104 protein-coding genes, 3 tRNA genes and 1 pseudogene (1 of these 108 cut by a window edge) are annotated in these 115,343 nt (G+C 32.3%); 51 read left to right on the top strand and 57 right to left on the bottom strand.

Features of this window, described 5'->3' with window-relative positions:
• Positions 1 to 233 carry the final stretch of an alpha/beta fold hydrolase gene (locus B3578_RS00745; RefSeq protein WP_291046307.1) on the top strand. The gene continues 613 nt to the left of window position 1, outside the view, so only the last 233 of its 846 coding nucleotides appear in the window; its start codon lies beyond the left edge, outside the window; its stop codon occupies positions 231 to 233.
• 34 nt (positions 234 to 267) lie between these two features.
• Here the strand turns inward: B3578_RS00745 and B3578_RS00740 are convergent, their stop codons facing one another.
• Positions 268 to 2,415 (bottom strand): TonB-dependent receptor, encoded by a 2,148-nt coding sequence (locus tag B3578_RS00740; protein ID WP_291046304.1) that lies wholly within the window; start codon positions 2,413 to 2,415, stop codon positions 268 to 270.
• 208 nt (positions 2,416 to 2,623) lie between these two features.
• On the bottom strand, positions 2,624 to 3,565 hold the full coding sequence (locus B3578_RS00735; protein WP_291046302.1) for an endonuclease/exonuclease/phosphatase family protein: 942 nt from the start codon (positions 3,563 to 3,565) through the stop codon (positions 2,624 to 2,626).
• Positions 3,566 to 3,627: 62 nt separating this feature from the next.
• Here B3578_RS00735 and B3578_RS00730 point away from each other — a divergent pair, with 62 nt between their 5' ends.
• Positions 3,628 to 4,758, top strand: coding sequence for a 5-(carboxyamino)imidazole ribonucleotide synthase (locus tag B3578_RS00730; protein ID WP_291046300.1), 1,131 nt, complete (start codon positions 3,628 to 3,630; stop codon positions 4,756 to 4,758).
• A gap of 5 nt (positions 4,759 to 4,763) precedes the next feature.
• Positions 4,764 to 5,267 (top strand): 5-(carboxyamino)imidazole ribonucleotide mutase, encoded by a 504-nt coding sequence (gene purE / locus B3578_RS00725; protein WP_038333183.1) that lies wholly within the window; start codon positions 4,764 to 4,766, stop codon positions 5,265 to 5,267.
• 57 nt (positions 5,268 to 5,324) lie between these two features.
• On the opposite strand, the gene B3578_RS00720 is transcribed toward purE, so the two are convergent.
• The 4 genes from B3578_RS00720 to B3578_RS00705 form a co-directional block, all read right to left on the bottom strand.
• Positions 5,325 to 5,969, bottom strand: coding sequence for a DUF4145 domain-containing protein (locus B3578_RS00720; protein ID WP_291046296.1), 645 nt, complete (start codon positions 5,967 to 5,969; stop codon positions 5,325 to 5,327).
• A gap of 90 nt (positions 5,970 to 6,059) precedes the next feature.
• Positions 6,060 to 8,219, bottom strand: coding sequence for a SurA N-terminal domain-containing protein (locus B3578_RS00715; RefSeq protein WP_280050902.1), 2,160 nt, complete (start codon positions 8,217 to 8,219; stop codon positions 6,060 to 6,062).
• Between the two features lie 114 nt (positions 8,220 to 8,333).
• On the bottom strand, positions 8,334 to 8,918 hold the full coding sequence (lptC, locus tag B3578_RS00710) for an LPS export ABC transporter periplasmic protein LptC (RefSeq protein WP_291046290.1): 585 nt from the start codon (positions 8,916 to 8,918) through the stop codon (positions 8,334 to 8,336).
• A gap of 17 nt (positions 8,919 to 8,935) precedes the next feature.
• Positions 8,936 to 10,219: an OmpP1/FadL family transporter gene (locus B3578_RS00705; protein WP_291046288.1), complete on the bottom strand. Its 1,284-nt coding sequence runs from the start codon at positions 10,217 to 10,219 to the stop codon at positions 8,936 to 8,938.
• 247 nt (positions 10,220 to 10,466) lie between these two features.
• Here B3578_RS00705 and B3578_RS00700 point away from each other — a divergent pair.
• Positions 10,467 to 10,539 (top strand) — tRNA-Phe (locus B3578_RS00700).
• A gap of 143 nt (positions 10,540 to 10,682) precedes the next feature.
• On the opposite strand, the gene B3578_RS00695 is transcribed toward B3578_RS00700, so the two are convergent.
• A complete protein-coding gene (locus tag B3578_RS00695) occupies positions 10,683 to 12,947 on the bottom strand; it encodes an aconitate hydratase (RefSeq protein WP_291046285.1) in 2,265 nt (754 codons plus the stop codon).
• 325 nt (positions 12,948 to 13,272) lie between these two features.
• Between B3578_RS00695 and B3578_RS00690 the strand changes: the two genes are divergently transcribed.
• Entirely contained in the window at positions 13,273 to 13,620 is a 348-nt protein-coding gene (locus B3578_RS00690) for a hypothetical protein (protein WP_038334953.1), read from the top strand.
• A gap of 87 nt (positions 13,621 to 13,707) precedes the next feature.
• On the opposite strand, the gene B3578_RS00685 is transcribed toward B3578_RS00690, so the two are convergent.
• A complete protein-coding gene (locus B3578_RS00685) occupies positions 13,708 to 16,470 on the bottom strand; it encodes a bifunctional aconitate hydratase 2/2-methylisocitrate dehydratase (RefSeq protein WP_291046280.1) in 2,763 nt (920 codons plus the stop codon).
• Between the two features lie 718 nt (positions 16,471 to 17,188).
• On the opposite strand from B3578_RS00685, the gene argH reads away from it, so the two are divergent.
• Entirely contained in the window at positions 17,189 to 18,490 is a 1,302-nt protein-coding gene (gene argH, locus B3578_RS00680; protein WP_291046277.1) for an argininosuccinate lyase, read from the top strand.
• Positions 18,491 to 18,715: 225 nt separating this feature from the next.
• Complete coding sequence (locus B3578_RS00675; RefSeq protein WP_219034267.1) at positions 18,716 to 18,934, top strand: hypothetical protein; 219 nt, start codon at positions 18,716 to 18,718, stop codon at positions 18,932 to 18,934.
• Positions 18,935 to 19,010: 76 nt separating this feature from the next.
• On the opposite strand, the gene B3578_RS00670 is transcribed toward B3578_RS00675, so the two are convergent.
• Both B3578_RS00670 and B3578_RS00665 read right to left on the bottom strand, forming a co-directional pair.
• Positions 19,011 to 20,876 (bottom strand): GNAT family N-acyltransferase, encoded by a 1,866-nt coding sequence (locus B3578_RS00670; RefSeq protein ID WP_219034268.1) that lies wholly within the window; start codon positions 20,874 to 20,876, stop codon positions 19,011 to 19,013.
• The gene (locus tag B3578_RS00665) at positions 20,877 to 22,118 is read right to left on the bottom strand and encodes an aspartate kinase (protein WP_219034269.1); all 1,242 of its coding nucleotides are present in this window, start codon (positions 22,116 to 22,118) and stop codon (positions 20,877 to 20,879) included.
• Positions 22,119 to 22,311: 193 nt separating this feature from the next.
• Between B3578_RS00665 and fbp the strand changes: the two genes are divergently transcribed.
• Positions 22,312 to 23,328, top strand: a complete 1,017-nt coding sequence (fbp, locus tag B3578_RS00660) for a class 1 fructose-bisphosphatase (protein ID WP_114998305.1) — start codon at positions 22,312 to 22,314, stop codon at positions 23,326 to 23,328.
• Positions 23,329 to 23,398: 70 nt separating this feature from the next.
• Here the strand turns inward: fbp and B3578_RS00655 are convergent, their stop codons facing one another.
• From B3578_RS00655 to B3578_RS00635, 5 genes are all read right to left on the bottom strand, one after another.
• Positions 23,399 to 24,970, bottom strand: coding sequence for a G-D-S-L family lipolytic protein (locus tag B3578_RS00655; protein ID WP_286495448.1), 1,572 nt, complete (start codon positions 24,968 to 24,970; stop codon positions 23,399 to 23,401).
• 7 nt (positions 24,971 to 24,977) lie between these two features.
• Complete coding sequence (locus tag B3578_RS00650) at positions 24,978 to 26,210, bottom strand: OmpP1/FadL family transporter (protein WP_221854422.1); 1,233 nt, start codon at positions 26,208 to 26,210, stop codon at positions 24,978 to 24,980.
• 138 nt (positions 26,211 to 26,348) lie between these two features.
• Positions 26,349 to 27,560 (bottom strand): NAD(P)/FAD-dependent oxidoreductase, encoded by a 1,212-nt coding sequence (locus B3578_RS00645; RefSeq protein ID WP_286495449.1) that lies wholly within the window; start codon positions 27,558 to 27,560, stop codon positions 26,349 to 26,351.
• Between the two features lie 69 nt (positions 27,561 to 27,629).
• The gene (locus B3578_RS00640) at positions 27,630 to 28,466 is read right to left on the bottom strand and encodes a universal stress protein (RefSeq protein ID WP_291046264.1); all 837 of its coding nucleotides are present in this window, start codon (positions 28,464 to 28,466) and stop codon (positions 27,630 to 27,632) included.
• Positions 28,467 to 28,573: 107 nt separating this feature from the next.
• Positions 28,574 to 29,401, bottom strand: coding sequence for a universal stress protein (locus B3578_RS00635; protein WP_114998314.1), 828 nt, complete (start codon positions 29,399 to 29,401; stop codon positions 28,574 to 28,576).
• Between the two features lie 165 nt (positions 29,402 to 29,566).
• Between B3578_RS00635 and B3578_RS00630 the strand changes: the two genes are divergently transcribed.
• From B3578_RS00630 to B3578_RS00620, 3 genes are all read left to right on the top strand, one after another.
• Positions 29,567 to 30,073, top strand: coding sequence for an acyl-CoA thioesterase (locus tag B3578_RS00630; RefSeq protein WP_114998316.1), 507 nt, complete (start codon positions 29,567 to 29,569; stop codon positions 30,071 to 30,073).
• A gap of 4 nt (positions 30,074 to 30,077) precedes the next feature.
• Complete coding sequence (gene thiL / locus B3578_RS00625; protein ID WP_125349928.1) at positions 30,078 to 31,133, top strand: thiamine-phosphate kinase; 1,056 nt, start codon at positions 30,078 to 30,080, stop codon at positions 31,131 to 31,133.
• A 198-nt stretch (positions 31,134 to 31,331) separates the two neighbouring features.
• On the top strand, positions 31,332 to 31,922 hold the full coding sequence (locus B3578_RS00620; RefSeq protein WP_038334889.1) for a hypothetical protein: 591 nt from the start codon (positions 31,332 to 31,334) through the stop codon (positions 31,920 to 31,922).
• Between the two features lie 73 nt (positions 31,923 to 31,995).
• Here B3578_RS00620 and rpmA read toward each other — a convergent pair whose 3' ends face one another.
• Both rpmA and rplU read right to left on the bottom strand, forming a co-directional pair.
• Complete coding sequence (gene rpmA, locus B3578_RS00615; protein WP_038334883.1) at positions 31,996 to 32,253, bottom strand: 50S ribosomal protein L27; 258 nt, start codon at positions 32,251 to 32,253, stop codon at positions 31,996 to 31,998.
• 43 nt (positions 32,254 to 32,296) lie between these two features.
• Complete coding sequence (gene rplU, locus B3578_RS00610) at positions 32,297 to 32,602, bottom strand: 50S ribosomal protein L21 (RefSeq protein WP_019975660.1); 306 nt, start codon at positions 32,600 to 32,602, stop codon at positions 32,297 to 32,299.
• A 177-nt stretch (positions 32,603 to 32,779) separates the two neighbouring features.
• On the opposite strand from rplU, the gene B3578_RS00605 reads away from it, so the two are divergent.
• The 4 genes from B3578_RS00605 to meaB all read left to right on the top strand — a co-directional run bounded on the left by B3578_RS00605 (position 32,780) and on the right by meaB (position 37,183).
• Positions 32,780 to 33,019: a FeoA family protein gene (locus tag B3578_RS00605; protein WP_114998322.1), complete on the top strand. Its 240-nt coding sequence runs from the start codon at positions 32,780 to 32,782 to the stop codon at positions 33,017 to 33,019.
• On the top strand, positions 33,019 to 35,118 hold the full coding sequence (gene feoB / locus B3578_RS00600) for a ferrous iron transport protein B (RefSeq protein WP_291046248.1): 2,100 nt from the start codon (positions 33,019 to 33,021) through the stop codon (positions 35,116 to 35,118). Before B3578_RS00605 ends, feoB begins: the two co-directional genes overlap by 1 nt.
• A 303-nt stretch (positions 35,119 to 35,421) precedes the next feature.
• Positions 35,422 to 36,036, top strand: a complete 615-nt coding sequence (locus B3578_RS00595; protein ID WP_114998328.1) for a helix-turn-helix domain-containing protein — start codon at positions 35,422 to 35,424, stop codon at positions 36,034 to 36,036.
• 169 nt (positions 36,037 to 36,205) lie between these two features.
• Positions 36,206 to 37,183 carry a methylmalonyl Co-A mutase-associated GTPase MeaB gene (gene meaB, locus B3578_RS00590; protein ID WP_125349934.1) on the top strand — a complete coding sequence of 326 codons (978 nt, stop codon included), beginning with the start codon at positions 36,206 to 36,208 and terminating at the stop codon, positions 37,181 to 37,183.
• A gap of 59 nt (positions 37,184 to 37,242) precedes the next feature.
• Here meaB and B3578_RS00585 read toward each other — a convergent pair whose 3' ends face one another.
• Together B3578_RS00585 and B3578_RS00580 are read right to left on the bottom strand one after the other, a co-directional pair.
• On the bottom strand, positions 37,243 to 37,965 hold the full coding sequence (locus tag B3578_RS00585) for a GLPGLI family protein (RefSeq protein ID WP_125349935.1): 723 nt from the start codon (positions 37,963 to 37,965) through the stop codon (positions 37,243 to 37,245).
• Between the two features lie 84 nt (positions 37,966 to 38,049).
• Positions 38,050 to 38,892, bottom strand: a complete 843-nt coding sequence (locus B3578_RS00580; protein ID WP_125349936.1) for a siderophore-interacting protein — start codon at positions 38,890 to 38,892, stop codon at positions 38,050 to 38,052.
• Positions 38,893 to 39,069: 177 nt separating this feature from the next.
• On the opposite strand from B3578_RS00580, the gene B3578_RS00575 reads away from it, so the two are divergent.
• Positions 39,070 to 39,825 carry a tyrosine-protein phosphatase gene (locus tag B3578_RS00575; RefSeq protein ID WP_221857002.1) on the top strand — a complete coding sequence of 252 codons (756 nt, stop codon included), beginning with the start codon at positions 39,070 to 39,072 and terminating at the stop codon, positions 39,823 to 39,825.
• 32 nt (positions 39,826 to 39,857) lie between these two features.
• Here the strand turns inward: B3578_RS00575 and B3578_RS00570 are convergent, their stop codons facing one another.
• From B3578_RS00570 to B3578_RS00555, 4 genes are read right to left on the bottom strand one after another with little or no spacing between them, the layout of a single operon-like run.
• On the bottom strand, positions 39,858 to 41,792 hold the full coding sequence (locus B3578_RS00570; protein ID WP_291046240.1) for a heavy metal translocating P-type ATPase: 1,935 nt from the start codon (positions 41,790 to 41,792) through the stop codon (positions 39,858 to 39,860).
• A 58-nt stretch (positions 41,793 to 41,850) separates the two neighbouring features.
• Complete coding sequence (locus tag B3578_RS00565; protein ID WP_291046237.1) at positions 41,851 to 42,267, bottom strand: Fur family transcriptional regulator; 417 nt, start codon at positions 42,265 to 42,267, stop codon at positions 41,851 to 41,853.
• A 49-nt stretch (positions 42,268 to 42,316) separates the two neighbouring features.
• Complete coding sequence (locus tag B3578_RS00560) at positions 42,317 to 42,910, bottom strand: hypothetical protein (RefSeq protein ID WP_219034963.1); 594 nt, start codon at positions 42,908 to 42,910, stop codon at positions 42,317 to 42,319.
• The gene (locus tag B3578_RS00555; protein ID WP_291046233.1) at positions 42,910 to 45,642 is read right to left on the bottom strand and encodes a GH92 family glycosyl hydrolase; all 2,733 of its coding nucleotides are present in this window, start codon (positions 45,640 to 45,642) and stop codon (positions 42,910 to 42,912) included. Before B3578_RS00555 ends, B3578_RS00560 begins: the two co-directional genes overlap by 1 nt.
• 89 nt (positions 45,643 to 45,731) lie before the next feature.
• Here B3578_RS00555 and B3578_RS00550 point away from each other — a divergent pair, with 89 nt between their 5' ends.
• Genes B3578_RS00550 through B3578_RS00540 form a run of 3 tightly spaced genes read left to right on the top strand, consistent with a single transcriptional unit; the run spans position 45,732 to position 48,550 of the window.
• Positions 45,732 to 46,733, top strand: coding sequence for an isoaspartyl peptidase/L-asparaginase family protein (locus tag B3578_RS00550; RefSeq protein ID WP_114998363.1), 1,002 nt, complete (start codon positions 45,732 to 45,734; stop codon positions 46,731 to 46,733).
• Positions 46,730 to 47,407 carry a copper homeostasis protein CutC gene (locus tag B3578_RS00545; RefSeq protein WP_221854122.1) on the top strand — a complete coding sequence of 226 codons (678 nt, stop codon included), beginning with the start codon at positions 46,730 to 46,732 and terminating at the stop codon, positions 47,405 to 47,407. The genes B3578_RS00550 and B3578_RS00545 overlap by 4 nt, the downstream gene beginning before the upstream one ends.
• 18 nt (positions 47,408 to 47,425) lie before the next feature.
• Positions 47,426 to 48,550 (top strand): ATP-binding protein, encoded by a 1,125-nt coding sequence (locus B3578_RS00540; RefSeq protein ID WP_221854121.1) that lies wholly within the window; start codon positions 47,426 to 47,428, stop codon positions 48,548 to 48,550.
• A gap of 55 nt (positions 48,551 to 48,605) precedes the next feature.
• On the opposite strand, the gene B3578_RS00535 is transcribed toward B3578_RS00540, so the two are convergent.
• The gene (locus tag B3578_RS00535; protein WP_291046226.1) at positions 48,606 to 48,860 is read right to left on the bottom strand and encodes a hypothetical protein; all 255 of its coding nucleotides are present in this window, start codon (positions 48,858 to 48,860) and stop codon (positions 48,606 to 48,608) included.
• Positions 48,861 to 49,191: 331 nt separating this feature from the next.
• Between B3578_RS00535 and serS the strand changes: the two genes are divergently transcribed.
• Positions 49,192 to 50,460: a serine--tRNA ligase gene (serS, locus tag B3578_RS00530; RefSeq protein ID WP_038334750.1), complete on the top strand. Its 1,269-nt coding sequence runs from the start codon at positions 49,192 to 49,194 to the stop codon at positions 50,458 to 50,460.
• Between the two features lie 68 nt (positions 50,461 to 50,528).
• On the opposite strand, the gene rfbD is transcribed toward serS, so the two are convergent.
• From rfbD to B3578_RS00490, 8 genes are all read right to left on the bottom strand, one after another.
• Positions 50,529 to 51,383, bottom strand: a complete 855-nt coding sequence (gene rfbD / locus B3578_RS00525; RefSeq protein ID WP_038334743.1) for a dTDP-4-dehydrorhamnose reductase — start codon at positions 51,381 to 51,383, stop codon at positions 50,529 to 50,531.
• A gap of 54 nt (positions 51,384 to 51,437) precedes the next feature.
• On the bottom strand, positions 51,438 to 51,953 hold the full coding sequence (locus B3578_RS00520) for an OmpH family outer membrane protein (RefSeq protein WP_114998374.1): 516 nt from the start codon (positions 51,951 to 51,953) through the stop codon (positions 51,438 to 51,440).
• A gap of 26 nt (positions 51,954 to 51,979) precedes the next feature.
• Positions 51,980 to 52,567, bottom strand: a complete 588-nt coding sequence (locus B3578_RS00515) for an OmpH family outer membrane protein (RefSeq protein WP_286495463.1) — start codon at positions 52,565 to 52,567, stop codon at positions 51,980 to 51,982.
• A gap of 61 nt (positions 52,568 to 52,628) precedes the next feature.
• Positions 52,629 to 55,151 carry an outer membrane protein assembly factor BamA gene (bamA, locus tag B3578_RS00510; protein ID WP_291046219.1) on the bottom strand — a complete coding sequence of 841 codons (2,523 nt, stop codon included), beginning with the start codon at positions 55,149 to 55,151 and terminating at the stop codon, positions 52,629 to 52,631.
• A 20-nt stretch (positions 55,152 to 55,171) separates the two neighbouring features.
• Positions 55,172 to 55,915, bottom strand: a complete 744-nt coding sequence (locus B3578_RS00505; RefSeq protein WP_221854130.1) for an isoprenyl transferase — start codon at positions 55,913 to 55,915, stop codon at positions 55,172 to 55,174.
• An 11-nt stretch (positions 55,916 to 55,926) separates the two neighbouring features.
• Entirely contained in the window at positions 55,927 to 56,700 is a 774-nt protein-coding gene (locus tag B3578_RS00500; protein WP_221854116.1) for a DUF6089 family protein, read from the bottom strand.
• A 118-nt stretch (positions 56,701 to 56,818) separates the two neighbouring features.
• On the bottom strand, positions 56,819 to 57,703 hold the full coding sequence (locus B3578_RS00495; RefSeq protein ID WP_291046216.1) for an NAD kinase: 885 nt from the start codon (positions 57,701 to 57,703) through the stop codon (positions 56,819 to 56,821).
• Entirely contained in the window at positions 57,703 to 58,359 is a 657-nt protein-coding gene (locus tag B3578_RS00490; protein ID WP_291046213.1) for an HPP family protein, read from the bottom strand. Before B3578_RS00490 ends, B3578_RS00495 begins: the two co-directional genes overlap by 1 nt.
• A 243-nt stretch (positions 58,360 to 58,602) precedes the next feature.
• Between B3578_RS00490 and B3578_RS00485 the strand changes: the two genes are divergently transcribed.
• The 3 genes from B3578_RS00485 to B3578_RS00475 are packed head-to-tail and all read left to right on the top strand — an operon-like array spanning position 58,603 to position 61,424.
• Positions 58,603 to 59,520 carry a mevalonate kinase family protein gene (locus B3578_RS00485; RefSeq protein ID WP_280049240.1) on the top strand — a complete coding sequence of 306 codons (918 nt, stop codon included), beginning with the start codon at positions 58,603 to 58,605 and terminating at the stop codon, positions 59,518 to 59,520.
• 25 nt (positions 59,521 to 59,545) lie between these two features.
• Positions 59,546 to 60,469, top strand: a complete 924-nt coding sequence (locus tag B3578_RS00480; RefSeq protein ID WP_114998383.1) for a UbiA family prenyltransferase — start codon at positions 59,546 to 59,548, stop codon at positions 60,467 to 60,469.
• A 10-nt stretch (positions 60,470 to 60,479) separates the two neighbouring features.
• Positions 60,480 to 61,424, top strand: a complete 945-nt coding sequence (locus B3578_RS00475) for a pseudouridine synthase (protein WP_038334708.1) — start codon at positions 60,480 to 60,482, stop codon at positions 61,422 to 61,424.
• A gap of 54 nt (positions 61,425 to 61,478) precedes the next feature.
• On the opposite strand, the gene B3578_RS00470 is transcribed toward B3578_RS00475, so the two are convergent.
• The 3 genes from B3578_RS00470 to rluF form a co-directional block, all read right to left on the bottom strand.
• Positions 61,479 to 62,201 (bottom strand): GLPGLI family protein, encoded by a 723-nt coding sequence (locus B3578_RS00470; RefSeq protein ID WP_114998385.1) that lies wholly within the window; start codon positions 62,199 to 62,201, stop codon positions 61,479 to 61,481.
• A gap of 84 nt (positions 62,202 to 62,285) precedes the next feature.
• Positions 62,286 to 64,730 (bottom strand): alpha/beta hydrolase family protein, encoded by a 2,445-nt coding sequence (locus tag B3578_RS00465; RefSeq protein WP_291046205.1) that lies wholly within the window; start codon positions 64,728 to 64,730, stop codon positions 62,286 to 62,288.
• 114 nt (positions 64,731 to 64,844) lie between these two features.
• Positions 64,845 to 65,759 (bottom strand): 23S rRNA pseudouridine(2604) synthase RluF, encoded by a 915-nt coding sequence (gene rluF, locus B3578_RS00460; RefSeq protein ID WP_291046203.1) that lies wholly within the window; start codon positions 65,757 to 65,759, stop codon positions 64,845 to 64,847.
• 110 nt (positions 65,760 to 65,869) lie between these two features.
• Between rluF and B3578_RS00455 the strand changes: the two genes are divergently transcribed.
• On the top strand, positions 65,870 to 66,217 hold the full coding sequence (locus B3578_RS00455) for an arsenate reductase family protein (RefSeq protein ID WP_038334703.1): 348 nt from the start codon (positions 65,870 to 65,872) through the stop codon (positions 66,215 to 66,217).
• 9 nt (positions 66,218 to 66,226) lie between these two features.
• Complete coding sequence (locus B3578_RS00450; protein ID WP_291046197.1) at positions 66,227 to 68,365, top strand: S9 family peptidase; 2,139 nt, start codon at positions 66,227 to 66,229, stop codon at positions 68,363 to 68,365.
• A 91-nt stretch (positions 68,366 to 68,456) separates the two neighbouring features.
• On the opposite strand, the gene B3578_RS00445 is transcribed toward B3578_RS00450, so the two are convergent.
• From B3578_RS00445 to B3578_RS00410, 8 genes are all read right to left on the bottom strand, one after another.
• Positions 68,457 to 70,658, bottom strand: coding sequence for a M1 family metallopeptidase (locus B3578_RS00445; RefSeq protein ID WP_221854110.1), 2,202 nt, complete (start codon positions 70,656 to 70,658; stop codon positions 68,457 to 68,459).
• 267 nt (positions 70,659 to 70,925) lie between these two features.
• Positions 70,926 to 71,537: a DUF4254 domain-containing protein gene (locus B3578_RS00440; protein ID WP_114998393.1), complete on the bottom strand. Its 612-nt coding sequence runs from the start codon at positions 71,535 to 71,537 to the stop codon at positions 70,926 to 70,928.
• Positions 71,538 to 71,618: 81 nt separating this feature from the next.
• The gene (gene tatA / locus B3578_RS00435) at positions 71,619 to 71,801 is read right to left on the bottom strand and encodes a twin-arginine translocase TatA/TatE family subunit (RefSeq protein ID WP_038336575.1); all 183 of its coding nucleotides are present in this window, start codon (positions 71,799 to 71,801) and stop codon (positions 71,619 to 71,621) included.
• 37 nt (positions 71,802 to 71,838) lie between these two features.
• On the bottom strand, positions 71,839 to 73,506 hold the full coding sequence (locus B3578_RS00430; RefSeq protein ID WP_286495470.1) for a murein hydrolase activator EnvC family protein: 1,668 nt from the start codon (positions 73,504 to 73,506) through the stop codon (positions 71,839 to 71,841).
• On the bottom strand, positions 73,506 to 74,306 hold the full coding sequence (locus B3578_RS00425) for a DUF4292 domain-containing protein (protein WP_291046187.1): 801 nt from the start codon (positions 74,304 to 74,306) through the stop codon (positions 73,506 to 73,508). The genes B3578_RS00430 and B3578_RS00425 overlap by 1 nt, the downstream gene beginning before the upstream one ends.
• 5 nt (positions 74,307 to 74,311) lie before the next feature.
• Positions 74,312 to 75,334, bottom strand: coding sequence for a sugar nucleotidyltransferase (locus B3578_RS00420; RefSeq protein WP_291046185.1), 1,023 nt, complete (start codon positions 75,332 to 75,334; stop codon positions 74,312 to 74,314).
• Positions 75,335 to 75,427: 93 nt separating this feature from the next.
• Positions 75,428 to 75,862: a dUTP diphosphatase gene (gene dut / locus B3578_RS00415; protein WP_038336568.1), complete on the bottom strand. Its 435-nt coding sequence runs from the start codon at positions 75,860 to 75,862 to the stop codon at positions 75,428 to 75,430.
• A gap of 2 nt (positions 75,863 to 75,864) precedes the next feature.
• Positions 75,865 to 77,283, bottom strand: coding sequence for a lipopolysaccharide biosynthesis protein (locus tag B3578_RS00410; RefSeq protein WP_125349197.1), 1,419 nt, complete (start codon positions 77,281 to 77,283; stop codon positions 75,865 to 75,867).
• Between the two features lie 96 nt (positions 77,284 to 77,379).
• Between B3578_RS00410 and B3578_RS00405 the strand changes: the two genes are divergently transcribed.
• From B3578_RS00405 to B3578_RS00370, 8 genes are all read left to right on the top strand, one after another.
• Complete coding sequence (locus B3578_RS00405; RefSeq protein WP_038336564.1) at positions 77,380 to 78,381, top strand: NAD(P)H-dependent glycerol-3-phosphate dehydrogenase; 1,002 nt, start codon at positions 77,380 to 77,382, stop codon at positions 78,379 to 78,381.
• 1 nt (position 78,382) lies between these two features.
• Positions 78,383 to 78,796 carry a hypothetical protein gene (locus B3578_RS00400; RefSeq protein WP_038336563.1) on the top strand — a complete coding sequence of 138 codons (414 nt, stop codon included), beginning with the start codon at positions 78,383 to 78,385 and terminating at the stop codon, positions 78,794 to 78,796.
• A gap of 124 nt (positions 78,797 to 78,920) precedes the next feature.
• Positions 78,921 to 79,343 carry a hypothetical protein gene (locus B3578_RS00395; protein ID WP_286495472.1) on the top strand — a complete coding sequence of 141 codons (423 nt, stop codon included), beginning with the start codon at positions 78,921 to 78,923 and terminating at the stop codon, positions 79,341 to 79,343.
• A gap of 150 nt (positions 79,344 to 79,493) precedes the next feature.
• Positions 79,494 to 80,369 carry a bifunctional 5,10-methylenetetrahydrofolate dehydrogenase/5,10-methenyltetrahydrofolate cyclohydrolase gene (locus B3578_RS00390; RefSeq protein WP_125349219.1) on the top strand — a complete coding sequence of 292 codons (876 nt, stop codon included), beginning with the start codon at positions 79,494 to 79,496 and terminating at the stop codon, positions 80,367 to 80,369.
• Positions 80,370 to 80,373: 4 nt separating this feature from the next.
• Positions 80,374 to 81,021, top strand: a complete 648-nt coding sequence (locus B3578_RS00385) for a 7-carboxy-7-deazaguanine synthase QueE (RefSeq protein ID WP_052217917.1) — start codon at positions 80,374 to 80,376, stop codon at positions 81,019 to 81,021.
• A gap of 96 nt (positions 81,022 to 81,117) precedes the next feature.
• Complete coding sequence (locus B3578_RS00380) at positions 81,118 to 81,639, top strand: plastocyanin/azurin family copper-binding protein (RefSeq protein WP_125349193.1); 522 nt, start codon at positions 81,118 to 81,120, stop codon at positions 81,637 to 81,639.
• 234 nt (positions 81,640 to 81,873) lie between these two features.
• Positions 81,874 to 83,607 (top strand): thiamine pyrophosphate-dependent enzyme, encoded by a 1,734-nt coding sequence (locus tag B3578_RS00375; RefSeq protein ID WP_286495849.1) that lies wholly within the window; start codon positions 81,874 to 81,876, stop codon positions 83,605 to 83,607.
• Positions 83,607 to 84,845, top strand: a complete 1,239-nt coding sequence (locus tag B3578_RS00370) for an MFS transporter (protein WP_291046173.1) — start codon at positions 83,607 to 83,609, stop codon at positions 84,843 to 84,845. Before B3578_RS00375 ends, B3578_RS00370 begins: the two co-directional genes overlap by 1 nt.
• A 46-nt stretch (positions 84,846 to 84,891) precedes the next feature.
• On the opposite strand, the gene pgi is transcribed toward B3578_RS00370, so the two are convergent.
• Entirely contained in the window at positions 84,892 to 86,544 is a 1,653-nt protein-coding gene (gene pgi / locus B3578_RS00365; protein ID WP_291046171.1) for a glucose-6-phosphate isomerase, read from the bottom strand.
• 163 nt (positions 86,545 to 86,707) lie between these two features.
• Here pgi and B3578_RS00360 point away from each other — a divergent pair, with 163 nt between their 5' ends.
• From B3578_RS00360 to B3578_RS00340, 5 genes are read left to right on the top strand one after another with little or no spacing between them, the layout of a single operon-like run.
• Positions 86,708 to 88,333 (top strand): alpha/beta fold hydrolase, encoded by a 1,626-nt coding sequence (locus B3578_RS00360; RefSeq protein WP_291046169.1) that lies wholly within the window; start codon positions 86,708 to 86,710, stop codon positions 88,331 to 88,333.
• 55 nt (positions 88,334 to 88,388) lie between these two features.
• Complete coding sequence (locus B3578_RS00355) at positions 88,389 to 89,135, top strand: lysophospholipid acyltransferase family protein (RefSeq protein WP_286495845.1); 747 nt, start codon at positions 88,389 to 88,391, stop codon at positions 89,133 to 89,135.
• A complete protein-coding gene (locus B3578_RS00350; protein ID WP_291046166.1) occupies positions 89,132 to 90,982 on the top strand; it encodes a M1 family metallopeptidase in 1,851 nt (616 codons plus the stop codon). Before B3578_RS00355 ends, B3578_RS00350 begins: the two co-directional genes overlap by 4 nt.
• A gap of 3 nt (positions 90,983 to 90,985) precedes the next feature.
• Positions 90,986 to 91,459, top strand: coding sequence for a ribonuclease HI (rnhA, locus tag B3578_RS00345; protein ID WP_038336544.1), 474 nt, complete (start codon positions 90,986 to 90,988; stop codon positions 91,457 to 91,459).
• Positions 91,460 to 91,494: 35 nt separating this feature from the next.
• On the top strand, positions 91,495 to 92,403 hold the full coding sequence (locus B3578_RS00340) for a hypothetical protein (RefSeq protein WP_291046163.1): 909 nt from the start codon (positions 91,495 to 91,497) through the stop codon (positions 92,401 to 92,403).
• 60 nt (positions 92,404 to 92,463) lie between these two features.
• Here B3578_RS00340 and B3578_RS00335 read toward each other — a convergent pair whose 3' ends face one another.
• A complete protein-coding gene (locus B3578_RS00335; protein ID WP_291046161.1) occupies positions 92,464 to 93,237 on the bottom strand; it encodes a TrmH family RNA methyltransferase in 774 nt (257 codons plus the stop codon).
• 39 nt (positions 93,238 to 93,276) lie between these two features.
• Complete coding sequence (locus B3578_RS00330) at positions 93,277 to 93,618, bottom strand: DUF4377 domain-containing protein (RefSeq protein WP_219034657.1); 342 nt, start codon at positions 93,616 to 93,618, stop codon at positions 93,277 to 93,279.
• A gap of 153 nt (positions 93,619 to 93,771) precedes the next feature.
• Here B3578_RS00330 and B3578_RS00325 point away from each other — a divergent pair, with 153 nt between their 5' ends.
• The 3 genes from B3578_RS00325 (at position 93,772) to B3578_RS00315 (ending at position 96,243) form a co-directional block, all read left to right on the top strand.
• Positions 93,772 to 95,064: a peptidase U32 family protein gene (locus B3578_RS00325; protein ID WP_280035167.1), complete on the top strand. Its 1,293-nt coding sequence runs from the start codon at positions 93,772 to 93,774 to the stop codon at positions 95,062 to 95,064.
• Positions 95,065 to 95,078: 14 nt separating this feature from the next.
• A complete protein-coding gene (locus tag B3578_RS00320) occupies positions 95,079 to 95,309 on the top strand; it encodes a ferredoxin (RefSeq protein WP_291046154.1) in 231 nt (76 codons plus the stop codon).
• Between the two features lie 376 nt (positions 95,310 to 95,685).
• Positions 95,686 to 96,243 carry a 5-formyltetrahydrofolate cyclo-ligase gene (locus tag B3578_RS00315; protein WP_291046152.1) on the top strand — a complete coding sequence of 186 codons (558 nt, stop codon included), beginning with the start codon at positions 95,686 to 95,688 and terminating at the stop codon, positions 96,241 to 96,243.
• Here B3578_RS00315 and B3578_RS00310 read toward each other — a convergent pair.
• Entirely contained in the window at positions 96,183 to 96,812 is a 630-nt protein-coding gene (locus tag B3578_RS00310) for a hypothetical protein (protein WP_286495842.1), read from the bottom strand. The genes B3578_RS00315 and B3578_RS00310 overlap by 61 nt on opposite strands.
• Positions 96,796 to 97,878 carry a hypothetical protein gene (locus tag B3578_RS00305; RefSeq protein ID WP_291046148.1) on the bottom strand — a complete coding sequence of 361 codons (1,083 nt, stop codon included), beginning with the start codon at positions 97,876 to 97,878 and terminating at the stop codon, positions 96,796 to 96,798. The genes B3578_RS00310 and B3578_RS00305 overlap by 17 nt, the downstream gene beginning before the upstream one ends.
• Before the next feature lie 306 nt (positions 97,879 to 98,184).
• Between B3578_RS00305 and B3578_RS00300 the strand changes: the two genes are divergently transcribed.
• Positions 98,185 to 98,442, top strand: a complete 258-nt coding sequence (locus B3578_RS00300) for a hypothetical protein (protein ID WP_286495840.1) — start codon at positions 98,185 to 98,187, stop codon at positions 98,440 to 98,442.
• Positions 98,443 to 98,472: 30 nt separating this feature from the next.
• A complete protein-coding gene (locus B3578_RS00295) occupies positions 98,473 to 98,694 on the top strand; it encodes a hypothetical protein (protein WP_125349179.1) in 222 nt (73 codons plus the stop codon).
• Between the two features lie 61 nt (positions 98,695 to 98,755).
• Here B3578_RS00295 and B3578_RS00290 read toward each other — a convergent pair whose 3' ends face one another.
• Both B3578_RS00290 and B3578_RS00285 read right to left on the bottom strand, forming a co-directional pair.
• Positions 98,756 to 99,805, bottom strand: a complete 1,050-nt coding sequence (locus tag B3578_RS00290; protein WP_219034651.1) for an NAD(P)-dependent alcohol dehydrogenase — start codon at positions 99,803 to 99,805, stop codon at positions 98,756 to 98,758.
• Positions 99,806 to 99,884: 79 nt separating this feature from the next.
• Positions 99,885 to 101,999 (bottom strand): prolyl oligopeptidase family serine peptidase, encoded by a 2,115-nt coding sequence (locus B3578_RS00285; protein ID WP_286495839.1) that lies wholly within the window; start codon positions 101,997 to 101,999, stop codon positions 99,885 to 99,887.
• A gap of 200 nt (positions 102,000 to 102,199) precedes the next feature.
• Here B3578_RS00285 and B3578_RS00280 point away from each other — a divergent pair, with 200 nt between their 5' ends.
• Complete coding sequence (locus B3578_RS00280; RefSeq protein WP_291046138.1) at positions 102,200 to 103,624, top strand: MATE family efflux transporter; 1,425 nt, start codon at positions 102,200 to 102,202, stop codon at positions 103,622 to 103,624.
• 35 nt (positions 103,625 to 103,659) lie between these two features.
• Here the strand turns inward: B3578_RS00280 and B3578_RS00275 are convergent, their stop codons facing one another.
• Positions 103,660 to 104,985: a hydroxymethylglutaryl-CoA synthase family protein gene (locus tag B3578_RS00275; RefSeq protein WP_291046137.1), complete on the bottom strand. Its 1,326-nt coding sequence runs from the start codon at positions 104,983 to 104,985 to the stop codon at positions 103,660 to 103,662.
• 175 nt (positions 104,986 to 105,160) lie between these two features.
• Between B3578_RS00275 and B3578_RS00270 the strand changes: the two genes are divergently transcribed.
• On the top strand, positions 105,161 to 105,799 hold the full coding sequence (locus tag B3578_RS00270; RefSeq protein WP_291046135.1) for an HdeD family acid-resistance protein: 639 nt from the start codon (positions 105,161 to 105,163) through the stop codon (positions 105,797 to 105,799).
• A gap of 43 nt (positions 105,800 to 105,842) precedes the next feature.
• On the opposite strand, the gene B3578_RS00265 is transcribed toward B3578_RS00270, so the two are convergent.
• Positions 105,843 to 105,986, bottom strand: coding sequence for a hypothetical protein (locus tag B3578_RS00265; protein WP_160279606.1), 144 nt, complete (start codon positions 105,984 to 105,986; stop codon positions 105,843 to 105,845).
• A gap of 34 nt (positions 105,987 to 106,020) precedes the next feature.
• Entirely contained in the window at positions 106,021 to 107,517 is a 1,497-nt protein-coding gene (gene cls, locus B3578_RS00260; protein WP_291046132.1) for a cardiolipin synthase, read from the bottom strand.
• 131 nt (positions 107,518 to 107,648) lie between these two features.
• Between cls and B3578_RS00255 the strand changes: the two genes are divergently transcribed.
• From B3578_RS00255 to der, 4 genes are all read left to right on the top strand, one after another.
• A tRNA-Phe gene (locus tag B3578_RS00255) sits at positions 107,649 to 107,724 on the top strand.
• Positions 107,725 to 107,836: 112 nt separating this feature from the next.
• Complete coding sequence (locus B3578_RS00250; RefSeq protein WP_038336510.1) at positions 107,837 to 108,187, top strand: phosphomannose isomerase type II C-terminal cupin domain; 351 nt, start codon at positions 107,837 to 107,839, stop codon at positions 108,185 to 108,187.
• A 35-nt stretch (positions 108,188 to 108,222) separates the two neighbouring features.
• Positions 108,223 to 108,651 carry an adenylyltransferase/cytidyltransferase family protein gene (locus B3578_RS00245; protein ID WP_180905607.1) on the top strand — a complete coding sequence of 143 codons (429 nt, stop codon included), beginning with the start codon at positions 108,223 to 108,225 and terminating at the stop codon, positions 108,649 to 108,651.
• A 103-nt stretch (positions 108,652 to 108,754) separates the two neighbouring features.
• Complete coding sequence (der, locus tag B3578_RS00240) at positions 108,755 to 110,062, top strand: ribosome biogenesis GTPase Der (protein WP_219034644.1); 1,308 nt, start codon at positions 108,755 to 108,757, stop codon at positions 110,060 to 110,062.
• A 108-nt stretch (positions 110,063 to 110,170) separates the two neighbouring features.
• Here der and B3578_RS00235 read toward each other — a convergent pair.
• Positions 110,171 to 110,244: transfer RNA gene (locus B3578_RS00235), tRNA-Arg, on the bottom strand.
• 190 nt (positions 110,245 to 110,434) lie between these two features.
• Here B3578_RS00235 and B3578_RS00230 point away from each other — a divergent pair.
• Positions 110,435 to 111,502, top strand: coding sequence for an ABC transporter substrate-binding protein (locus tag B3578_RS00230; RefSeq protein WP_291046124.1), 1,068 nt, complete (start codon positions 110,435 to 110,437; stop codon positions 111,500 to 111,502).
• Entirely contained in the window at positions 111,503 to 112,012 is a 510-nt protein-coding gene (locus B3578_RS00225; RefSeq protein WP_291046123.1) for a MepB family protein, read from the top strand.
• A gap of 22 nt (positions 112,013 to 112,034) precedes the next feature.
• On the opposite strand, the gene B3578_RS00220 is transcribed toward B3578_RS00225, so the two are convergent.
• The 3 genes and pseudogenes from B3578_RS00220 to B3578_RS00210 form a co-directional block, all read right to left on the bottom strand.
• Complete coding sequence (locus B3578_RS00220; protein ID WP_291046120.1) at positions 112,035 to 113,540, bottom strand: NAD(P)H-hydrate dehydratase; 1,506 nt, start codon at positions 113,538 to 113,540, stop codon at positions 112,035 to 112,037.
• Between the two features lie 83 nt (positions 113,541 to 113,623).
• Positions 113,624 to 114,643: a phenylalanine--tRNA ligase subunit alpha gene (pheS, locus tag B3578_RS00215; RefSeq protein ID WP_219034641.1), complete on the bottom strand. Its 1,020-nt coding sequence runs from the start codon at positions 114,641 to 114,643 to the stop codon at positions 113,624 to 113,626.
• A 148-nt stretch (positions 114,644 to 114,791) separates the two neighbouring features.
• A pseudogene (locus B3578_RS00210) lies at positions 114,792 to 114,956 on the bottom strand (DegT/DnrJ/EryC1/StrS family aminotransferase); the annotation flags it as partial.
• Between the last annotated feature and the right edge of the window lie 387 nt (positions 114,957 to 115,343).

Here is a 115,343-nt window from a genome sequence, read left to right as displayed (position 1 = left end):
TGTATGATGAAATTACAAAACCTGTTTTAATCATTAGTTTGGATGATGATTTTATGGCAACACCAAAATCTGTAGATTTATTTGGGAAATTAGTTTTGAAAAATGCGAAGAAAAAACGTTTGAATATCGTTCCAAAAGAATATGGGTTGGATGAAATTGGACATTTGGATTTCTTTCGAGAAAAAAATAAAACCGAAATTTGGCATATTCCTCTTGATTATATTGAACAATAAAAAAAGCTCGAGAATTTCTCGAGCTTTTAGCTTTTTATAAACGAATTCCAACTCCACCCAAAACATTAATTCCGGCTTGTGGAAAATAATATCCTCCTCCATAATAATAACCGTTTGATTCGTATTCTACATCAAATAAATTATTAATCAAGAACGAAAATTCAAGGTTTTTAATTCCTTTTACTTTTGGCGAATATCGAATCAAAAGATCCGAAACTAAATAACTATCTAATTTTCCATCTGCTGGTTCTGTATTTGATAAATATTGTTCACCAACATATTTATTCGTCAAATTAATCAATACATTTTTGAAAGGAACAGCTTCAAAACCGAAAGCAGAAATCACATCTGGTGAAAGCGCAATTTTTGTCTTTCCGTATTCTTTTACAGAAGAACTTCCATCAACATCCCAAACTTCCTCTTTGTAATTATTATGTTTGTTTTCGCTAAACGTAATATTTCCAAAAACATTCAAACGATTTGGAATAATCTTATAGTTTGCATCAAATTCGACTCCTCGTCTAAAACTTTTTCCTGAATTAATTCTTTTTCGACTTCCTACATCATTCAATTCTCCAGTTGGCACCAATTGATCACGGTAATCCATATAATACAAATTCGCACTCAAAGCAAGACGACCACTTTTTCTGTAACCCAATTCGTAATCTTGTAAAAATTCGGCTTTTGGTTTTTTATCTTTATCATTCAAACCTGCATAATCAATACGCAAAGGTTCACGTTGAGAAATTCCGTACGAAGCATACAATACATTTGAAGAATTGATTTTAAAATTTATTCCAGCTTTTGGATTCACAAAATTGAATGTATCCGAAAATGGTCTGAAATCTTCCTCATCATTTTTTCCATTTGGTAAATATTTCGCATCATAATCAACATAACGATATTGCAAATCACCAAACAATTCAAATTTATTCAATTGATACAATACTTTCGCATAAGCAGCCAATTGCTTTTTCACAGAACGATTGTTGTAATATTTGAAATCTTTATCCTTAAAACCTGTGCCTTTTACCCATAAGACATTTCCATAATGATCGCCATCATATTCGTTTGCAGATAATCCGAAAAATACTTTAAAATCGTTTAATTTTTGATTTTCAACTTCAAGATTAAAACCATAAAAATCATTATCAAGATATTCACGATTAATTAAATTTCTTTTTTCTGAAGTTAAATAATCCAATTTATAACGTTTCAAACTGCGATTATTTTTATAGCTCTCGTAATAACCTTTACCTTTTGTGTAATGAACTGTTAAATTTGATTTCCAATTATTCCCAAAATCTTGTAACCACGAAAGAAAATAATGATTTTGACGGTAATTATCAGTGTGATTTTTATAAAAACCTTCAACCTTTCCATTTTCGTCTAAAATTTCTCCTTCAAAATTATATGTTCTATCATTTTTTAAAGTTTCAGCATCTACACCACTCCATGCCTGATACGTTTGTTCTTTTCCAAACATATTCTGAAATCTAAACTTTGTTTTTTCATTCAATTCATATAGAGCTGTAAAATCATAAGAGATTAAATCTGACCAAGATCTGTCTACATATCCATCCGAATTTATCTTAGAAAAACGTCCATCAATACTCAATTTATTATTTAGTATTTTTCCCGTACCAGCCTGAACTGTATATTTTTGTGTTTTATAATTTCCGAAAGAAACATTTGCTTCTGCAAAAGGAACGGTAGACGGATTTTGAGATTCGATATTAACACTTGCTCCAAAAGAAGCCATTCCGTTTGATGAAGTTCCAACTCCTCTCTGAATTATCATAGAGCTTGTAGATGAAGCCAAATCTGGCATATTCACCCAAAAAACACCTTGAGATTCAGGATTATTAAGCGGAATTCCATTTAATGTAACGTTGATTGATTGTTCATTAAGTCCACGAATTTTGATAGACGAATAACCAATTCCTGTTCCTGTATCAGAAGTTATAGAAACAGACGTAGCAGAATTTAACAAATTTGGAACATCTTGTCCCAAATTCTTCTTTTGTAACATTTTATCAGTTACCTTTTCAACTGTAATCGGAAGTTTTTCGACAATTGAAACTTCTCCTAATTGAATTTCTTCTTTTTGAATAGAATCTTTTTCTTGTGCATAAAGAATAGATGCACCAAATAATGACAATAAAAAAATCGACCTTTTCATAATTAATTTTAAAAAATATTATGAAAGGAGCCATCTTACACTTTTATAATTTACGCGCGAATGTAATTTGGTGAAGTACCAGTTCCCTTAGCAGCATTACCTGCCCAGGTTCTTTGGGTATAATCTCAGCCTCTTGTAAAGAAGCACCCCTTTCGATTGAACTTCAAAGGTAATCTTTTTTTTGAAATTTAAAAATTAACCCAAATTCTTAATCTATTTTCAGTTCTGCAACAATCGGAAAATGATCTGATTTTATATCATCTCCACGATAAAAATTGGTCACTTTTATTTTTTTCGAAACCCAACATTGGTCGATATTTGTGCGGAAAATTGGAATAAAAGCATTCCAAGAATTATTCAATCCAAAACCAGAACGAGCATCTTTCATTTTATCCGATTGCACCAATTTGAAGTTCGGAGAATAAACTGTTGAATTCAAATCGCCAACTAAAATGATATTTTCATTCGGTAAAGCATCTATTTCCTGCTTCATTAATTCGTATTGTTTATTTCGTCTTTCAAAACGAGCCTGATTTGGTAATGGCGGAACTGGATGTGTCGCTAAAATACTAACAGACTTACCGTCTACAGAAATTTCCGCTAAAATAGAGGGATGCATCTCATCAATGTAATTTTTTGTAGACACTTTTTTAAATGGTATTTTAGAATAAATGGCAATTCCGAAATTGTTACTTCTAACTTCTTCTTTATAATATGGATACTCTTTTCTTATAAATTCTACATTTTTTTGCCAAGATGGAGTTAGTTCTTGCAAAACGATAACATCAGCAGTTTCTGTACCTAAATATTTTTGTAGATGCTGAAATTCATCATTCTGAGAAAAAATATTAATCGAAATAATCTTGAAATTAGATTGCTCACCTCTCGCATTTTCTCCAAAATAGAAATTTCCTAAATTTTTGTACGTAATAATCGGAATAGCAACGAGTGGAATCAACCACAAAATATTTTTCTTTTCTTGTTTACGAATCGAATAATTGTAAATCAAACACAAGAAAAAAGCAATAATTAGTGCATAAACAGAATATTGCACCAACATATCAAATACAAAGTATTGGTAAAAACTTCTACTCGATAAATAAATTCCCAGAAATACTAAAAATAAAATTTTACTCCACTTTGTTAACATCTCGTCAATACTTTTTTTGATCTCGTAAAAATAGAAATTATATTATTCATTAACTTCGCAATATGATAAAAATCGGAATTTTAGGAGGAGGACAATTGGGATATATGTTTTTGCAAAATGCATTACAATACCCTTGCGAGATTAGTATTTTAGATCCGGCTGCTGATGCACCTTGTGCACCACATGCACATCATTTTATACAAGGCGATTTCAAAGATTATGAAACAGTTGTCGCTTTTGGAAAAGATCTAGATGCAATCGGGATTGAAATTGAGCATGTTAATGTTGATGCTTTGCGTTATCTAAAATCTATTGGAAAGCGAGTTGTTCCAGACCCTGAGGCTTTAGCGATTATTCAAGACAAAGGAGTTCAGAAAGAATTTTATGTCAACAACAATATTCCGACTGCGCCTTATTTTAGATTAGATAATTGGGAAGAGTTGAAATCAAAACAAGACATCAATTATCCAATTTTCCAAAAATCAAGAAAAGATGGTTATGATGGAAAAGGTGTACAATTCTTAAAATCTGAAGCTGATTTAGACAAAATGCTTCAAGCACCTTCTATTTTCGAAACACCTGCCGATTTAGATCGCGAAATTGCAGTGGTTACAGTTGCCGATCATTCAGGAAATATCGTGACTTATCCAACCGTAGAATTTGTTATCAACGAAGAATATAATTTATTAGATTATTTATTAATGCCTTCTACACTTCCGAAAGAAATCACTGAACGTGCGGAACAAATTGCTCGCGATGTTGTAAAAGCATTGAAATCTTCAGGAGTTTTCGCAGTAGAAATGTTTGTTAACAAAGACCAATCTATTTGGGTTAACGAAACAGCTTCTCGTGTTCACAATTCGGGACATTCGACAATCGAAGCAGCATATTCATCACAATTTGACCAAATGTTAAGAACCTTAATGCAATTACCACTTGGTTCTACAAAATTGTTTACAACTTCTGCTATGGTTAACTTAATTGGTGCTGAAGGAGAAACTGGATCAGCTGAAATAGAAAACATTGAAGAGTTATTAACAATACCAGGAACATTTTTACATTGGTACGCGAAAACAATCACAAAACCAGGTCGAAAAATGGGACACGTTACATTGGTTAACGATGATTTAAAACAATTAAAACAAAACATAAAACAAGTTAACGCAACGGTGAAAGTCGTAGCAAAAAAGTAACAACTATGGTAGGAATTATAATGGGAAGTGATAGCGATTTGCCTATCATGAAACAAGCTGCTGATCTATTAACAGAATTAAATATACCTTTCGAATTAACAATTGTTTCTGCGCATCGTACGCCACAACGTATGTTTGATTATGCAAAAACAGCGCACGAACGTGGAATAAATGTCATTATTGCTGGTGCAGGAGGCGCTGCACATTTGCCAGGAATGGTTGCATCAATTACGCCTCTTCCTGTAGTTGGTGTTCCAATTAAATCGTCTAATTCGATTGATGGTTGGGATTCTATTTTATCTATTTTGCAAATGCCAAATGGTATTCCAGTTGCTACAGTTGCAGTAAATGCAGCGAAGAATGCAGGAATTTTGGCTGCGCGTATTTTAGGAGCTACTAATCCAACTTTGCAAGAAAGGTTAATCCAATATCAAGAAGATTTACAAAAAGCCGTAGAAGCGAAAATAGAGCTTGTAAAAGGCGAATATCCGAATGGGTTTGATAAGTAAGATTTAAGAAATATTCTAATAGAAAAAGCATCAATTAAAAATTGATGCTTTTTTGCTTTATTCACCTATCTTTTTTAAACTTCTCAATTTACCAAGAAGAAATTCATATTGATATACTGCTTTCAAAATTTCTTTAGTAAATTCTATTGATATTTCCACTTCAAATTTACCTACCTCATTAAATGTATTTGATTCAATATGGGCGGCATCATTTCCAAGAAGTCTTAACTCTTGCATACCCTCAATTAATTCTTTTGGAATTAAAATTTTAGTTCCTAAATCTTGTAATTTTAAATATAAATTTTTTCCATCTACTTTTCTATCAAGACAAATCTCTTCTAAAGTTTTTCTAATCATTATAGCAGATGCTACAAAGCAATTATTTGAATGAGAAATAACTGCCTCTTGAAAAGCATTTATTACTTTTTCTGGAATATTTTCTTTATCAAAGGGTATTGTATCTGATGGATAAGTTAATATTATATCATTCATTGAATTATTATATACAAAGAATAAATGCCCTAAACAAGTTCTATTTGGACAACGTCGAAGTCCAAATGTTTTTGGATTTGAAAAAGTATCCTTTACATATACATCGGTACCTATAGACTCAAATGTTCCATTATGACCACAATGTGGGCATCTAATTGAAATTCTTGTTCCTTCCGAATTTTGAATATTTCCTTCTAATTTAAACTTCATTTATTTTAATATTAATAAAGATATCTATAAAACTAAAAACTCCCAAACTTATTAAGCTTGGGAGTTTTTTATTATAAGAAATTTTAAATCTTAACGTAAAGCTCTATCGCGGTTATCTACCACATCAGCAGCTTGAATCAATGATTGTAACAATGTTTGTTGGAAACGTCCTTGTAATTGACGGTTTAAATTATCCAAAATCATTGAACCTTTTTGATTCTTTTGAATTTGTTGATTTGAAGGAATAATGTAGAAAACTCCAGCATTACCTGCAATCGCTTTAGAAGATTGATTTGGTTTTACACCAAACGCAGCTCCTACAACTTTAGGCTCTAAACCAATTCCAGTTAAATTAGAATTAGAGAAGTTAACCGTAGCATTTCCTTTTTTCGCTCCAAATTTAGAAGCAAAAGCATTCAATCCACCATTCGCAACTTGCTCGTCAACCAATTTAGCAACTTTTTCGTGCATCAAAACTGGCTCTACATATTGACGAACAACACTTGGATGCGCCAAACCTTTGTCAAATTTTTCAACTAAATGAACAACGATGTAATCTCCTGTAGAAGATGTAAACAAGTTTGTTGCCCCTTTATCTGTTTTCTTGCCAAAAGCCCATTTTAAGATATCTCCGTCCTGATCGTTTGGAATATCTTGACCAATCGCAGCATAACGCTCAATACCTTCTGTTGTATTATTTAAATAACCACCTTTTTTCGCAGTATTTTTGAAATCATTCAATGATTTTCCTTCAACATTCTGAACATATGTTCTTGCATTTGTAAATGCTTTTTCTGTTGTCGCTTTAGAAGGCTCAATTGTTTTTACAATGTTTGCAACTTGATAAGCTGTTTTGTTTTTCGCATCATCAACTTTGATGATATGGAACCCAAATTGAGATTCTACCAAATCAACTGTTCCAACTGGTTTTGTAAAAATAAATCCATTGTAAGTTTGATCTAATTGATTGTTTTTTCCAACCCAACCAATGCTTCCTTTTTGTACAGCAGATGATTTATCATCAGATTTTGTTGAAGCTACTTCACCAAAAGAAGCTGGATTAGCTTTTACTTCAGCTAAAATTTGCTCAGCTAATTTTTTTGCTTCGTCTTTTGTACGTTTTACTCCGTTTCCAGCAGCACTTCCTGTATAAGAAACTAAGATGTGACTAGATTTTACAGAATCTTTTACTTCTTTCGATTTCGAAAGTTTGTATAATTGGTATGTATTTCCAATTTTGAAAGGTCCACCAATTTGTCCAACCGTAGCAGTTTTCAAGAAGTTTGTAGCTTCTGGTCCTAATTGAGCTTGTTCCAATTCTGCTTTTGTAAAATAATTTGGAATAAATGGTTTCTCAGAATTTTGAGTCACATAAACCGAATCACTTTTTGCAGAACCAAATGCTGCAATTGTATCTGTAACATTGTTTACTTCGTCATGAACAATTTGAGTTGACAGATACTTTTTGATGTTTGCTAAAGCAACAGCGTCATCAGCAGTCGAAGCTCCAGCAGGGAAATAAGTGTAACTTAATTTTACTAAACCTTCTGCTTTGAACAATTTTGGATATTTCGCTTCGTAAGCAGAAATTTCTTCGTCTGTTACTTTTACATTTAATTTTTTAGCCAAAGTTGCATAATCAACAAATGCATACTGAATATTTGCATTCGAAATATTGTATCCTTGTTGAATATCCGCTTCTTTACCTGTAACCGCTGTACCAGCCATTACATAACCAAAATATTTTTGAGATAAAATCTGTAATTTTATTTGTTCAGCAGTTTGCAACCAACCTCTATATTGTTGTTGCGCTTCTGGGCTTGATGCCGCATTCGCTTCTAATTGAGCAATCTGTTGTTGTGCTTCTGCACCAGATGCCATTCCGAAGTTTTGAGCTGTATAGCTCCAAAATTCATCATCAGAAACTTTTAAACCTAATTTTTCAGCATGTTGTTTCAACACTTTCTGACTAACTAAGCTGTTCCAAGTTTGTTGAGCAATTTGATTTGGAGTTGCAGTTTGACCTTGATTTTCGTACATCTTTTGTGTTTGATCGTACGCACTCTGATATTCTGCAATACCAATAGGTTCTCCGTTCACTGTACCAACTACAGACGGATCTCCAGTAAATAATTGTTTTATTTTTGAATTCTCTCCGAATAAATCTCCTGCAACGAAAGCTAACATTGCAACTCCGATTACCACGAAGATCAGCCAAGTTTTTTTACGAATTTCTCCTAAAACTGCCATTGTTTTATTTTAATGTTATTTCTATAATAGGTGGCGAAAATACGACAATACATTGAATAATAAAATAGAAGAAGCGACAAGTATGCGCTTTTTTGTTAATTTTTTTAACGCTCTTTAGAATTTTTGATTATCATCAACATACTTAAATCCTTGATTATTGAATAAAGTATAGGTTTCTAAATCGTCAGTAGCTTGCAAACCGTTTTTCGCTGTTAACGAATCGCCTTCCTTGCTAATTAAGTAAACTTCTTTCGATGTATAAACTGTTTTATTTTTCTTATTCCAAAATAATTGCTCGCTTTTCAACGAATCACCTTTCTCATTTACGATAATTACATTTCCTCTACCTTCGTAGATTCCTGTTACATCACTTAATCTTCCCCAATCTGCCTGAAAATAACCTGGTTTCACACTTCCTTTTTGATAAAAGTCAAGGTTTAAACCTTTTCTAAAAATCGTGTAAGGAGAATCTACGGTTGTATATTCTTCGATTAATGGTGAACGCAAATTACCCGAAATTCTTCCAGAATCTTTGTTGATAATATTTGCATTGATAAGTGTGCGTGTTGGGAATTCTACCTTCTTTTTACTGATAGGAGGAAGTTCTTTTTTACAAGAAAAAAGCAAAACGAAAACGCTAATCAGACCAAATACAATACTCGGTTTAATTAAAACTTTTTCGTTTGCTTTTTTATACAATTTTTGTTTGTCCAAAATTAGTCAATAACTCTTTTTCTAAACCAAATATCGTTAATATCAAATCCAACTTTAACTCCGAAATAATTTTCTTTGATTAAGTTGTTTGTTGTTTTTCCTTTTTGTCCGTACTCTAACGAAATATTCATCATAGAGCCATCATTTTGTTTTCCAATTGGAAATCCAAAACCTAAAGTTGCTCCATAAGCATCAATATCTGTTCCGTGAATAGAATACTGAGCTGATTGATAATACATCCCAGCGCGATACGTTACACGATTAAAATAACTTTTGTAACTGTTATAATCTGGAATCCAATATCCTCCAACTGCCAAACGTACATTGTTTTTGTAATCTACTGCAGAAGACATTGTAGTATTTTGACCTTCTAATGGTTGAGAGAAATCTTTCCAATTATTATATTTCGCTTCTACAGCTAACGACCACGTATTATCTTTAGAATATGATGCTCCTAAAGTAAATTGTTGTGGAATCTTAGTTTTTCCATTATCAATTCTAATAATAGAAATTGTATCTACAGAAGATTGTGTTGTTCCGATATATGTGTAAGAAGTTGTAAGATCTGTCACATCTGTTCTTAACTTAGTTCCTAATGTATAAGTAGCACCAATGTTTAAATTGTTATTTTTTCCAATTTTCTTCGTATACATAGATCCTAACGTAAATTGAGCACCACGATAGTTCGATTTATCGCTATAATCTACAGCTAAACTTGCTCCATCTACAGCTAAAATCTCGTTACGTTGCAACTCTCCGAAAAGATAATTAACACGCAAACCTAAAGAAAATCCTTTTGAAAGATTTCTTGAATAAAAAGCATGAAGACTATTTAACCCTCCATCACCTTTCATCTGTACAGTTTGTTTGATATTATTTTTCTCAGAAGTATTCATAATATCATATCCCAACGCTGTGTAAGGTTGAAAACCAACTCCGAAACTTCCTTTTTCACCAACTGGAAAAGCCAATGAAATATTAGAAACATTGAAACGACCTGCATTTTCTTTATCTGTTCCAGATTTGAAATTATAATTAGTTCCACTTCCACTTGCATTGAAAGTTGTCATACGCAAGTTTTGGTTTGCTGCAGGATTCGAAAAATTCGCACTTTGTCCAAAAGGATTCGTAGGAACCGTTGAGATACCGCCCATACCAGCTTGTTCAGTATTATTATCAAACAATTGCTCCCCTACTCCGTATGCCGAATAAGGTGAAACTGATATTGACTGAGCTTTTATTGTTACCACGCTAAATAGTGATAAACTACAAATAATCCACTTCATTATGAATGTATAATAGAATTCTAAGACGCAAATATGATGATTTGTTGCGAATTGTAAAAATTAGATTGCAAAAATGAGTTGTTAAATCTCTATTAAAATATTAAAACCACTCATTTTTTGCAAAGATAAAAATATTTTAAAATTTATTTCTCGGTAAATGAACAAGATAGCTTTTTCGTCTAAAAAATATTTTAAATAATGTTTGGTAGAACGGATTTTCGCTCTATATTTGCATCACAATTAAGGCGGTGCCTTAGCTCAGTTGGTAGAGCAAAGGACTGAAAATCCTTGTGTCCCTGGTTCGATTCCTGGAGGCACCACTGCTTAAAACCTCAATCAAATGATTGAGGTTTTTTTTGTTTTAGTATTTCAAATGTTAATAATATCTTAAAAAAAATATTTTCAATTAAAAAAAGCCGATGTAGAAATACATCGGCTTTTACTTTTTATGTTGAAATAATTATTACGCTTGTTGCGCTTTAATTAAATTTAATGCTGAACCAGCTTTGAACCATTCAATTTGTTGTGCATTGTATGTATGATTTGCTTCAACTAAATCTTTAGATCCATCTGCATGAACAAACTCGATTGTCAAAGGTTTTCCTGGCGCAAATTCTGTTAAGTCTATAAAGTTGATTGTATCATCTTCTTGTACTTTATCATAATCTGCTTTATCCGCAAATGTCAAGGCTAACATTCCTTGTTTTTTAAGATTTGTTTCGTGGATACGCGCAAAAGAACGTACCAATACCGCTACAGCACCTAAATGACGTGGTTGCATTGCCGCATGCTCACGAGAAGAACCTTCTCCATAGTTTTCGTCACCAACAATTACAGAAGGTACACCTGCCGCTTTATATGCACGTGCAGTGTCTGGAACTGGTCCGTATTCTCCTGTTAATTGATTTTTAACTGAATTAGTTTCTTGGTTGAATGCATTTACAGCACCAATCAAAGTATTATTCGAAATATTATCTAAGTGTCCACGGAAACGTAACCAAGGTCCAGCCATAGAAATATGGTCAGTTGTACATTTACCAAATGCTTTTATTAATAATTTAGCTCCAATAATATTTTCACCATTCCAAGGTTTGAAACCTTCTAATAATTGTAAACGCTCAGAATTTGGATTCACGATCACTTCTACACGAGAACCATCTTCTACTGGCGCTTGATATCCATTATCTTCGTAAGCATAACCTTTTGTTGGTAATTCCTCTCCTTTTGGAGCATCTAGCATTACTTCTTCACCAAATTTATTGATTAATTTATCTGTTAATGGATTAAAATCTAAACGTCCAGAAATTGCAATCGCCGCAACCATTTCAGGTGATGTTACGAAAGCATATGTATTTGGATTTCCGTCCGCACGTTTTTTGAAGTTACGGTTGAATGAGTGAACGATTGTATTTTTTTCTTCTTTATCCGCTCCTTCACGATCCCATTGACCAATACAAGGTCCACAAGCATTTGTAAAGATAACTGCATCTAAATCCTCGAAAGTTTTTAATAAACCATCACGATCGGCTGTATAACGAACTACCTCAGAACCTGGGTTAATTCCGAAAGATGATTTCGCTTCTAAACCTTTGTCTAAAGCTTGTTGCGCAATCGAAGCAGCACGTGTCAAATCTTCGTAAGAAGAGTTTGTACAAGAACCGATTAATCCCCATTCAACATCTAAAGGCCAACCATTCGCTGCTGCAGTTTCTTTCATTTTAGAAACTGGTGTCATTAAATCTGGCGTAAAAGGACCATTCAAACGAGGCTCTAATTCAGATAAGTTGATTTCGATTAATTGATCATAGAAATTTTCTGGATTTGCATAAACTTCATCATCCGAACGTAAATAAGATTTGTGAGCATTTGCAGCATCTGCTACATCATTACGATCAGTTGCTCTTAAATATCTTTCTGAAGCATCATCATAAGCGAAGATTGAAGTTGTTGCTCCAATTTCTGCACCCATGTTACAAATTGTTCCTTTACCTGTTGCAGATAAAGACTCAGCTCCTTCTCCAAAATACTCTACAATTGCTCCTGTTCCACCTTTTACAGTTAAACGTCCAGCAACTTCTAAGATAACGTCTTTTGGAGCAGCCCAACCAGATAATTTACCTGTTAATTTAACTCCGATTAATTTTGGCATTTTTAATTCCCAAGCCATTCCAGACATTACATCAACAGCATCGGCACCACCAACACCAATTGCTACCATTCCTAATCCACCTGCATTTGGCGTGTGAGAATCGGTACCAATCATCATTCCTCCTGGAAATGCATAGTTTTCTAATACTACTTGGTGAATAATTCCTGCACCTGGTTTCCAGAATCCAATTCCATATTTATTCGAAACTGATTCTAAGAAATTAAATACTTCTGATGATTTATTGATTGCTTCTTGTAAATCGGTTTTTGCTCCAACTTTAGCTTGAATCAAGTGATCACAGTGAACTGTAGAAGGAACAGCCGTTTTTGTTTTTCCAGCTTGCATAAATTGCAACAAAGCCATTTGAGCAGTTGCATCTTGCATTGCTACACGATCTGGCGCAAAATCTACATAAGATTCTCCTCTAGTATACGCTTGCGTTGGTTTTCCGTCAAACAAGTGAGCATATAAAATTTTCTCTGAGTACGTTAAAGGTCGACCTACGATAGTTTTCGCAGCATCTACACGTTCTTGCATTTTGGCATAAACGCCTTTAATCATATTTATATCAAATGCCATAATAATTGATTTATTTAATTGGTTTTAATTTATCAAAAAACATACCCCAATATACTGAATTATTTAATATTTAACGTGTATAAATGGTTAATAGCCTTATTTAAATCAATTCTAACTTATTTAGTTGCAACATCATAATTTGATTTAAGGAAATACAAGCTATTTTGCTTAAGACAGAATTGATGACTCCAAAAAACATTAAAATCTGTAGTCATTCTGTAGATATTTCTTCAAAAGGACGTAGTGAATTTGTAGTAGATTAATGTTTTGAAAAGATAATATTTTCGAAGAAATTTGACTTATCAACCTAAAAAATTAATTCAACATGATAATATTCGGAACACGCTCTGGAAAGCTTAAATCCCCACAAACAAAAGCCGATAATTGCAATTATTGTCAAACAAATGAAAGTGTTTGGTATTATTTCTTTCAACGATATATTCATATTTTTTGGATTCCGGTAATTCCGATTGGTAAAACTGGTTCAAGCGTTTGCGGACATTGCAAACAAGTTCTGTCAGTGAATGAAATGTCTGAAAATCAAAAACAAGAATTTTTAAAAATTAAGAAAGATTTAAAAACACCTTTTGGATACAAAATAGCTCTAATCCTACTCGCTGGATTGATTCTGTTACCATTTTTGATAGGATTATTTCAAAACATTTTCAAATAGAAACATCTTATCAACCATAAATTTATGTCACAAAAAAAAGGCTAACACCGAAATGTTAGCCTTTTATATATCATTTTCTACGAACGATTAGTTCATTGAAATTGGTTTAAACTTTGTTAAGTTGATACCTTCTACAGCAGCTTTATATTCTTCAATATTAGGAATACGTCCTAAAATCGCTGATAAAACAACTACTGGCGTTGATGCTAATAAAGATTCGCCTTTTTTACCATCGCGGTCTTCAACCACACGACCTTGGAATAAACGTGTAGATGTTGCCATTACTGTATCTCCTTTTTCTGCTTTTTCTTGGTTACCCATACATAAGTTACAACCAGGACGTTCTAAGTACATAATGTTTTCGTATTCTGTACGCGCAGTAGATTTTGGTAATAAGTCGCTAAACTCAAATCCTGAGTATTTTTGTAACATTTCCCAATCTCCTTCTGCTTTTAATTCGTCGATAATATTGTAAGTAGGTGCTGCAACAACTAAAGGAGCTTTGAACTCCACTTTACCATTCGCTTTTTCTACGTTACGTAACATTTGAGAAACAATTTTTAAATCGTCTTTGTGTACCATACAAGATCCTACGAAACCTAAATCTACGTGTTTATCACCACCGTAGTAAGTTAAATCGCGGATTGTATCGTGTGTATAACGTTTAGAAACATCAACATTGTTTACGTCTGGATCGGCAATCATTGGTTCTTCGATAATATCTAAGTCAATTACTACTTCCGCGTAATATTTTGCATTTGCATCTGGAGTTAAAGCTGGTTTAGCACCCGATTTAATTTCTTCGATACGTTTGTTTGCTTTGTCGATTAATCCTTGTAACACTTGGTTTTTGTTGTCCATTCCTTTCTCTATCATAATTTGGATACGAGATTTAGCAATTTCTAACGATTGGATTAATGTATCATCTTGAGAAATACAGATAGATGCTTTCGCTTTCATTTCTGCAGTCCAGTCTGTAAATGTAAACGCTTGATCCGCTAATAATGTACCGATGTGTACCTCAATGATACGACCTTGGAATACATTCTCACCGTCAAATTGTTTCAACATTTGCGCTTGAGTAGCGTGTACTACATCACGGAAATCCATGTGTTGTTTCATCTCTCCTTTGAATGTTACTTTTACAGATTCTGGAATTGGCATAGACGCTTCACCTGTTGCTAAAGCTAAAGCTACTGTTCCTGAATCGGCACCGAAAGCAACACCTTTAGACATACGTGTGTGTGAGTCACCACCAATAATGATAGCCCATTCGTCAATCGTAATATCATTTAAAACTTTGTGAATAACGTCAGTCATTGCATGATACTCACCTTTAGGGTCACGTGCTGTAATTACACCGAAATCATTCATAAATTTCATCAATTTAGGAATATTAGCTTGTGCTTTTTTATCCCAAACTGAAGCGGTGTGACATCCTGATTGGTACGCACCATCAACTGTTGGAGCGATAACCGTAGCTGCCATTGCTTCTAACTCTTGCGATGTCATCAAACCAGTTGTATCCTGAGAACCTACAATGTTTACTTTAACACGAACATCAGAACCAGCATGTAAAACTTTTCCTGGAGTAGATCCTACTGCATTATTATTGAAGATTTTTTCAACTGCAGTTAAACCTTGACCATCATTTGAAATCTCTTTTGAAGGAGCGAAAACTGTTGGAGCTTCGACACCTAAAGTTTGAGCAGCAAATGTTTGGATTTTTTTACCAAAAACGATTGCGTAAGAACCTCCCGCTTTGATAAATTCCATTTTTTGAGGAGTCAATGATCTTGAAATATCAATTAACTCTTGGTCTCCATTATATAATTTTTGAGTTTTTGTATTGATTGTTAAAACAGTACCTGTAGCAACTGAATACACTTCTTCTAAAACAGGATCTCCCGCTTCGTTACGCACTACATCACCGTTTGCATCAACTTGTTTTTTCCAGTTTTTCAAATCGATTCCGATACCACCAGTTACATCAACCGTAGTTAAGAAAATTGGAGAAATTCCGTTTGTACCAGCAACAATTGGTGCAATATTTACGAAAGGAACGTAAGGCGACGCTTGTTTTCCTGTCCATAAAGCCACGTTGTTAACACCTGACATACGAGAAGAACCAACTCCCATTGTACCTTTTTCAGCGATTAACATCACAGAAGCATCTGGATGTTGTGCTTGTAATGCTTTGATTTCCGCTTGAGCAGCTGGCGTAATCATACATTGACCGTGCAATTCTCTATCAGAACGAGAGTGCGCTTGGTTACCTGGAGATAATAAATCCGTAGAAATATCACCTTCAGCAGCAATGTAAGTCACTACTTTAATTTCTTCAGCAACTGCTGGTAATTCAGTAAAGAACTCCGCTTTTGCATAACTTTCTAAAATATCTTTTGCGATTGTATTTCCTGCTTTAAAAGCATCAGCTAAACGTGCTGTATCTGCATCGTATAAGAAAACTTGTGTTTTAAGAACTTCAGCAGCTTGTTTTGCAATTGCTTCGTCGTTTCCTAAAGCTAAGTCTAAAAGAACCTCGATAGAAGGTCCACCTTTCATGTGAGATAACAATTCGAAAGCATAAGTTGGTGTAATTTCAGCAACTGTAGCTTCTCCTAAAATAATCTCTTTCAAAAATTTTGCTTTTACACCTGCAGCAGAAGTTGTTCCTGGCAACGTGTTATAGATAAAGAATTTAACAGAATCCTCGCGGTATTCGTTGTTAACATCTTTAATTTGATTAATGATTTCACTTAGTAATTCTGCACCATCAATTGGTTTTGGATGTAAACCTTGACCTTTTCTTTCTTCAATCTCGTTAAGATACTCTTGGTAAAGACTCATAATTATCTATCTTTTCTTTTTAATATTAAAGATTGTTTAAAACCAAGCTACTTACACCTGATTTCATCCAATCAAAATGAATTATATAATAACACTTCGCTGTATCGTCACATCTTATGCAAAAATTATTTTCAATAAAAATCATTTTTGGCATAGGCAACCACTGTTATCAGAATACAAACTAAGTATGTAATTTTTTCGAAGGGTAATTTTTAATAATTTAACTCACACAAGCTCAACATACATAAGCATTTGAGTCAGAGTTTTATTCTAAAATTTACATTAACAATCATCTAAACAAATACGCGTTTAGCTATAAATTGGTACACAAAATTACGTTTATAGTAAAGATTTTTCATCAAAGAATGATATATTTTAGTTATATTTCAATAATTTAGAATTATTATAAAAAAGGTCTAAATTTCACTTTAACAATGTTTTAAACGTAAATAAATAGAAGTTAAAAATTAAAAGGTTCTTAAAATATCAACTCCATAATTTTTGGGTCATTTTTTTACGAAATTGAATTATTTCGAAATATTAATAAACATTCAATAATCAATCTTTCGAAATGCTATCAATCGTCTAAACATTCTCAAAAAACAATCAAAAATATTCAATATGAATAAATATTTATGATTATTAATAATTATACAACTTTAGTGAGATATTATACAACTTTTTACTAACTTTGCGCCCTTAATTCATTATTATAGATATGAAACTTTGGGACAAAGGTTTTACCATTAATGATAAAATCGAAAAATTTACTGTTGGAAAAGACAGAGAATTAGATGCTCATCTTGCAAAATACGATGCTTTAGCGTCGAAAGCGCAGGCAAATATGCTGGCAAAAACAGGTTTGATTACCAATGAAGAAAATGATGCATTGCAAATTGCTTTGGATGAAGTTTTAGTTCTGATTGCGGAAAATAATTTCGAAGTCGACGAAAATTACGAAGATATACATTCAAAAATTGAAGCTTTCTTGATTGAGAAAACGGGTGATGCGGGTAAAAAAATTCACGTTGCGCGTTCTCGAAATGATCAAGTTTTGGTTGCAATTCAACTTTTTAAGAAAGAGTATTTAAAACATACAACTGAAAAAATTGTCAATTTAATTGAGATTTTCTTACAAAAAGCAGACGAATTCAAGAATCATCAATTACCAGGATACACACATTTTCAGGCGGCAATGCCAAGTAGTTTTGGAATGTGGTTTTCGGCATATGCAGAAAGTTTGTTGACGGATTTATACTTTTTTGAGGCTGCATATAAAATTTCTGATCAAAATCCTTTGGGTTCTGGTGCAGGTTTCGGAACAAGTTTCCCAATTGATCGTTTGCAAACAACACAAGAATTAGGTTTTTCAGAAATCTTAGTTTCTTCTGTTGGTGCACAAATGCTTCGTGGAAAAACAGAAAAATCTGTCGCAACAGCTTTGGCAATGATTTGTGGAACGTTGTCTAAAATGTCGTACGATTTGGTTTTATACAATTCACAAGATTTAGCTTTTGTGAAGTTGCCAAACGAAATGACAACAGGTTCATCGATTATGCCGCACAAGAAAAACCCAGATGTGTTTGAGTTAACTCGTGCGCATTGCAATAGAATTCAGGCGTTGCCGAATGATATTATGATGACGATCAATAATCTTCCAAGTGGATATCACCGTGATTATCAAATATTGAAAGAAATATTATTCGAACCAATGATGCAATTTGATAATATTATTGACATCTTAACATTTGCGATTCCTCAACTTCAGATTAAAGATAACTATATGAATCAGGATAAATATGATCCGATTTATACCGTTGAAAATATTAATGAAGCGATTAAGAATGGAACACCTTTCCGTGATGCTTACAAAGAAGTTGGTTTATCTGTAGAAAATGGAACATATATACCACACAAAGAATTTCAGACTTCGCATATCGGAAGTATTCATAATTTGAGATTGGATTTAATTTCAAATAAAATCGAAAAATTCAAATTAGAAGCACAAGTTTTAAAATAAACACTTGTAATAAGTCAAAAATCATCCTCAAAATTATAGAATTTGAGGATTTTTTTGTCTTATAAATTTTATAATTTCGGAAAATATAAACGTTTAAATAATTGTAATTCTATATTTTGTAAAATAAAAAATGTTTTACAAAATAATTACAATCATTTTTTATTATATCAGGTCAAAATCATTCTAACTTTGACATATCAAATTAATCGATTAAAATTTAAAAAGATGAAAAAATTTTTCGCAGTAGTTGCAGTAGCAGCTTTATCATTAGGAGCAGTATCTTGTGGAGAGAAAACTGAAGAAGCACCAGTAGAAGAAGCACCAGCAGTTGATTCTTTAGCTACAGCAGCTAACGATTCTACAGCAGTTGATTCTACAGCAGTTGCTCCAACTGATTCTACAGCAGTTGCTCCAGTAGCTGATTCTACAGCAGTTGCTAAATAATTTATAGCGAAGCTAAAATATAAATGCGCTCAACTAGGTTGAGCGCATTTTTTATGTTATAAATTCATCATGAATCTTAAAGTAGATTTCCGTCAAATTTTCCTGATTGTATTTTTTTATCAAGTTCTGCTTGAATATCCTCTAAAACAGGGCGAACAGTAGATTCTGGAATATCAGAAACTCTAATATACATTAAGCCATCAATTGCATCATTAAATTTTGGATCAACATTGAAAGCAATCACTTTTGCGTTTTGTTTGATGTATTTCTTAATCAAAACAGGTAATCTCAACATATTTGGCTCAAGCTCATCAATTAACTTATCAAATTTATTCAAATCAGCTTCAGATTCATCGAAAATAAATTCTTTATCTTCCTCTTTCAGCTTAACCTTAAACTCATTTTTTGCTCTCACATACTGCGCTACAGTAGAATCGTAATAATGAGATTTCATAAATTCGATCATCAAAGATTTTGAGAAATCAGAAAACTGATTACTAATACTCACTCCTCCAATAATAAATTTCTGATTTGGATTTCTCAACGTTACATGCACAATTCCTCTCCATAATAAGAACAATGGCATCGGCTTTTGTTGATATTCAGCTGAAACGAAAGCACGTCCCATTTCGATACATTTCTTGAAAAATGGATGAATTTCTGGATCAAAATTGAATAATTCATGAACATAAAATCCATTAATTCCATATTTTTCATACACTTCCGAACCAATCGCCATACGATATGCTCCAACAATTTTATTCGTATCCTTATCCCACAAAAATAAATGGTGATAATGATTATCAAATCGATCAAGGTCAATTTCATCATTTGTACCTTCACCTATCGCACGGAATGTTATCTCGCGTAAACGACCAATTTCCCTTAATATATTTGGAATTTGTTGAGCTGTAGAAAAGAAACATTCGTAATTATTATTTGTAAACAATAATGCTTGTTCATCTTTTCGTAAAGTTTCAATATCTTGAATTAATAAGTCTAAAGCTGTTTCCGAAATAATCGGCTTAACCTTTTTACTAGAAGAAGATAAGCTTGGTAAATTCGGCATTTTCAACTCAATATTCGAAGGGTTTTTCAATACTTGAGTTAAACTTCTTTTTTGTTTGTAATAAGACGAAAGCATGTATGTTTTCTTTCTCAAAAACTCAGAATAATCTTCTATAGACACATGCTCGTCTTGTTGTTTTTGTAAAATTGGTTTTCCAATACGAATCTGAATTGGTCGTGTTCTTTTCTTCATCATTTCAGCTGGCAACATTGCCGTTTGAAAATCTGGATGAATCTTCGCTACACGGTAAAAAATATTACTATTTCGCGCTCTAAAAAACATTGGAACAACAGGAACTTTCGCTTTTTTGATCAACTTCATCGCTGATTCTTGCCATTCTCTGTCAATAATTCTACTTTCGTCATCTCGATAAGAAACTTCTCCCGCAGGAAAAATCCCTAAACAACCTCCAGCTCTTAACAATTTTAATGCATCGCGCATTCCTGAAAGGCTACTGTATGCATCTTTACGTGTTTCGAAAGGATTAACTGGAATAATCATAGGTTCTAATGGTTTAATTTTTTGCAATAAAAAATTACCCATTACCTTGAAATCAGGACGAATTTTTGACATAAAATGCATCAAAATAATTCCATCCAACGCTCCAAGCGGATGATTAGAAATAATAATAAAAGGTCCTTCTTTTGGAATACGTTTTAAATCTTCTTCATGGATTTCGTAATCCATTCCCAAATCATCAATCAAATAATCCAAAAAAGGTTCGCATTGCAAATGCTTTCCACGATTGTACAAATCGTTTAACTGATCTATACTGAAAATTTTTTTCAATGCCCAAGCCACAGGTTTTCCTAAAACACCAATTTTAGAAAGACCCGAAGCTGAATAGATATCTTGTGTCGTGATTAAACTCATTTAAGCTTTAACAACTATTTGTAATGTTTCGCGCACTGTTTGTCGCAATAATTCTTTTTCTTTTGAAACAACTTTGTCAGAATCTGCATCGAAATGGCGAATTGTGTACAATAAAACATTGTTTTCTTCCTGCACTTTATACTCTTCGTTCATATCTGCAACAAACTTTTCTAAGTTGTCATATTTATCCTCCAAACATAAAGATAATGAAATTGCTGAATTTTGCATCAAATTTACTTTGATTTGATAATCATATAGTTTATTGAAAATTCCGCTCAATTTATCTTCTGTAATAAAAGAGAAATCTTTACTTGATAAACGAATCAAATGTTGCTCTCTTTTTAGGATAAAACAAGGTACTTTTGGATCTAATGGTTGACCTTTCGCTACCTCTGTTCCTGCTTCTGTAGGATTAATAAATGATTTTACGAAGAAAGGAATTTCTTTTTGTTGAAGCGGCTGTAACGTTTTCGGGTGAATAACAGATGCACCATAATACGCCAACTCTATTGCTTCTTCATATGAAATATGATTTAACAGCTCAGCATTATCAAAATAACGTGGATCAGCATTCAAAACTCCAGGAACATCTTTCCAAATCGTCATGTTATCCGCATTTAAACAATAAGCAAAAATCGCCGCAGAATAATCTGAACCTTCACGCCCTAAAGTTGTTGTGAAAAAGTTAGGATCAGAACCTAAGAAACCTTGGGTAATAAACAAACCTGTGTTTGGTAAACGTTTAATACTTTCTTCTGTTAATGCCCAATTTACTTTTCCTTCACGATATGTATTATCTGTTTTGATATAATCGCGAACATCTAACCATTCGTTATTAATTTGTATCGAATTAAGATACATACTGATGATTTTTGTCGAAATTAATTCTCCACAACAAACCACTTGATCATACACATAGCTATAATTTGGTGATTTGTTACGTCTTAAAAACGAAACAATATCATCAAAAAATTGCGAAATTTCGTTAGAAACCTCAGCTGGATTATCAAATAATTCTGTCGCTAAAGCAATGTGCTGTTCTTTTACTTCGTTAATTGTTTTTTCGAAATCTTGTTTTTCAAAATAGCGTTTGACTACCTCTTCCAATGCATTTGTTGTCTTGCCCATAGCAGAAACAATGATACATGTATTTTCGTAACCAACAGATTGCAATAAACTCGCAACATTTCTAACGCCGGCTGCATCTTTCACCGAAGCACCACCGAATTTGAAAACTTTCATTTCTATAAAAACTTTTTTTTGTAAATATTTAACTTGCAAATATAACCAAACTACACTTTATATGTTGACCGATTTTAATTAAAATAAAAAATAAATTTGAATGATGATTTTCACGTATTTAGATTAATTTCAAACGTTTGAAATGATATAAAATTGAGTTATTATTCCGATATTTGACCAGCAAAACATAATTATGAATACTAATTCTCATCAAACTCTTGGAGAGTTTATCATAGAAAATCAAGCAGATTTTATTTACTCATCCGGAGAATTATCTAGATTACTGAGTTCTATTAAATTAGCTACAAAAGTTGTTAATTATAAAGTAAACAAAGCAGGACTTGTAAATATCTTAGGCGAATTCGGAAATGAAAATGTCCAAGGAGAAAAACAACAAAAATTAGATGTTTTCGCAAACGATACGTTTATCGAAACGTTGTCGCAACGCGAAGTTGTTTGTGGTATTGCTTCGGAAGAAAACGAAGATTTTATCGCGATTCAACCTTCAAAAAATTCAAAAAACAGTAAATATGTTGTGTTGATTGATCCACTTGATGGCTCATCAAACATCGACGTAAATGTTTCTGTTGGAACAATTTTCTCAATCTACCACCGTGTTTCTGAACCTGGAACACCTGTTACAAAAGCAGATTTCTTACAACCAGGAAATAAGCAAGTTGCTGCGGGATATGTAATTTATGGAACATCGACAATGTTAGTTTATACAACAGGAAATGGTGTAAATGGATTTACATTGAACCCAGGAATCGGAACGTTCTATTTATCTCATCCAAATATGTGTATTCCAGAAGATGGACACATTTATTCAGTTAACGAAGGTAATTATGTAAAATTCCCTCAAGGGGTTAAAAATTACATCAAATACTGTCAGGCAGATGAGGAAGATCGTCCGTACACTTCTCGTTACATTGGTTCTTTATGCTCAGATTTTCACCGAAACATGCTGAAAGGAGGAATTTATATTTATCCTTCTGGAACAAATAATCCGAACGGAAAATTACGTTTATTGTACGAATGCAACCCGATGGCTTTTATCGCGGAACAAGCAGGAGGAAAAGCTTCTGACGGTTTCCAACGCATTATGGATATTGAACCTACAGAATTACACCAACGTATTCCTTTCTTTTGCGGATCGAAAAATATGGTCGAAAAAGCAGAAGAATTTATGCGAAATGAAGAATTGAAATAATCATTTCAAAAAACATAAATAATAAAAAATCCGCTCGATGAGCGGATTTTTTTGTTATCTAAACATTCAATTAAGGAATTGCAATACCTGGATAATTTCCTGGGTAAACGTGTCTTAAAGTTGAATGATATTTTTGGTTGATTGCATCAGCAAACATATTTGCGACAATTGCATATCCAGTTCCAGTTAAGTGAACTCCATCTAATGAGAACGCTCCACCAGAAACGAAAGTTGTTGTATATGTTTGTCCGTAATATTTAATCCCTGATTGAGAACTTAATTTTTTCATTTCAGAATATGCATCAACTAAAGCTAAATTATAAGCAGTTGCTAACTCCGCAATTGCTGCATTGTATTTAACTACAGCTGCTTCTGCTTTCGCAGTTTCTTTTGCTGTTAATACATAATTATCTGTCATTGGATAACTAACACCTACTACTGATAATTTACCAGCTTTCTCTTGAGTTAACCCTAACTTCATTAATTCTGCAACTCTATTTGTGTCAACTTTTCCAATTACAGATGAAGAAGTCAAAACCAATAAATCTTTTGCTGTTGCTTGACGAGCTTGTCCATAAGTAATTCCAAACAAAGTTGCAGTACCAGTATCATATCCTGCTTTAATTAATGCAGCAGTAATCGTTGTTGATAAATCCGCTAAATCTTTATCTTTAATTACTACAGCACTTGCAGCAGTCTTAGAAAAAGAAATTTTTCTTTCTGAAGCACCAACTGCATCAAATACTTGATTTAATCCTGCATAAGTTGCATTCAATTCATCAATCATTGGTGCAAAACTTGGATTTGCTGGTGATAAAGGTGCGTATGGAACCGTTGTAAAATATGGAATAGATGTTACAGAAGGAATATTTGCAATAACTCCTTTTGCTCCTACCGATGTTAATGCTTTTAATCCATCATTAATTGTAGATTTTACCACATTTACATTAGAAATATCATTACTTCCATAAGTTCTTGGATCAACATTATTTGTTTCATTATGATCTACTCCAACTCCTCCAGATGTTGCATAACCTAATACATCATTGTTCCCAATCCAATAAGAGAAAAATGTTGGCTTTTGAGCAACTGCATCTGCAACTACAGAAGTTGTCGCACCACTTGCAAAACGTACAAAATAAGGATTCGCTGTTGCTGGATCAGTTTTTAAGCCTGCTGGATTTCCATAACCTGGCGCAACTAAATGATAAGACTTAGCACCTGGAACTCCCATATTTTGAAACTTTCCTTTATCTGCTAAGATATCTAAAGCTCCACCCGCAGCACTTGGAACTGGTGTTAAAGCTCCATTTACAATTTGTAAATTCAATTTACCTGGAAAACCTGGTAAATCAGTAAATCCACCTGTATCATTTGACATATATGGAATTTTAAATTCTCCTCCTCCTGCAGCTTTCATCAATCCAGCTAACATGTTTGGGTAAGAATTTTCTTGTCCAGATTTGTACAATGCATTATCTCTATAACCAGAAGTTAACGAGTTTCCTAATGCGATATATGTAGAAAAGTTTGCTTCACCAGCAGAAACTTGAATATCTTCAATTGGATGTTCGAAATCTTCGCTACAGTTAAACATCGTAGCAGCTAATGCAACTAATACTATTTTATTTAAGTGTTTCATTTTTGTCTTATTTTAAGTTGTACGATACGCCTAAACCAAAGTTTATAGCACGCATTTTAACATCTCCAGAGAAGTTTTGTTGAATATTATCAATATGTCTTTCGTCTCCTTTTACATATGATCCAAATAAATCAACATTAAATCCTGACTCGAATCTAAATCCTAATCCAGCTGAAACTGAATTTAAGTTAGAACTTGGTGTTTCTGATGACCAATAAGCTGATGGCACTGGTGATTTATCGTGATAATAACCAACACGTCCAACAATCATCTCGCTGAAAGTATACTCAGCTCCAAAACGGAATAATGTATTGTCTTTCCAGTTTTTCGTAGAAGATGATGTGTAGAAAGTATTAGAAGCATCATTATATAAATTGATATCTAAACTTTTGTAACGTGTCCAGTTTTGCCAAACTACATCTCCAAAAAGTTCTAATTGTGGTAAAACTTTGTATGACATCCCAAATGTAAACTCTGATGGTAATGGTAAAGTTGTATTCCATTTATCTGTATTAAAAGGTACATTAGATGCAATTCCAGAAGGAACATTCGACCATGTAACATCACCTTTGTTTGCAGAAACATCTACATTAGAACGGTACGCAATTCCAACTCCAAATTTATCTGTTGGCTTGAACATTGCTCCAACATTAAATCCTAAACCATGGGCATCTTTATCCTCTAATTTAAGTTTAATATCATTTCCAGCAACTGTTTGTACTTTCTCTAATTTAGCTGTTCCGTGTGTATAAATGAAACCTACACCCAAACTAAACCAGTCAGAAAAACGATATGCAACCGTTGGCTGAATATTGAATGCTTTCAAGTCAATATGTGTAATATTTGCTTTGTTTTGCCAATCTTCTGGCCACGTAACCGAACTACCAAAAGGCGTCGTAACACTCAATCCAATTGCTAAATCATCTACAGGCTTGTAACTAACTGCCAAATACATTGGTGTTCCTAATTTACTATCTGTTTCTGCTTTTTGTAACGTCATTGGATCTTGCCATTTTACGTCAGTTTTTACACCAAAACCTCCGACAGCAATACTCAATTTACTATCAACAAAAGCTAAACCTGCAGGATTATAAAACGCAACACTCGCATCGTGAGTTTGTGTTGCGGAAGTTCCCCCCAATGCTGCTTGGCGAACTCCTTGTAAAGCAACTCGGTATCCACCTGCAAATGCAGAAGAAGATAAGCCGATTAATGCTAAGGTTAAGAAAATTTTCTTCATATTTTTTGTTCGTTTTTAATAATTCCTTTAAACAAAAATAACATAATTTTATAATAACGTTATGTTAACATAATAAATTTTGAAAAAATCTTTACTATTAAGGCTTTCAGCCAGAATAACATTCGTGTAAAATATACACTATTGATAAATTTCTTTGATTTTTTCAGATATAATATAACCTTCAGACCAACATGCCTGAAAATTGAATCCACCTGTTATAGCATCAATATTTAAAACCTCTCCAGCCATAAACAATTGTGGGATTTTTTTTGCTTGCATCGAATGAAAATCAATTTCTTTCAAATCGACACCGCCTGCCGTTACAAACTCATCTTTGAACGTACTTTTTCCATTAATTTGGTATTTTCCTTGCGTCAATTCTATTGCAATTGCTTCGATGTGTTTTTTCGATAAATCTGCATAAACCTTGTTTTCATCTATATTACAATAGCTCAGAATACTAAACCAAAAACGCTTCGGAAAATCGAATGGATTATTTTTATGCACATTTTTCTTAGCATCAACTTGTTTTTTATCATTCAAAAATGAAATGATTTCGTCTTTAGATTGATTTACAAAATTGATTTCAGTTTCGAATTTATAATTGCTTTCATTCAATTTTAAAGCACCCCAAGCCGATAATCTCAAAATCGCTGGTCCACTAAATCCCCAATGCGTAATTAGTAACGGACCTTCTTCTTCTAATTTTTGTTGATTGATTTTGACTTCAGCATTATCGAAAGAAATTCCCATCAATCCTTCAATTCGAGGATCTTTGCAATTAAACGTGAATAAAGAAGGAACTGGTTGAACGATTTTCAAACCTATATTTTTCAAACTTTTCCAAAATTTAGGCGTACTTCCTGTTGTCACAATCACCGTTTCGAAAAAATGTTTTCCTGATTTTGTTATCAATTCATAACCACCATCAACTTTATTAATTTCTTGCACACCGTCTGAGAAATTAAGCTGAACTTTATTTTTATCAACCGCTTTTGTCAAAGCCTCTATAATCGAAAGTGAAGAATCGCTAACTGGAAAAATACGGTTATCGTCTTCTATTTTCAATTCTACTCCGCGCTCATCAAACCAAGCCATTGTATCACCCGGTTGAAACGTGTAAAAAACACTTAATAATTCCTTTCTTCCACGCGGATAAAACTCGACCAAATCAAGCGGATCAAAACATGCATGCGTAACATTACATCTTCCTCCGCCCGAAATGCGTACTTTTTGAAGCGGTAAATTTGCTTGTTCAAACAATATAGTTTGTTGTCCTACAGTTTTTCCAAGGTTTGCAGCAACAAAATATCCTGCGGCACCACCTCCTACTATGGCTATTCTTTTCACGAGACAAAGGTAAAGTTTTATTTTTAACAGAATTTTTGATAAAAAAAGGAAATGTTTTCACATCTCCTTCTAAACTTTTTGTTCATGAAAAACGAACAAAGGTGTAATATTTTTATTTGCAATTTTCTTTGTAAATCCTGGTGAAAAAATCTTATCAAAAAACCCTTTATTGCGGCTTACAACCGTCAACAAATCTATTTGTTTTTCCTTGATAAAATCCAACACCGCATTTACAGGATCTGCATCATGATAAACTTCAAATACAATTGGATCTCCAGCAAACTGATCTTGCCAATCTTTCATCGCTTGTTGATTAAATTTTCCGTCTTTCGAAACGTGCATGCAATGAATTTTTGCATGATGACGATTTGCAATTTCGATCAAATACTTCAATGCATCTTTATCTTTTTGATCAAAAACAGTAGTAAAACCAATATTCTTAAATCCTTTGAAAGACATTCCATGCGGAATACTAAGAATTGGAACTTTCATCGACGTAATCGCATTTATCGTATTCGAACCGAAAAGCATTTTTTCTATTCCTGAATTTCCGTCTGTTCCCATCACTACAAAATCAACGCTTTCTTCTCCAATAATTTCACGTAAAATATATAAGAAATTTCCTTCTTCTAAGATAAATTTGATTGGAATTTCATTCAAATCATTTTCAACAGCTATTTGTCTTAATTGCGGAATATTATCTTTGAAGTTGTCAAAACTTCCTAATTCTACCGTTTCATATACATTCTGAATCAATCCAGCACTCAAACTTCCTGTAATCATTGGCAATTCGTAAACATGCAACACATAAACTTGTGCATCGATACTTTTTGCAAGATTTAGTGCATATAAAAAGGCGTTATTAGCTGTTTCTGAGAAATCTGTCGGGAACAATATTTTTTTCATCTTTTCGTGTTTTGTACTCAAAAGTTACGAATAATTTTATTTCAACACGAAAAAAGCTCAATCTATTTCTACAGATTAAGCTTTTTGTATATTCAGTATAAATTATCTTATTCGTGGAAAACAAACAAAGGCACGTTGTGTTGTGTCAAAATTTTCTTTGTAAAACTTGGTGAAAATAATTTCTCGAAGAAGCCTTTGTTACGGCTAACTACTGTCAACAAATCAATTTTTTCTTCTTTAATAAATTCCAAAACTGCATCTACAGATTCATCCGCAGTATAAATAAAAAAATCTACAGGTTCATCTTTATAATATTCTTTCCAATGATTAAGCGTCGGAATATCGTAATTTCCATCTTTCGAAACGTGTAAGCAATGCACTTTTGCTTTATAGCGATAAGCAATTTCGGTTAAATAATCTAAGGCTTTGCGGTCTTTATCTTGGAAAATTGTCGTAAATCCAATATTATTTATTCCTTTGAATTCGTAACCATTTGGCACGCTCAATACCGGAATTTTAAGATGTTTTATTGCATTCATCGTATTCGAACCAAAAAGGACTTTATCAAATCCTGTATTTCCAGTCGTTCCCATTACTACAAAATCCACTTTTTCATCTTCGATAAATGTTGGCAATACAAACGAAAGCATTCCTTCTTTTACGAAAAATTTCAAATCAACATTTGCAAAACCATTATCCTCAGCCATTTTTCTCAAGAACGGAATATGATCTTTTAAATTCTCGAAATTATTTAATTCAATTGTATTATAAACATCTTGCAAAATACCAGCATCGATTCCTCCACTTACCATTGGATACTGAAAAGCATGCAAAACATATAATTCTGCATTTTGATTTTCGGCTAAATTTAACGCATACAAAAACGCATTATTTGCTGTTTCTGAAAAATCTGTTGGAAATAATATTTTTTTCATAATCTGTCTGTTTAATAGCTTTTTAAAGATACAAATTATTAAATATCTATATTTTAATTTGATGTTAAATCTTATTGTTTTTTATTATTTACGATGATTAAAAATATTATCATTTTCGTATAAATAGTAATCCGTAACTTTGTACCTTAAATAATTTTTCAATTCATGAATAATAAATATTTTCAAAAAACCATTATTCGATGGTCAGATTTGGATGCTAATCGCCATTTAGCGAACGCTTCGTATATGAATTTTACAAGTTTTGCACGTATTGCTTTTTTGAGAGATTATGGCATTTCGATGAAAAATTTGGAGGAATATGGAATTGGACCAGCTATTTTGCACGAACAATTTTCTTTTTTTAAGGAAGCTATGGAAGGTGAAGAAATTTATATTTCGGTAGAAATTGGTGGAATGTCGGAAGATGGAATGATTTATCAATTTATTCATAATTTATATAACCAAGATGGTGTACATCTTTGCCATTCTGAATTGACAGGTGTTTGGTTTTCGATGTCGAAAAGAAAAATGCAAGCACCACCAACAGAAATGTTAGAAAATATTAAAAAATCATTTGAAGGACAAACCGTCAAAACAATGTCGAAACAGGACATTATCAATTTACCTTTTCGTTCAGAAAATATAGATCCTTCAATCTTTACTCAAAAATAAAATCATGTTAGAAGATAAAAACGTTTCAAAAACAAGTTTAGCCGAAATTGGAGAATTTGGTTTAATTAACCAAATCAAAGAAGGTTTTCCAATCAAATTAGAAAGTTCTATCAAAGGAATTGGTGACGATGCGGCTGTTCTTGATTATAAAAAAGAGAAAATTGTGGTTTCTACTGATATGTTAGTAGAAGGCGTAAATTTTAGCTGGTCGTATATGCCTTTACGTCACTTGGGGTACAAAGCGGTTGTGACGGCAATTAGTGATATTTTGGCGATGAATGCTATTCCAAAACAATTGTTGATTTCGATGGCAATTTCGAATCGTTTTACGATAGAAGCTGTGGACGAAATTTACAACGGAATGAAATACGCTTGCGATAAATACAATATCGATATTGTGGGAGGCGATACAACTTCTTCTGTTAGCGGACTTGTTTTGAGTATGACTGCAATTGGCTCGGCTCCAGAAAAAGATTTGACTTATAGAAATGGTGCGAAGGAAAATGATTTGGTTGTTCTTTCTGGAGATTTAGGTGCTTCTTTTCTTGGTTTGCAAGTTTTGGAACGCGAAGCGCAAGTTTCAAAAGTGAATCCTAATAATCAACCAGATTTCGAAAATTATTCATATTTAATTGAACGTCAATTAAAACCTGAAGCGCGTTTGGATATTATCAATCTTTTGAAAGAGTTGAAAGTTAAACCAACTTCTATGATTGATATTTCGGACGGATTATCTTCTGAAATTATTCATATCTCAAAAGAAAGTGGTGTTGGAATTAATATATACGAAGAAAAAATCCCGTTAGATTCTGTTGTTATTCGCACAGCCGAAGAATTCAAAATCAATCCAATCACATGTGCTTTAAGCGGTGGAGAAGATTACGAATTATTGTTTACAATTGATCAAAAAGATTTTGAAAAAATCAAAGGAAATCCACATTTAACGGTAATTGGTCATGTAACTGGTAAAAACGAAGAAAACTATTTGATTACTCGTGGAAGTGAGCAAATGGTTCCATTAACTGCACAAGGTTGGGGAGTTGAAACGGAAGAAGAATAGGTTAATGAGATAATTCGCTAATTAAAAAATGTGATCCTTAAACGAGTTCAGATGACTTAACGAATTATCAAAACAAAACGTGTCAAGCTGATTTCATTTCAGCTTCTCTTCAAAATAATAAAATCAAAAAGCATTCAAGAAATTGGATGCTTTTTTAGTTGAAATAAGTTGTAATTTAGTTCTATTAATTAACCACTTATGAAATACTTTTTACTTTCATTTATTCTATTTTTTTGTTCATGTTCATCAACATTCAATTCTACTTATAAGAGCAAACAACTAAAAAAAACAGTTGATACTTTTATTGAATTAGGAGAAAAACATAATGAACGTATTAATCCTAATAATTCTTATTTAATTCTAGGTTTTGATAAATTAAAAAGTCCTGATAGAAAAGTTTTTTTTAATAATGCTGAATTTGGAGTTGGAATTACTTTTATGGCATACTTAGGATCTTGTAACACAAATGAGAAAACTCAACAATATGAGTATAAAAACTATACAATTGCTATTATAGATTCTGCTGACATTAATTTTAAAAGGTATAAATTTTTAAAACCAATAAATTCTAAGAAATTAAATTTAAACGAAAATACCTTCCAATGTAAACATGGTACGAGTAATCCATTGTATTATTCATTTTATTTTGATAAAAAAGGAATTATCCAATCTATTGATCCTTGGGGAAAAAGGAAATTAATTCGAGATAAGTTAATTGAAAAAGGATTCAACATAAACTTAAATTCTGATGAAGTATACTCTAAAGGAGCTGTAGACTTAGAAGAATAAAAATCATAAAAAAAGCTCGAAGTAATAAGTTCGAGCTTTTATATTGTTAGCATTTTCGCTGTCGAATTATCAATTAAGATAATGGTTCAACTGAAACGTAAGATCTATCGTTACGTTTTTTAGTGAAAACTACTTTTCCGTCAATTAAAGCGAATAATGTGTGATCTTTACCGATTCCTACATTATCACCAGGATGATGTTGAGTACCTCTTTGACGAACAATAATGTTACCAGCGATTGCTGCTTGTCCACCAAAAATTTTAACACCTAAACGTTTCGAATGTGATTCACGACCATTTTTCGAACTTCCGACCCCTTTCTTATGTGCCATTTCGTTTTGTTTTTAAGAGTTAATAATTAATCTCAGCTCAATCTTAACCGATTGAAGCTACTTCAATTTTAGTGAATTGTTGACGATGACCGTTAGACTTTTGGTAACCTTTTCTTCTTTTCTTTTTGAAAACGATTACTTTGTCTCCTTTCACGTGTTCAACGATTTTAGCTACTACGGTAACTCCGTCTATAACTGGGGCGCCGACAGTGATTGCTCCGTTATCTGTTAATAAAACACGGTCGAATTTTACTTCGTCACCTGCTTCACCAGCTAAACGGTTTACAAACAATTGTTGGTCTTTTTCAACTTTGTATTGAAGCCCTGCTATCTCTACAATTGCGTACATAAATTAATGTTTATAAATGAAAATTGAGTGCAAAGATAATCAAAATTTTGAATTTAGATACTTGAATTCATTGAAATTTAATTAGAAAGATAAAAAAACTATGACATATCTTCTATTTGGATTAATTAAAAATAAGTATCTTTGCCTTTGAGATAATTCATAGATAGATTGGTAGAAATGATTGAAAATTATTCTTTAAAAGATTTAAAAATTGGCGAACAAGCAGTTGTAACAGGGTTTAGTACCGAAGATATTCCTGCAAAGTTTTATGAAATGGGCTTTATTCCTGGAACAAGTTTATTGGTAAAAAATAAGGCTCCATTTGGTGGTCCTATTTGCATCAGTATCATCTCTAATAAGTCTGTTTTAGCTTTAAGAAGAAACGAAGCCGATAAAATTTTGATAACAAAAAAATAATGAATCATTATAAAATTGCCTTAATTGGTAACCCAAATGTTGGTAAAACTTCGTTATTTAATAAATTAACAAATCTTCGTCAAAAAGTTGGGAATTATCCTGGTGTGACGGTAGAAAAGCGCGAAGGTAAAATAGAACGAAATGGAAATAAATTCCAAATTACAGATTTTCCCGGAACGTATACAATTTATCCAAGTTCTTTGGATGAAGAAATTGTATTCAAAACTTTAGGAGACAAAACCAATAGTCATTACCCAAATTTAGCAGTTGTTATTGGTGAGCCATCTAATCTAAAACGATCGATTTTGTTGTATCAACAAGTTCGAGATTTAGACGTTCCTGCAATTTTTGTCATCAATATGAAAGATGAAATCAAAAGCAAGGGACTTAATATTGATTTGAAAAAGTTAGAAGATTTTCTTCAAACAAAAATATACTTAACAAACGCGCGTACAAGCGAAGGAATTGATGAATTAGTAGAAGCTTTTACAAAAGACGCAACTCCATATAATCGTCATTACGAAATTCCGAAAGAGTATCTTTCTATTGTAGAAAAAATCAAGAATGAATTTAATCTTAAATCTGATTATTTAGCTTGGCAATATCTTTCACAGAAAGAAGTTCCGTTCGAATCGAAAGAAAATCTAAGTAAATTAGATACAATTAAAAAAGAAAATTATATTGTTTCGAAACGATTACAAGTCAAAGAAGCCTTAGATCGAAATAAAATTTTAGAGGAAAAATTAAACGATATTATTTCATATAATTTTGACGGAAATGAAACCTTAACCGATAAAATTGATAAAACATTGATTCATCCAGTTTTTGGATACATCATCTTTTTAGGAATTTTATTATTAATCTTTCAAGCTGTTTATGCGTGGTCTGCACCATTAATGACAATGGTCGAAGATTTATTTGGTTGGATCGACGAAAAAGCAATTAGTTTAATACCTGAAGGACCTATCAACGAAATCATTGGAGGTGCAATAATCCCAGGTATAGAAGGGATTGCCGTTTTCGTTCCGCAAATTGCCATTTTGTTTTTATTCATTTCAATAATGGAAGAAACGGGCTACATGAGCCGCGTGGTTTATTTAATGGACAGATGGTTAAAACCATTTGGATTAAGCGGAAAAAGTGTTGTTCCGTTAATTTCTGGAGTTGCCTGTGCCGTTCCTGCAATCATGTCTGCACGTAATATCGAAAATGACAAAGAGCGTCTATTAACGATACTTGTAACGCCTTTTATGACGTGTTCGGCTCGTTTACCAATTTACATCGTTTTAATTGCTTTAGTAATTCCCGACGAACATATTTTTGGATTAAGTTACCAAGCTTTGGCGTTATTTGTGATGTACATTTTAGGTGTTTTAGGCGCATTAGGAAGTGCTATTTTATTGGATTTAATCATTAAAGCAAAACATAAAAGTTACCTAATTTTAGAAATGCCAACGTACAAACTTCCTGATTGGAAAAATGTTGGAATTAATGTTTGGGAAAAAACGTTAGGATTTTTAGTTGATGCGGGTAAAATCATATTTGCAATTTCGATTATTCTTTGGGTTTTAGGAACTTTCGGACCTGGAGAACAATTCAGAAATGCAGAAGAAATTGTAACTGCTCATCATCCAAAAATGAATGAAGAAGATTTAGCAAATGAAATTGCTTCTTATAAATTAGAACATTCTTATTTGGGTAGATTAGGTTCAGTTATAGAGCCAGTTGTAGAGCCATTAGGATACGATTGGAAGATGGGAATTGGTTTGATTTCGTCATTCGCTGCGCGTGAAGTTTTTGTCGGAACAATGTCAACGGTTTACAGTTTAGGAGAAGTTGATGTAGAGGACAATGGTCAAAAAGATCGTTTACTTCATCGTATGAAAAATGAGATCAACCAAAACACAGGAGAACCAGCATATAACCTCGCTACAGGAGTTTCATTGTTGTTATTTTATGCATTCGCAATGCAATGTATGAGTACAATTGCGATCGTAAAACGCGAAACAAATTCTTGGAAATGGACATTGATTCAGACAGGGTTTATGACAGGTTTGGCATATGTGGTTGCATTTATTGCATATCATTTTTTAAAATAATAGTATGGACAATATTTGGATACAATATATTTTTATCGCTTTCCTTTTCGGATTTGCAGTTTGGTATGTTGTAAAATTAATTAGAAACTCATTTAGTTCAAAAGGAGGCGGATGCTCAAAAGGCTGTGGTTGTTCTCCAAGCAAAGATGAATTTCAAAAAAAAGGCTAACTCTTAAAAGTTAGCCTTTTTTATTTCAAAATTTCGGAGTATTTTTACAAATAGTATAATCATTGAAAATCAATTATTTTAATGATTATCAATTGGTTTTATTTTATTAATTCGGAATATAAATTTTACAAAAAATGGAAACTTGGTTAATCATTTTATTATTAATTTCAGCGATAATTATCTTAGGATTAATTATTTACTTTGTTTCCAAAAAAACTAAACAATCAACTGAGATTTCTGTCGAAGAAATAAGTTCTGTAAAAGAGATTAAAGAAATTCCTTCTGAACCAATCAAAGAAGAGGTTACAAATAAAATCATTTCTCCAACTCCACCAACAGAGGTTATGATTGAAGAAAAACCAACGAATAACCTTAGCATTTCATCTAAAACCGAGAATGACTTACTTCGAAAATTAGAGTTATTTGAGAAGAATAAAGGCTTTACTAAGAAAGATATTAACCTTGCTTCATTATCAAAACAATTTGAAACGAATACAAAATATCTTTCTGAAATCATTAAAACTCATCGTCAAAAGCAATTTAATTCTTATTTGAATGAATTGAGAGTAAATTATATCGTCAATCGACTTCAAAATGAGCCGAAATACATTAACACGAAAGTAAGCTATTTAGCAAGTGATTGCGGATTTGCTTCTCATAGTACTTTTACAACAACTTTTACTCAAATCATGAATGAATCTCCTTCTGCTTTTATAAAAAGAATTAAAGAGGAACAAAAAAATTCATAATTACGAATTAATGAAGTTTATATAATTGAATTTAAAATATATAAACAATTATATTTGTTTTATTTTTTATACCAATCAATGCAAGAGCTATATAAAATACATTCACAAATTTCGATTGTATTTTTTTATTCTTAATTAAGACTTTATCTTTAATCTAAGATTGTGTCTTATGCGAAAAATTGACCCCGAAATACTTGCTCAAAAAATAAAAGAAGGCGATCGTTTTGCCTTATCAAGAGCTATTACACTAGCCGAAAGCAATCGTTTAGACGATTTGAAATTAGCGCAACATATCATTAGTTTATTACCTGTTTCCAAAACTTCAAAAAGAATTGCCATTACAGGAATTCCCGGTGTTGGTAAAAGTACTTTTATCGAATCTTTGGGGAAATATATTCTAAGTAAAGGTGAAAAAGTAGCGATTTTAGCAATTGATCCAAGTAGTTCCCTTTCAAAAGGAAGTATTTTAGGCGACAAAACACGCATGGAGGACTTATCGCGAGAAGAGAATGCTTATATACGTCCAAGCGCTTCTAACGGTTCTTTAGGTGGTGTTACCTCACGTACATATGAAGCAATTTTATTATGCGAAGCAGCAGGGTTTGAAAATATTTTGATTGAAACTGTCGGTGTTGGACAATCTGAAACCTTAGTAAATGAAATTTCAGATCTCTTCTTATTTCTTCAACTTCCGGGTTCTGGAGATGATTTACAAGGAATAAAACGAGGAATTATGGAAATGGCTGATTTAATTTTTGTCAATAAATCAGATTCGTTTCAAGAAAAATTAGTGAAAGATGCAAAATTGGATATTGTTCGTTCATTGCAATTTTTACCAACCAAATCTTCTCAATGGAAAAGAAAATCAATTATCGGTTCTGGATTAATCGGAAAAGGAATTCCTGAACTTTGGGAATTGGTCAATGATTATTTCAATTTTATTAATGAAAATAATTATTACGCATCAAACCGAGAAAAACAACAGCTTAATCAAGCGGAACGCTACACAATTGATTTGATTAATCAACAATTTTTAAAATTACTTAAGGAACACCCACTAGAATTAAGCAAAAATTTATCTGCATTCGAAATGGCAAAAGATTGGTTGAATAACCACACTGAAATTGATGAATTTCTTAATAAGTAAGTTTACGATTATTGAATCAAAATAACAAAAAAACGGCTCAAAATTGAGCCGTTTTTTTGTTAATCATCTTTATCAACTCCTGTTTTTTTGTTGATATTTTCTTGTATTTTTTGATAATATTCTTTCTCAATTTTATCAAATTCTGGTGTCGAAATTACTTTTCCTTTCGTTGGTTTTTGTAGTTTCAGCTTATCGTCAATCGAAATTGATTCTAACTTATAAGTTGTATACTGATTTTCATCTTTCAAAGAAGTTTTCTTCAGTTCTAATAATAATCCTGGCAAACCATTGTATTCATCTGGTCCACATTTTGATTTTATCGAAGGAACATACCACGCTTCTATGTTGAAATTAGCGTCAACAGCTACTGCTTTTCGTACATCATAACCTTTTATTTTTTTGGATTCTCGCGTAATACTCCATTTATAAGTTGCAATGGAATCAGAGATATTATACAATTTGGAATCCATTTCTCTCATGATTATTTTTGAATTCGTATCGAAATCATAAAAGCTTTCCAAATCTTTAAAACCACCTAAAACTTTCATCGAATATTTTGGTCCTTGCGAATTATCAATTCGTTCTATTTCTTGTGAAAGACATTGATTTGCATCGACAGAAAGAGCAATATATTTTGGTTTCGAAAACATTTCCTCTCTTAATCTTTTCGATTCTGGATTCGGATCATTCAAATTAATAAAATTCCGTCTTTCATATTCTACTTTAAATTTTTCTTGACCAAAAACTGAAACTGAAAACAACAACAATAAGATATACTTCATTTTAATGCAATTAGAAATTTAAAGATAACAAAAAAAGCTTCACCATTTCTGATAAAGCTTTTTGATTAAATATCCCTCTTGTTTTTAGAAAACTCTTACCAACAATTCTTGTTCTATTTTATCGTGACAATTTTCTAATGCATTTTTCTCTGCTTTTCCTGCTTTCCAATGCGATGTACAATAAAATTCGTCTTTTTTCCATTCTAAATCATCTTTAAAAAATGATTTTATTTCCTTTACAGATTTAGATTCCCCCGCAACATAAGCAAATCGTTTTCCGTCTTTGCGTTTCGGAAATTTCTGATTTTTTGTCAAACTATATAAAGCTATTCCGCTTCCTACATTTTGATTCACAATCCATTTAAATTCTAAATTTGCTTTCGTTTCAATTTGGTGAATATCATCTTCTGTTGGGACTTCCACACAAACAATTCCGTTTGTTTTAGCAGGAAGCGACTCTATAATTGCTGAAATTACAGGCAAGCCTGTTAAATCTGCAGCCAAGAAAATGAAATCTGTTTTTGGAGCCAAATCTTTTTTTTTCGACTTCATCGAAACTCCAATCATATCTCCAACTTTCGCCTCATTTGCCCAACGCGATCCTGGACCATTCAATCCATGATTTGCAATATCAATCACAATCACATTGTTTTTTGCATCAATATCGCGCAACGTATAGGTACGAGAAACTGGTTTAAATTTTTCTGATGGCGAAATCCATTTTTGATTCTCTTCATCATACTCAGCATAGTGAATATCACGGATCCCAAGCGGTGGAAAAAGTAATTTACATGTTCCGCCCAACGTTGTATCCTTAAAAAAAGATACATCATCATTTTCCAAATGAACGCGAATAAGATGTGGTGTCACAAATTCTTTCTTTTTTAAGATGAACTTCTCCTTCGCAATTTTCACTTTATCTCCCATCAGATTATTTAGATTTATTCTAATTCTATACGAATATAAAGTAAATTTAGATTGAATAAGAATAATAAAATGTTAAAGTAAAAAGTTATACTTTTTTTAATACGATTTTAATATGATAACTAAATAATTAACCTTAACTTTTACATATTAAAAAATAACCTAAAAAACGAACAGAAAATGGAAAATACTTTATGCGAAATCTCGCTCGAACAAAGAACTCTTCCACTTGAAGGCGGATTTAATTGCAGAGATTTAGGTGGAATAATTAACACAAAAAATGAAGTCATTAGAAAAGGATTGTTAATTCGATCTGATGATTTAGCAAATTTGACAGATGATGATTTGGAGATTTTAAATGATTTTCCAATTCGAACAATTATTGATTTACGCACGACTTACGAACGTTTAAAAAATCAAGATCACATTCCAAATAGTTGTAATCACGAAGTTCATTTGGATATTTCTTCTGGACATTTCGAAAATTTAGTGAAACAATTCAAAGCTGGAATTTCAAATCCGAAAGAATTTATGTGTAAAATTTACGAGGATTTTGTTTTAGATAAAACATGTCAAACGCAATACAAAAGCTTTTTTGATATTATTCAACACAAAAATAGAACGCCAATTTTATTTCATTGTACAGCTGGAAAAGATCGAACTGGATTTGCAACAGCAATGATTTTATCTGCTTTGAAAGTCGATTTAGATACAATTATGGATGATTACTTGGCTTCTAATATCTTTTTGGAACAAAAATATGCACACATCTTAAAGATCGATCCGAATTATAAATATCTAATTGATGTTTTACCTGAATATTTAGAAAGCTCTTATGAAGCGATTAATAAGAATTTTGGTTCAGTCGAAAATTATTTAACTGATATTTTAAAGGTTGATTTAGATTTGATGAAAGATTTATACATAAAAAAATAAAGCGATCAATTGATCGCTTTATTTTTTATTATCTAAAATTTCATTCGTTGAATTCGAACAGCATTCAAAATTGCTAATAAAGCAACACCTACATCTGCAAAAACAGCTTCCCACATATTGGCAATTCCTTCTGCTCCAAGGAAAAGCACGATAATTTTAACGCCCATTGCTAAAATGATATTCTGAATCACAATCTTTTTTGTTTCACGACCAATTTTTATCGCCGTTGCAATTTTAGAAGGTTGATCGGTTTGGATTACAACATCTGCAGTTTCTATCGCAGCATCGCTTCCAAGTCCACCCATCGCAATTCCGACATCAGAAAGCGCTAGAACAGGCGCATCATTGATTCCATCACCTACAAAAACCACCACTTGATTTTGATATTTTTTCAATGCTTCAACTTTCTCTACTTTTCCTTCTGGTAACAATCCACCAAAAGCTTCATCAACACCAACTTCTTTTGCAACTTTTTGCGTAATGGTATTTTTATCTCCACTCAACATAATCGTTTTCGAAACACCTAAAGCTTTCATTTTCTGAATTGCTTGTTGCGCATCTTCCTTGATTTTATCAGCAATTGTAATATATCCTGCATATTTTTCATCAACTGCAACCACCACAATACTTTCTACAATATCATGAATTTCTTGTGGATATTGAATCGAGAAATGATCTAATAATTTAGTATTTCCAGCTAAAACTATTTTTCCATCAACTTTTCCTTTCAAACCTTTTCCAGAAATTTCTTCCACTTCTATCGCTTTCAATTCTGATGGATGACTTGCCACAATCGCTTTCGCAATTGGATGCGTAGATTGTTTTTCTAAAGCCGAAACAAGATTTAAAAAATCGTTTTCAGGAAGATTAGTTTCAATTTTTTGAACTTCGAAAACCCCTTCCGTCATTGTTCCTGTTTTATCCATCACAACTGTGTTTACTTTCGCCATTAAATCTAAAAAGTTAGAACCTTTTACTAAAATTCCGTTGCGTGAAGCTGCCCCAATTCCTCCGAAATAACCCAATGGAACCGAAATTACTAATGCACAAGGACAAGAAACAACCAAGAAAACTAAACCTCTGTATAACCAATCATTAAAATCGTAATTATCAACAAAGAAATAAGGAATAATCACCAAAGCAGCCGCTAAAAAGAAAACAATTGGCGTATATATTTTTGCAAATTTTCGGATAAATAATTCAGTTGGAGCTTTGCGAGAAGCTGCATCTTGAACCATTTGTAAAATTTTTGCAATCGAACTATCTTCAAATTTTTTAGTCGTTTGAATTTCGATTACATTTTCAAGATTTAACATTCCTGCCAAAGCAGTTTCTCCAGTTTTATACGTTGAAGGTTTACTTTCTCCTGTCAAAGCCGCAGTATTAAAACTTCCTTTATCTGAAATCATAATTCCATCTAACGGAACTTTTTCCCCAACTTTTACCTGAATTGTTTCTCCAATTGCCACATCTTGTGGTTTTATTGTTTCGAAATTACCATTTCGTAAAACATGCGCTGTATCTGGACGAACATCTAATAAGGCTTTAATATTTCCTTTTGCCTTATTAACCGCCGCTTCCTGAAACATTTCGCCAATTGTATAAAACAACATTACCGCTACACCTTCTGGATATTCGCCAATAATGAAAGCACCTAAAGTCGCAATTCCCATCAACGAAAATTCATTGAAGAAATCTATTTTTTTTGCTAATTTAAACGCTTCTCCCCAAACAGGAAATGCTACTAAAATATAAGAAATGCCAAACCATATCAAACGAATAGTTTGATTATCAACAAACCAAGTTGGTTTTAAAACATATTGAACAAAAATTCCGGCAAAGAAAATAGCTAAACTGGCACCTAATAAAATTTTACTATTATTGTGTTCGTGGTCATGACCTTCGTGATTATGATCATGAGTATCTTTATGTTTGTCATTTGACGTACTACAACAAGCTTTAGACATAATTCAAAAATTTATATTTCAAAATTATAAAGTTATTGCTGCAATCTGGTTGCAAAGTTTAGGATTTACATTGATCGCAAATTCCTTTCAGAATAAATGAAGATTGTTCCGCCTTGAAATTTTTGGGTAGATTGATTTCTGGCACATGAATATTTCGCAAACAAAACGTTTGATTACAATTATTACAATGAAAATGAGCATGTGTAAATTCGGGCGTACATTTGCAACTCGACTCGCAAAGCGCATATTTTTTAGAGCCCGTTCCGTCCTCGATTGAATGAATTAATTTATTTTCTTCGAAAGTTTTTAAGGTTCTATAAATTGTTACTCGATCTGCCTGATCCATTTCAATTTCTAAATCAGCTAAACTTAATGCAACGTCAGTTTTCATCAATTTATCTAAAACCAACAAACGCATCGCTGTTGGATTGATAGAACGATTCTGTAATGCTTTGTTTAAAATTTCTGTTTGCATTTTCTTCGATTTCGAATATAAAGTTACGAAAAAGTTAACTAAAGTTTAGTTAATAAAGTTTTTCCTTTTTTATTGCATCTAATTCTTTTTGCATTCGTTTCTTCCAATCTTTACCATTACGTTTTTCAAGATAAGGCTTTACAGTTTCTTCATATTTTAGTTCTAATTTATCATGTTTAAAATCTAAAACTCCAATATTTATATAATCTACTCCATATTTATTGTGAATACTGTCAATTTTAGCATAGGTTTCAGAACTAAATTCTGGTAAAGGAAATCCTCCTGAATGAAGAAAAATAATTTTATCATTTTTAATATCTTCTTTTGCTCTTTCTATGTATTCTTTTTCTTCCTTTTTTAATTTAATTATGTCATTTATAAATACTCCAATTATAATCATAAAAAAAACTGAAGTTAAAACTAAATTAACATTAATCAACTTACTGTATTTAAACAAACTAATTAAACTTGAGAAAATAATTATTCCAATAAGAATGTAAATAATTTCATGATATTCGGTTTGATAATAAATATCCCAAAAAGTATAATTTGAAGAACTATGTATCCAACAAAAATTTATTATTGGAAATAAAAGTATTAATCCAATAACGATTAAATTAAAAACAATTAACTTTTTATTCACTATTTCACTGTTATTTCATCTACAAAAATATACGACTTTCCTTGAAAAGGTTCTGCTAAATGACCTTTTGGGAAAGCACCATAATTTGTTGCTTTTACTTTGATGTAACGTGCTTTTTCTTCTTTAAACTGAATTTTCCATGAATCAGAAAACACGTTATTATCAAATGCATCAACTTGTTTTTCTAACATTCCAACCAATTTAAAATTCTGATTATCTTTCGATGTATAGACTTCTAATTTTGTAGGTAAGACAATCCAAGAACGAGAATCTTGCAAGAAATTCATGACAACCGAAGAAACGGATTTCGTTTTTTTCATGTCAACAATTGCATCAAAATTTTGATCATATCCACCTGCATGATATTGCGGTGTGTAGGTAGAATTCAACTGAATTGTATAATCATTTGGTTTCTTAGTAAATGTTCCAGAAATTGTTTTACTTTTCTTTCCATTCACTTCCACAAAAGAAGAAATTGTAGTTGTTTCTTTGATTGAAATTGGTTTTTTATAGATTTCTGCTTTTTTACCATTCACAGAAACATAGATTTTCGCATTTGGTTCAGAAGATTTTACTTCAACATTCATTTTATTTTGAAATGATCTGTCTTCAGCAACCAAAACTGGAATTGTTACAATTTTTTCACTTTCAGAAATAGGTTTAATCTCTCTATCTTTCAAAAATTCAAATCCTAAAAATTGATTTTCTTTGTAATTATTTTTCGTGATTATACGCTTCGTTCCATCTTCTAGATTAATCGTGATTTCATCAAAATACGGCTCAACAGTCGTCCACATTCCCGAACCTGGCGTAACGCTATAAATTCCCATCGAAGCCAAAACGTACCACGCGCTCATCTGCCCACAATCTTCATTTCCAATCAATCCATCTGGCGAGTTTTTGTAATGTTCATTCAAAATTTTATGAACCAATTCTTTTGTTTTTTTTGGCTTATCAATGTAATTGTACAAAAAAGCCACGTGATGACTCGGCTCATTTCCTTGCGCATATTGCCCGATAAGTCCCGTAACATCCACTTGCTCCCGACCTGTTGTTTCTGATGGTGCATTAAATAATTCATCTAATTTTGCATCAAAACCATCTTTTCCACCATAAAAATCAATCATTCCATTAATATCTTGCGGTGCAAAAAACGTGTATTGACAACCATTCGCCTCTGTGTAATTATTGTTTACTTCACGCGGATCAAAAGGTTTTAGCCAACCTCCATTTTTCTTTGGCTGAATAAATTTTGTCTCATGATTGAATAAATTTTTCCAATATTGAGAACGTTCGATAAAGTAATTATAATCGTCGTGTTTATTTAAAATCAATGCCATTTGCGCAATACACCAATCATCGTACGCATATTCTAATGTTTTAGAAACTGATTCGTGTTCATCGTCAATCGAAATAAATCCGTTTTGTTTGTAAGCTTTCAATCCCAAATGATCTAACATTGCCGAATGTTTTGCTGCTTCATAAGCTTTCTCATAATCAAAGCCTTTGAAACCTTTTACCATTGCATCAGCAATCACAGAAACCGAGTGATAACCAATCATACAATCGGTTTCGTTACTCGCTAATTCCCAAACAGGTAAACGTCCACCTTGTTCGTAATGCTTGATAAATGTGTTAATAAAATCAATCGTTCTTCTCTTCTCAATCAAGGTATACAAAGGATGCGCAGCACGAAAAGTATCCCAAAGTGAAAAAACCGAATAATAATCGAAATTATTTGCCAAATGAATTTGATCGTCCATTCCACGATAATTTCCATTCAAATCTTGCGAAATATTTGGTTGCATCATCGTGTGATACATCGCTGTATAAAAAATAGTTAGTTTATTCTTATCTGAAGATTTCACTTCAATCTTCGATAATTCTTTGTCCCAAGCCTTTTCAGCAGCGGCTTTCGTTTTAGAAAAATCAAAAGTTGTTAATTCTTTGCTATTAACATCCGTTCCATTATATCCAGTTGTAGATAAGGTCACTTTTACCATAATCTTCTCACCTTTCTTTACTTTTTTACCAAAAGCCAAGGCAATTTCATTTCCTTTAAATGTTTTAGATATTATATTTCCGTCTTTTGAAGCAGTTAATTTCAATGGAACATTAAATTCTATCTTGGCAAAAATCTTTTGATTCTTCGCCCATTCTTCCGAATTTCTGTAAACATAAAGTGTTTTAGCGTCTACAATTTTCACTTCTCCGTCAACTAATTTATCACGATGATTAAGATCTAAAATGATATTTGCGTCACCAGCTTTATTAAAAGTATATTCATGCAAACCAACGTGAGTTGTTGCCGTTAATCGAACATTGACATTATATTTATCTAACAAAACTTGATAATATCCTGCTGTTGCTTTTTCATTTTTATGCGAAAATTTAGAACCATAATCAGTCTGATTAAATCCTTTCTGATTAAGCGTTGGCATCAACATAATGTCACCATAATCAGAAACTCCTGTTCCATTTAGATGTGTATGTGAAAAACCATAAATAAAATCATCAGAATAATGATAACCACCACAACCATCCCAACTTCCATCAATTCGAGTATCTGGAGAAAGTTGAACCATTCCGAATGGTAAAGTCGCTCCAGGAAATGTATGTCCATGTCCACCTGTTCCAATAAACGGATTAACATATTGTGCATAATTATTTTTCTGAGCAAAAATTAATGATGAAAACATCATCAGAATAAATGATAGTAAAGTTGATCTCATTAGTTTTTAGTGTTTTGATTGACAGAAATTCTGTTATACAATAATATGGATTATATTTGTTTTAACACAATTTAGAAATCGATTAACACATGAGTAATAGAAGAAATTTCATAAAAAATCTTGGAGCTTTAGGCTTACTTTTAGGTACAACAAAACTTGATCTTAATGCGCAAACTACATCTAAAAGATCAACTACTTCAACAAAAATCAATAAACCAATTGTTCTTTCTACTTGGCGTTTTGGAATTGAAGCTAATGCCGAAGCTTGGAAAGTTTTAGGTAATAATGGAACAGCTTTAGATGCTGTAGAGCAAGGCGTAAAATTGGTCGAAGCTGATCCAAATGAACGAAGTGTTGGTTATGGTGGACGTCCTGATCGCGATGGAAAAGTAACTTTAGATGCATGTATTATGGACGATCAAGCAAATATTGGTTCTGTTGCTAGTTTAGAGTATATCAAACATCCAATTTCTGTTGCGCGAAAGGTAATGGAAGATACACCACACGTGATGTTAGTTGGAAATGGTGCACTTCAATTTGCGTTGGAAAAAGGCTTCAAAAAAGAGAATTTATTAACTGATGTTTCCGAAAAAGAGTGGAAAGAATGGTTGAAAGATACTAATTATCAGATGCCTATCAATATCGAAAATCATGATACAATTGGAATGATTGCCTTAGATTCCTATGGAAATCTTTCTGGAGCTTGTACTACGAGCGGAATGGCGTACAAAATGCACGGACGTGTTGGTGATTCACCAATTATCGGCGCAGGTTTATATGTTGATAACGAAATTGGTGCAGCAACCGCTACTGGTCATGGTGAAGAAGTGATTCGTATTGCGGGAAGTCATTTGGTTGTGGAGTTGATGCGTCAAGGTTATTCGCCAGAAAATGCATGTAAGGAGGCTGTTCATCGAATCATTAAATTAACAAAATCGCGTAAAAAAGATTTATCGGCGATTCAAGTTGGTTTTATTGCAATTAACAAACAAGGCGAATATGGTTCATATTGTATTCATCCTGGCTTTAACTTTGCGGTTTATGATGAAACTGGAAATCGTTTAATTGACGGAAAATCTATTACAAAATGAAAAAAATAGAAATTGCTTGCTTTAATTTAGAATCAGCTTTAGTTGCAGCAAAATCAAATGCAGATAGAATCGAGTTATGTGCTGATGTTTCAACAGGCGGAATTACACCTAGTTTTGAAGATATCAAAACATTAAGAAAAGAAACAGATAAAGAAATTATGGTGATGATTCGCCCTCGTGATGGAGACTTTTGTTATTCTGATGAAGAATTTGAACAAATGAAATCTGAAATCATCATGATTAAAAATTTTAGAATTGATGGTTTTGTTTTTGGAATTTTGAATGAAGATAACGAAATCGATTTTGAACGAAATCATGAATTAATTGAACTTGCAAAACCTTTTCCTTGTACTTTTCATCGCGCTTTTGACAGAACTTCTGATGCCGAAAATTCACTTCAAATCGTGATTGATTTAGGATTCAAAACTATTTTAACTTCTGGTTTAGATAGTAATGTTTATGATGGAAAACGTGAATTAAAAAACCTTGTTAAAAAAGCAGAAAATCAAATCACAATTATGCCTGGAGGTGGTTTGCGCTCAACAAATATTGAAGAAATTGATTCATATACAAACGCTACTTACTTTCATTCATCAGCGATGATTGATGATTCTGGAATTGCTAATTTAGAAGAAATCAATCGATTAAAAAGTATGATAAATTCTGAAAAATAAAAATAGTAACTTTGGACTATGCTTTGGGAAAATATAATTGGACAACAGGAGATTAAAAACAAGCTTCAACAATCTATAAAAGATGGTCGTATAAGTCATGCTCAGCTTTTTTCTGGTCCAGAAGGTTCGGGAACTTTGGCTTTGGCAATTGCTTATGCACGTGAAGTTTTGTGTGGTTTGAATAACGAACAATGCAATCTGAAAGTTGATAAATTACAACATCCCGATTTACATTTTTCTTTTCCTTATTCAGCAACAGAAAGTGTAAAAAAGCCACTTGCTAAGTATTTATTAAACGATTGGCGAACTTTTGTAGACGAAAATGTCTATGGAAATTTAACGGATTGGATGTCTCATCTTGGTATTGAGAAAAAACAAGGCGTTATTCCTGTTGATGAAGCGGATGAAATCGTCAAAACATTAGCGCTAAATAGTTACGAAGGAGGCTATAAAATCATGATTATTTGGCAAGCTGAGGAAATGACTACTGCAGCTGCAAATAAATTGTTGAAAATAATTGAAGAACCGCCTCAAAAAACACTTTTTTTATTGGTAACAGAACGTGAAGATTTGATTCTACAAACTATTACTTCTCGTTGTCAATTGGTTAAAATTCCTCGTTTATCGCAATCGGATATAAAGAATTATCTAATTGAGAAGAAAAATATTAATCCAGAAAAAGCGCAACATATCGCTTTTTTATCGCAAGGAAATGTACGAGAAGCGTTGCATCAATTGAATGATGACGAACATTTATTCGATAAGTATTTTGTGACTTGGGTTCGAAAAGCCTTTATGGCAGCCAAAACGCCAACCGTTTTAAAAGATTTGATTGATTGGTCGAATCAAATTGCAAGTTGGTCGAGAAGTGAACAAAAAGATTTTTTGAATTATTGTTCAGAGATTTTTCGTCAAGCTTTGTTAAAAACGTATCAATCTGATGATTTAGTTTTTTTACAAATTAATGCAGAAGGTTTTAAATGGCAAGGTTTTGCGCCTTTTATACATGGAGCTAATATCGAAGATATTTTAAATGAAATTAATGAAGCGTCGTATCATATCGAGCGAAATGGTAATTCTAAAATTATACTTTTAGATTTATCTATCAAGTTAACTCGCTATTTACATCGAAAAACAGCATAAAAAAACCACTTATCTAATAAGTGGTTTCTTTATATGATCTGAATGTTATTTCAAATTATTTTGCTGGAGCTTCAGTAGCTGGAGCTACTTCCTTAGCTGCACCTTCAACTTTAGTTGCTAAAGAATCCGTTTTTTCTACTAAAGAATCAGTTTTAGCTGCTAAAGAATCAGTTTGAGCTGCTAAAGAGTCAGTTTGAGCTGCTAAAGAGTCAGTTGTATTTTCTACTGCTTCTTCTGCTTTTTTCTCACCACAAGATACTGCTCCTAAAGATAAAGCTGCTACTGCAACTACTGCGAAAAATTTTTTCATTGTTTTATTGTTTTAATTATTAATAATTTTCGATTAATTTTCTTTGACAAATGTATTTCGAAACGTAAACAACAGCATGTAAAATCAATGTAATATAATTGTATTAATCAATTCTCAATAAATAAAATTTAAACTATTGATTTTTAATCAATTATAAATAGTTTTACAATTTTTGAATATTTTTTGTAAAAAACATTGTGTCAATTATTTATCTAATGAAGACAGTTAAATTTAAAAATTAATTGATTTTGATTAATTTTTGATCCTAAATCATTTAATCTTTATTCTAAAAAATTAATTATTTATACATTTGTATAAATTTAATAAAAGTATGCTAGTAGTTTCTTACATTCAAGAAAACAAAGATCGTGTAATTGAAGGACTTAAAAAACGTAACTTCAAACAATTAGATCTTGTTGATGAAGTTTTAAATGTGGATGAACTTCGTCGTAAAACACAATTTGAATTAGATAATGTATTAGCTGAATCCAACAAATTAGCAAAAGAAATTGGTAATTTGTTTAAAGATGGAAGATCGGAAGAGGCTAATGAATTAAAAAACAAAACGGTTGATTTAAAAACTCAATCAAAAGAGTTACAAGATTTATTATCGTCTTACGAAACATCCGTTAAAGATATTTTGTATCAAATCCCGAATATTCCGAACGAAATCGTAAAAGCAGGAAAAGATGCTGATGATAATGAAATCGTTTTTGAACACGGAGATGCAACTGCAAAACCAAACAATTTGCCACACTGGGAAGTTGCTAAGAAATTTAACATCATTGATTTTGAATTAGGTGTTAAAATTACCGGAGCTGGTTTCCCTGTTTACAAAGGAAAAGGTGCTCGTTTGCAACGTGCTTTAACACAATTTTTCTTAGATAAAAATTCTGATGCTGGCTATACAGAAATTGTTCCTCCCTTCGTTGTGAATGAGGCTTCTGGTTATGGAACTGGACAGTTACCAGACAAAGAAGGACAAATGTATTATATTGGAGAAGATGATTTGTACTTGATTCCTACTGCGGAAGTTCCTGTGACGAATATTTACCGTGATACAATTGTAAAAGCAGAAGATTTACCAATTACGTTGACTGCATATTCACCATGTTTCCGTCGTGAAGCGGGTTCTTATGGAAAAGATGTTAGAGGATTAAATCGTTTACACCAATTTGAGAAAGTTGAGATTGTACGTATCGAAAAACCAGAAAATTCTTACGCTGCTTTAGACGGAATGATTGAGCACGTAAAAGGAATTTTAGAAGATTTAGAATTACCATACCGTATTTTAAGACTTTGTGGTGGTGATACAGGATTTACATCTGCAATTACATACGATTTTGAAGTTTTCTCTGAAGCGCAAGAAAAATGGTTAGAAGTTTCATCTGTATCTAATTTTGAGACTTTCCAAGCGAATCGTTTGAAATTACGTTACAAAGATGAAAACGGAACTCAATTAGCACATAGTTTAAATGGTTCTGCTTTGGCTTTACCACGTATTTTAGCCTCAATTTTAGAGAATCACCAACAAGCTGATGGAACAGTAAAAATTCCGAAAGCGTTGCAACCTTATACTCGTTTTGAGATTTTAGATTAATCAATAATCTGTCAGATAAATAAAAGCTCGAGAATTTCTCGAGCTTTTTTATGTTATTAAAATTGAAACTAAATCAGGTGTTTCAATTCTTTTTTCAAACTATCTTCCCAAGTCGGAATATCAAATTGATAAACTTCTTTTATTTTCGATTTATCCAATAAACTATACGCAGGACGTTTCGCTTTTGTCGGATAAGCTGAAGTTGGAACAGGATTAATTTCGATTGTTGAATTAGACAATTCTTTAATTTTTTGCGCAAATTCAAACCAAGAACATTTTCCTTCATTCGAATAATTAAAAATTCCATAGGTTAAATCATCTTTCAAAATAATCGTTAAGATTACATCAGCCAAATCAATTGCATTTGTTGGCGAACCAATTTGATCTGCTACAACAGAGATCGAATCTTTGTCATTAAACAACCTAAGCATCGTTTTAACGAAATTATTTCCAAATCGAGAATAAACCCAAGCTGTGCGTAAAATAATCGTTTTAGAATTGTTTTCTAATGCTAAATTTTCGCCATCTAATTTTGTTTGACCATACACCCCTATAGGATTTGTTTGATCTGTTTCTAGACGAGGTTGAGCTTCAGTTCCATCAAATACATAATCTGTCGAAACGTGAATAAAAGGAATTCCTTTTTGATTCGTGATTTTTGCTAAAAATTCTGTTGCTTTTGCGTTTACTAAATAAGCATTCTCTTGATCATCTTCAGCTTTATCAACCGCTGTATAAGCTGCACAATTGACAACAAAATCGAATGATTTATCTTCGAAATAATGATTAATTAATTCTTCATTCGTAATATCTAATTCATTTCGAGTGACAAAAAAACATTCAATTTCCTTGTAGTTTTTTGATTGCTCTAAAATCGATTGACCTAACTGACCATTCGCTCCGGTAACTAAAATTCTTTTCATATATAAAAAAAGCCACTAAAATAGTGGCTTGAAGGTATTATTAATATCTTAAAATTATAATCCTAATTCTTTTTTAACGTCATTTAATAAGTCGTATCCTCCAGCTTTGTAAACTAAAACACCTGCAGGTAAAACATATTTAACTCCTTTTTTTGCAGCAGCAGCATTAATTGCATCCATTACTCTTTTCTCGATTGGATCCATTAAAGCTTTCTCTTTTGCTTGCATTTCATCTTGAGCAGCTTTTGCATACGTTTCGTATTTCTTTTGCATTTCTTGCTCTTTCTCTTGGTATTTGTTCGCTGCAATTAATTTTTGAGCCTCTTCTTGAGATTTACCAGCTAAATCTTTTTGAGCAGTTTCCATAAAAGTTTTATAGTCTGCTTGTAATTTTGCGATAGCATCTTCGTGTTTTTTACCTAATGCTTGTAAATCAGCCTCTGCTTTTTTGTAAGCTGGCATTGATTCAATTACTGCTTGCGTATCAATATGTGCAATTTCTTGAGCGAAAGATAAAACGCTTCCGAAAACCATCATTGTAAATACTGCTATCAATCTAATTTGTTTCATTTCTAGTCTAATTTGTTTTTTAAAATTTATTTTCTTGTTTTATTGCTACTATTACTAGTTTTATTATTTCCAGAAGTTGATGTTTTTGAATTATTTGGTTTCAACTCTGGTCTTAAAGTCATTAATACTTCTCTACTTATGTCAAACTTTGGATCTGTATAAATCATGATTAAATCACTTCCTTTATCAAATACAAAACCATATCCTCTTTTATCTGCAACTTCTTTTGTCGCATTATAAATTTGATCTTGTAAAGGCTTTACCATTGATCTTCTCAGATTAACTAAATCACCATTTGGTCCATAACGTTTATCTTGCAAAATTCTTACAGCCGCTACTTCATCAGCTAGCTTTTTCTCTTGCTCTTTCACCTGTTCTGCCGTTAATAAAATCTTTTCGGCTTCGAATTCGGCTTGTAATTTAGCTAAATTTTCTTGTTTTTGCTCAATTTCTTTTTGCCAAGACTCTGTTTGAGATTTTAATTTGTTTTGAGACGATGTATATTCTGGTAAATTTTCTAAAATATACTGACTGTCTACATAACAAAATCTTTGCGCAAAAGAGAAACTTGCTAATCCAAAGAACAACGCTATAAAACTAATCCATTTTTTCATATTTGTGGTGTGTTAATTCTAAAATTATGCCAAAATGTTCTAAGCAAATTTATTCAATTTATTAGAATTGTTGTCCAATAATAAAGTGAGTTTGCCATCCTGAGCGTTCTGTTTGTCCAAATCCTTTATCAAATCCATATCCGAAATCGAATCCTAATAAACCAAATGCTGGCATGTAAATACGAACACCTGCCCCTGCAGAACGTTTTAATTCAAACGGTTTAAATTCACTTGTATTGTTCCAAACGTTACCTCCTTCCGCAAAAGTTAATGCATAAATTTTAGCTGTTTGGCTCATTGTGATTGGATAACGCAATTCTAATGAATATTTATTATAAATCGTACCACCTCCTTCTGGCGTAATATCTCCTGTTTGTCCACCAGAATTTGTTGCATCTTCGTAACCTCTTAATGAAATAATCTCACGTCCATCGAAACGATTTTGTGTAAGACCTGTTCCTCCTAAGTAAAAACGTTCGAAAGGAATTGTTCCAATTTTACGGTTATATGTTCCTAAAACTCCAAACTCTCCACCGGCTTTTAAAACTAATTTACCAGTTAATTCTTTGTAGAAATATGCTTTAGCTTTGAATTTATAATATTCTAACCATTTGAATTTTTCTACATCAGACATGTTTGTATAGTCTTTGTTATTAAAAGCTGAATAAGGAAATGTTGTCGTAAACGATAAACTAATTTCTGATCCTGATTGTGGGAAAATAGGGTCTGGTCCAGCAGAATTACGTGTTAAACCTAATGTGTAGTTTAAGTTGTTTGACGAACCATTTTCATATTGCATATTACCAACAGACATCGCATAATTATCGAAGTTATATAACTGATAAGAAATTGAGTTTGATAAACGGAAATAATCATCTGGCCAAGTTAATAACTTAGTTAACCCAACTGAAGCTCCTAAGATATCCAATTTCGCTTTTTCTCCATAATTATCACGGTAATCATATTGCGAATAATAAAAAGACGTTGATAAAGCTGTAGGGCGTTTTCCTCCAATCCAAGGTTCAACAAATGATAAACTATAATTTTTATATCCGTTACCAGCTTGTGCTCTTAATGATAATTGTTGTCCATCTCCCATTGGAATTGGTTTCCAAGCTTTTTTATTGAAAAAATTCTTTAATGAGAAATTCCCGAAAGTTAATCCTAATGTACCAATGAAAGTCCCTGCACCATATCCTCCTTGTAATTCTACTTGAGAAGATGATTTTGGCGCAACTTTCCACTCCACATCAACTGTATTATTATCTTGATTTGGTTGAATATCTGGAACTATTTGCGTTGGTTCTAAGTATCCCAAAGAAGCTAACTCCATCATCGTACGCTTAATGTCCGATTTAGAGAATAAATCTCCTGGTTTAGTTCTTAACTCACGGTATAAAATATGATCGTGTGCTTCTGTATTACCGTTAATCGTTACTTTATTAAGTGTAGCTTGTGTACCTTCGAAAACTTTAATTTCAAGATCGATTGTATCATTTTTTACACTTTTTTCTACAGGAATAGCACGAGCAAACAAATACCCTCTATCCATATATAACGTAGAAATATCATCGTCTTTTTCTGATCCAGAAATCTTTTTGTTGATACCTACTGCGTCATAATGATCTCCTGTTTTGTAACCAAAAATTCGCTGTAACTGTTCAGAAGTATAAATTGAGTTTCCAGAAAACGTTACATCTCCTAAGAAATATGGTTTTCCTTCGTTAACTTTAATTTTAACTAATAAGTTTTTATCATCAACTTTTTCGATGTTGTATGACTCAACTTTAGCATCTCTAAAACCAACAGATTTATACTCATCAACCAAAGTTTTTAAATCTTCCTGGAATTTTTCAGGAATCATTTTAGATGACTTGAAAATATTGATAGATTTCTGTTTGGTATTTTTCATCCCTTTTTTACGTAAACGAGCAGCAGTTAAGTTTTCATTTCCTTCGAAAATGATTTTCTTAATCTTTACACGCTCTCCACGATTCACATTTAATGTAATGTTTTCTTCGTCTTCTTTACCAACAATTGGCTGACGTTCTACATTAATTGTTGTGTTAGGATAACCTTTTCCAGTATAATAATCTTTGATTTTATTATTTGTCGTATTGATTAAACTTTGTGTAATCTTAACACCTGGATTTAATTTATTTTGTTTGATTAAATCTTCGCGTTGCGATTTTTTCACACCGTTAATCTTAATTTCTCCTAAACTAGGAACTGAAACCAAGGCAAGCTCTAATGTTACTTCGTTACCTTCTATTTTATCTACATACAAGTCGATGTCAGAGAAAATATTAGATCTCCATAATTTTTTTACAGCATTATTTACCTTCGTACCTGGTAATTCTATCTCTTCACCGATAGCAAAACCTGCATAACGGATAATTTGATTCTTAGAATATTTAGAGTCACCTGTTACAACGATATCTTTCAATTTGAAAGTTCGTGCATTGGTATAATCTAAGACAAAATTATCTTGTTGTGTTGAATCAATGGTTTTCGTAGAATCTACGACTTGCGCTTGTGCCATGTAAGCTCCAAGCATACACATTGTCCAAAAAATTTTCTTCATAATCCTCTATTTCAGTTCGATTAGTTCGTTAGTTGCTCGCTTATCTTACCAAATCTACGTTCTCTGTTTTGGTAATTTAAAATTGCTTTATAAAATTCTTCCTCGTTAAAATCAGGCCACAAAACCTCTGTAAAATATAATTCTGCGTAAGCAATTTGCCACAACAAGAAATTACTAATTCTGGTTTCGCCACTTGTTCTAATCATAAGATCTACCATAGGTAAATCGTGTGTATATAAGTTTTGATGAACTAATTCTTCATTAAAATCATTGTCGGATATTTCTCCGTCTTTATATTTTTGCGCAATAGATTTCATCGCGTGTAATAGTTCTTCTTTCGAACCATAACTTAATGCTAATGTCAAAACACAAGCTGTGTTGTCTTTCGTTTTTTCTATTGCTTGAGTCAAATCTTTGAATGCTTTTTTTGGTAATTTTGATAAATCTCCAATCACATTCAAGCGAACTCCATTTTTGTGTAATTCATTTATTTCGTCCTTAATTGCAGAACTTAATAAAGTCATTAAAACATTGACTTCTAATTTTGGACGGTTCCAATTTTCAGTAGAAAATGCGTAAAGTGTAAGATGTTTTATACCTAATTTTCGACAAGTTTCGATTGAAGATCGTACAGCTCCCAAAGCACTTTTGTGACCAAAAGTTCTTTCTTTACCGTTCTTCTTAGCCCATCTTCCATTACCATCCATAATGATTGCAACGTGATTAGGTATATTATTTTTATCTATTTGTTCTACTAAACTAATTTCCATTCTTTTTAATCACAATAACAAGCAGGTCGACCAAAACTGTACGTTAAGGAAATTCCTGTTAAAACATACCAATCTTTGTTTGATGTGTTTCCATATATACGTTTATCATATTCAGATTGAGACAAAGTACCTGTTTCTACAGCATCTACAAAATTTTGAGTAAATTTTCCAGTGTTATAATCTAAATAATCAACATTTGTATATCGAACACCTGTCTCAAAAGATAAAATCCAATTGTAATTGAATCTTACTTTATATCCAACTCCAAAAGGAATTGTTAAATCGGTATTATATTTTGTTTTTTCGATAATTACGTTGTTTGTTCCATCGTAATCATATTCTTTTCCTTTTGCAGAAAAAGCTCCAACTCCTACAAAAATATAAGGTGATTGCGCTTTTTCTTGATCATCATTGATGTTAAAGAAATTATACTCAAACATCAAAGATCCTTCTACAATATTATTTCGAAAATTTTTATTTCTTTTTAATTTATAATATTCTTTCGAACGATGATCACTTGCTCCAACTTTTGAATAAGATATATTTGCTCTAAAACCCATTTGTGGATTTATATTAAAACGATATAATCCTCCTATTGAAATTGGTAAATATATTTTACCTCCTGCTTCAGTTTTAGTAGGAAATGGATTGATATAACTGGCTTTACCAACATCTCCAATCACATTTGCTCCACCAGCAAAAATTCCGAGTTCATGTCTTTGCGCAAAAGTTAATTGCGAAAAACATAATATAAAAACAAACAAAAATAATCTCCTCATAAGTTGTGTTATTTTTTCGGCTTTTGCTTTTTATCTTCTTTTAAATTCGAACAAATATAAACAAAAGTCAATTCAACGTAACTGATTTAACAAAAATTAAGAAGTTTTATTGTAAATTTTAATTCCTTTTATCTGAACCCCAAAGCATTTTTTCTCTCAAAGTTGTGAAATAAGTCGCGTCAATAGCTTCAACGATTAAGATTTTGAAGTCAGCTTTTTGTATTGTCAATTCGACGTCAGTTGTTAAAGGAAAGTTACGAGAATCTAACGAAAGGAAATATTCATTAGCTCTACTGCGTATTTTTAAGTCAATTTTTTCGTTTTCTGACATAACTAATGGACGCACATTTAGATTATGTGGCGCAACAGGTGTAATGACAAAATTTTGATTAGACGGATGAACAATTGGTCCACCACAACTTAACGAATATCCTGTAGAACCTGTTGGCGTAGAAATAATCAAACCATCAGACCAAAAAGAATTTAAAAATTCATTGTTTAAATAAGCATCAACCGTAATCATACTCGTTGTTTCACGGCGAACTACAGTCACTTCGTTAATCGCAAAATTATTTTCAATTTCTACACCATCACTTCTTTTAACGGTTAATAAAGTTCGTGGAATAATGTTATAATCATCATTGAAAAAACTATCCATTTGCTCCAATAACACACTTTTATTAATTGTTGCTAAAAAGCCTAAACGTCCCGTATTTACACCAATAATTGGAATATTAGAATCCCTAACAATTGTAGTTGCTGATAAAATTGTTCCGTCTCCACCAAAACTGAATAAGAATTTAACCGATTTGTCTAAATCATCATGAGAAGTATAGGTTTCTACATTATCAGTATCAAAATCAGTTGTTTCTTTTAAGATTTGAAGAAAATTTTGCTCAACACAAAAAGCAATTTCGTTCTGAATTAAATAATTAATAAATGGTGGAATAATATCCGTTAAAGACGTACTTGTTTTTTGTCCAAAAAGTGCAACTTTTATCATTAGGTATTCATGTATTTTAACAATTGTGCATAACGACTTTGCAGAAGTTCTTGTTTTTCGTCGTTATAAAATTTTTGAATCACTTGATATCCATATCGCTCAAATGTTTCACCAATTGTTAACAAGTTTGATGAACTAAATTTCAGCAAAACATAAACGCTATCTTCTTTATTTCCAACAATCATCATTCCCAATATTTTTCCGTTATTCACTTCTATAATATTAGAAATCGCCGTCATCGACAAGTCTTTTTCCGCAATCGAAACTAACATCGAAACGCCTTGTGCAGCGACAAAAGGGAAATTTGCAAACGTGTTGATAATATCCGTTTCCGTAATAAAACCAACATAACGCAATTGTTCATTAATAATCGGTAAGATATTCGCCTGATTCGTATACATCATCTGAATTGCATCTAAAAGCGTACTCGATTCAGAAAGATAAAAACTCTCCAAATACGAAGTATAATCTACTTTTTCATCATCAATTGATAATTCAATCAAATCTTCTTCCGAGATATTTCCAACAAAATCCAACCCTTTAAACAAAGGTAAATGCGTCAATTTATTCTCTTGCACAACTTCTAAAAGCTGACTTGGAGAAGAATTAACTTTCCCTGGTTTTATCTCATTCGATAGATATTCGGTGATATACATGGCACAAATTTATATATTTTAATACATTAATTCTCTATTTTTAATGCTAATTCGGTTAAAATCATTGATTATTAATTGAAATTTAACCAATTTATTCTAAATTATTTAGTCAAAATATATTCCAAAAACTACTATTAATCAAAAAATAATGTGATTTACAATTTTTTAAAACAAAACTCTTCCTCAAATTAAAAAAAGAATGGCTTAAATTTTGTAACTTTGCAGTACCAATTTTAGCATTGAATGAAGAACCCATTATTTTATGCCAAAATCTTACTTTTTGGCGAATATGGAATTATTGAAAACTCGAAAGGATTAACAATTCCTTATAATTTTTACCAAGGTGCATTAAAATTTGAGCCTTCTGAAATTGCAGAAGAGTCAAATGCTCACTTGAAAAATTATGCGAAATTTTTAGAAGAGAATTTTGCAGATACTTTTGATACAAAATCTTTTTCGGAAGATGTTGCAAACGGAATGTACTTCGATTCTAACATTCCTCAAGGATATGGTGTAGGTAGTTCTGGCGCTTTGGTTGCAGCTATTTATGACAAATATGCCTTGAATAAAATTGATATCAATCAAAATCTAAACAAAGAAAAAATTAGCAAATTAAAAGCTCTTTTCGGAAATTTAGAATCTCATTTTCATGGAAAAAGTTCTGGAATTGATCCTTTGATTTGTTACATGAATATTCCTTTATTAATTCAATCAAAAGATGATATCTCGACAATTGGTTTACCTTCTGCAAACGTAGACGGAAAAGGAGCTGTTTTCTTAATCAATTCGGGTACACCAGGAGAAACGGCGCCAATGATTCATATTTTCTTCGAAAAAATGAAAAAAGAGGGTTTTCGTAAAACATTGAAAGAAGAATTTATTAAATACAACAACGCATGTATCGAAAACTTTGTGAAAGGTGAATACAATCCACTTTTTTCAAATCTTCAAAAATTGTCAGCTTGGGGTTATGAGCATTTCAGACCAATGATTCCTCAAAAACTGGTGAATGCATGGAAAACTGGAATTGATACAGATACGTATTACCTAAAACTTTGTGGTTCTGGCGGAGGCGGTTATGTTCTTGGTTTTACACAAGATTATGACAAAGCGAAAAGCTACTTAAAAGACTTCCAGACCGAAGTTATTTACAAATTCTAAAAAATAATTTATAAAAATATAATCAATGAACGTTCAGAAAATAATCTTAAAAGTTTTTGCATTATTTTCTGTTGTTCGTGGCTATAATTTAATTGTGTTAATATTGGCACAATACCTTGCTGCACTTTTTATTTTTGCGCCAGAAGTTGGTCATCGTCAATTGTTGACAAATCCAAAGTTGGACGGGCTTATTCTTTGTTCGATACTTTGTGTGGCCGCGGGATATATCATCAATAATTTTTACGATTTAGAAAAAGACGAACTCAAACGTCCTTTACAAGTTTATCTTCAGAAACAAGTTTCGCAAGGTTTCAAACTAACTGTTTACATTGTTCTGAATGCTTTAGCATTGATTATTGCAGCCTTAATTTCGTGGAAGGTTTTCATTTTCTTTTTGATTTATCAATTTCTAGTTTGGTTTTATAGCCACAAAATCAATCGATTTGCATTGATCAAAAACTTTTATTTGGTTATTATTCGTGTCATGCCATTTTTCGCCTTATTGGTTTATTTTGATCATTTCACGTTCAATTTGGCTTTACATGCTACTTTTTTGAGTATTTTATTATTGATTACTGATATTGTAAAAGATTTGAGTTCTCAAAAAGCAGATTTGATTTATAATTATGATTCAATTCCAATCAAATATGGAATAGATTTTACAAAAGTTTTGATTTCATGTTTAATTATTACAGAATTAATCATTGGAATTATTATCATTATGAAAAATGATGTTGGCGCGATGAAGTACTTTTTTATTGCTGCGAATATCGCTTTCACAGTGATTTTATTTATCATTTGGAGAATAAAATCGACACAAGCATATAAGATTTTACATTATTTTTTTAAGGGAATGATTGTTGCGGGTGTATTTAGTATCGTATTAATCGAAATAAATCCCTTAACTTTGCAAACTATTGCGCAAAATTTTAATCAGCGCATAAATTAATCAAATTCAGATGAATAACAGACGAAATCAATCCAACGACAGAAATTCCCAAGGCGGGAACAATCGTGGAAAAGGTGGAGCAAGAGGAAATTCTTCTTCTAAACCATCTTCAGGGAAAGGAAAACCAACTTTTGGTGGAAAACCATCAGAAGAAGGAAAGAAAAGTTTTGGACCAAAGAAACCGTTTAACAAACCAGGTGAAAAACCATTTGTTAAAAGACTGAAAAAAGCACCAGTTGATGACGGGACTATTCGTTTAAATAAATATGTAGCGAATGCAGGGATTGCATCCAGAAGAGAGGCCGACGAGTTGATCAAAACTGGAATCGTTACAGTGAATGGTCAAGTGATTACTGAAATGGGTTATAAAGTACAACCCGATGATGAAGTTCGTTTCGATGGTCGTAAAATCTCTTCAGAGAAAAATGTATATTTTGTGTTGAATAAACCAAAAGGTTTTATTTCAACATCAAATGATGAAAAAGGACGTAAAACTGTGATGGACTTAATGTCTACAGCAACTACAGCGAGAATTTTCCCAGTAGGACGCTTGGATAGACAAACAACAGGAGTTTTATTGTTTACAAATGATGGTTATTTAACTAAGAAATTAACACATCCAAGTCATGATATCAAAAAAATATATCACGTTACATTGGACAAAAAGTTAACAGCAAATGATTTGGCTGACATCAAAAAAGGTGTTCGTTTAATTCCTGAAGGAATTGCAGTTGTTGACGAAATTTCTTTTATTGAAGGTAGACCGAAAAATGAAGTTGGTGTAGAATTACATATTGGTTGGAACCGCGTTGTACGTCGTATTTTCGAAACAAAAGGATACGAAGTAGAAGCGTTAGACCGCGTTTCTTTTGCAGGACTTACAAAGAAAACTTTACAAAGAGGTGATTTTAGAAGATTAACGGAATTAGAAGTTAACTTCTTGAAAATGTTATAATACCTCAGCTATAAAATTTAAAAACCACTTCTAAAGAAGTGGTTTTTTTATGTTTTAATCTTTCGAAACCTTGTTATTATAAGCTTCCATCATCTTTTTATTTGCTTCTTTCACAAAATCATCTTTCTCAATTTGTGTCATTTTCTGACCTTTTGATGGAATTTTAATCACTTCGTTTTTAGATGCTTCTTTTATATTAATTGCTCTGAAAATCGTTTCATAACTTTCGTCTTTCATTGTTGTTACAGCTTTCAATTCTAAAATTAAACCTGGTAACCCATTGAAAAATATTGGTCCTCCTTTTGGTTGTAAAGTTGGCGCAAACCAAACTTCTATCTTAGAATCTTTGTATTCGGTTATTGCTTTTTTTACTTTAATTCCCAAAATTTCTTTTGATTCTCTACTAATTGTCCAAGTGTATTTAGGCAAATTATCTATTATTAAAATATTCTTGTTCACATAATTTCCTTCAATCTTATATTGTGAAGTTTTATAATCGATGTAAATATTATCATCAATTGTACTCATCGACATAGATGATTGATTTTGACTATTATCAATTCTTACAATTTCAGAAAAAAACGACTGATTTTCATTAAAAAGTAATTGATAGTATTTTGGTGTAGAATTGTTTTTATCTAATTCTGCCTTAAAAACAGGATCTTTTTCGTCAAAAAACATTTTATCATAGGTTTCATATTCTACTTTCCACAAATTTTGAGCAAATAGAAATGGAGAAAAAATCATTAGAAAGAAGAGTAAAGCTTTTAATTTCATAGTTGATTAATTATGAACTAAATATAATAATTATTTACAATAAAAAAGCGATTCAAAATTGAATCGCTTTTCTTATATTGAGAATTATTTCTTTTCAGAATTTTTTCCTTTGTTTTTCACATATTTCTCTAACCATTGATCTTGTTCCCACAACATGTGAAGAATATTTTCTCTGGCTGCATATCCGTGAGATTCTTTTGGTAATAAAACCAAACGAGTTGTCGCTCCCAAACCTTTCAATGCATTGAAATAGCGCTCAGATTGCATCGGGAAAGTTCCTGTATTATTATCTGCTTCACCATGAATTAACAACAATGGTGTTTTCATTTTATCTGCATTTTGGAAAGGCGCCATTGTGTTGTAAACATCTGGAGCTTCCCAATAATTACGTTGTTCAGATTGAAATCCAAAAGGCGTCAATGTACGGTTATAAGCACCTGAACGTGCGATACCTGCCGCAAATAAATTAGAATGCGTTAATAAATTTGCTGTCATAAATGCGCCATAAGAATGTCCACCAACCGCAACTCTTTCACGATCGATAAAACCTAATTTATCCACCGCATCAATCGCAGCTTTTGCATTGGCAACCAATTGAGGAACGAACGTATCATTTGGCTCCTCTTTTCCTTCTCCAATAATTGGGAAAGCCGCATCATCTAAGACCGCATATCCTCTCAATGCCCAATAAATAGGACCTCCGTAAGAAGGAGAAGTAAATTTATTTTCAGAAGTTGTAACCTGACCAGCCGTAGATGCATCTTTGAACTCACGAGGGTAAGCCCACATTAACATTGGCAACTTTTCCTTTTTCGTTTTATCGTAATTTGGCGGCAAATATAAAGTTCCTGATAATTCTACACCATCAGCACGTTTGTACGTAATTAATTCTTTCGAAATTTTGTTCATTGCCTCAAAAGGATTTTTTGTAAACGTTACTTGTTTTGGCTTTCCTCCTTTCTGAAAAATATTACGAACATATAAATTTGGATAATCTGTTTTCGATTGAATCTGTTCTAAAATGATCCCTTTCTTCGGATCGATAACTCGAGCAATCGCTTCTAGTTTATCTGATTTCTGTGCTCTCCATAAACGAGAAGTTTTTTGCGTTTTGATATCAAAATCATCTACAAAAGGTAAGATTCCTTCCGCAGAAACTCCTTCTCCAACTAACATCAATTTTCCTTTGTTAATTGCTAAAACATTGTAACCATAATCATTCATTTCAGTTACAAAACTTCCAGGATTATTGTAAGCATCTTGCGAGTTTCTACTAAAAAAGCGTATCGGTTCTTGATTTGGATTTGACGGATTGAACAAATAACTACTTTCGTTACGTGTATTATACCAAGCATCTCTCACAATCGCAACCTCATCATTCCCCCAAGTCACTCCTCTATAGCGATCTTTTACTTTTACCAACAACTCTTTATTCGCTGTAAATGGCGCCGTTACTTGATAAAGCGCATCGCGATATTCCGCAGGCTTGTTTGCATCACCACCATCTAAAGCCTCAACCCAATATAAAGTATTTGGTTTATCTGCTCTCCAATTCAAACCTCTTTTTCCCATAATCGTAGAAGAAAATCCTTTCGGAACAACTTCTTGTAACTCTTTATGATCAACTTCTTTTATTAATTTTCCGTTGATATCATACACAATATTGGTTGAAGGAAAACTATTGTACGTTACTAAATATGAAAAAGGTTTTTTGATTTCGTTCACCAAAACATATTGTCCATCTGGAGAAGTCGAAATATCTGTGTACATCGCAGCGTCTTTCCATTTCGATTTTGCACCTGTTTCGATATTTACTTTTACTAATTCAGAAATTGCTAATTGTTCGAAGTTAAACTCATCATTTTTATTTTGTAATAAATCTTGATAGGTTCTGTTTTGCGCTTCTTTTCCGTCAGCAACAGAAACTGTAGGTCCAGTCGCAATTGCGTCTTTTGTATCAATCAAAGCTTTTTTGGAAGCTGGAATTACATTCACAATTAATTCTGTATCTGAAATCCAATTGAAAGGACGACCTAAGTTTGCGTTTAATTTATCTTCATAAACTTTTGTTGCAGCTTGCGTTTTTACGTCAACAATCCACAATTCTACACCTTTATTTGTTGTATTTGTAACGGCAAATTTCGATTGAGAAGTGTTCCAAGATTGATTAGAAAAACGACCTTTTGCAGGTAAACCAGCTATCGTTTTTTCTTTTGAAGTTTTCAGATCAAAATAAGTAATTTTCTCACTGAATGTTTCACGTGAATTAATATTTGTAACTGGATTAATTCGTAATCCTGCTAAACGTAATTCTTTTTCTGACAATTCATTAATCGTTTTATAACGACTTCTATAAGACAAAAATGCATTTTCTGCCTTGCGATCTGTACTAATTGAGGGTGGCATATCCGCGTCTGCCAATTGTAAAATTTCTTGCGGAGGCAATTGATAAGTAACATTTTCTTGCGCTTTTACCGACGCACCAAAAGTCATCGCTATAAAAAGCAACGAGTAAACAATTTTCTTCATGTGTTTTTAAGATTTTACTTTATAAAGATATTGAATCTTTGGTAAAATGACATGATAGAAGTTAGTTTTGACTAAAATGTATAAAAAAAGACGAAAAATATTCGTCTTTTGATTTTATCTTCTTTTACCAAATTTACCTCCTTTCGTATTTGTAGGTGGTTTACTTTTTCCTACTCTGGCTTGAGTTGTTGATTTTTTTACTGACTTTTTAATTGATTTTCCTTTCGAATCTTTAAAATCTGGAGAAATTTCTTTTGTTTTTTTCGCTGATGATTTTTTTGATTTTGAAGCTGGTTTCTTTTCTTCGTGTTTTTCCGAATCTTTCGTCAAGCGATTGATTTCTGCTAATTCTTCTACTGTTAAATCTCGGTGTTGACCAATTCCAACATTCAACGTTAGATTCATAATTCGAACACGTTCTAATTTTTTTACACCATATCCAAAATATTCGCACATACGGCGAATCTGTCTATTCAAACCTTGGATTAATGTAATTTTGAAAACATTTGTACTTATTTTTTCGATCTTACATTTCTTCGTAACCTGATTAAGAATCGGAACACCTTTCGACATTCGTTCGCAAAATTCATCCGTAATTGGTTTATCAACGGTTACAATGTATTCTTTTTCGTGATTATTTCCAGCACGTAAAATCTTATTCACAATATCACCATCGCTTGTCAATAAAATCAATCCTTGCGAATCTTTATCTAAACGACCAATCGGAAAAATTCGTTCTCCAAACGAAAGAAAATCGATAATATTATCTGGATCTGTAGGATCTGTTGTACACGTAACGCCCACAGGTTTATTCAGCATAATATAAACCGCATGCTCCTTTTCGCGCGGTTCTATTTCGACACCTTTTACAGTCACCACATCATTTGGTCCTACAAATTGCCCAATTTTAGCAACTCGTCCATTAATTTGTACCAAACGATTTTCGATGTATTGATCTGCTTCACGACGCGAACAAAAACCACTATCGCTAATATATTTGTTTAAACGCAAAAAATTAGTTTCTTCCATACTTGCAAAGATAGTTTTTTATCGATTTGAAATATATTTTGACAAAATTCTTTATCATTCTGCAAAACGATGAAACTTATTTATCTTTACAAAACCAAAGATTTTGAGAAATGAAAAAAATATTTTTTTTGAAAACTTGCGATACGTGCAAACGTATTATGAAAGAGTTTGATTTTACAGGTTTTGATTTGCATGAAATAAAATCGACTGCGATAACAGCAGAAGAATTAGAAGAAATGAAGAATTTAGCTGGCAACTACGAAGCTCTATTTTCACGTCGTGCACAGAATTACAAAAAATTAGGATTGAAAGATCAACAGCTTTCTGAAGATGATATCAAAAATTATATTTTATCAGATTATACTTTCCTAAAACGTCCTGTCGTGGTAGATGGAGACAAAATTTTTATTGGGAATGAAAAGAAAAACTTAGAAGCACTTGGGCAATATTTGAAATAGAAATCACACATGAAAAAAACAATTTTATTGACTACACTTTTAATGAGCGCTAGTTTAATTGCTCAGAAAAAGAATGTCACAATGGAAGATGCTGTACTTGGATTATCGACGAATTTACGTATCGAAAATCTAAATCAAGTTCAATGGATTCCGAATCAAAATGCGTACACGCAAAATGTAAAAACATCATACGGAGAAGCTTTAATCAAGAAAGAAGTTCCATCTCTTAAAACTGATACAATTTTTAGAAGTTCTCAATTTGAGAATAAAAGAATTCCTTCTTTGAATTGGATCAATGATAAGCAAGCTTATTTTTCTACAAAAACAGGTTACAAAACAATTACAACTGCTGGTCAACAAAACGATTGGTTGAAATTACCTGAAAATGCAGAAAATATAGAATTTGACGCGACGAATAATCAAGTTGGATATGTAATTGACAACAATTTATTTTTTGTTGATAAATCTGGAAAAACACATCAAATTACCAAAGACGGAAAATATGAAATCGTGAATGGAAAATCGGTTCATCAAAATGAGTTTGGGATTCACAAAGGAATTTTCATCTCTCCAAAAGGGAATTTAGTTGCATTTTATAGAATGGATCAAACAGCGGTTACAGATTATCCAATTATCGATTGGTCTGTACAACCTGCTGTAAACAAAAATATCAAATATCCGTTTGCTGGAACAAAAAATCATACGGTTACGTTAGGTGTTTATAATCCAACCACTCAAAAAACGACTTTCTTAGAAACTCACCCAGAAGTAGATCATTATTTAACTTCGGTTACGTGGTCGCCAGACGAAAAACATATTTATATTGCTTTACTTTCTCGTAATCAAAAGCACATGGAATTGAATCAATATGATGCAGTTTCAGGGAAATTGATTAAAACATTATTCAAAGAAGATGATACAAAATATGTAGAACCTCAAAATGAATTACATTTTATTCCAGGAAAAAATAACGAGTTTGTTTGGTGGTCGCAACGCGATGGTTTTATGCATTTGTACCGATTCAATACGGAAGGAAAATTATTGAACCAAATCACAAAAGGAGATTGGATTGTAACGGATCTTGTTGGAGAAAATGCGAAGAAAAAAGAATTCTTAATCATGACAACAAAAGATTCTCCGAAAGATCGTCATTTATATGCGGTGAATTGGGAGAATGGAAAATTGCGTAAAATAACAACTGATGCTGGAACGCACAATGTTTCGGTTTCAACGAACGGAGAATATGCAATTGATAATTGGAGTAATGATAACACGCCTCGTAAAATTGATGTATTGGATGCAAACGGAAAATTCAAACAAAATATCTTAACTGCTCAAAATCCTTTGGCAAATTACAATACAGCGAAAGTTGAAAATGTAACGTTAAAAGCAGATGATGGAACAGATTTGTATGGAAAATTAATCTATCCAACAAACTTTGATTCTTCGAAAAAATATCCCGTTATCGTTTATTTATACAATGGTCCTCACGCGCAATTAATCACAAATCGTTTTCCTGCAACAGGAAATCTTTGGTACGATCATTTAGCGGAAAAAGGTTATGTTGTATTTACAATGGACGGACGCGGATCGGCGAATAGAGGTCTTAAATTTGAACAAGCGATTCACGGAAATGTAGCAACTACAGAAATGAATGACCAAATGAAAGGTGTTGATTTCTTGAAAACTTTGCCTTTCGTAGATGCGGAACGCATGGGAATTCATGGTTGGTCTTATGGTGGATTTATGACTACTTCTTTTATGTTACGTAAGCCTGATGTTTTCAAAGTTGGTGTTGCTGGTGGACCAGTTTTAGATTGGACACAATACGAAATTATGTACACAGAACGTTACATGGAATCGCCACAAGATAATCCTGAAGGTTTCAAAAACACGAATTTAATTAACCGTGTAAAAGACTTAAAAGGTAAATTATTGATGATTCACGGAGCGCAAGATAATGTGGTTGTTTGGCAACATTCGATTGATTTTATTCGCGAAGCAGTGAAAAATGGTATGCAAATGGATTATTTTGTTTATCCTGGACATGAGCATAATGTTCGTGGAAAAGATCGCGTTCATTTGATGCAAAAAATTACAGATTACTTCGATTTATATCTTAAACCAGAAGGTACATCTCAAAAATAATAGTCAACAAAAAACCACTTCTTATGAAGTGGTTTTTTATATTTTATGATGTGATGCTAAAACGGGTTCAGTATGAAAATTTAGAACAAATTTACTTCTTTGTAAACTCAAACTTTTGTCCAGCTTCTTCTACAGAAAATGTCTTTTTATCTTTTGCAAAAGTCAACTCCAAACCGCCTTGTTCATTCACAAATTTACTATCACCTTGATAATCTAATGGAATAGTTTGTCCACCAAAAACTAATTTCAATTTATCGTTTTCAGCTTTCAACACAAATTCTGAATTAATTTGTTTATTCGTAAATGTACCTTCGTATTCTTTTGGATTAACCTTTTCAACAGGTTTTGCATCCGCCATATTGAATGTATTATTCTTCAAATCAATATCTGGTAAAGCTCCATTTGGATCCAATTTAATCATCGAAACTTCTTTTGTTGAAGGCACTTTGAATGTCCATTCTGTATTACGTTTCCAAACTTCAATCGGTAATTTAACTTCTTGAGAAGTCCCATCTTTAAAGTTCACTTGAACAGTAGTTGGCATTGGTAATTGTCCAAAATTTTCAACTTTCAAAATCAAGCCTTTTTTGTAATCTCCATCTACATATTTTGCACTGTTAATTCCTTGATCAATTGTCCATTTATTCAAAAACCAACCTCTCCAAAACCAAGATAATTCTTCTCCTGAAACATTTTCCATCGTGCGGAAAAAATCTTCTGGCGTTGGATGTTTATATGCCCAATATTTGATGTATTGGCGCAATGCTTTATCGAATTTTTCTTCACCCAAAATTGTTTCACGCAAAACTTTCATTCCTGCACCTGGCTTATAATACAACAATGCACCGATATTTCTTTCGCGCATATTATCTGGTTGAGTCGTTACAGGCTCAAGATTATCGCTGAATAAATAACCCGCCATTCGTTGTGCAGATTGCTTTTTGTAATATTCGCCATTGTTGAAATTCTTCGTCGAAATATCATTGATAAACGTATTAAAACCTTCGTCCATCCAACCATGAACACGCTCATTAGAACCAACAATCATCGGGAACCAAATATGTCCAAATTCGTGATCTGTAACACCCCAAAGTCCTTCACCTTTCGAAGTCATATGACAAAAAACAATCCCAGGATATTCCATTCCACCCTCATTTCCTGCCACATTTGTCGCCGCTGGATAAGGATACTCTAACCATTGTTTCGAGTAATGCTCAATAGAAGCTTTTGTATATTCTGTCGATCTTCCCCAAGCATCATTTCCGTCACTTTCTACTGGATAAGCCGAAATTGCCAACGATTTTTGACCACTTGGAAGATTAATTTTTGCTGCATCTAAGATGAACGAAGATGATGAAGCCCAAGCAAAATCACGTGTATTCTGAATTTTAAATTTCCACGTTTTTGTTCCTTTTGCAACTTTTGTCGCTTTGTTTACCTCATCAGCAGAACGAATAATAACGGTTTTATCACTCGCTTTTGCTTTGTTCCAACGATTCACTTCTTCTTTCGAGTAGACTTCGTTTTCATTCAATAATTCTCCTGAACCAACCACATAATGCGTAGACGGAACTGTAATATTTGCTGTTACATCTCCATATTCCAGATAAAATTCTCCTGGTCCTAAGTATGGTAATGTATTCCATCCCATGATGTCATCGTAAACCGCCATGCGAGGAAACCATTGCGCCATCGTAAAAATCTTTCCATTTTTAGTTGGTTCTACACCCATTCTATCGGCTCCATAATCTGGTGAAACAAATGAATATTCGATTTTTATTTTTGTTTTTCCTCCACGAGCTTTCAAATGATTAATCAAATCAATTTGCATGCGTGTATCCGAAACAGTGTATTTCGCTTCTTTTCCGTCTATTTGAACAGATTTAATTTTATAACCTCCTTCAAATTCAGAAGTTGAATCACCATAACGGCTTCCAGAAATCGGTAATAAAGCACTTCCTCGAGATTCTTTTTTGAATAAATTTTGATCCAATTGTAACCACAAAAAGTCTAAATCATCAAAACTATTGTTGGTATATGTAATTTCAGATGTTCCCGAAATTTCATTTTTTTCTTCATTCAAACTAACATTCAGATTATAATCTGCACGATTTTGCCAATAATTATGACCTGGTTTTCCACTCGCCGAACGAGTTTCTGTTGCATTATTCTGATAAAAAAATGGTTTGAAAGCTTCTTGATAATCGTATTTTGGTTTTTCTTGTTGACCAAAAACCGAAATCGAGAATAAACTTATTCCTAAAAGTAAGGGTTTGAAATAATTTTTCTTCATGTGTGAAATTTTACAGTAATTATAAAATTACCTCATATTTTTCAATACGAGGTAATTTCAACTTTATAATTATTCTAAAATTTTAGTTTGAAGCTTTTTAAATTCTTCTGGTGTTAATTTTTAGGTTGATTATAAGGTAAAGCAAGTAATAAATTTCAGTTTTTTAATTCTAATATTTTGATTAGATGAAATTAACATATTTGTACGCAATAAAAAAACTCATCCAAAAAAGATGAGTTTTCTATATTTTATTAATTTTTCTGAAAATTATTTCTTGTTTGCATAAAGAACTGGATTCAAATCCTCGTCATTATACATTTTCATTTGTTTATACACTTTCATGTATTTTTTACCTGCTTCAAAATCAGCCAACAATTCTTCAATCGCTGTTGATAAATCTTGATGTTGTTGATTCAAAACATCTAATTTCACTTGACAAGCTGCTTTATGCTCCGGTGTTGCATCCTCACGTTCTACCTCTTGTTTCATGTGATAAACCTTAAGCGATAAAATAGAAAAACGGTCTACAGCCCACGCAGGAGATTCTGTATTGTAAGTTGCATCTGCTTTTACTTCTACATTCGCATATTGTTGTAAAAACCAGCTATCCACATATTCTACCATATCTGTACGTTCTTGGTTTGATTTATCAATCCAACGTTTTAAGCTTAATGCTTCTACTGGATCAATTTGTGGATCACGAATAATATCTTCTAAATGCCATTGAACTGTATCAATCCAATTTTTTTTGTACAATAAATGAGCGATTAAATCTTCTTCGCTATATGGATTTTCGATTTGACGATTTACATCATCATATTTGTGATAATCATTGATACTTTGATTAAAAATAGACCAAGCTTTATCTGTGAATTTCATGTTTTGTTTTAGTTTATAAAATAAAAGCATTGTAATTGTATACGCAACTACAATGCTCTATTATCTAATTAAAAATATATTTTAATTTTCTTTTTTGTCAGAAGTACTTTCAGTAGCTTCTGATTTGTTATCATCTTTTGTTGCTTTCTTGAATTCGTTTAATCCAGAACCTAATCCTTTCATTAATTCAGGAATTTTCTTTCCTCCGAATAATAATAACACAACAAGTACGATTACGATCCATTCTTTACCTCCTAATCCCATACTGAATTGATTTTAATGCAAATATATAATTAATTTATTACATTCCCGCTACCCAAGAAGCAGGATTTTGTTTTGTTGTTCCGCTCCAAACTTGGAAATTCATGATTGTTTCTCCATCTCCACTTGTATAGATAATTCCTAAAGACTGACCACGTTTTACATCATCACCTTTCGAAACACTTACACTTGATAAGTTTGTATAAACTGAATAATACGAACCATGTCTTACCAATACAGACTTACCATTTCCAGATACACTCATTACAGCTTGAACAGTTCCTTCGTAAACAGCACGTGCATGTGCTCCACGATAAGTTGAAATATCAACACCACTATTTTGCGTTGTAATATTAGATAAAACTGGGTGAGAATTAGCTCCAAATCTACTTACAACCGTTCCTTTATCAACAGGCCAAGGTAGACGACCTTTGTTTGATGAGAATTCTCCCGAAATACCTTCAGAATCTGGACGTTCTGCAAAAGTCTCAGCTGGTTTTACTGCATCTACTTTTACAACACGTTCTTTTTCTGGCACTTTTACAACAACTTTCTGCTCAGCTTCTATCTTCGCTTTACGCTCAGCTTCAGCTTTAGCTGCTGCAATTTTACGAGCATCTTCTTCTTTTTGAGCTTTCAAACGAGCTTCCTCTTCTGCTTTACGTTGTGCAATGATACGTTGACGTTCTGCTTCAGCTTCGCGTTCTAATTGTTCAAATTTAGCAACTTCTGTTTTTGCTGTAGATACGAAACTTCCTGTTGGATGATGATTTAAATAAGATTGATACGCTTGTTTTGTATGCGCTGAACGTGCAATATTCCATGCTTTGGCATCATTCTCAATTCTTAAAATAGCTGTACGAGCTGATTTCGCATAATCTCCTTTTGGGTTATCTCTTAAATACTCATTATAAGATGCAATTGTATTTCCTCGTTTAGCTTCGTTCCAATCTTTTAAATCTTTTTCTGCACGAATCTTTGCTTGTCGAATCTCTTCTTCAATAATTGCTTTAATCTGTGCATCAATTTGACGTTGTTGTGCTTCTTTTGCATTGATTTCAGCAACAATAACACCTTCGTTTTTACGGAATTCTTCGACCGCTTTCTCTTTTGTTAATCTTTCTTTTTCAAGATTTTGACTAAATAAAGTTTGCTGAGAAAGTACTTTTTCTTTTTCGTCTTTCGCTTTTTCTTTTTTTGCTTTTTTCGTCTGAATATCAGTTTGTTTACCAATTATTTCATTTGCTTGTCCTAATTGAAAAGCCGAATATTTTTCTAAATATTTGATACGACGATATGCTTCTCCCAAACTTTTAGAAGAAAGAACAAAAAGTAATTTATTTTCAACAGATTTGTTCTTATATGCTCGAACCAAAACCTGTTTGTAGTCTTTTTTTAGCTCAACCAACTCGCGCGAAAGTTTATTAATCTCTAATTGAGTTAAATAAATTTCATCCTCGATAAAGCGTTTTTCTTTCGATAAGTTGTTAACTAATTTTGTTTGTACCTGAATTTTTTTCGTCAAATTCTGTACAAAATCAACATTTAACTTCGAATTTTGCTTATTAACCTCGAGTTGTTTGTTTAAGTTTATAATCTCTTTTTTAAGCTGAGCATTCTGTTTTTGTAAGTTCGCTTTATTGTACGGAACCTGCGCAAACACTGATAATGACAACGTTAAAAGTACAGTTGATAAAACAAACTTCATTATTTTATTTCTTTTTTCTTATACCCATCTGGAATTGAGAACGGTGTGTTCGTTTCCTGAAACGTAAAACTATTATATTCCAAGTCTATTTGACGCGTTTTTTTCTCTTTTATAATAATTTTAACATTTTTCGGAAATTCCTCTGCTCCAGCTTTTATCCAATTGTCATAAGCCAAATCAACTTCCATTTTTCGTTTTGGATCTTTCAGATGTGCTTCTTTCAATCGAAAACCGTTATCAAAAACATATGTTTGTATATATTCGCCTTCTTTTGGAGAAGTCGCAATTGCTTGATTTTTATTATATGTAATCGTATATTGATTATTTGTAAAAGTAGCTGTATAATCTGTTGGATTTAGATCAACGAAAACTTTTCCTAACATCAAATTTTGTAATTTTTGATAATCGACAAAATCAACTTTCAATAATTTATTTGCAATAGAAAAATCTCCTTCATAATATGTTCCACCTAACTTTTCAAAAGCTGAAAAACCATCAGGCGTAATCAATGCGCGAGCACCTGTAAATCCAAATTTTGTTGCATTAACCCATATCTTTTGCCCATTTTTCACAGCAATTGTAGCGTTTGCATCTCCAGAAATCTCTTCTAAATCTGCTGTTACTTTTGCCTTAATCGTCAAATCTTTGAATGATGATTTTTTTGACAAGGTTTGCTGAATAATTTTTGAAGAAGCCGAAACAACTTCTGTATTATCTTTATCTACTTTTGCTGCTTTCTGAGTGTTACAAGCTGTTGCAAGAACCCCTAAACAAAAGATATACGTTAATTTTTTAATCATAATTTTTATGCTTTGTGTGATTTGAAATCCAATTCTGAATAATCTCCTAAACTGATACTTCGCGAAACACCATAATATTTGGCATTGTTTCCGATCATTGTATCTGTAAGATTTGCATTACTGATGATTGAATTTTCTTGAATCAAACTGTTATCAATATTCGAGTTTTCAACAACCGTTCCATTTCCTAATGAAACAAAAGGTCCGATTTTCGAATTTTTAATCACGACATTTTCTCCAATAAAACATGGTTCAATGATTAATGAATTGTCAATTTTTGCAGAAGAATGAATCGTTTTGAAATCTTCTTTATCCAGATTCAACACACGTGTATTGGTGTCAACTGTAACCGCTTTATTACCACAATCCATCCATTCGTCCACTTTTCCAAGCGTAAATTTATCACCTGCAGCACGCATATTTTCTAATGCATCTGTCAATTGATATTCTCCACCTTTTTGAATATCATTTTCTAATAAATATTCAATTTCTTTATATAACTTTTGTCCATCACGGAAAAAGTAAATCCCAATAATCGCCAAATCCGAAACAAATTCTTTTGGTTTTTCAACGAAATCTGTAATAACACTGTTATCATCTAATTTCACAACGCCAAAAGCCGAAGGATTATCGACCTGTTTTACCCAAACAACGCCATCCGATTCCATATCTAATTTGAAATCTGCACGAAATAATGTGTCTGCATACGCCACAACCGTTGGTCCATCCAAAGCTTCTTTTGCCATCCAAATAGAATGCGCTGTTCCAAGCGGCTCCAATTGATGACAAATTGTTCCTTTTGCTCCTAATTTTTCTGCAATTGCAATTAAATCAGCTTCAACCTCAGCTCCAAAATCACCAATTACAAAAGCAATTTCGTCAATTTTTTCTGAACAAACCTTCGCAATATCTTCTACCAAACGATGCACGATTGGTTTTCCTGCAATTGGAATTAATGGTTTTGGTGTTGTTAATGTATGAGGGCGTAAACGTGAACCACGTCCTGCCATTGGGATAATAATTTTCATTTTATTTCTAAAAATATTTTTTGTTAGATTGATATTTTATAATTGAATTACTTCTTTTTTAGATTCTTCGACAAGCTCAGAATGACAAAAAAATTATTGTTTTCCTGTACTTCCGAAACCTCCAGCTCCGCGTTCAGTTTCATTTAAAGCGTTAGATTCTTCCCACTCAACCGTTTCGTGTTTCGCGATCACTAATTGTGCAATACGCTCCCCATCGTTGATTGTAACGGCTTCGTTTGAAACATTAGCTAAAATAACACCGATTTCTCCACGATAATCTGCATCAATTGTTCCAGGAGAATTCAAACAAGTTAAACCATATTTTAACGCCATTCCACTACGAGGACGAACTTGTGCTTCGTAACCTGCTGGTAATTCGATGCTCAATCCTGTTGGAATTAATCTTCTTTCCAAAGGTTTTAATTCGATTGGTGCATCAATGTTAGCTGTTAAATCCATTCCAGCCGATAAAGCTGTTTTATATTCTGGTAAAGCGTGTTTCGAGATGTTGATAACTTTTACTTTCATCTTTATTTTCTTAGTTTTTTAAGTGTATTTTTTTCCGCAAACGCAATAAACGCAATGTACACGATAAGAATCAGATTACCAATAATCAAATTAGAATCGAGAATGTAATAATTTGTACATGCTAAAGCAATTGCAATTCCCATGTAAAGTACAATTTTATTGACTTTATACGGAATCGGATAAACTTTCTGACCCCAAATGTACGAAATCACCATCATTACACCATACGCCAATAAAGTTGTCCAGGCAGAAACCATAAAACCATATTTTGGCAATAAAAAAACATTCAAAATAATAGTAATCGCACCACCAACCAATGAAATTATAGTTCCGATACTTGTTCTATCCGTTACTTTGTACCATGTTGAAAGGTTATAATAAATTCCGAAAAATAAATTCGCAATTAAAATAATTGGGACAATATCTAAAGCATTCCAATACGTTGAATTTGGAACAAATATTTTCTTAATCCAGTCAATATTTGCTAAAATTCCAAGAATTACAATATTACAAATGATACTGAAAAAGAACAAAATATTCGCGTATGTCTGTTTTGCATCTCCTTTTTTGGCAACTTTAAAGAAAAATGGTTCTATTCCCATTCGATAAGCTGTAACGAAAAGCGTCATTAATGTTGCTAATTTGTAACAAGCACCATAAGAACCCGCTGCTGCTGGATCTATTAATTGTCGTTGAACTAATTTATCGAAATTTTCATTTAAAATATACCCCAAACCAGCAATCATAATCGGATAACCGTACAAAAACATTTGTTTGAAAAGTGATTGATCAAATTTGAATTGAACATGACGTACAACGCCTATTAATAATACAAATCCTAAAATACTCGCTAATAAATTCGCTATAAAAGGATAGGAAATCGCATTATCAAAACCTAAACCTAGCATAAAATCTTTCGAAACATAATACAACAAACCAATTGTCAAAACTGCTTGAAAAACATTCTGAATTACGCGAATTGTTGTATATAATATTGGTCGATTTTTAAAACGTAGAACTGCAAAAGGGATCACACAAATTGCATCAAAAAAAGCAATCCACGCAAACCACAAAATATATTCTGGGTGATCGCTATAATTTGCAGAATCTGCCAGAGGTTGTAAAAAAAGAAAAACTAAAACGAGCATTGCAGTAGAACTCATCACCATAAACCAAAAAGCTGTATTCAACACTTTTTGATACATTCCTTCTTCGGTTGCATAACGGAAAAATGCAGTCTCGAAACCAAATGTTAAAATGACATTCAGGAAAGAAACCGCAGAATATAATTGAGAAAACATTGCAAAATCTGAATTATCAACTTGCTTGATAATAAAAAAATTCAATGCTAAAATAATTACCCTCGGCAATATAGAGCCAATACCGTAGATAATGGTCTCACTAAAAAGCTTTTTATACAAAGTCGTTAAAATTTTTACAAAATTGAGTTTCTTTTCGTAAAATTCAAAATACCTAAGCTACAAATTAATTAACTTTGTCTATTCAATACATATATTATGATAGAGTTATCTAATCGTAAAGTTGGATTAATAGGGAATGGAAGCTGGGCAACTGCGATTGCAAAAATGCTGAATAAAAACCTTGAAACTTTCAACTGGTGGGTAAAAGATGAATACGTAAAAGGATATTTGGAGCGAAATAGACATAATCCAAATTATTTAACTGATGTCGAATTTAAGTCAGAAAAGCTTAAAATTTCAACGGATATCAACGAAGTTGTCATGAATTCGGATATAATCTTTTTGGTTGTGCCATCTATTTACGTTGCCGATTGTTTAAGTAAATTAACTGTTCCGTTGACAGATAAATTTGTAGTAACATCAATCAAAGGAATTATTCCAGATCATTATCAATTGGTTGGACAATATTTGTTTGATAAATTCGATGTAAAAGAAGAACAATTAGGAATTGTAAGTGGTCCTTGTCACGCTGAGGAAGTTGCTTTGGAGCGTCTTTCTTATTTAACAATTGCGGCGCAAGACGAAAACAAAGCACAAGTTGTTGCGGATTGTTTAGCATGTGATTTTATCAAAACGAAACTTTCAAACGATATTTACGGAACTGAATTTGGCGCGGTATTGAAAAATATTTACGCGATTGCAGCAGGTATAGCGCATGGTTTGGGTTATGGAGATAATTTCCAAGCAGTTTTGATGAGTAATGCGATTCGAGAAATGAATCATATTTTAAAAACTGCAAGTCCAATGAAGCGTAAAATTAACGATTCGGCTTATTTAGGCGATTTGTTAGTAACAGGATATTCGTTCTTTTCACGAAATCGAATGTTCGGAAATATGATTGGAAAAGGTTACACCGTAAAATCTGCTATTTTGGAGATGAATATGGTTGCCGAAGGTTACTATGCGACAAAAGGTGTGGCAATTATGAATGAGCAATACCAAATAAAAGCGCCAATTATCAACGCTGTTCATAAGATTTTATACGAAGATAAAAACGCAAAAAAAACTTTCGAAAAGTTGTCTAAAAAATTAGATTAAGATGATTAAACAAGATTTTATTTCAAAATATATTCAAGAATTAAACAAAACATTGGCTCGAATCATTTCGTTAGAAGTTGGAAATGCAGATGAAGGTTTTTTGATTATTTTCAATCAAATGTTACAATCGTATTACAAAATTGATGATAATAATTTGTCGACTTTATTGGAAGCAAACGAAGAACGCGATCAATTTTTGTTGGCAGATGAATTGAAAAAGAAAAATATTTTGACGTTTATGAAAGCGATTCGTATTTATCTCAATCGAGAAGATTTTACAAAAGCAAAAGCATCTTACGAAGTCTTGAAACGCATTGAAAGCATCAATTCTGGAATTTTTCAATTTCCGACAGAAGAAGATCATTTGATTGTACAAGAACGAAAAGTTGTAGAAGAAAAAATGAGTAATTTGTAATAAAATCAAACTTTATAAAATTTCAAAAAAGCTGTTAGAAAACTAACAGCTTTTTTTTTGTATCTTAACACAACCTAAATCAACCTACTATGGATAACATTCTTTCATTACTATCATCATTATTTTGTTTTTTTCTCCATTTGCACTACTTCTTGGAATAACTTTTTGGGCAAGTAAATCACGCGAAAAGAAACAAAATGCTTTGTTAACACAAGTTCCTCCAAATGTAGAATTTAAAGCAGTTTTGCGTTATAACTTTGGAAATCTACAATCAAAATTCTTAAAAATGAAAGCGTTTCAAGGAAGTGGTGTTTTATATGTTTTGGACGACAAAACACATTATATCACCACAAATAATCCGAATGATAATTTTATTTTCGATCTGAAAACTTCACAAATCAATTGGATTGGTGTTAATCTTACAAATGGTTTGTTGGAATGGTTTCAATTGAAAAATGGAGAAAAAGATTATTATTTCAATTTCGAAACTGGCATGTTTATTTTTAATATAAATTCTAAAAAAAATGAACACAACACAAGTTTTTAATTACTTAAAAGAATCGCAGAAAAAATATCAATAATGCTAAAACCACTTCACAACGAAGTGGTTTTTCTATTTAATCAGAAAATCATCAACTCAAAACTTAATGATTTATTTTCCAATTTGTCCGTATCTTTGCGCAAACACAACAAAACAATGCAAATTTTAGACGGTATTAAACTGGCAAAAGAGATCAAACAAGAGATCAAGGAGCTGGTGCAGAATTACAAGGACCAAGGAGTTCGTGTACCACATTTGGGTGCAATTTTAGTAGGAAGTAATGGTGCTTCTCAGACCTATGTTGACAATAAAATCAAGGATTGTCATTTTGTAGGTTTCGAGTCATCAGAATTACGTTTGCCTGATACAATTTCTCAAGAAGATTTGATTGCAGAAATTGAAAAATGGAACAATGATGATACATTGGACGGGTTTATCGTGCAATTGCCATTACCAAAACACATCGATCAAGAAGCGGTTATCAATGCAATTGATCCTAAGAAAGATGTAGATGGTTTTCATCCGATGAATTTTGGTAAAATGGCGTTAGAAATGGAAACATTTTTACCTGCTACACCTTACGGAATTATGGAAATGTTAGAGCGTTACAACATTGATACAGCTGGTAAACATACAGTTGTGATTGGTCGTTCTCGCATCGTTGGTCGCCCAATGAGTATTTTGATGAGTAAAAACGGAAATCCTGGAAACAGTACAGTAACATTAACTCATTCGAAAACTCAAAATTTAGAACAATTTACAAAAGAAGCTGATATTGTGATCACTGCATTAGGTGTTCCTGGTTTCTTAAAAGCTGATATGGTAAAAGTTGGAGCGGTTATCGTTGACGTAGGAATTACACGCGTTGATGACGAAACTAATCCACGAGGATTTAGATTAGCTGGTGATGTAGATTTTGATAATGTAAAAGAAAAAGCATCGTGGATAACGCCAGTTCCAGGAGGAGTTGGACCAATGACACGCGCTATGTTATTAAAAAACACATTGTTGGCATACAACAACAAAAAATAAAATTATGATACACATTGCATCAACAACTGCAGAAGAACAACAATTGATACAAGAAGGGAAATTATTGCCTGTTATGGAGCATTTTTACACAATTCAAGGTGAAGGAATGTACACAGGTGTGGCTTCTTATTTTATTCGATTAGGAGGTTGTGATGTTGGTTGCCATTGGTGCGATGTAAAAGATAGTTGGGATGCTGAAAAGCATCCCTTAACTAATGTGGATGAATTGGTGGATTTGGCAACTTCTCAAGCCAAAACAATCATCATTACAGGAGGAGAACCTTTAATGTGGGATTTGACTTATTTGACAAAAAAACTACACGAAAAAGGTGCAAGAATCCATATTGAAACTTCGGGTGCCTATCCGTTGAGCGGAGAAATTGATTGGGTTTGTCTTTCTCCTAAGAAATTAATGTTGCCGTTAGACGAAGTTTGCGAAGCTGCAAATGAATTGAAATGTATTGTGTTCAATAATCACGATTTTCAATTTGCTGAAGAACAAGCTGCTCGAGTTGGAAAAGATTGTACGCTTTTCTTACAAACAGAGTGGAGCAAACGCGACAAAAACCTTCCATTGATTGTGGAATATGTAAAAGAAAATCCAAAATGGCGTTATTCTTTACAAACACACAAATATTTGGATATTCCTTAGAAATTTATCTGTTTAAAATCAGTTCTATTTAGACTGAGTAAATTTTTTTAAGTTACTGAATTTCATTATTTTTACATCAAACAAAAAATTGAAATAATGAAAAAAATAGCTTTGATGAGTTTCGCGGCAATTTTGATGATGAGCTGCGGAGATTCTAAGAAAGATGAATCAACTCAACCAGAAATAGATTATAGTACAGCTCCATCAGAAGATGCTGAAACTTCTACAGCTACGCCTGCTACAAACAATCATATTGTTTTGAAAGCGAGTGATGATATGCGCTACGATAAAACTGAATTTACAGTAAAAGCTGGTGAAGAAGTAACTTTAATCTTAATGAATGCTGGTGAAATGTCAAAAGAAGCAATGGGACATAATTTTATTTTGTTAAAACCAGGTTCTGATGCTTCTGCTTTTGCAAATACAGCGGCTTCTGCTAAGGCGACAGATTATATTCCGACAGAATTACAATCAGAAATTATTGCGCACACAAAATTGTTAGGTGGTAAAGAAAATGATCAAATCAAATTTACCTTAGAAGAAGGTACTTATGATTTTTTATGCTCTTTCCCAGGACATTTTGCAACAATGAATGGAAAAATTAAAGCAGTTAAATAGATTGTGCAATTATTTTTTATGTCAAATATAGTTTTGGCACAAATATTGAAATATTCATGTACGTATAAGATTTAGTAGAGTAAATTTTGTCCTCATGTGTTAATTTTAAGCCTGTTTTTCAACAGGCTTTTTTGTTTTTCAACAATTTAATATTCAAATATTTAACACTTATTTTAAACATTTTTATCCTATAATTTCATAACTTGTTAGTCACAATCAAAAAAATACTTTATTATGGGAAAGAATGTAGCACATCAAATTGTAGAATTACTAGAAAAAGCGAATATAAAACGTGTTTATGCAGTAACTGGTGATAGTCTCAATTTTTTTAATATTGCAGTTAAACAAAGTGACAAAATTGATTGGGTTCATGTAAGACATGAAGAAGCTGGAGCAATAGCTGCTACTGCCGAATCAGAATTGAATGGGATTGGATGTTGCGCTGGAAGTTCTGGTCCTGGTCATGTACATTTGATTAACGGAGTTTATGAAGCGCATAAATCAAGAACTCCTTTAGTTGTAATTGCCTCTACTCTGCCTACAATAGAATTTGGTACAGATTATTTTCAGGAAACGAATACTATTAAACTTTTTGATGATTGTAGTTGTTATAATCAAATTATAACTCGAGCAGAACAAGTTCCTAGAATGGTACAAACAGCAATACAACATGCTATTTCAAAAAAAGATGTTGCAATTATTGGACTTCCAGGAGATATTGCAGAAATGGAAGCCGTTGAAAGTAATTATACCTCGAATTTCTATTTCAATCAACCTATTATTACTCCAAATAAAACTGAATTAAGAGAAGCTGCTTCTATTATAAATGATGCTAATAATATTACCTTATTCTGTGGAATTGGCGCATCTCAAGCAAATGAAGAAGTTATAAAACTTTCTCGTCATTTGCATGCTCCAGTTGGATATTCGTTCAAAGGAAAAATGAGTATTCAACCCAATAATCCAAATGAAATAGGAATGACAGGATTACTTGGTCAACCATCTGCTTATCATGCTATGCACAAAGCTGATTTAATTATTTTGATTGGTACCGATTTTCCTTATAAAGATTTTATTCCAACAGATAAAAAAATCATTCAAATTGATTCAGATGGCTCTAAACTTGGACGAAGAGCTAAAATTGATTTAGGATTAGTCGGAAATGCAAAAGAAACAATTAACGAATTAATTGAGTTATTAGAACCTAAGCAAGACAAAGATTTTTTGGATAGTCAATTAGAAATGTACAAGAAAGTTCTTGAAAGCAAAATGACATTTGTTCATGAAAAAGGAAAAGAAAATGCCATTCAACCCGAATATGCAGCTTATTTATTAGATGAGTTAGCTACAAAAGATGCTATTTTTACAGTTGATACAGGAATGTGTTGTGTTTGGGGAGCACGTTATATAACGGGTACGGGGGAAAGGAAAATGTTAGGATCTTTTAATCATGGTTCTATGGCAAATGCAATGCCTCAAGCGATTGGTGCACAAATGGCATATCCTGATAGACAAATTATTGCGATGTGTGGAGATGGTGGAATCTCAATGTTATTAGGAGATTTAGCAACCATCAAACAATATAATCTACCTGTTAAACTAATTATTTTTAATAATAGAACATTAGGAATGGTCAAATTGGAAATGGAAGTTGCTGGTTTACCTGACAATGAAACAGATATGGAAAATCCTGACTTTACTTTGATTGGAAAAGCAATGGGAATAGAAAGCGAATCGGTTAAAAATCCTGATGATTTACCTGATGCAATCGGAAGAGCTTTTGCGCATAATGGACCGTATTTATTAAATGTATTTACAAATCCAAACGCTTTAGCAATGCCTCCAAAAGTAGATCTTGATCAAATGATTGGAATGACAAAATCTATGGCGAAACTAATGTTAGGTGGAAAAATGAATGAGGTAATGGAAACGATTAAATCCAATTATAAACATTTAAAAGATTTATAATGAATCAACCATCATCTATCACACAATCAAGTAAAAAACTTTTCATCATTGCATGGGTTTTAGGCTTAATCTTTTATTTCATTGATTACGCAACTCGTTCTGCGCCTTCATTAATGATCACAGATTTGGCTCAGAATTACAACATTTCTAAAGAAAATTTAGTTTCTCTCATTGGAACATATTATTACTCTTATTCGATATTCGCTTTAATTGCTGGAATATGTTTAGACAAATTTGGTGCAAGATATTCGATGTTTGCAGGGTGTTTTATACTCGGAATAGGATGTATTTTATTTATTGTTTCCTCCCAATTTGCTGGAACAACAGGCAGATTATTACAAGGAGCAGGTAGCGCATTTGCTTTTCCTGGTTGTGTCTATTTAGCAACCAAAGGATTCTCATCAAAATCTTTAGCAACAGCAATAGGCTTCTCTCAATGTATAGGAATGCTTGGAGGAGCGGCAGGACAATTTGTGGTTGCGCCATTATTAGAAAATGGTTTTGGATATAAAACATTTTGGATAATTGCTGGAGTTTTATGTATAATTCCAGCTGTAGCAATGCTGTTCATAACTCCAAAATCGTCTGAAGAAGAGATCGAAAAAAGTAAACAAACCTCTTTTATTGAACCTTTCAAAATTATTTTCAGCAATCCAAATTCTTGGTTAACTGGTATTATTTCTGGATTATTATTTATACCGACAACAATTTTTGCCATGACTTGGGCTGTTCCTTTTTTCAAATTAGACTTAGGTTTTGATGCTCACAATGCTGCTATGACTGCTGCTATGGCGTCACTAGGCTGGGTAGTTGGATGTCCATTAATGGGTTATATAACGGATAAAATAGGAAAAAGAAAATCTGTTATTCTTTTTGGTTGTATCGGAATGATCCTGATGTTTTTACAACTCATTTATCTTTCAGATTTAATTCCAATAAAAGTTACATTTTTCATTTTTGGGCTTTTCTCTGGAGTCGCAATGATCCCATATTCGGTTATCAAAGAAGCTAATCCAGATTATGTAAAAGGCTCTGCAACTGGAGTTCAAAACTTTTTGACATTTGGTGTAACTTCTCTAGTTAATCCTGTTTTTGCTAAATTATATGGAAACGAAATTGTAAATGTTACAGATAAAACTGTACATTATCATCAAGCAATTTGGTTTTGGATCATTGGAATATTTATTGCCATTATTCTAACCTTATTTTTAAAAGAAACTGGTCACAAAAATTCATAAAAAAATCCGCTCATTGAGCGGATTTTTTAGTAATTGTATTGATAAATTATTTTCTCCAATATTTATAAGCATTGATTAATCCATTTGTAGAAGCATCATGAGAAGTAACTTGTTCATCATTTTCTAACTCTGGTAAAATCACATTTGCTAATTGTTTTCCTAACTCTACTCCCCATTGATCAAAAGAGAAAATATTCCAAATAACACCTTGCACAAAAATTTTGTGTTCGTACATCGCAATTAAATTTCCTAAAACTTTTGGAGTCAATACTTGATATAAAATTGAGTTTGTAGGACGATTTCCTTCAAAAATTTTGAAAGCAGTTAAGAAATCAATTTCTTCTTTCGATTTCCCTGCTTTTTCTAATTCAGCAACAACCGTTTCTTCATCTTTTCCAAAAGCTAAAGCTTCTGTTTGAGCAAAAAAGTTTGATAATAATTTTGCATGATGGTCGCCTAAAACATTCAACGAATTAGCTCCTGCAATAAAATCGGCTGGAATTAATTTTGTTCCTTGATGAATTAATTGATAAAAAGCATGTTGTCCATTTGTTCCTGGTTCTCCCCAAATAATTGGTCCCGTTTCATAATCTACTTTTTTTCCATCACGACCAACATATTTACCATTACTTTCCATATCTCCTTGCTGAAAATATGCTGCAAAGCGCGATAAATATTGTTCATAAGGTAGCAAAGCAACCGAATCTGCACCAAAGAAATTGTTGTACCAAATTCCTAAAAGCGCTAAAACAACTGGTATATTTTGATCTAAAGTTTCTGTCTTGAAATGCACATCCATTTCATGCGCTCCCTCTAACAATTCTTCGAAATTATCGAAACCAACTGCCAAAGCAATGCTCAAACCAATCGCGCTCCACAACGAATAACGACCGCCAACCCAATCCCAAAATTGGAACATATTTGCTGTATCAATTCCGAAATTTGCAACGCCTTCTGCATTTGTCGATAACGCCACAAAATGTTTCGCTACATCAGCTTCTTGCGCATCAGAATTCAAAAACCACTCTTTTGCCGAAAACGCATTTGTCATCGTTTCTTGCGTTGTAAATGTTTTTGAAGCAACAATAAATAAGGTTGTTTCTGGATTTATTTCTTTAAAAGTTTCTGCTAAATGCGTTCCATCAATATTCGAAACAAAATGAATATTCAAACGAGTTTTATAATGTTTCAATGCTTCCGTCACCATCACAGGTCCAAGGTCAGAACCTCCAATTCCAATGTTGACAACGTCTGTAATTTCTTTTCCTGAAAAACCTTTCCATTCACCCGAAATTACTTTCTCCGAAAAAGATTTCATCTGATCTAACACCTCATTAATTTGAGGCATCACATCTTTTCCGTCAACCAAAACTTCTTCATTAGAGCGATTGCGTAAAGCTGTATGTAGAACAGCACGTTTTTCAGTAACGTTAATGACATCTCCTTCAAACATTTGCTGAATTGCTGTATCAACATCCATTTCTTTCGCTAAATCAACCAAAAGTTGAATCGTTTCTTCATTAATTCTATTTTTCGAATAATCCACTAATAATGAAGGATATTGAATCGAAAATTCTTCAAAACGATTTGCATTTTGAGCAAATAATTCTTTGATTGACGTATGTTGAATCGTTTGAAAATGTTTCTCTAACGCATTCCAAGCATTCGTAGTTGTTGGATTGATTGTATTTAAAGCCATAATATTTTTAGTATTCTTTCCTTAACAAATTTAATCATTTCATGCTCATCTCAAAACCAATATTATTACGATAACGTTTTAGATGAAAATTTTATGAAATAATTAATAAACGATTAATGTAACCTTTTTAAAAACAATGCGTCATATAGCAAACAACAAAGTCATGAGCAACTATTTTTTTGGATTAATTTTAAGTATTTGTACAATCGTTCAAGCCCAAATTCAAGTGAAAGGAACTGTAAAAGACAGTAATAATTTGCCAATTTCATACTGTTCTATTGGAATAGAAAATTCAGAAGTTGGAGCAATTACAGATGAAAATGGTCAATTTTCTATCGAAATTCCCGAAAATTTAACTAAAACTCATTTAGTTTTTGATGCGTCAGGTTATAATTTAACTTCAAAATCGGTTCATGATATTCAACAAAGTTCTGTTGTTATATTAACTGAAAAATCAATTTCATTGTCAGAGGTGACACTGAAAACAGAAAAAATGAAAGAGAAAATTATTGGACAAAAAACTCGTCCGATGCTTACTTTTTCTAAAATGTTTGATGAAAATGTACCTACAATTGAACAAGGAAATATTTTTGAAATTTACCCAACTACAAAACTGAATGCGTTTAATTTTCATATTATTCCAAGTTCTAAATTTGAAGAAATAACGCTGAAAGTTAATATTTATTCGGTCAAAAATGGGTTACCCGTAGAATCCATTTTAGATAAAAACATTATTTATAAAACTTCTACAACAGGATGGCAAAAAATTAATTTAACACCTTATAAATTTCGATTCAAAAATGTTGATCAAATTGCTGCAACACTACAATTAGTTGGTTATAAAAAATTAGATCAAGAAGATTTTGTTTTTGGTGTTTCGGCTAAAAAATCTTTAGCAAAAGATTTATTGTTTAGGTATCAAAGTCAAGGTAATTGGGAAGCTTCCGAAGGCGTTTTTATCGCCAACTTAGATCTTTTATATTCAAAAGATAAATTGACTATAAATGAGGAAAAGCCTGAAGAAATTGATACAAAAACAAAAGAATTAATTTCATATTATCAACATAAAGAGAATGCTAAAAAGTTGATTTATGGAAAAAATAAGTTAGGAAAATATATTGACATAAACGATGCAAAGATTTATTATGAAGAATATGGACAAGGTGAGCCTTTGATTTTTTTACATGGAAATAACGGAAGTATAGAAGATTTTTATCAACAAATTCCATTTTTTGCCAAGCATTATCGAGTAATTGTTCTTGATACGCGCGGACAAGGGAGAAGTACAGATTTGACAAATACACCTTACACTTATGAAGAATTTTCAAACGATTTACTTCAAGTGATACAAAAACTTAATCTAAAGAAAGTAAATCTTGTTGGTTGGAGTGATGGTGCAAACACAGCTTTAATTATCAATACTCAACATCCTGAATTAGTTAATAAAATTATAACAATTGGAGCAGTTCTTAATCCAAATGGAGTAAGCGAAGAACTGATTGAGAATTTGAAAAGTTTAGTAAATAGATCTTCAGAAAATACGAATTTACGCTTAATCAAATTGATGTTAAATGAACCAAAAATTACTAAACTAGAATTAAATAAAATTCAAAATCCTGTATTGGTCATTGCTGCAGAAAAAGATGAAGTAAAAGAGAGTCATACTAAAGAAATTCAACAAAATATTTCAAAAGCAGAGTTATTGATTATTCCAAATTCGACACATTATGTTCCTTTCGAGCAACCAAAAGTATTAAATGAAGCCATTTTGAAGTTTTTGAAAAAATAGGAACATAGGTTTAGTTTTCATTTTCTCCATATCTTTACCCAACTAAACCAACTCAATGAAATACATCACAGGTTTCTTCGTCCTTATTTGGCGCATTTGGATGATTTTATTAGCCGCAATTTATGTCCTAACAATTGGTGTTTTTATCGTATTACCTTTAGCAAACTTCGATAAAACATTTCCTTACATCTACCCATTTATAAGATATTGGGGAAAATTTGTTTTGTATGGAACAGGATTTAGAATAGATTACAAAAAACTTGTTCCACTCGATCCAAAAGAAAATTATGTTTTTATAGCTAATCATACTTCGGTGATGGATATTATGTTGATGTTGACTATTCTAAAACATCATCCAATCGTATTTGTAGGCAAGGCAGAATTGCTTAAAATCCCTATCTTTGGACGAATATTCGAACGAATTTGTATCCCTGTCGACCGAAAAAGTGCACGTAGTAAAGCACTTGTTTATCCCGAAGCAAAGAAAAAGTTAGACAAAAATCTGAGTATTTTTATTTTTCCTGAAGGCGGCGTTACAAACGACAAAGAATTCAAAATTTATTTGGATCCTTTCAAAGATGGAGCGTTTAACATTGCGATTGAAACACAAACACCTTTGGCTGTTTTGGCGATTCACGGTGTTAATAAAATGTTTCCATTCAATTGGTTTCGAGGATATCCAGGGAAAATAAAAGTTCGATTATTGGCGACTTTCGAAACGAAAGATTTGAATGTAAAAAACGATAAAGTGGCGCTGAAAGAAGCTGCTTACAACATGATTTTAAAAGATTTAGAACAATGAAAAATTTAGTTTATATCGCATTAGGAACGGCTTTAACGGCGGTTAGTTGCAATAAACAAATCACTTCTACCACAGAAACTGAAGCAAAGGATAATCAAACTTTTGCTGATTTAGATAAAACTCGCATCAAACATTTGAGTTTAGATATCGAAACTGATTTCGATAAGCATCAAATCAAAGGTTCGGCGGCTTATACATTCGAAAATAATCAAGCAAAACAATTGATTTTAGATACCGAAAAACTAATAATTGATTCAGTTTTATTAGCGAATGGAAAAAAAACAACATACAAATTAGGTGAAAAAGATTCTATTAAAGGTCAAGCCTTAATCATTGATGTTACGCCAAATGATACAATTGTAAAAGTTTTCTACAAAACTTCTCCAGACGCAAATGCCTTACAATGGTTAAATGCACAACAAACTCACGATAAAAAGCATACGTTTTTATTGTCGCAAGGACAAGCGATTTTAACGCGTTCTTGGATTCCAATTCAGGATACACCAAGTGTTCGCTTAACGTATGATGCAAAAGTAAAAACGCCAAAAGATTTGTTGCCTTTGATGAGTGCAATCAATCCGAAAGAGAAAAATGCAGAAGGTGTTTACACGTTCAAAATGCCTCAACCAATTGCACCTTATTTGATTGCTTTGGCTGTTGGTGATGTACAATATCAACCAATCGATAACAGAACGGGAGTTTATGCAGAACCTGGCTTATTGAAAGCTGCTGCGTGGGAATTTGCCGACATGGGAAAAATGGTAACGGCTGCCGAGAAATTGTACGGAAAATATCCTTGGGAACAATTTGATGTATTGGTTTTACCGCCTTCGTTTCCTTTTGGTGGAATGGAAAATCCGCGTTTAACATTCGCAACACCAACTGCAATTGTAGGTGATCGTTCGATGACGAATTTGATTGCACACGAATTGGCGCATTCTTGGTCTGGAAATTTAGTAACGAATTCTACTTGGGATGATTTCTGGGTAAATGAAGGATTTACAGTTTATTTCGAACGTAGAATTATGGAAGAATTAGAAGGAAAAGATTATGCAGATATGATTTCGGTAATCGGTTTTCAAGATTTGGAAACGTCGATGAAAAATATTCCAGAAAAATATACTTCATTAAAAGTGAACATGAAAGGTGCAAATCCTGATGATGCTTTTTCTGATGTTCCGTACGATAAAGGTTATTTATTTTTGAAAATGTTAGAAGATAAATATGGTCGTAAAAAATTTGATAAATTCTTGAATCAATATTTTTCTTCGCACGCTTTCCAAACGATGACGACAGAAAAATTTGTGGAGTATTTGAAAACTAATTTGACAAATGGAGACGATTCTTTTGTTCAAGAATGGATTTATAACACAGGTTGGCCAAAAGATTTGAAAAAACCTACTTCAAAATTATTCGATTTAGCAGAAGCACAGTTACAGCAAGATATTAAAAACGGGCGAAATAAAGTTGCTCCGAAAAAAGTGGCGATATCTACGAAATCTACAAACGAATGGGTTCATTTTATTCGTCAAATTGATACGACTAAAAACACGAAAGAAGATTTAGCTTATTTGGATGCTATTTATGATTTTACAAATTCAAAAAATCCAGAAATTGAATGTGCTTGGTACGAAAAAGCATTTTTAATGCATTACGATAAAGTCAACACAAATGCAAAAGAATTCTTGGTAAATGTTGGTCGTCGTAAATTTTTAGAGCCTTTATATTTAGCTTTAAAAGAATCTAATCAATTGGATTTAGCGAAGAATATTTATAAAGATGCGCGTCCAAATTATCATTTTGTTGCGCGTCAAACAATTGATACAATGTTAAATTACAAACCATAAAACATGGCGATTGTAGCATATACAGACGGTTCGTCGTTGGGAAATCCTGGTCCAGGAGGATTTGGTTGTATTTTGTTGGAAACCGAGAAAAAAGTCAAAAAAGAAATTTCTCAAGGTTTTCGACTAACGACCAATAATCGAATGGAATTGTTGGCAGTTATTACGGCTTTGGAAACGCTAAAGTTCACCAACACGGAGATTACTATTGTGACCGATTCTAAATATGTGGTAGATGCTGTGGAAAAACGTTGGGTTTTTGGTTGGGTGCAAAAGAATTTCAAAGGAAAGAAGAATGCTGATTTGTGGAAAAGATTTTTAGAAGTTTATAAAATTCATCGCGTAAAATTTCAATGGATTAAAGGTCATGCTGGACATCATTGGAACGAAGAAGCTGATAAATTGGCGGTTGCAGCAGCAAATAAACCAGAAAATTTTAAGATAGATTCTTACTTCGAAATTCATCAAAACGAAGAATAATTTTCTACTTTTGTGAGGCAGAGAGGAAAATGAAAATGAAGAAGTTGTGGAGATTTCTCCCACTAATTTTAATTACAATTTACAGTTGTTCGCCTAAAAAAGAAAAAGGTGAACTTGTCTACTTTAGTGGACGAATCGCCAATGCACAAACAGATAGCATTTACCTATTATTGAATAATCGTGAAAAGGCTTTTGCTTTAGATTTTGATGGAAATTTTTCGGATACAGTTCAGTTAGTTGACGAAGGCTACAAAACACTTTCTATCGAGCGCGAAGAGTTTACAATTTATTTGATTCCAGGTGATAGTTTGATTCTAAATACAGATTTAAAACATTTGGAGAATAATTTCAAATTCTCTGGAATAGGAAAAAATCGAAACAATTATTTGGTTGACAAAAGTTTTAAAATGGATAAATTCTTAACTGAACATACCGAATTATTTAAACTTGCTCCGCCAGATTTCAAAAATCAAATCAAAAAGTTTCATCAAAAAGTTTTCAAAGATTTAGAGAAATTAGAAGTTAATTCTTCGTTCATCAAAACGGAAAAAACGAATTTAGATTACGATTTTATCAATTTGTTGTACATGTACAAGGATTCTTACACTTACTACAATCCTGCTTCTCAGCAATTACCTGTTAATTTTTTGACAGAATTAGACGAAATCGATCTAGATAATGACGAGGATTATAGAACGTATCAGAGTTACCGTAATATTGTCTTAACAAACTTACAAGAAAAATTATATCAAGGAATTTCTGCTGATGCTTTGTTAGAAAATATCAAAAGTCAGTCAATTAAAAATGGTTTTATTAATTCATTAATCTATGAACTTGATCCAAAAGATCCGAATAGCAACGGAATTTATCAAGCGATACAAAAACACTGCAATTATCAACCTTGGTTGAATGAGGCTGCAAAGCGCATGAAAAAATTTGGTTGATAACTTTAAAAAATAAAAGCCACTTCTTTCGAAGTGGCTTTTTGTTTTTATTATAATATCTTATTGTCTTTGTCTCACTGCTTCGTAAACGCAAATCGCTGCTGCGTTACTCACATTTAGCGAATCAACAAACCCTAACATTGGAATTTTGATTAAAACAGCTGAATTATCAGCCCAAAAATCAGAAAGCCCTGTTGCTTCTGTTCCTAAAATAATGGCAGAAGATTTTGTGAAATCAGTCTCGTATAAATTCTTTGTTTCTTCTCTTAAAAATGTTGAAACCACTTGAATATTTTTCGATTTTAAGAAATCCAAAACGGCCTCTTTACTTGCTGATGTAATTTGATTGGTAAACAATGTTCCAACCGAAGAACGAATCACATTCGGATTGAAAAAATCAACTGTTTCATCACAAACAATTACAGCATCTACTTTTGCTCCATCTCCAGTTCGTAAAACTGCACCAAGATTCCCTGGTTTTTCTACAGCTTCCAAAACAACAACCAACGCATTTTCTGGTAATTGTAAATCCGTTAATGTCGAAGATTTCGTTTTATAGGCACCGATAATTCCGCCTGTCGATTTTCTATACGCAAGCTTTTCAAAAACTTGTTTGGTAATTGTAAATACTTTTGCCTGTCCAAAATCAATTGATTTGTTATAAATATCTTCGCAAATATAAATTTCAACCGCTTCGTAACCACCTTTTACAGCTAATTCATTTTCTTGTGTTCCTTCCACAATAAATAAACCTTGATTTTTACGTTCTCTCGATTTTTCTTGCAATTTCAGCAAGTTTTTAATCCTTGGATTTTGAAGACTTTCTATTAACATTTTACAAAATTACTCGAAATTCTTTGAAGTAGATTCAAATTATTTCATTGTTGCTAATTTTTTACTTACAACTTTTACTAACTTATATTTTAATGAAGATGCATCTGCTGGTGGATTTTCAATTTCAGATTTTGAAACAATAATTTGATATTCATAACCTGGTTCATGCTTAAATCCTTCAATCTGATTATAAAAATATTGCCATTCAGCTGCATTTGCTTCTTTTACCATCATACATTGCATTTTTGCAACTCCTGCGGTACATTCTCTTGTTTCTGGAGCAACTGTTAACAATTCTTCTCCTTGTTTCAATTCTTTAGTTGAAGCACAAGAGGCAAATAAACCGATACTTAAAATACTTGATAAAATAATTTTTTTCATGGAATATCATTTATTGTTTGACAACAAATATTATGCTAAAAACTAACTTAAACTTCAAAGTAAATTCATTCTCAAAAATTTAACTTGATTATAAATAACTTAATCACTTGTATTTTTTGTTGTACCTTTGCACCTTAAAATCAGAATTTTCGTATGACCAAAGATGGAAAAATGGAGTTGATGGCTCCTGCTGGGAATTTCGAATCGTTACAAGCGGCTTTAGATAATGGAGCTGATTCTGTATATTTCGGAGTTGAGCAGTTGAATATGCGTGCGAGAGCATCAATAAACTTTACAATGGACGATTTACCAGAAATCGTAAGACGTTGTGAAGAAAAAGGTGTGCGTTCTTACCTTACTTTAAATACAATTATATACGATCACGATTTATCTTTAATCAAAAACTTATTGGACAGAGCAAAAGAAGCAAATATTACGGCTGTTATTGCGATGGATCAATCTGTTATTGCTTATGCAAGACAAATTGGGATTGAGATTCATATTTCGACACAAATTAACGTTACGAATATCGAAACAGTAAAATTCTATGCAATGTTTGCTGATACAATGGTATTGTCGCGTGAATTGAGTTTGAAACAAGTGAAAAAGATTTGTGAACAGATTATCAAAGATGATGTTCGTGGACCGAGTGGAAATTTAGTTGAAATCGAAATTTTCGGTCACGGAGCATTGTGTATGGCTGTTTCAGGTAAATGTTACTTGAGCTTACATTCGCACAATTCTTCTGCAAATCGTGGAGCTTGTAAACAAAACTGTCGTAAAAAATATACGGTAATCGACCAAGAATCTGGTTTCGAAATCGAATTAGATAACGAATACATGATGTCGCCAAAAGACCTTTGTACAATGGAATTTTTGGATGAAGTGGTTGATGCTGGTGTAAAAGTATTGAAAATTGAAGGTCGTGGACGTGCTCCAGAATACGTTGCAACTGTAATTCGTGCGTATAGAGAAGCGATTGATTCTATTGCGGATAAAACATATTCAAAAGAAAAAGTGGATTACTGGATGGGATTATTGCAAACTGTTTATAATCGTGGTTTTTGGTCTGGATATTATTTAGGTCAAAAATTAGGAGAATGGTCTGCTGTTCCAGGTTCTATGGCAACTCAGAAAAAAGTTTATATCGGAAAAGGAGTTCATTTCTTCCCAAAACCAAGTATTGGTCAATTTGTAATTGATGCCTATGATTTGAAAATTGGAGATTTAATTTTAGTTACAGGACCAACAACTGGAGCCAAAGAAATGGTGGTAACAGAAATGATGGTGGAAGATGTAAAATCTGATACAGCTAAAAAAGGTGATTCGATTACAATTCCGATGGAATTTAGAATTCGTCCATCTGATAAATTATACAAATTAGTAAAAGTAGAAGAGCCAGGAACGCAACAAAATAGTGTTGAAGAAGGCGCTTATTCTCATTAAAAAAATAGTTATCAATGGTCATTATTACGTTACAACGCGATAAATGCATCGGATGCAACTATTGTTATGAGTTAGCACCAGAACGATTCAGAATGTCAAAAAAAGACGGTAAATCTGTTTTATTAAAAGCAATTGATAAAAAAGGTTTCCACACGTTGAAAGATTCTGATCATTCTATCGCAGATAATTGCGAACGTGCTGCCAAAGCTTGCCCTGTAAATATAATTACAGTAAAAGAAATATAGATTAAAACATTAGCTATATAAAAAGTCTATCAAAATTTTGATGGACTTTTTTATTTTTAAAATTTATTTGACTAATACACAACCACATAAAATACAATTACGGTTTCCCGCATTTTTTATAAGCAACCTTTTTACCATATTTGCATCTAGATAATAGAATTGATAACGAAATTAAAAATGTCAAAACCGAAGAGAATTCACAAAACTTACAAAAAGTCTTTATTCAGTAAAATGAAAGTAAAACCTGTTAACTTATTGTTATTTATGGCAATCGCTTGTTTTATTTTTGTTTTAGTTTTTCTAAATTAATTGAAACGTATTACTCTCTACTTTTTTACTTTGATAATTTCTTAACTTCGTATCAAACTACGAAGAAATGACAAAATCTGAAGCTAGAAAATATTATCGAACGTTGAGAAAATCGTTCACTAAAGAAGAAGTGGATGACTTGAGTGATCAAATTTTTGAACACATCAAACACTTAGATTTTTCTACAGATCAGACTTTTCATATTTTCTTACCTATCGAAAAAAATAACGAAATCAATACTTATCCAATCATAAATTGGCTATTTCAACAACAAAAAAAGGTGGTTTTGCCTATGGTTATTGGCGATGATATGATTAATTGTAAAGTAGAAAAAGGTTTCGAAACGGTATTAAATTCACTTCAAATTCCAGAACCTATTCACTATTCAGAAATTGATTCTAAAGCTATTGATGTTATTTTTATTCCAATGTTTGTTACCGATAAAAAAGGAAATCGTGTAGGTTACGGAGGAGGATATTATGATAAGTTTTTGGCAAGATGTAGAGCTGATTCAAAAAAAATAGGTCTAACTTATTTTAGACCTATCGAATATATTGAAGACGCTTATTTTGGCGATTTTCCTCTTGATTTCTGTATTACTCCAGATGGAATTGAATCTTTCTGAATCGAGTCTTTTTTATCATTTAGTGTTCTGAAATAGAATTTAAACTCTCGCTGAAATTTGATCGGCTCTTGTTTTAACACAAATACACCAACATGATTATTGGTTTCGATTAACTTTTTATCCGAATTGAAATAATTAATTGTATACGCAATTCGCTTGATAGAGTCTGGTGTAATCGAATCTTTTGGTAAAATTGCAAATTTAGAAACGGAAGTAAATGTTACTTTTTTCGAACGAAGCTCTCTCAATAACGAAAATATTTCGGTCGTATCTTTTTTAGGAAAATAAGACAACAATTGATCTCTCAACAAGCTATCAACAACCGTATCATTGGTATTAGATGCCAACGCCGAAAGCTCGAAAAACTCGCGTAATTTTTGCTTTGCAATAAAATTTACAGCTTCTACCGAATCCATCTTACTACTTACTGTTGATGCTTCGTTTTTGTAACCTTTTATCGCTTCTGGGTTATACTCTCCTTTATATTTATCGTCTTTGCACGAAAATATCATCCAAACACTCATCAGCAATATCATGCTAAACTGAACTATTTTACTTATCGTTCTCATCTTGCTGGATTTTAAATTTTAATTTCACAATTTTTCCATTTTTCCTTTCCGATTCGATCAAAGAAAAATTCTTTAACGATGTCGTAGGCATTGTAACTAAATTGATATATTGTTGTTTCGAAAGAATCTCTACACCAAAAAAATCATTGTCATACACTTGATAAATCAACGCATCATCCGCAATCATTTGATTTAGCTTAGAAATTCGTTGTTTCAAATCTTTTGCTGAATTCGAATAATAATACAGCATAATCTTATAATCATCTGGCTCTAACAAAAGCTTTTCAGGCTGATTATATTGATGTAAATTAACCTTAAACGTATCTTGTTTATAATAAGGCGAACTCACAAACATCTTGATTGTATCTTTTTGCGATTCAAATTTGATACAACCTGTTTTCGTTGATAAATAAAGTGGCGTAAAACCATCTCTAATAATTGTAACCTCAACAGAATTGGTAATTGCAGCTTGTCTATCCGAATCTACAAAACAAAATTCATATTCTCGCTGACCAAAAATTGAAAAATAAATAGTTGCGCCAATTCCGCTCAACAAAACAACTGCAGCTGCTATTATTGAAATCAATTTTAGCTTAGGTTTTGTTTTAGCAACTTTCTCTTTTACCTGAATTATTTCTTTTTCTGTTGATGGTTTAACATCTACTGGAATCTCTACTTCAGATTCTTCAGGAATTATATGTTGTGATGAAAAATTTTCGTTTTCTATTGCTTCAATCGTCGATTCTTCAGTCTTATTTGGACCAAAATGTTCGATTTTCTGAACATTAAGAAAGTGTGCCCAATTTTTATATCCACAATATTGTGCCAAAAGATTGAGCATATCAATACGCGGAAGTTTCTTAAAATCTGACTTAAAATACGTATAAAACCATTTTTCACTAACAGTAGATCTGGTTTTATTGAATAAATCGTCTTGAAAAGATGTAATTTCTTGCCCCTTCCAATCGGAGATATTTTCGGATTGAGCAGAATTTTCTTCCAAAAATCGATTTGAAATCGTTTTTTTCAGAATTTCGAAAATTTCTATATCTGTAAATTTGCTCAAAAAAATAAAATTTATAAAGTTGGTTTTCAATATTTTGTAAAATAATTTCGATTTTACAAATTTTCTTTTAATACAACTACAAATAAAATAATTTTTTTGATATGTTGAGTTGTATTTCTTTATTAATGCTTTGTTAAATGATTTCTTTTGTTGTAAAACATTTGTTGAATATTAGATGATTGGATTACAATCATCTTACAACTATTTTACTTCAAAAAACTTTGATGTCTGCTTAACTTTGGTTCAACAAAATGATTGAAAAAATCAAGAAAAAAAAATCAATTAAACATATCAAAAATTAAAGTTATGAAAAAATTAGCATTAAACGTAATCGTATTAGGAGTAATCGGAACTTCATTTGGTCTAACATCTTGTAATTTATTTGGATCGAAAGAAACAAAAACTGAAACAGAAGTAAAAAATGACACGATTACAACAATCGAAGATTCTGTAAAAATTGACTCTGTAGGAAAAGATTCTGTTGTTATCAAAGATTCGGCAGTTGTAAAAGAAACTCCTGTAAAAGTTGAAACAACTACGACTACAACAACAGAGAAAAAATAATTTGTAGAATAGATTAAACAAAAAAATCAAATGAAAAAATTAGCGTTATTCGCTTTCGCAGCGATTTCTTTCACAGCAATTTCTTGTAAACAAGAACCAACAAGTGTAGGAGAACCAACAACAGTTATTGAAGATTCTGTAAATGTTGAAAAAGCAGAAATTCCTTCGGCAGATTCTGTAGAAGGAGTTACGGTAGATTCTTCGAAAACTGTAAATCCAGCAGGAACAACAAAAGATTCTGTTGCGAAATAGAACTTAAAAACTCAAAAAAAATCCGCTCGTTAAGCGGATTTTTTTGTTTCTATATCTAAGATTAAGATTCTTTCAATGATTTAATATCAATCACAAAACGGTACTTCACATCAGATTTCATCATTCGCTCGTAAGCTTCATTAATGTTTTGAATATCGATCATTTCGACATCAGACACAATATTATGTTCTCCACAAAAATCTAACATTTCTTGTGTTTCCTTGATTCCTCCAATTAAAGATCCTGCTAAATTACGACGTTTCATAATCAATAAACCTCCGTGAACAGCATCTAAAGGCTCGATAGCTCCAACCATACACATTGTTTTATCTAATTTTAATAATTGTAAATATGGATTAACATCGTGTTTTACAGGAATTGTATTCAATAAAAAATCAAATGAATTTGCATGCGCTTTCATTTGTGTTGCATCTTTCGAAATCAAAACCTCATCAGCTCCAAGTTTCTTTGCATCTTCACCTTTAGACTCAGATGTTGTAATCATTACAACATGTGCACCCATTGCTTTTGCAAATTTAACACCCATATGTCCCAAACCTCCAAGACCAATTATACCAACTTTATCGCCCGATTTTACATTCCAGTGACGCAAAGGCGACCACGTTGTAATTCCCGCACACAACAATGGCGCAGCAGCTTTTACATCGATATTTTCGGGTACGTGAAGCACAAAATCTTCTTCTACCACGATGTTTTCTGAATAACCACCGTAAGTGATTCCACCATGTTTCGAGTTTTTAGAATTGTACGTTCCTGTAAAACCATTTTCACAATACTGCTCCAAACCTTCGTCGCAAGAATGACAATGTTGACAAGATTCTACCATACAACCTACTCCAACCAAATCTCCAACTTTAAACTTTGTTACATCAGAACCAATTTCTTTTACTCGACCAATAATTTCGTGCCCTGGAACAACTGGATAATTTGGTTTTCCCCAATCGCCTTTCGCTGTATGAATATCGCTGTGACAAACTCCACAATACTCGATATCTATAAAAATATCTTTCGCATGTAAATGTCGACGTTCTATTGTGTGTGGCGCTAATGGATCAGTTTCATTAAACGCTGCGTATGTTTTTGTGTTCATTATTTTTAAAATTTTTAATCCTATAAAATTAAAAAATCTACCTGAATAATCAGATGGTTTTGAATGAATTAAATTATAATTATTTCAATTTTTTGATTCCCATGTTCCACAAAGTGAATGCATATTTATCAGCTGTTTCATTAATCACAACTTCTGTCGAACGACCTGCTCCGTGACCAGCTTTCGTTTCAATTCTGATTAAAACTGGATTATCACACGCTTGTTTCGCTTGTAAATTAGCCGCAAACTTGTACGAATGCGCAGGAACTACACGATCATCATGATCTCCTGTTGTGACTAATGTAGCAGGATAACATGTTCCTTCTTTTACATTGTGAACTGGTGAATAACCTTTCAAATACTCGAACATTTCTTTGCTGTCATCAGCAGTTCCGTAGTCATAACCCCAACCTGCACCAGCAGTAAACGTATGATAACGTAACATATCTAAAACCCCAACCGCAGGCAATGCTACTTTTGCTATTTTTGGATTAATTGTTTCTGTTGCGCCAACTAATAATCCTCCGTTAGATCCTCCTGATAATGCAGTAAAATCTGGTGAAGTATAATTATTTTTCTGTAAATATTCTGCAGCAGCAATGAAATCATTAAAAACATTTAATTTATTGAATTGACGCCCTCCATCGTGCCATTTTTTACCATATTCTCCACCTCCACGTAAGTTTGGAACAGCGTAAACTCCACCATTTTCAATCCAAGCAGCAGTTGCTGGACTAAATCCTGGCGTTAAACTAATATTGAATCCTCCGTATCCATAAACGATTGTAGGATTTTTACCATTTTTCTTCAATCCTTTTTTATACGTAATAATCATCGGAACTTTTGTTCCATCTTTTGACGTATAAAAAACTTGTTCAGAAATGTAATCATCTGAATTAAATTTTACATTTGGTTTAATGTAAACATCCGAAGATCCCGTTTCTACATTGTATTTGTAGCTTGTAGATGGTGTGATATAATTTGAAAATCCGAAATAGATTTCTTTCTCTGATTTTTTTCCTCCAAATCCTGATGCAGAACCAACGCCTGGCAATGTAATTTGACGGACTTTTGATCCATCATATTTGTATTGCTCCACAACCGAAATTGCATCTTTTAAGTATTTAGCAAATAAATAACCTCCTCCTGTAGAAACAGATAATACATTTTCAGTTTCTGGAATAACTATTTTCCAAGCAGCTTCGCTCAAATCAGAAATAGTTGCTTTAACTACTTTATTGTTTGGTGCTTTGTTATTTGTAAAAATGTAGAAAGTCTCTCCATCGTTATCAATCACAGAAGTATTTGTATCAAAATTATTCACAATTGTTTTGATTGGGCTATTTGCTTGAGACAAATCTTGATAATACAACTCATTTCCAGTTGTTGTATTTGCAGCTGTAATAATTAAGAAACGCTCATCATCCGTCAAATAAGCACCAACATAGCGGCGAGGTGTTTCTGCTCCTCCAAAAATCAATTGATCTTTTTTCTGAGCTGTTCCTAATTTGTGGTAATATAATTTGTGTTGATCTGTTTTCTCAGATAATTCAGATCCTTTTGGTTTATCATAAGACGAATAGTAGAAACCGTCGTTTCCTTTCCAAGCTGTTCCAGAGAATTTAACATCAATCAATGTTTCTCCAACTTGTGTTTTATCTTTTGCGTTAAGAACAATTACTTTTCTCCAATCTGATCCACCTTCTGAAATTGAATAGGCAACTAAGCTTCCATCTTTAGAAAAGCTAACATCAGCCAACGAAACAGAACCATCTTTCGAGAATTTATTCGGATCTAAAAAAACTTCTTCTGTTCCATTTTCACCTAATTTACGGTACAAAACTGAGTGTTGTTGTAAACCATCATTTTTGTAGTAATACGTATAATCTCCTTCTTTAAAAGGAGTCGAAATTTTCTCGTAATTCCAGATATCCGTCAACGATTTTTTCAATTGTGTACGTAATGGAATTTCATTCAAATAAGCATAAGTTGCTTTATTTTGTTCAATTACCCATTTCTTAGTATCTTCAGACAAATCATCTTCCAACCAACGATATGGATCTTGTACATTCTCTCCAAAATACGTATCAACATGATCAATTTTTTTTGAATCTGGATACTTTTTCTTATAACTCTGTGCATTCACTCCTACCATAAGGGCAACATTAAATAAAATAAAAGCAGTTTTTTTCATTTCTTCTTAGTATAGCTGTTTTGGTAAAGATAATAAAATCAAAAAGATAAATTGGTATTGAAAAAAATGATTTATTTTTGGGCAAAATCCTCTCAGATTTTAATTGAAATGAATACTTACAACTTCGCGGCAACTTAACGTTAAATTCATTTTGATTTAAAAATTTATCAAGTATTTTTAATTTTTTTAAAACCAAAAAAATGACTGTAGAAAAGTCTTTAACAGCCAAAATTGGGTCTATTTTTTCGTTAATTAAACAATCTTTTTCAAGCGAAAACTTAGATTTAACCGCGTTACCAATCAAAAAATCAGTCTTTCTATTAGCAATTCCGATGATGTTCGAAATGGTGATGGAATCTGTCTTTGCATTGGTCGATTTATATTTTGTAGGACATTTAAAAGAAAGCGCTTTCGCCATACAAACCGTTGGTCTTACAGAATCTTTATTAACAATTGTTTATTCGATTTCAATAGGAATAAGTATGGCTGCAACTGCCATTATTGCACGAAGAATTGGAGAAAAGAAACCCGAAAAAGCTTCGGAAAGTGCTTCGCAAGCAATTTTATTATCGATAATCATTACAATTCTGTTGAGTATTTTCGGATTTATATTCGCCAAAGATTTATTGATTTGGATGGGATCATCTGAACAAGCCGCAGAATACGGGAAGAATTTTACTAAAATAATGATGGCAAGTTGTTTATCAATTGTATTATTATTCTTGATTAACGGAATTTTTCGCGGAGCTGGAAATGCAGCAATTGCGATGAAAAGTTTGTGGTTAGCTAACGGAATAAATATTATTCTGTGTCCAATTCTTGTTCGCGGATGGTTCTTTTTTCCTGAAATGGGATTAGAAGGAGCAGCCTTAGCTACTGCAATTGGTAGAAGTGGTGGTGTGGTTTATCAATTGTATGGTTTAACGAAAAAAGATTCATTAATTCAAATCAAATGGAGTTATTTCGTTCCAAAATCTAAACTAATTATCAATATTGTAAAAATTGCAGTTCCTGCTATTGTACAATATATTATTGCAAGTTGTAGTTGGATTATTCTTGCGCGAATTGTTGCTCAATCTGGTGGAGAAATTGCATCTTCTGGTTATCAAACAGCTTTACGACTGATGATGTTTTTTATGTTACCTGCTTGGGGATTAAGCAATGCTGCAGCAACTTTAGTTGGTCAAAATTTAGGAAATAAAGATCCCGAAAAAGCAGAAAAATCTGTTTTAATGACAATGAAATTCAACATTATTTATATGTTGATTGTAAGTGTTATTTTCTATGGATTAAGCAATTATTTGGTTTCGATATTTACAACAGAAGCGCATATCAAACTTGTTGCAAAAGAAGGAATGTATATTTTGGCAAGTGGTTTTTTATTATACGGAATTGGAATGGTGATGATGAATGCTTTTAATGGAGCAGGCGATACAATGACACCAACGATAATCAATTTTGTTGGATTTTGGTTATTTCAAATTCCGTTAGCTTATGTACTTTCTTATCATTTCAATTTGAAAGAAGAAGGCGTATTTATAGCAATTCCTGTTTCGGAAACGTTTATTGCAATTTTAGCATTTATTCTCTTTAAACGAGGGAAATGGAAGCAGAAAATAGTATAAAAAAAATCGCTCAAATGAGCGATTTTTTTATGTTTCTATCCTTTGTAAGTATAATATCTTGCACCTTTCAAATCTGGAATTTCAGTTTCAATGCGATCTAAGGCAAAACCTTTCGAATCATTAATAGATGTTTTCAGATTTTTATTGTGTAGATCTTGGTATTGTTCAAAAGAAATTGCTTCTCTTTGATTCAAATAATTGAACAAATCCATTTTATTCATCACATTCTTCCAACCTTCACCAATTTGTCCTTGAAAAACTTTCGATTTAGATCCAGAACCATACGCAATAAATCCAACAGTTTTTCCATTCAACTCTTCATCATTATCAGCACTCACTTGTAAAGCCGATAAAAATGCCGTGAAAACAGAAGCTGTGTACATATTTCCGATCTCAGAAGAAGCACGTTGAGTTGGTTCTACTTTTTCTTTGATTAAAGCTTTATATTCATCCGATTTCGCAACAATTTTCAAGTTATCATTCGAATTATCTTGACCATTTTCTAACGCAAAAACATCCGAAAACATTCTTTTTCCTTGAAATGCATAAGGCAAGTGAAAAGCAATATATCGCCAATTTTCGTACAATTTACCTCCAACAGCAACTTTTTCTTTAAAATTAAAATAAGCTTCTCTTACTCTATTCTTATAACATTCGTTAGAATATTGCCCTTCGAAAATTGGTTCATCAGAAAAGATTTCGATTTCAGATTTTGTTGTTCCTAAAGCATTCAAAATCGCTTCATCAGAAGTTGATTGATGTGGTTTAAAGAAATCAAAAACAGATTCCATTCCAATTCCCCAATTGTTATCAAACGCAATCAAATCTGGTTGATTCGAGATTAACATCGCTACTGCACCAGCACCTTGCGTATATTCTCCCGTCGATTCTAAGCCATATTTTGCATAATCGGCTGCAATTACAATTGCTTTTTTAGCTGGATTTACACGAACATAATCAATAGAATTGTGCATCGCATCTACTCCACCCACGCACGCAAACGTCATATCCACAACATCTGTATGTCTAAAAGGTCGTTCACCAAATTGTTTAGCCAAAACAGATTCTACCAATTGTACTGCATAAGTTGCGGTTGGTTTTGCTCCATCTAAAGCGCTTTCTGTTCCTAAATAAATTCGTCCGATTTCAGTTGGATTTATATCAAAATCTGTGATTAATTTCAACAAAGCATTCGCAGCGATAGTTGCTGTATCTTCATGAACATCTAAAACAGACATTTTCTTTAAACCCAAACCAATTTCAAGTTTATCAGGATCAATATTGCGTTGAATTGCTAAATCTTTTATTGGTAAATATATATGCGGAACGTAGATAGAAGCCGCCTCTATTCCATACTTCATTTTCGTTGATTTTTAAGCGAACTTCAAAGTTAAGGGTATTTTAATTTTATTCTGGCATGAAATAAATCCTGAATTTTAAGAAATCTAATTTCATTATAAATTACTCAAAAAAGAATGCTTTTAATTATAATATTTCTTAAATTTAAGAGCATAATTTAAAATATCAATTTTCAAAATGGCACGTACTTTTTACAAATCAATTAAAAACTCTATCAAATATTGGTGGATTTTATTAATCATAGGATTACTATTTGTTGGATTAGGAATTTATTGTTTTGCATTTCCTACTGCATCATATGTAGCACTTTCAGTCTTCTTTGCAGTTTCGTTTTTATTTTCAGGAATTTCAGAAATTATCTTTTCCATTTCGAACAAAGATGAAATTGATAGTTGGGGCTGGACATTGACATATGGAATTATTACAACTATTGTTGGATTTATGTTAGTTGTAAATCCAATTCTAAGTTTAGAAGTTTTTGCTTATTATGTTGGATTTTTAATTTTATTCCGCTCAATTTCTGGAATTAGTTATGCTTTCGACCTAAAAAATTATGGCGTAAAAGATTGGGGAATTTCTCTGTTCTTAGCTATTATTGGATTAATCATTTCCCTAATTTTATTATCATCTCCACAATTAGCAGGTTTAACAGCAGTAGCTTGGCTTGGATTAGCTGTAATTTCATCAGGATTATTTGCTATTTTTATTTCGCTTCAATTGAAGAAAATAAAAGATATCCCGAATAATATTTCAGACGATTTGAGAAGTCGATACGAAGAAATTCGAAAAGAAATTGAAGATTTTAAAAATCAATAATAAAACAAAAACCTCTACTTTAATTGAAATAGAGGTTTTTGTTTTATTTTCCCAAGATTCCTTCTAAAAATCCAGTTTTAAAAGATTCAATCATAACATCTGGTTGATCTATAAAATTTAGGAAACCATATGCAAGAACTGCACCCATAGCAATTTTTCCAATTGATAACAAAGATAGCTTTTTCATATTACCTTGATTTAAAATTAAATATAATAAATATTTACAATATCGGTGCTAATAATCTACAAATCGATGCAAACGCACGGTTATACCAAGGTCTATTTTCCCACTTTTCAAGAGTTAATAATTCTGAATCCTCTTTATCTATATCAAATTGAGCACTCATTTGTTGTAATAACGTTGCATTTTCAATCACCGAAGTAATCTCGAAATTAATCATAAAACTACGATAATCTAAATTCACTGTTCCAATAAAAGCCAATTTATCATCAACCGTTATTGTTTTGGCATGAAGAAATCCTTTTTCGTACAAATAAACCTTCACACCCCGCTTCATCAAAGGTTTCAGGAATGATAACGACGCTTGTTGTACAATTACTGAATCGCCTTTTTTAGGAATCATCAATTCCACTTCTACTCCGCTCGAAACAGCAATCATCATCGCTGTCTTAAATTCGTCACTTGGTATAAAATATGGTGTACACAATTGCACTTTCTTTTTCGCTAAAGTAATTGCCAAAATCATCGCTTCCATTGCCGAATGTACATCACTACCAGGCGAAGAAAGTCCGAAACTAACAGTTGCAGCATCTTCAAAAATCTTACTTTGAGAATTGTAAAAATAATTTGAATCAGAAATATTATACTTTTTGCCTTCCGTCATCATCCAATTTAAGTAAAAATGCAATTGCAAACTATTGATAGAATCTCCTTCAATCATCACAGAAGTATCACGCCAATAAATCTTATTATTTGGACTTATTACACCATTTTGATTGATGTATTTATCACTAATGTTAATTCCTCCTAAAAATGCTTTTTTACCATCAACAATCAAAATTTTACGGTGATTACGGTAATTAGAATTCGCTAAAGAAGAAAATCGAACAGGTAAAAATGTTTGAAACTCCACACCTGTTCCATCAAATCTTGAGTGATGTTTATTCAGTTTTGATGATCCAAAATCATCCGCAGTTACACGAACTTCTACACCATTTTTAGCTTTTTCAATGAGAATATCAATGATTTCATTTCCAATATGATCTTCATCAAAAATGTAATATTCGAGATGAATATGATTTTTAGCTTCACGTAAAGCTTCCAAAAAAAGAGGAAATTTTTCTTCTCCATTTGTCAACAACTTTACTTTATTATTTGTTGCAGGATAAGCAACTCTTGCATTATTTAAATAACGATAAACCTGTGACAAAGAACCAATTCTTGCATTTACTTTATCTAAATCATCGTGAACAAATTGATCCATTTCAGCCCATTTTTCATTGATGATTTTTTGATGATTCTTATCTATACGTTTAAAAAATTCATCTTTTTTAAATTTCTGTCCAAAGAAAAAATATAAGATTATTCCAATAAACGGTAGAAAAACAATCACCAGTATCCATGCAATTGTTTTAGTAGGGTTTCGATTTTCGATCAAAATAGTAACAATCACCATTATATAAAGGATTGTAAGCGGAACCCAATACCATTCTTTGATAAAATTCCAGATGTGCAAAAGTGTAATTGACCATTCCATTTGTTACCAATTCGTAATTTTTATAAAAATAAATGAATAAAAATCAACTGCTTAAAAAATTAACAAAAAATATTTAAAAATAATTTTGGAAATAATAAATAAACCTTCTTATATTTGCAATCCAAAATGACGGTGCCTTAGCTCAGTTGGTAGAGCAAAGGACTGAAAATCCTTGTGTCCCTGGTTCGATTCCTGGAGGCACCACCACATTTATAAAACCTCAAGCATGTGTTTGAGGTTTTTTTTTTGAATGAACATAACAATTTATTCATCGAGTATTTTAGAGTTGTATCTAAATATTCCGTAAATTGCATAAAACATGGAAATAGGAAATAGACCTTGGGGTTCGTACTACGTATTAGAGGACACCGATATATATAAATTAAAAAGAATAGAAGTGAATGTTGGCGGGCGTTTGTCTTACCAATACCACAATCATCGTGCAGAAGTTTGGACAATTGTTCAGGGTACTGCAATGGTAACACTTGATGATAAAGAATATGAATACAAAGCAGGTGAAGTCGTTATTATTCCATTAAAAGCAAAACATCGTATTCAGAACATAGGTAATGAGACTCTAATTTTTATCGAAGTTCAACATGGTACGTATTTTGGTGAGGAAGACATCATTCGAATTGAAGATGATTACAACCGATCATCTGAAGATTAATAAAAACTAACTATAAAAGACTAAACTAATTCACTATGAAAATCGGAATTACATTTAGTGCTTTTGATTTGCTTCATGCGGGACATATCAAAATGCTAGAAGACGCAAAACAACATTGCGATTATTTGATTGTAGGTTTACAAACAGATCCAACATTAGATCGACCAGAAAAAAACAAACCAACACAAACTGTTGTAGAACGCTACATTCAGTTAAAAGGTTGCAAATTTGTTGACGAAATTGTGCCTTATGCAACAGAAGAAGATTTGGAAGACGTTTTGAGATCTTTCAAAATCGATGTGCGTATTTTAGGTATTGAATACCAAGACAAAAACTTCACAGGACGTAAATATTGTGAAGAAAAAGGAATCGAATTGTATTACAATTCAAGAGACCACCGTTTCTCAAGTTCCGGACTTAGAAAAGTGGTTGCTGAAAAAGAACTTCTTAAAGTTGTAAAATAAAAATGGAGTAAGGTTAGAGTTTGTCTAACCTTTTTTATTTACAATACTTTCTCAATCAAAAAATTAATGTAAAAAATAATTCTAAAAATTATACCTTTGCAAAATGTCAAATATAGTTGCAATTGTAGGAAGACCAAACGTTGGTAAATCTACGTTCTTCAACAGAATGATCCAAAAAAGACAAGCTATCGTTGATGACACTTCTGGTGTTACACGTGACCGTCACTATGGAAAATCTGATTGGAATGGAAAAGAGTTTACCGTAATCGATACCGGAGGGTATGTCGTTGGTTCAGATGATACCTTTGAAGAAGAGATCCGCAAGCAAGTTGAATTGGCTATCGATGAAGCAAATGTAATTTTGTTCATGGTAGACAATCAAGTTGGTTTAACGGATATGGATAAGGAAGTTGGCAACCTTTTAAGACGCACTAAGAAGCCTACATTCTTAGTTGTGAATAAGGTCGATACCAACAAAAATTTAGAAGATTCTTATGAGTTTTATAACTTAGGATTCGAAAAAATGTACACTATCGCTGCAATGAGCGGAAGTGGAACAGGTGAATTATTAGATGATGTGGTAGATTGTTTTACAGAAGAACAACACATTGATCCATTCGAAGGTTTACCTAAAATTACAATCGTAGGTCGTCCAAATGCTGGAAAATCTACATTAATCAATGCATTATTAGGTGAAGAACGTAATATTGTAACCGATATCGCAGGAACAACACGTGATTCTATCGAAACGTTGTACAATAAATTTGGACACGAATTTGTTTTGGTAGACACTGCTGGAATGCGTAAAAAAGGAAAAGTTAGCGAAGATTTAGAATTCTATTCTGTCATGCGTTCGGTTCGTGCAATCGAAGAATGCGACGTTTGTGTCTTAGTAATTGATGCAGAACGTGGAATTGAAGCACAGGATTTGAATATTCTTTATTTAGCAGAACGTAACCGAAAAGGTGTTGTCATCTTAATCAACAAATGGGATTTATTGGAGAAAGAAACCAATACGATGAAAGAATACAAAGATGCTATTCTAAAACGTATTGCGCCTTTTACAGACGTTCCTGTGTTGTTTATCTCGGCTCTTACAAAACAACGTGTCTTGAAAGCTGTTGATACATTTATCGAAGTTTACGAGAATCGTAGTCGTCGTATCAAAACAAGTAAATTAAACGAAACCTTGTTACCGATTATCGAGATTACACCTCCACCTGCTGTAAAAGGAAAATACATCAAAATCAAATATGTAACGCAGTTACCTACAAAAACGCCTCAATTTGCGTTTTTCTGTAACTTGCCACAATATATTAGAGATCCTTACAAACGATTTATCGAAAATCAATTGAGAAAGGAATTCAATTTTGAAGGAGTTCCAGTTGAAGTTTACTTCAGAAAGAAATAATAAAAATCCAAAAAGTCCATTTACAATTTGTAGATGGACTTTTTTATTGATAACAATAGAATTTAACATTCATAAAAAAAGCTCAACGATTCACGCTGAGCATTTTTGTGACCGAGACAGGATTCAAACCTGTAACCTCTTGAGCCGTAATCAAGTGCGCTATTCAGTTGCGCCACTCGGCCGTTTGAAATAATTGAAAGTATTTTCCTTTATTTTCGAATGCAAATATACAGCACTTTCATCGTAAAAACCTAATCTTTTTAAGAAAAATTCTAAACATTAATTTAATTTACAACGAATCAATTGCTTACAAAAATATTTTTTTATGATTTCATCCTATTTCTTAACTTGCCTGCTCTAAATTCAATCCAAATGATTAAAAAATTTATTCTAACCTCATTCGTTCTTCTTGCCATTAGTAGTTGTAAACAGTCGAAAGAAGCTGTTAAAACTGAACAAGAAAATACAACTTTTCAGTTTGCGAAAAATATTTCTATCGAAGAAAACAACGAAACAATCACGATAAAATCATCTGGAAATACGATTTCATTTGATAAAAAAGACTTGCCAATCAAAACTGTGATGGTTGAAACTTCTGCTGCCGTTACGTTTTTAGATCAATTAGAAAGTCTTGACTTAATCAAAGGAGTTTGCGATGCAGATTTTATTTACAATCCTAAAATAGCAGAAGGAATCGCAAATAAATCAATCTTGAAAGTTGGAAATTCAAACGAACTATTCACAGAAATTATCTTAAAAAATAAACCTCAATTGATTATTGCAAATTCAAATCCTGTTTTGGCAAAATATCATCAACAATTGGAACAAAATGGGATAAAAGTATTGTATTTAGATGAATACAAAGAGCAAAACCCATTGGGACAAGTTGAGTATTTGAAGGTTTTCGGAAAATTATTCGGAAAAGATACAGAAGCTGAAAAACGTGTAGAAACGGTTAAAAATAATTACGACTCCATCAAAACTATCATTCAAACCAAAGCCGAAGGTAATGTTTCAACAATTGTCAATACAATGTATGGCGACATTTGGTACGTTCCGACAAATGATTTGTTGCAAGCAAAATTAATAGACGATGCGAAAGGAAATTATATTTTCAAGAATAAAACAGGTGAAAATAGTTTGAGCTTAACATTTGAAGAAGTTTATACAGCTGGAAAATCTGCAAATTATTGGATTAATGTAACAAACGTGAATTCTTTGGCAGAAATGAAAGCTTCTTATCCAAATTATGCGTGGTTTGATGCGTTTAAGAAAGGAAATGTGTACGCATACAACAAACGAATGAATGCAAAAGGTTCGAATGATTATTTTGAGCAAGGAATTCTTCGTCCAGATATTATTTTGAATGATTTAGGAAAAATTTTCTATCCAAATTTATTTCCAACTTATGATTTATACTTTTATCAACAATTGAAATAAATGACTGAAATTATTCAAAAATTCGAAGATTTTGTTCTAAAATCTTCGAATTTATCCATTTCAACTCTTGAAAAAGATGCAGAAGGTGACGAATATATAGGTTATAATTTCAATGTTAATGAGTTTTCTATAAAATTTAGAAAAGCGAAAATTACGCCTAAAAAAGTTGGTCAATTTGTAACATTATGGAAACGAAATACAGCTAAACAAACCGAACCTTTCGACGAAAATGATGGTTTTGATTATTACATTATTGCGGCAGAAGATAATTCTAAACTAGGTTTTTATATTTTTCCGAAATCAATTTTAATTGAAAAACATATTTTGACCTCAATTAAAAAAAAAGGAAAAAGAGGTTTTAGAGTTTATCCGAATTGGGTAAAACCTGAAAATAAACAAGCGGAGAAAACTCAAAATTGGCAACAAGATTATTTCGTAGAAGTCAACAATCAACAAATTGACAAAACCAAGTTAGAAAAGATATTCAACAAAAAACGGAATTCAAATTGAGTTCCGTTTTTTTGTTATTTTTTCAAAAATTCGAATCCAAATAAAAATAAGCTTCACTGATAAAATCACTAATATTTGACGCAATTAAACTATGTGGATGAATATTATTTACAGCCAAATCTCCAGCCAATCCATGTATATAAACACCTAAAATTGAAGCTTCTGATGAATGATAACCTTGTCCAATTAGCGACGCAATAATTCCACTCAACGTATCTCCAGATCCAGCAGTTGCCATTCCCCAATTTCCTGTCGAATTGAAATAAATTTTACCTTCGGATGTAATAACTGCAGTATAAAAACCTTTTATAATAAATGTCAATTGATGAAAAACAGCAAGTTTTTTAACTTTTTCTAATTTCTCAAAATCATTTTCCCATTCTCCAATTAAACGTTGTAACTCTTTTGGATGCGGTGTTAAAACTGAATCTTGTGGAATCAACGTAAAACAATCTTTCTGATTAGCTAAACAATTTAATGCATCAGCATCAATCACCAAAGGTTGTTGTTGATTCTTAATCCAATTGATAAAATTTGCTTCTGTAGTTGGGTGTTGTCCCATTCCCATTCCAACAGCAACTCCTTGATAAATTTTTATCTCAGGAAAATGTTCAATTTGTTTTTCTGAATCATCAGTCAAACTCATTGATTCTATCAAATTTGTTTGCAAAATATTTAATCCACATTGAGGAGTATAAGTCGTTACCAAACCACTACCCGTCTTCAAGGCTGCTTTTGCACTTAAAATAATTGAACCTATTTTTCCTAAACTTCCACCAATTATCAACGTATGACCAAATGTACCTTTGTGCGAAAATTGACTTGGTTTCTTTAGAAATTTCTGAACATCATTTTTCTGTATAAAATAATAATTTGTCTCAAATTCATTACTCACATTTTGTTCTAATCCAATATCTAACAAAATAAATTCAACGGTGTAAATCTGATTTTCAGGAAATAATAAACCTAATTTAGGAACCTGAAAAGTATATGTTTTATTTGATTTACAACACGGAAAATATTTTTGCATAGGAGAATCAGCAATAAAACCAGAAGGCAAATCTATCGAGATAATTTGCGTCGGATTTGACTCTGCTATTTGATTGAAGACTGAATTCCAATCATCATGCAAAGGTTGATTAATTCCAATTCCGAAAATAGCATCGATAATAACTGAATTTTCAGGAAGTTGTAACTCTTCATTCAAATTAAAAAAATGTAAATCATTAGAACTCAAAAGTTGTTGATTCTTTAAATTATCTTCGCTATAATTCTCTGATTTCAATATATAAATCAATGTTTTATAGCCTAATTTTTTCAATTCTCTTGCAACTCCTAATCCATCTCCTCCATTATTTCCTTTTCCGCAAAAAATAATAATTGGTAATTCTTTAGATGGAATATCATTCACTATATTTTCAGTCAATTTCAATACAGCTCGCTCCATCAAATCCCAAGAGGATATATTTTGATGTTTGATCGTTAATTGATCCCATTCTTTTATCTGTTTTGAATTGAGTATTTTCATGAATAACATTTGTTTACATAAAGGTAGTAAATAAAAAAAGGAACTCAAATTGAGTTCCTTTTTTTATTTATATTCTATTAATCTTAAAATAATTCTGATTGGAATTGCTCTAAGAAACGTTTATCATTTTCTGTATACAAACGGATATCCCCAATTTGATACAACAACAACGCAATACGCTCAATTCCCATACCGAATGCATAACCCGAATATTTTTCAGGATCGATATCTACATTGCGCAAAACGTTAGGATCTACCATTCCACATCCCATAATTTCTAACCAACCTGTACCCTTTGTCATACGATAATCGGTTTCAGTTTCTAATCCCCAATATACGTCAACCTCCGCAGAAGGCTCTGTAAAAGGGAAATATGAAGGACGTAAACGAATTTCAGATTTACCAAATAACTCAGTTGTAAAATAACTTAACGTTTGTTTCAAATCTGCAAACGAAACACCTTCGTCAATGTATAAACCTTCAATTTGGTGGAACATCATATGCGAACGAGACGAAATCGCTTCGTTACGGTAAACACGACCTGGCGCTAAGAAACGCATTGGAGGTTGATTTTTCTCCATATGACGAATCTGCGTAGACGACGTATGCGTACGCAACACAATATCTGGATTAGTTTCGATGAAAAATGTATCTTGCATGTCTCTCGCAGGGTGATGTGCAGGCAAATTTAACGCTGTAAAATTGTGCCAATCATCTTCGATTTCTGGCCCTTCAGATACACTGAATCCAATGCGATTAAAAATCTCGATTATGCGATTTTTTGTAATGTTAATTGGATGACGAGAACCCAATGTAAAAGGCTCTCCAGGACGTGTCAAATCTAAAGAAGAATCAGTTTTTCCTTCGTTTGAGATTTCATTTTTAAGAACAGTTGATTTTTCAGTTGCCAATGTTTTTAATTCATTTACAACTTGACCAAATTCCTTTTTTTGTTCATTCGGAACAGATTTGAACTGTGTAAACAAGTCTGTTAAAATTCCTTTTTTTCCTAAAAATTTAATTCTGAATTCTTCAATTTCAGCAGCATTTGTTGAATGGAAGTTTTTTACTTCTTCAATATATTGTTTGATTTGGTCAATCATAATTTCTGATCAATTTGATTACAAATTTAACCGATAATCAACTTATAACAAATTATTCGAGTACTTTTATTAAAAACGTCTAATTCTTATAAATAAAAATCCTCCTAAGAAACTTAGGAGGATTTGATTGATATTATATTTTTGAAAATTATTTCCCAAATACTTCTTTTACTTTAGCTGTAATTCGTTCGCGTTCTGCATCTGTTAAATTAGAACCAGAAGGTAAACATAAACCATTTTCAAATAATTCTTCTGCTACCGTTCCTCCATAATAAGGTGCATCAGCAAAGACAGGTTGCATATGCATTGGTTTCCGTTAATTCACGAAGGAAAGGATTACTGAGGATTCTGGCTTTTATTTGTAGAGGATGTCGATTTTTTTCGAGAAATTAAAAACCTGTTTTATTATTTTTCTTCTAACTTTTACCTTAATGCAAAGTCTGTGCAAACAGAGTATGTGATTACAAAACATCAAGTCTTTGATTTTCGACGGTCAAAATTAGTTTTAGTCATTCAATGTTTTAGATCATTTGCTACGCAAACAGTAAAACATTTTAACCATAACTTTCAACTTTTTTGACTCTCGCCTCCAAATCATATGACATTTTTCTAATCCTTTTTTCATTCATAAATTTTGTAAAAACTTATTACTTAAAACTCAATACTTAAAACTTAAATTATTTTCTTAACGTGAGAGTTT

Source organism: Empedobacter sp. UBA1574 (assembly GCF_002322895.1).
GTDB lineage: Bacteria > Bacteroidota > Bacteroidia > Flavobacteriales > Weeksellaceae > Empedobacter > Empedobacter falsenii_B.
This window is presented reverse-complemented; position numbering and strand designations above follow the sequence as displayed.

Coding starts and splice junctions, on each gene's coding strand:
- B3578_RS00740 (WP_291046304.1), bottom strand. CDS start 2,415: ATGAAAAGGTCGATTTTTTTATTGTCATTATTTGGTGCATCTATTCTT.
- B3578_RS00735 (WP_291046302.1), bottom strand. CDS start 3,565: ATGTTAACAAAGTGGAGTAAAATTTTATTTTTAGTATTTCTGGGAATT.
- B3578_RS00730 (WP_291046300.1), top strand. CDS start 3,628: ATGATAAAAATCGGAATTTTAGGAGGAGGACAATTGGGATATATGTTT.
- purE (WP_038333183.1), top strand. CDS start 4,764: ATGGTAGGAATTATAATGGGAAGTGATAGCGATTTGCCTATCATGAAA.
- B3578_RS00720 (WP_291046296.1), bottom strand. CDS start 5,969: ATGAAGTTTAAATTAGAAGGAAATATTCAAAATTCGGAAGGAACAAGA.
- B3578_RS00715 (WP_280050902.1), bottom strand. CDS start 8,219: ATGGCAGTTTTAGGAGAAATTCGTAAAAAAACTTGGCTGATCTTCGTG.
- B3578_RS00705 (WP_291046288.1), bottom strand. CDS start 10,219: ATGAAGTGGATTATTTGTAGTTTATCACTATTTAGCGTGGTAACAATA.
- B3578_RS00695 (WP_291046285.1), bottom strand. CDS start 12,947: ATGGCATTTGATATAAATATGATTAAAGGCGTTTATGCCAAAATGCAA.
- B3578_RS00690 (WP_038334953.1), top strand. CDS start 13,273: ATGATAATATTCGGAACACGCTCTGGAAAGCTTAAATCCCCACAAACA.
- B3578_RS00685 (WP_291046280.1), bottom strand. CDS start 16,470: ATGAGTCTTTACCAAGAGTATCTTAACGAGATTGAAGAAAGAAAAGGT.
- argH (WP_291046277.1), top strand. CDS start 17,189: ATGAAACTTTGGGACAAAGGTTTTACCATTAATGATAAAATCGAAAAA.
- B3578_RS00675 (WP_219034267.1), top strand. CDS start 18,716: ATGAAAAAATTTTTCGCAGTAGTTGCAGTAGCAGCTTTATCATTAGGA.
- B3578_RS00670 (WP_219034268.1), bottom strand. CDS start 20,876: ATGAGTTTAATCACGACACAAGATATCTATTCAGCTTCGGGTCTTTCT.
- B3578_RS00665 (WP_219034269.1), bottom strand. CDS start 22,118: ATGAAAGTTTTCAAATTCGGTGGTGCTTCGGTGAAAGATGCAGCCGGC.
- fbp (WP_114998305.1), top strand. CDS start 22,312: ATGAATACTAATTCTCATCAAACTCTTGGAGAGTTTATCATAGAAAAT.
- B3578_RS00655 (WP_286495448.1), bottom strand. CDS start 24,970: ATGAAACACTTAAATAAAATAGTATTAGTTGCATTAGCTGCTACGATG.
- B3578_RS00650 (WP_221854422.1), bottom strand. CDS start 26,210: ATGAAGAAAATTTTCTTAACCTTAGCATTAATCGGCTTATCTTCTTCT.
- B3578_RS00640 (WP_291046264.1), bottom strand. CDS start 28,466: ATGAAAAAAATATTGTTCCCGACAGATTTCTCAGAAACAGCTAATAAC.
- B3578_RS00635 (WP_114998314.1), bottom strand. CDS start 29,401: ATGAAAAAAATATTATTTCCAACAGATTTTTCAGAAACAGCAAATAAT.
- B3578_RS00630 (WP_114998316.1), top strand. CDS start 29,567: ATGAATAATAAATATTTTCAAAAAACCATTATTCGATGGTCAGATTTG.
- thiL (WP_125349928.1), top strand. CDS start 30,078: ATGTTAGAAGATAAAAACGTTTCAAAAACAAGTTTAGCCGAAATTGGA.
- B3578_RS00620 (WP_038334889.1), top strand. CDS start 31,332: ATGAAATACTTTTTACTTTCATTTATTCTATTTTTTTGTTCATGTTCA.
- rpmA (WP_038334883.1), bottom strand. CDS start 32,253: ATGGCACATAAGAAAGGGGTCGGAAGTTCGAAAAATGGTCGTGAATCA.
- rplU (WP_019975660.1), bottom strand. CDS start 32,602: ATGTACGCAATTGTAGAGATAGCAGGGCTTCAATACAAAGTTGAAAAA.
- B3578_RS00605 (WP_114998322.1), top strand. CDS start 32,780: ATGATTGAAAATTATTCTTTAAAAGATTTAAAAATTGGCGAACAAGCA.
- feoB (WP_291046248.1), top strand. CDS start 33,019: ATGAATCATTATAAAATTGCCTTAATTGGTAACCCAAATGTTGGTAAA.
- B3578_RS00595 (WP_114998328.1), top strand. CDS start 35,422: ATGGAAACTTGGTTAATCATTTTATTATTAATTTCAGCGATAATTATC.
- meaB (WP_125349934.1), top strand. CDS start 36,206: ATGCGAAAAATTGACCCCGAAATACTTGCTCAAAAAATAAAAGAAGGC.
- B3578_RS00585 (WP_125349935.1), bottom strand. CDS start 37,965: ATGAAGTATATCTTATTGTTGTTGTTTTCAGTTTCAGTTTTTGGTCAA.
- B3578_RS00580 (WP_125349936.1), bottom strand. CDS start 38,892: ATGGGAGATAAAGTGAAAATTGCGAAGGAGAAGTTCATCTTAAAAAAG.
- B3578_RS00575 (WP_221857002.1), top strand. CDS start 39,070: ATGGAAAATACTTTATGCGAAATCTCGCTCGAACAAAGAACTCTTCCA.
- B3578_RS00570 (WP_291046240.1), bottom strand. CDS start 41,792: ATGTCTAAAGCTTGTTGTAGTACGTCAAATGACAAACATAAAGATACT.
- B3578_RS00565 (WP_291046237.1), bottom strand. CDS start 42,267: ATGCAAACAGAAATTTTAAACAAAGCATTACAGAATCGTTCTATCAAT.
- B3578_RS00555 (WP_291046233.1), bottom strand. CDS start 45,642: ATGAGATCAACTTTACTATCATTTATTCTGATGATGTTTTCATCATTA.
- B3578_RS00550 (WP_114998363.1), top strand. CDS start 45,732: ATGAGTAATAGAAGAAATTTCATAAAAAATCTTGGAGCTTTAGGCTTA.
- B3578_RS00545 (WP_221854122.1), top strand. CDS start 46,730: ATGAAAAAAATAGAAATTGCTTGCTTTAATTTAGAATCAGCTTTAGTT.
- B3578_RS00540 (WP_221854121.1), top strand. CDS start 47,426: ATGCTTTGGGAAAATATAATTGGACAACAGGAGATTAAAAACAAGCTT.
- B3578_RS00535 (WP_291046226.1), bottom strand. CDS start 48,860: ATGAAAAAATTTTTCGCAGTAGTTGCAGTAGCAGCTTTATCTTTAGGA.
- serS (WP_038334750.1), top strand. CDS start 49,192: ATGCTAGTAGTTTCTTACATTCAAGAAAACAAAGATCGTGTAATTGAA.
- rfbD (WP_038334743.1), bottom strand. CDS start 51,383: ATGAAAAGAATTTTAGTTACCGGAGCGAATGGTCAGTTAGGTCAATCG.
- B3578_RS00520 (WP_114998374.1), bottom strand. CDS start 51,953: ATGAAACAAATTAGATTGATAGCAGTATTTACAATGATGGTTTTCGGA.
- B3578_RS00515 (WP_286495463.1), bottom strand. CDS start 52,567: ATGAAAAAATGGATTAGTTTTATAGCGTTGTTCTTTGGATTAGCAAGT.
- bamA (WP_291046219.1), bottom strand. CDS start 55,151: ATGAAGAAAATTTTTTGGACAATGTGTATGCTTGGAGCTTACATGGCA.
- B3578_RS00500 (WP_221854116.1), bottom strand. CDS start 56,700: ATGAGGAGATTATTTTTGTTTGTTTTTATATTATGTTTTTCGCAATTA.
- B3578_RS00495 (WP_291046216.1), bottom strand. CDS start 57,703: ATGATAAAAGTTGCACTTTTTGGACAAAAAACAAGTACGTCTTTAACG.
- B3578_RS00490 (WP_291046213.1), bottom strand. CDS start 58,359: ATGTATATCACCGAATATCTATCGAATGAGATAAAACCAGGGAAAGTT.
- B3578_RS00485 (WP_280049240.1), top strand. CDS start 58,603: ATGAAGAACCCATTATTTTATGCCAAAATCTTACTTTTTGGCGAATAT.
- B3578_RS00480 (WP_114998383.1), top strand. CDS start 59,546: ATGAACGTTCAGAAAATAATCTTAAAAGTTTTTGCATTATTTTCTGTT.
- B3578_RS00475 (WP_038334708.1), top strand. CDS start 60,480: ATGAATAACAGACGAAATCAATCCAACGACAGAAATTCCCAAGGCGGG.
- B3578_RS00470 (WP_114998385.1), bottom strand. CDS start 62,201: ATGAAATTAAAAGCTTTACTCTTCTTTCTAATGATTTTTTCTCCATTT.
- B3578_RS00465 (WP_291046205.1), bottom strand. CDS start 64,730: ATGAAGAAAATTGTTTACTCGTTGCTTTTTATAGCGATGACTTTTGGT.
- rluF (WP_291046203.1), bottom strand. CDS start 65,759: ATGGAAGAAACTAATTTTTTGCGTTTAAACAAATATATTAGCGATAGT.
- B3578_RS00455 (WP_038334703.1), top strand. CDS start 65,870: ATGAAAAAAATATTTTTTTTGAAAACTTGCGATACGTGCAAACGTATT.
- B3578_RS00450 (WP_291046197.1), top strand. CDS start 66,227: ATGAAAAAAACAATTTTATTGACTACACTTTTAATGAGCGCTAGTTTA.
- B3578_RS00445 (WP_221854110.1), bottom strand. CDS start 70,658: ATGAAGAAAAATTATTTCAAACCCTTACTTTTAGGAATAAGTTTATTC.
- B3578_RS00440 (WP_114998393.1), bottom strand. CDS start 71,537: ATGAAATTCACAGATAAAGCTTGGTCTATTTTTAATCAAAGTATCAAT.
- tatA (WP_038336575.1), bottom strand. CDS start 71,801: ATGGGATTAGGAGGTAAAGAATGGATCGTAATCGTACTTGTTGTGTTA.
- B3578_RS00430 (WP_286495470.1), bottom strand. CDS start 73,506: ATGAAGTTTGTTTTATCAACTGTACTTTTAACGTTGTCATTATCAGTG.
- B3578_RS00425 (WP_291046187.1), bottom strand. CDS start 74,306: ATGATTAAAAAATTAACGTATATCTTTTGTTTAGGGGTTCTTGCAACA.
- B3578_RS00420 (WP_291046185.1), bottom strand. CDS start 75,334: ATGAAAATTATTATCCCAATGGCAGGACGTGGTTCACGTTTACGCCCT.
- dut (WP_038336568.1), bottom strand. CDS start 75,862: ATGAAAGTAAAAGTTATCAACATCTCGAAACACGCTTTACCAGAATAT.
- B3578_RS00405 (WP_038336564.1), top strand. CDS start 77,380: ATGATAGAGTTATCTAATCGTAAAGTTGGATTAATAGGGAATGGAAGC.
- B3578_RS00400 (WP_038336563.1), top strand. CDS start 78,383: ATGATTAAACAAGATTTTATTTCAAAATATATTCAAGAATTAAACAAA.
- B3578_RS00390 (WP_125349219.1), top strand. CDS start 79,494: ATGCAAATTTTAGACGGTATTAAACTGGCAAAAGAGATCAAACAAGAG.
- B3578_RS00385 (WP_052217917.1), top strand. CDS start 80,374: ATGATACACATTGCATCAACAACTGCAGAAGAACAACAATTGATACAA.
- B3578_RS00380 (WP_125349193.1), top strand. CDS start 81,118: ATGAAAAAAATAGCTTTGATGAGTTTCGCGGCAATTTTGATGATGAGC.
- B3578_RS00375 (WP_286495849.1), top strand. CDS start 81,874: ATGGGAAAGAATGTAGCACATCAAATTGTAGAATTACTAGAAAAAGCG.
- B3578_RS00370 (WP_291046173.1), top strand. CDS start 83,607: ATGAATCAACCATCATCTATCACACAATCAAGTAAAAAACTTTTCATC.
- pgi (WP_291046171.1), bottom strand. CDS start 86,544: ATGGCTTTAAATACAATCAATCCAACAACTACGAATGCTTGGAATGCG.
- B3578_RS00360 (WP_291046169.1), top strand. CDS start 86,708: ATGAGCAACTATTTTTTTGGATTAATTTTAAGTATTTGTACAATCGTT.
- B3578_RS00355 (WP_286495845.1), top strand. CDS start 88,389: ATGAAATACATCACAGGTTTCTTCGTCCTTATTTGGCGCATTTGGATG.
- B3578_RS00350 (WP_291046166.1), top strand. CDS start 89,132: ATGAAAAATTTAGTTTATATCGCATTAGGAACGGCTTTAACGGCGGTT.
- rnhA (WP_038336544.1), top strand. CDS start 90,986: ATGGCGATTGTAGCATATACAGACGGTTCGTCGTTGGGAAATCCTGGT.
- B3578_RS00340 (WP_291046163.1), top strand. CDS start 91,495: ATGAAGAAGTTGTGGAGATTTCTCCCACTAATTTTAATTACAATTTAC.
- B3578_RS00335 (WP_291046161.1), bottom strand. CDS start 93,237: ATGTTAATAGAAAGTCTTCAAAATCCAAGGATTAAAAACTTGCTGAAA.
- B3578_RS00330 (WP_219034657.1), bottom strand. CDS start 93,618: ATGAAAAAAATTATTTTATCAAGTATTTTAAGTATCGGTTTATTTGCC.
- B3578_RS00325 (WP_280035167.1), top strand. CDS start 93,772: ATGACCAAAGATGGAAAAATGGAGTTGATGGCTCCTGCTGGGAATTTC.
- B3578_RS00320 (WP_291046154.1), top strand. CDS start 95,079: ATGGTCATTATTACGTTACAACGCGATAAATGCATCGGATGCAACTAT.
- B3578_RS00315 (WP_291046152.1), top strand. CDS start 95,686: ATGACAAAATCTGAAGCTAGAAAATATTATCGAACGTTGAGAAAATCG.
- B3578_RS00310 (WP_286495842.1), bottom strand. CDS start 96,812: ATGAGAACGATAAGTAAAATAGTTCAGTTTAGCATGATATTGCTGATG.
- B3578_RS00300 (WP_286495840.1), top strand. CDS start 98,185: ATGAAAAAATTAGCATTAAACGTAATCGTATTAGGAGTAATCGGAACT.
- B3578_RS00295 (WP_125349179.1), top strand. CDS start 98,473: ATGAAAAAATTAGCGTTATTCGCTTTCGCAGCGATTTCTTTCACAGCA.
- B3578_RS00290 (WP_219034651.1), bottom strand. CDS start 99,805: ATGAACACAAAAACATACGCAGCGTTTAATGAAACTGATCCATTAGCG.
- B3578_RS00285 (WP_286495839.1), bottom strand. CDS start 101,999: ATGAAAAAAACTGCTTTTATTTTATTTAATGTTGCCCTTATGGTAGGA.
- B3578_RS00280 (WP_291046138.1), top strand. CDS start 102,200: ATGACTGTAGAAAAGTCTTTAACAGCCAAAATTGGGTCTATTTTTTCG.
- B3578_RS00275 (WP_291046137.1), bottom strand. CDS start 104,985: ATGAAGTATGGAATAGAGGCGGCTTCTATCTACGTTCCGCATATATAT.
- B3578_RS00270 (WP_291046135.1), top strand. CDS start 105,161: ATGGCACGTACTTTTTACAAATCAATTAAAAACTCTATCAAATATTGG.
- B3578_RS00265 (WP_160279606.1), bottom strand. CDS start 105,986: ATGAAAAAGCTATCTTTGTTATCAATTGGAAAAATTGCTATGGGTGCA.
- cls (WP_291046132.1), bottom strand. CDS start 107,517: ATGGAATGGTCAATTACACTTTTGCACATCTGGAATTTTATCAAAGAA.
- B3578_RS00250 (WP_038336510.1), top strand. CDS start 107,837: ATGGAAATAGGAAATAGACCTTGGGGTTCGTACTACGTATTAGAGGAC.
- B3578_RS00245 (WP_180905607.1), top strand. CDS start 108,223: ATGAAAATCGGAATTACATTTAGTGCTTTTGATTTGCTTCATGCGGGA.
- der (WP_219034644.1), top strand. CDS start 108,755: ATGTCAAATATAGTTGCAATTGTAGGAAGACCAAACGTTGGTAAATCT.
- B3578_RS00230 (WP_291046124.1), top strand. CDS start 110,435: ATGATTAAAAAATTTATTCTAACCTCATTCGTTCTTCTTGCCATTAGT.
- B3578_RS00225 (WP_291046123.1), top strand. CDS start 111,503: ATGACTGAAATTATTCAAAAATTCGAAGATTTTGTTCTAAAATCTTCG.
- B3578_RS00220 (WP_291046120.1), bottom strand. CDS start 113,540: ATGAAAATACTCAATTCAAAACAGATAAAAGAATGGGATCAATTAACG.
- pheS (WP_219034641.1), bottom strand. CDS start 114,643: ATGATTGACCAAATCAAACAATATATTGAAGAAGTAAAAAACTTCCAT.